Origin of the sequence: Binatus sp. (SeqCode), assembly GCF_049584895.1 — a bacterium.
Lineage (GTDB): Bacteria > Desulfobacterota > Binatia > Binatales > Binataceae > Binatus.
Map to the genome: position 1 here is coordinate 57,672 of NZ_JBAUYR010000102.1, position 81,915 is coordinate 139,586.

The window sequence follows — 81,915 nt, forward strand, 5'->3', positions numbered from 1 at the left end:
CGACCGCGGTCGCGCGGGTTGCGCGGCTTCGCGGTCTCACGGTCAAGATCGGGCTTCCGGATGAGGCCGCGATCCGGACGCCGTCCGCGGCGCGCAACCATCTGATCGCGATCAATTTCGATCTGTTGGCGCAGCTCGGTCCCGACCTGCGAGCGCGTTTGCGCGAATCCGCCGAGAGCGGGGCGACCATATACGTACGAGGAGCGCTTCAGCCGGGACGCCGATTCCCGCTGCTGCCCTTCTCGGATCAGCAGTTCGAATTTCTGAACAGGCCGGCCTACGGTTATCAATTCTCGACCCATCCGATTCTTCCCGCGGCGATCGCTGGAGAACGAATCATTACCCAGTTGAATATGCCGCTGGCGGCCGGCCTGGATGACGGCGTTCACCCAATCGTATCGAGCCTGCATCGATCGGGATCCGGGACGCCGTCGATCTTTTCGATCGAAGCTGGCGCCGGTCTCGCAATCTTCGATCTGAATCCTGACGATCAATACGATGGGCGCGAGCTGCTCTCCGAACTCGCCGCGCCGACCACAAGAGCCGCCAACATCGGCGCGCTGGCCGCGGTAGATTGGACGGCGGGACGCAACCCTGCGATTCCGGTGCCCATCAATCTTGTCATCGACGATCGCCCCATCAACTACGACTACTTCAACGCACGCTCGTTGCAGGCGTTCATGCAGCATCTCGACGATCAGTGCCCCGGCATCCACACCGATTTCGCCTGGACTCCCACTCACACTCATCCGCATCGCGAGTATCTCAACGTGCTCGCCCGGCACAACACGGGTTTCGTGTGGCACGGATTCCTGCGTCACGTTGACCATCGAACGATAGCCGATTACGAACCGCAGCTCGAGGCGGGACGCGCGCGTGTCGGCGAAATCACGCGCAAGTACGGAGTTCGATTCCAACCCGTGATGATTTTTCCTTACGAAAAAGACACACCGCGTGCCACCGAACTTCTGCGACGCGCCGGATTCGTCGCCAAGGTCGAGTCAATGGGCGGAAATCCGCCGCTGGATTACTACCGCCTGCGCGTCGTCGGTGAGGAGTCGTCCTGCGATGACGAGTTCAGTGTGATTTATCGCGACTCGATCGATTTGCTCAATCGCGATCGAATGCTGGCGCTGGCAACGCTTGGGATGCCCGTAATCGCGCTGGCGCATCCCCGCGATCTCTCTTTGCGCCGGTTTCAGCGCGGCGATCGCAGCTCGATGTCCTACTTCGATTCCGTGCTGACATTCGCCGCGGAAAAGTCGCTGCGACCGAGCTCTCTCGAGCAGATCGCGGCGGAAGTGCCGACCGCCTGACAGCCGCTATTCCCGCTACTCGTTCAGTTGTGGCGTGACGATTCGACCGCCGGATCGCGGTCCTTCCCTTGGTACCGTACCAATCGGTTGTAGAGCGTCTTCAAGCTGATCCCGAGGATTTGGGCGGCGCGAACTTTATTGCCGTTCGTGAAATCCAGGGTCTTGAAAATAAATTCGCGCTCGACTTCGTCCAGCGACTCTCCGATGCGCAATTCGAAGTGAGGGCCCTTGCGCCCGGCGCGTCTGATATCGACCGGGAGATCTCCGGCCGCCAGCAGCGGTCTGCGCGCGACCACTGTTGCCCGCTCGATCACATTTCGCAATTGCAGGACATTACCCGGCCATCGATTCAGTCGAAGTATTTCCAGGCATTCATTGTCGACGCCGGTTATCGATTTTCGATTCTTCTCCGCGGACTGGGCAATAAACGCCTCGACCAGGGCCGGAATATCTTCCAACCGATCGCGCAGCGGCGGCAACTCGATGACGAACGTGTTGAGGTGTGAGAATAAATCCTCGCGCAATCTGCCGTAGCGCATAGCCTCGGTAGGACTCTTGCTGGAAGACGCGATCAGCCGAACGTCCAACGGAATTTCATTCCCGTTGTGAGCGCCGATCCGATGCAGCTTCTTGTCCTCGATTGTCCGCAGCAACTTGGCCTGGAGCTCGGTCTTCAGATCACTTATTTCGTCGAGCAGGAGCGTGCCGCCATTCGCCATCGCCAGGAACCCTTCGCGCCGCCGATCGGCGCCCGCAAAAGCGCCGCGCTCATGGCCCCACAACTCGCTTTCCATCAGGTCGTCGGGCAATCCACTGCAGGTGACTGCGACGTAAGGACCGTTGCGGCGCGCCGACAGTTCGTGAATCGTGCGCGCCACCGTTTTCTTGCCGGTTCCGCTTTCCCCGACGATCGAAACTGGGGCGGAATTCGACGCCGCCGCTTCTTCGACCAGCCGCATGACGCGACGCATCGCGGTTGACTGCCCGACTATCGGTCCGAGTGTTCCGGCCTCGATTAATTTTCGTCGGAGCTGCTGGTTTTCTTCGCTAACCTTTAGTTGAGTCGCCAACTCGGCCAGCAAGACGCGAAGATTGTTAGGATTGATTGGCTTGGAAATGTAATCGCAGGCGCCCGGCCTAATCGTTCGTTCTATGGAACGGAGGTCCGCTTCTTCGGCCATCACTACCGTCGCGACCTCGATTCCGCGTGCTTGCAGCTCGGGCAAAAGTGACTCGCCGTCTTTCTGTTGCGCCTTTAAATCGATGAGCAGGACATGCGGCGCGAAGCTCTGAGCTTCCTCGAGCACCTGGTCCCGGGGGACAGCACGCCCATCGAAGCCCCAGGAGCTAATCAGGTCGCGCAGGGTCTCGCGTCCGGAGAGGTCATCGGAGGCGACGAGTATTCGCACATCCTGCTTAACGTCGGGAGTATTGTTTCTTACAGGCATCGTTGGCTGCTGGTTGCCGATGAAAGAACTTGCGGACGATGGAGTGGTATTCCATCGCCCGCGAGTCTTACAGGTTAGGAGATTTCATCCGCGCAACTTCCTACACGCGAGCCTCGCCGGTGGATGAGACATCTTCGGCATGCGCGCGGTCGAAAATTTCCTTCGCGATTTTGCGTTCCTTGCTTTCTTCGGTATGAACCGAAATCAGGATATTGCCGTTTTTGACCTTGCCTTCGTACTGCTTGGCTTCGTACTCCGGAATTCCCATACCAACCAGCGCTCCTGCCAGGGTTCCCACGGCTCCGCCTGCGGCCGCACCGCTCAACGCCGCCATGATCGGACCGGCCGCGATCAGCGGTCCTACGCCTGGAATTGCGATAGTGCCGATTCCGACCAGCCAGCCCAGCACTCCCGCCGTGACTCCGCCGGCTACAGCGCCGGCAGCCGCGCCTTCCGGCGCCTTGGTGTGATGTTCATGCGCGAAATCGCGCGAGCCCGCGCGGTCGGGCAACAACACCGATACGTCGTCATTGGAAAAGCCCGCTTCTTTCAAAGCATTGACTATGCGGGTTGCTTGCTCTTCGCTCTTCGCGATCCCAAAAACTGCTTTTGCTGCCATGAGTAGTACTCCTGAGTATTGACTAGCTATCGACCCGCGACTTCGAGTTCATTGTGAACATTGGAATCGCCGGCAAGTTGTGCGGCCTTCGCTGCTATGTCTGCTCTTTCCTGATCGGTTTTGACTGGACCACGCAGGGTAACAGCACCATCGATCGTGATGATCTTGATATTCTTGGCGTCGGTTGAGAGTGCGCGATCCTTGACGATGGCGCGGCGGATTTCTCGCGTCATCTTGATATCCGATGGTTTGTTCGATTGATCCATCGGTGTGAGAGTCTCGTGCCCGCTATCGCGCTGGTTGATAGCAGTATTGTCGGCGGCTCGATTCGCGTCGCTCTGCGCGAAGCTTGTACCGATAGGTAAGAGAAAAGCGCTGGCCAGCACCGACGCGGAAAAGAGCAATGTCCGGGTTCTCATTAGCTTGTGACCTCCTGATTTGATCGCAGTCATAAAGACCAAAGTTCTTTTGATTTTTTGGTGCCCTTGTATCGGCATCTAATAACTAACAGCAACGGGTGTGCCATCCATCTCGCAAAAAAAACCTGCAAGCATGCACGAAAATAAGGCGCAGTCGTCAGTTTTGTGAACGATCCATCTGCAAAAATCGCCCGGTGAGTAGGAAATACAGAATTTTCCAGGCGCGCGTTTTGCGAAGCAGGGAATTGCTTTATTTACAAGGTTTTTGAGCCTTTCCCTTGGCGGCACAGCGATTGCTCCTTTTTACAAAGTCGGGAGGATGCGCCAAGGTCCGCAAAAACTAAAACCCACCCCACTCACCCCGCGGCTCTGGCGCAAACTCCCGTCGACCTATTCGTAAGGACGAATTTATTCGTCGACCGCCAATCGGAGGATCTTATGAAAATCATTACCAATGTCGCCTTGGCTGCTTGCGTCGGCCTATCGCTGGGCTGGATGTCGAGCTGCTCAACCGAGAGAACCGTCACTGAAACAACGACTCGCGAAGTGGAAACCGCTCCCGCTCCCCTGCCTGCAGTAGTAACTGCCGCACCTGTAATAACCGAGCCTGCGGTAACGGTACCTCCGAACGCTACCACCTCTTCCACGACTACTCAGTTCAACAACGGCACGGTCGAGCAGAAGACCGTCACGAAATACAATTCCGACTATCCACCGCCGGTTGTCTATTCGGCGCCCCCTGTTGTCATTACTACTGTTCCCGAGACCACCACGCGGACCGTTACCAGTGACGACGGCGAGGTGCAGCGTCAGACCACAACCACCTATGTGGCTCCGTAGTTAGGGTAAGAACTCGACCTCCTCCTTTTTCCCCTGCTCGATCTGCTCGGCTTACAAAAAAGCAAATCCACAGAGCATCTGCCCTGTGGATTGCTGCTTCGGAGTTACGACTTAGCTGGAGTGCTCGAGCGAGGGGCTCACTCAAAGCATTGCTCGTCCGGCGACCAGTGACACCACGAACAGGACCAGGAATACAAAGAACAGAATCTTCGCAAATTCCGCGGACGTGCCCGCAATGCCGCCAAATCCTAGTGCCGCCGCAATCACAGCTATAACTAGAAAAACGAGTGCGTAATAGAGCATTACTCAGTACCTCACACGTTGGATACTTAGTGAGCAGCAACTCATGTGCCATTGCGTGCGCCCAAAAACATAGCGCCTTGACGGTGAATCAGTATCGTTAATTCGAGAGCCAGGGCTTGGAACCAACGAAGTAGGTAGTTTTTTCCGCTAAGTGTGGAGCAAGCGGGAAAGCTAGCTTGATCGCGCCACGGTAATCGATGACGCAGACGGGGCTGGAATCAACGTGCGTCTGAGTACTTCGGCGAGGACAATCGAGACCACGCCGACGAGTCCCAGCACCTGCCACCACGGCATCCAGTGGTGCAGAAAGAACACTATGCTGGCCATAAGCGCCACAACGCCGCCGGCGGCGAGCACGATCAAAATACCTGCGATGTAGACCCGGCCCACCAGCGTGTTCGCAGCATCGACGATGTTCGACTCGAGCAGGCGGGCCTCGCCCGCGACAATGCGCGCGAAGTCCGACAGGATCCGAACCGCCAACTCGGGCAGCTCTGCTTCGTGCCGCTCCCGCTCGATTGCGTTGTTAGATTCGTTCGGTTTCATCGGATTTATTCTTGTGTTCGTTCGAAAGCACAATGACGCCGCCCAAAATCACCAGTCCTATCATTGCCACCTCGGCCGAGTCCGATCCCAGCGCAAAACCTAAGGCTCCCGCAAGGCACGCGCTGGTTATAGGATGCCTGCGGATGCCGCGGTCTGGCCGAAGCTTCGCGACGCCCTCTTCAACGCGATCGTTGATCTGATGCAACGCATCGCGCAGGTCGTCGGTCGCTTCCTCTATTTCATTTTTTATTGCGGGGTCGTCTGCCATTTTCGTCTGACTTCACCAGTGCAGGTATCAGCCTGTCTCCGAGTAACCCCTGGAGGACCAATAGAATGATTTGGAACGAAGTCCTGCTGCTAAGTCCGCCGCCGATTGCGAAGCCGCTCAGGAGCGCAATTGCCAATGATCGCTGCGGATGCTCGGCGATTTTTTCCCGCAACTCCTCGGCGTAGTCGCTATGTAGTTGCGCTTCCATGGCCGGTCACCGCCGGGACAGATGACTGAGAATCCGGGCCGCGACGTAGCCGACCGCAAATGCGCTGGCGATCGCGATTAACGGTTCCTCGCGGATGAAGTCCGTCAGGAATGAGTTCGCCGTCGCGACATAGTCCATCCCTTTTTCCGACAGGTCGTTGAATCGCTCGCGGCCCTCATCGATCAGACCATCGACGTCTACTCTTGAAGTATTCATTTTTTGAAACCCTTCCGTTGCTGAAGATGACACAAGCTCGATTTCGTATTTTTAAAAGCAATTCATCTGCCAATGAATAGCGTAGTTCAGGTGGATCAAGTTGAGGTTAGCGCTTCGGATGCCGGAAAGAGTTACCGGAGAAGGCCTTTTGAGACAAAATCTATTATTTTTCGCGCTTCGGGAACGTGAAGAAATTTCTCCCACTGGATCCAAAAAAACCTTATCTGTCGCGCAATTATCGCTGGCCCTGTCCTTGCTCATTCTTAATCACAATCGCGACCTGACGGTCGTGAAAAAACACTCACTTACAAGGAGCGATCCGTTATGAATAGCGATCAGATGAAGGGAAAGTTCAAGCAGCTCTCCGGCGAAATCAAGCGCAAATGGGGCCAGGTAACCGATGACGATTTGACCCAGGCTCAGGGCAGCATGGAAAAACTCGTCGGCAAAATCCAGGAACGCTCAGGCGACCGCCGCGACGCCATCGAGAAGTGGCTCAAGTCGCAGGGAATGAGCGAGTAATCAGAGGGAATTTATGAACGCGAAATATTCTTTCAGACTGATTGTACCGGCTGTCCTGTTCGGTATGGTCCTGTCAGTTCCTGCGTTCGCTCAGGACAGTGCTCCAGCAACTACCAATCCGAACGCGCCGGCGAGTCAGCAGATGAAGGCAGCTGGTCAAGACATGGAGAATGCCGGCGCCGACACTGTGGCGGCTGGGACAGATACCTATCATGCAACCAAGCGCGCGGTGAAAGACACGACCATCACCGCCGAAGTCAAGGCAGCGCTTGAAAAAGACAAGCTCCCGGCGGCGGAGATTCATGTCCACACCAGGGCTGGCGTCGTAACCTTGAACGGCCGAGTGCCTTCGCCGGATATGGCAGCGCAGGCCGCTCAGGTCGCCCAGCAGACCAACGGCGTCAAGAGCGTGAACAACCGACTGCTGGTGGCTAACTCGACAGGGTCGGCCTATTAGTCAGTAAGCTCGTAATGGAGTCGCCGCCGACTCGCGCCCAAAAGCTCGCGAACCTCGGCGGCGTCTTTTTTTGTCGGTTGAAATCAGCGGATATCGCGAGCGTCAGCCTCGATCTCTTCCTGATGTCGCGCTTGCTCGATCAGCTCGCTCTTGAGCTTTTCTGATCGCGGAATTCGCAACACGATTTCGCGCGCATCCTCTTCCTCGGCTCGCGCGAGCGTTACGTCACGCAGCTCTAGCAATGAGAGGCCCGAGTTGATCGCTATGTCCATTGGATCGAACGCCGGCATGAAGTTCACGCTGTAGCGGCTGCCATCGGCGGAAAAAAGCTCCTCGCCATTGTGCGTCGAGACCATCTTCACGTCGGCCCCGACCTGCCATGCCGATACGAGAAACGCGTAGTACGCGTCGTAATGGAGGACGTCGCCGTACACGACCGCATCGACCCCCAGCCATTTGCCCAGCGTTTGCGCAGGGACCTGATCCAGCTTCTTCTCGGTATCGATTCCGTGCTCTTTCAGGATCTCGTCGACCTGGATGATATTCGCCTCCACGAATTCTCGCGACGCCAGGTATCCGATGACGGCGCGACGCATCCGATTCGCATCCGTCCACGCCCAATCGGCCTGCTCTCCATCGGTCCGATGCGTCAGCGGGATTTTATCGACGACGTATTGTGCGTTGCCGTGGTCGGAGAATGGCAGGACCGCGATCTTCTCGGGCGCAGCCTGATCGTAGTCGGCCGCCAGGTGCGTTTTGAGGGCGCCGGGATCGAGCTCGACCAGGTGATCGAACCAGGTCTTTCGTCCGTGGGTTTCGAGACCCTGCTCGTCGCGGAAGAACGGGCGGTCGTCGTAGTTAGTCCTGGTCGAAGCGCATCCGCTAAGCGCGACGCCACTAACCATGATTGAAGCAGCGAATACCGCTACCAAGCGCCCGGAGGAGAGTCGACGTTGCGAGGAGGAGGTGGACGAAGAGTTTATTGAGCGCATTTGCCTGACTCAAGTGTGCATGACTAATGGGATAAGCAATTTTCGATCCTCTCCACTTACGTCGCGTTATCGGCTTTTTGACAGAATCATCGGAATAAACTTCAGCACGGATTACACGGTTCTCAGTTTCTGCCGTACGGTAAGATCAAAAACCATCGTAAAATACAAGAAATTCCGATAAACGGGTCATGGCACAGAGGTTGCTCACCTCTCTGTACATCGCAGTTGCGCTTGGAGGTTGCACCATCATGGCGAATAAACCGAACCCGGATGCGCCATGTCCCTGCGGTTCCGGCAAGCTTTATCGGGACTGCTGCGGAAAGGACAACAAGTAAAGTCTCCTTCCCCCGATCCGGCAGGGTCGGTCGCCGCGACGTCCTCCCCCCGTTTGCGACGCTGGTCTTGCCGGATTTCTTTTTTCCTTCGGCCCACCAACTCACGACTTTCAGGAGAGTTTCCATGCCTCCCAAGAAATCGACTGGCCGTAAATCGACCGGCCGGAAGTATTCGAAAAAGGCCGGCAACGCAGTCAAACGAGAGATGCACAAGATGAAGCGGGGAACCTTGAAATCCGGCAGCTCCGGCAAAAAGGTCAAAAGCCGCAAGCAGGCCATCGCAATCGGCCTCTCGGAGGCTCGCCGATCCGGCGCCAAAGTTCCGAAAAAGAAATCCTAGTTCGAAGAATTTCTACCGTTCTCTTCGAACAATTTCCCGGTCGGCTTCTTCCCGATCATGATCATCAGCTGAGAGCTGGCTCGCAGCGGCCGCCGATTGTAGTCTCCAAATACATTCTCGATTTCGAAGCCGGTGTGCAGGAACAGCAGCCGCAGTTCGCGCGGGAAGTACACGTGGCTTTCGAAGTCGTCGATGTAGCACTCGACCAGACTCTTGCGATGGTACTTCTCGTAGAGAAAACGGATCTGTGCGCGTTGCTCGTCGGGTAGATAGTTGACGGTCTTCCTCCGCACCAGCCTGATCTTCCTGGGCTCGTCAGTCACATCGCGATCGATCTCTACCAGCGTCCGCGGCGGGTTCGAGAATGAGTCTGCGTAAGCCGAAAAATTCGGCATAACCGTCTCGACCACGAATCGCCCTCCTGGCGCCAGATTCTGAAAGGCTCGCCGCCACACCTCCAGTTCCTCGTCCAGGTCGAGGAAGTGAGTAATCGAGGCGCATGGCACCACTATCAGGTCGAACGGCTCGCGGCCGTGCCACTTGCGCATGTCGCCATGCACCAGCTTGAGCCGTTTGCGCGCCGCCTCCGGCATCTGCCTGGCTTTATCGCGCGCCTGCCTGAGCATATTAACTTCACTGTCCAATCCGACCACGGAAAAACCCGAACGCGCTCCCTCTTCGGCCAGGGGAACCGTTATTCTGCCGGTGCCGCACGCGAGCTCGAGGACCGACCTCGGATGCAGGCTTTTCGCGAGACCTACATAAAAGACTACGTCCTCTTCATCGCCCACATGCTCGAGATCATATTCATCGGGTCGTCGGTAGATATCGGTCATAGGCGGTGCTCCATGTCGTAGCGCAGCGTGGTTACCTGGTTCGGTTGAAGAAGATGGCTGGCGAGCGTCCGGCAAATAAAAAGACCCAATAAACTCGCGAACTCAGTAAGAAATGTCCTCCCTATAGGAAAATCTTTCCTGCGATCATTAGCGTTTTAGTGCGATTTATCTGTGCAATCTATTGGCGCGCTTCCTGCTATTTAAGCAATTGCGTCGATTGAATCGTTGATCGACAGACTGAATCAAAAGAGGAAGTAGTAAAATGCGTTATGCGATTGCATGGCTTCTAGGTGTTCCAGCTTCAATTATCGTTATCTGGTTTGTGCTGGGCCATGTGCTGTAAACCCCTAACCAGTGGTCATCTGAGCCGTAGATGATGCCGTGGTCTAATCGCGGCAAAGCCACATCAGGATAGACAGTTATGAACCTCATACTATTAGTCTTACTGGTCGTTCTCTTAATCGGCGCGTTGCCGGCTTGGCCGTACAGCGCGGGCTGGGGTTACTACCCGAGCGGAGCACTAGGAACGGTTCTGATCATAGTCCTCGTTCTGGCACTGCTCGGCCGAGTCTAAGACTCCTTTGAAAGCAACACGATGGCCGTCAGTAGGACTGCCTACTGACGGTTCATCACTACCCCCGCGCCAATAAGCAGGATGCCGAGCAGTATTGCTCCTTCACTGACAATCGGCGGAATGACATGGGGTTCTTCCGTTTTCGCTTGAACCTTCAGGTCGCCAAGTTTCACCACATCCTTTGTTTCTTCAGTATTGAAGGACGGCATCGCAAAGGCGACTAGCCCCAGGATCGCGAGCATCGCGCCAAACAGTATAACGCTCCTCATCTCATTTCTCCTTAGGTGCTGAAAAGATGCGGGCGAAAAAAACCCCGCGAGCTCGATGCCCGCGGGGTCTTAATGCCCATGTTAGCTAGTCGTTTCGTGCCGAGGCGCCCATGCCTCCAGTCGTGCTCTTGTTGTTAGCCGGATTTTCCGTGCTTGCTTCGCCGACGTGCCGCTTCAGATTCTCGGCCATCTTCAGATGCGCTTGCAGTACTGGAATAGTCTGCTCGACATAGAGGTCCATGTCGGGATCGCTCTTGAACTGCCCGCGCGCGCGCTCGAATTCGCTCAGAGCTTCCTTATGTCCCTGGACCTGATCTGCAAGATAAGCTTCGTTGAAAGCTCCACCCTTAAGGTCTCTCATAGGGCTTTTGTCGACCTTGGTGGTGTCTGTCCCTTCGAGCTTGACGCTCTTCTGACGTGATAGCGCCGCGACCGACTCTTCATTGGCCTCATGATCGCCCTTGATAGTGTCGGCATAGGTCATCAATGCCTGGTTGTCACCGGCCTTTTCATGCGCCAGCTTTGCCGTCTCTATTTCCTCGTAGTTCATCTGATTGGCCTTGTTCAGTAGCGACGCAGCGTCCTGGGCCCATGCTGAGCCGGCGAACGCGATCGCAAGCGCTCCAATCGGCAGAATTTTTTTAATCATGTCTTTTTCTCCTGATGGGAAGGGTTAGTAGTGGCTGTCTGTCCGCGAGGATAAGCAATGCGGATGCCATTGGAACCGCTTTTATGACCACACTTTACCCGCACTTCGGCCCTCACCATCAGGAACCATGTAATTGTTGCTACAGCGAGTTCATAAATTTCCGACAGGAAGCCTGCGGCGTTGCATGCGAGCGGCTCCTTGTTATTGCGCATTCGCGCTGGGCGGACTAAAAAGCTTGGTTCCGAGAGCGCTGACGCCATGCCGGCAAATCGACTAAAAAAGAGCCTCACCACCACAATCGTGGTTCCTGCCATCCTGATGGCTCTGGCGGCCCTCGTTTTGCTGTTTCAGTTGAACCGCCAGATGAACGAGACGGACTGGGTCGAGCATACGGATCTAGTAATGCTCCTGGCCGAAACCGCAAAGGCCGAGTTTCTGTCCGCAGAGACTGCGTTCAGGGGCCTCCTGCTTTCTTCAGGGCCGAACGACCGCGGTCTAATCCAGAAGCGTTGGAACAACAGCCAGGAAATCATCAAGCAACTTGGCGGGCTTGTTTCCGACAATCCAAGCCAGGAACAGCGGTTGATAGAACTCGGCGGCTTGGAGAATCAGTGGCTCGAAGCCGCCAATGGCTCGGATCAAAACTCTGCCGATGCGGAGAAACGCGAGCTTGCCGGCCGAGCAGCCTCGATTGGGACCAAAGTTATCGCGCAGTTCGATGCGATTTCTGCGGTCGAACAGGGGTTGCGGTCAGCCAGAGATGCACAGCGGGATTCTCAATATCGCCTCGCGATGTGGGGGATCCCTATTGTCGCACTGATTCTGGTCGTGGCGCTGACGTGGGTCGCCCGGCGAGAAATCCAGGGTGCCAGCGATACATTCGCAGTCGCGTTGAGAGATGCCGAGGAAGCGAATCAGGCGAAGAGCAATTTCCTCGCCGTCGTATCACATGAACTGCGCAACCCGCTCAATTCGATACTGCTCTGGTGCAATGCGCTGCTGACGACCGGGACGCTGGAAGGCAAAGTCGATCAAGGCGTCAACGCAATCTGGCGCAATGCCAAGGCGCAGGCACAGCTCATCGAGGACCTGCTGGACATCTCGAGGATCGAGAGCGGCCAGATGCGCTTCGACGTGCAACCGACCAATCCCGCAGAGGTTGTCCGCGCCGCGGTCGACAGTATGAGTCCGGCCGCCGATGCGAAATCGATCGCTATAAACGTCGTGCTCGATCCGCGTGCCGACGTCATCATAGGCGATGCACAAAGGTTGCAGCAGGCGGTGTGGAATCTCCTGTCCAACGCCATCAAGTTCACCCCAAAGGGCGGCAAGGTTCAGGTGCGGCTCGAACGAATCAATTCGCATCTGGAAATTGTCGTCGCCGACAACGGCCAGGGTATCGACCAGCCGGCACTCGAAAAAATTTTCGATCGCTTCTGGCAGGCCGGCGGTCCGAACAGTGCAGAGCGCGGGATGGGCCTGGGTCTGTCGATCGTCAAACATATCGTAAGTCTTCACGGCGGCACGGTTACCGCCCACAGCGAGGGCCTCAACCTGGGAAGCGTTTTTATAATCCGTCTTCCGCTTCCCGTTACCACCGCCGGTTTGGCGAGTCCCGCGCGCCGGCATCCGAGCGTGGCGTCCATTGCCCAGATGTCCCACATTCCCCGCCTCGAGAGCATTTCCGTGCTGGTGGTTGATGACGACGCGGAAACTCGCGACGCTTTGCGCTCGTTGCTCACCAGCGTTGGCGCAATCGTCAATACCGCCGAAAACGTCGATCGCGCGATCGCCATTCTGGCCGAGTCGTATCCCGACGTGCTGGTCTCCGACCTCGGCATGCCCGGGCGGGACGGCTACTGGCTTATCAAGGAGATTCGGTCGCGGGAAAAAGGCCAGGGACCGTCCGATCACCTGCCTGCCGTTGCGCTGACGGCGTACGGACGCGTCGAGGATCGAGTCGAGGTTTTTGCGTCAGGCTTCGACAGTCATGTCATGAAGCCGGTCGATCCCGCGGAGTTGGCCGCCATCATCAAGCGGCTGGTCGAGACTCGTCGCTCGGGCAACGACAAAGCGTCTCCCGCGCAGGATAGTTAGCTCTCACTGCGTGGGCCTCTCTCTCTGAATCAGTCCGACATGACGCGCGAGCAACTGCCAGTTTCCGCCGCGCTTCGCCCACACGTTCATATAGCTGGTGAAGAGCTTGAACATCGCAGTATCTCCAATCAGCTGGGAGACCTCGTGGCCGGTGGTGACGACCAGATCGCTGAAGACTTGGATGCGAACCGGGCGGCGCTCATAGATGCGCAGCTTGAGCCGTCCATTTTTAACCATTTCCAGCAGGAGTTGCTTCCCGGCGATAAAATTCGCGGTGCTGTTGACGACCATGTCGTCCGCCCATAGCGTTTGCAGCTTCGAGGCGTCGGAGCCGAGCATCGCCTCGGCCTCCTGCTGTTCCAGCGCTTCGATTTCTTTTTTTTCCGCGGCGTTGCGGTTCTCTGTGTCGTTCATGGCCTCGGCTCCCGCCTGCAATACTGATCTACCTTGGTGAGTAAGCGGTCCACATCCACCGGCTTAATGATGACTTCGTTGGCGTCAATGTCGGCGCGATCGCTGAGCGCAGTAACAACGATAACCGGTATGTGTGCCAGTCGTGGGTTCCTGGCTTGTTCCGCGCGGAATTGCCAGCCATCCATCACCGGCATCCATAAATCGAGAATGATCAGCTCGGGCGCTGATGCCTGATCCAGGTAGTCCAGCGCTTCCCTGCCATTGCCCGCCGGCACCGCGTGATAACCCTTCATCTGCAGAAGGGCTACCAGGGCTTCGCGAGCGTCCTCGTCATCCTCGACGACCAGGATATCAGGGCCTTCGCGCTCCGGGTCACTTTGCATCGTCATCGATTGTAGCGGACAACGTACGCCCACACATCCAGTTTTAGGAGCAAAGCAGGATGAACTTTTCAACCTGACCGAGGCCGACGGTCGGTGCTACGCTGTAACCTGTGCGTCGGCATATCCCATACTCGTCGAGCCTGCGAAAAATTGGGCGCCGCGCGTCGCACAAAAAAACCAATTCTGACGGAACGAAGCTACCCCTAGTGGTGGTCTCCTCCCAGAACCACAAGTAATGGTATGAATCCGCTTCTTCGGCTCATCTCAACTATTGAAAAATCCCGATTTCGACAGGCCATTTGGCTAAAAAAGGCGTCGCACTGAGATGAATCATCGCACACAAGTCGGCATCGTCGGCGCCGGACCCGCCGGCCTCATGCTCTCGCATCTGCTGCATCTCGCCGGCATCGAGTCGGTCGTGCTCGAGGCTCGCAGCCGCCAATATGTCGAAGAGCGGGTGCGCGCCGGCCTGCTCGAACAAGGCACCGTCAACTTGCTGATTGAAACCGGTGTCGGCGATCGGCTCAAGCGCCTCGGCCTCACTCATCATGGCATCGAGCTGCGCTTCGGCGGCCGCGGCCATCGCATCGATCTGAGCGGGCTTACGGGAGGCAGCACGGTTGCCATCTACGCTCAGCACGAAGTCGTCAAGGATCTGATCGCCGCGCGCCTGGCTGCCGGTGGTCAGATCATCTTCGAGGCCGGTGACGTCAGCATCCACGATTTCGACGGACCCACGCCGAAGATTCGCTACCGCATCGACGGCAACGTCAACCTGTTGTCGTGCGATTTCATCGCCGGATGCGACGGCTTCCACGGAGTATGCCGCCCGACTATCCCGGCCGGCGTACTAACTATGTACGATCGCATCTACCCGTTCGCATGGCTGGGCATTCTCGCCGAGGCGCGCCCGTCATCGGACGAATTGATTTATGCCTACCACGATCGCGGCTTCGCGCTGCATAGCATGCGCTCGCCGGAGATCACGCGGCTCTATCTCCAATGCGCGCCAGATGAAGATCTCGGCAAGTGGCCCGACGAACGAATCTGGGAAGAGCTACAGCTAAGACTCGCCGCCGGCAAGGACTGGAAACTGAATCGCGGCGCCGTCATCCAGAAGGGAATCACTGAGATGCGCAGCTTTGTCGTCGAGCCGATGCATTCCGGCACGCTCTTCCTCGCCGGCGACGCCGCCCATATCGTCCCGCCGACAGGAGCAAAGGGCCTAAACCTCGCAGTCGCCGACGTCCGCGTCCTGGCCCGTGCGCTAACTGACTACTATGCCAGCGGCAATCGCGACCTGCTCAGTAGCTATTCAGAGACATGCCTGCGCCGAGTGTGGAAGGTCCAAAGGTTCTCCTGGTGGATGACCTCAATGCTGCATCGATTCCCCGACGACAACCTCTTCGACCAGCGCCGTCAACTAGCCGAGCTCGACTACGTAACCACCTCGCGCGCCGCATCGCAGACGCTAGCCGAGAACTATGTAGGCCTCCCGATGGAATGACTGCAGGCGCCTCGGGTTGTGCGTAGTCCGAGCACGTCGCTTTCGAGCTTAGAATAGGAGATCTGCGAGTGTTCTATCGGGTGGTTGGCAGCGAGGTTAGGATAACTCTCATAGGTCGAAAATATGGCAACCAACTCTTTATCGACGGCAAGAGGTTTACGCTGTGAAGATCGAAAATGTTCGCGAGGTAAAAGTCAAGCTCAGCCGTCTGATCAGCGAACTCCCGAAAACAGGATCGATCGTGATTACGAAGAACGGTAAAGCTTGTGCCGCCTTGATGCCAATTACGGAAGACACCGACCTGGAGGTTCTTGCATTGTCGCAAAACAAGCGCTTTTGGCGAATGTTTGATGCGGCCTATGTACGTGCCGAAAAAGAAGGCTGGATCGAACTCGACGACCTGGATTGAGCGGCTCAATTACAGCAATTCGCCGAGACCAGGCTAAGCGACTGTCTACGGACTATACACGTCGGTACCGAACTCTCCGGGGTCCGGCTTTTCCGCGTAGCCCAAATGGCTTAGACCAAACAAGGTCTCGAGACTCCTTAGCAGGGAATAATGGTTGTAGGTCTTGGTGTTAGCTATACCTGGCTTGACGAAGGATGAAATGATCACCGCACCTATCCTCCCACCACCAGGTCCGAACATACCTGGAGCTTGTGTATTTGGTCCTACAGGCTCTGCACAACAGGCGCGCGCATCTTTATCATCGCCTTCAAGATCGGCTTCGTCGAATGTGATTATCAACATCCCATCCTGCTGGTATGCCTTCGAATTCATAATCATCGGGACTTCGCGCTGCAGAAAGGAATTGATAGCCGCTAAGCCTCCTGGTGTCTTGCCGTCCGCACATTTACCGTTCCTATGGTCATGTCCGTCGTTACAGAGGTTGGGAACAATGAAGGACAGGTTAGGCGTGCTTTCAACTGTGCCGAGATCGCTCTTGAGTTGATCGAGAGCTACATCGTTGGCCTTGCAGTCTTCATCGCTGATCGAATGAAAGTACACAAGGGGATTGTGCTTGGTTGCGTACTCACTATCGCTTCTAGCTCTTTGGTACGGATCAACTTCGTTCAACGGAGGATGCTGGCAGGCGCGCTGCATGTCTTCCATATAACCGCGCCATTTCAGATGTCGCGCTTCAAGCTGATTCGCGATCGTGCTCACGTCAGCCGGATAGACGCATCCATGTCCAATCGCCTGTCCATTCGCGTCGAGCCCGGGCTTTGTCAAAGCGAACTCATTGAATATCGAACAGTCCAACTGAGTGTCTGGATTGGGCGATTGACCGCTTATCATCGCGATGTAGTTATCGAGACTGAAGTGCCCGATAGCATAGTAGTTAGTGAGTAGTTGTCCCTTCTTAGTGAGGCACTTCGAGAGATATGGCGCCTTGGACTCCGGCCCAAAGGTCTCATCATAGCTCTCATTCTCCAGAACTATGATGAACACATGCTGCGGACGGCTACCCGCCGCATGATGAACGACCGCGGTCGGCAGCGCGTCGCAAGCTTGATCGTCGGCATGTGAAGGGCGAACGGTTATGCCAAGTGTTAGGACGCAAGACAGCAACCCCACAAGAGCCAGGACTTTCCGAGAGTCGAGGCGCATGGCTGTAGTTCTAGCGCGATCGCAGCGATGCGGCGAGCGTGAGTGTCCTGCGAGCTTGTTTCAGATGAGGCATGTCGAGCATTTTGCCGTCCAGCGCGACCGTCCCTGCGCCCGACGCGAATGCCTCGATCACTCGATTTGCGTACGCAACATCTTCAGGCGAAGGCGTGAACGCATCATTGATCACATCGACCTGATCCGGATGAATCGCAATCTTGCCGGTGAAGCCTGCGCGGCGTGCGATCTCCGACTCCTGCTTGAGCGCAGCAGCATCCTTGAAGTTTACCGACACCGTGTCGATCGGCTGGACCTCGGCCGCCACCGCCGCCAGCAGGCACAGCGATCGCGCAAGCTGATAGGTGAACTCCAGATTGCCGGATGCGTCGCGATTGGTTGTCGCACCCACTGCGGCCGCGAGATCTTCCGCGCCCCAGGTCATCCCGGACAGCCGCGGACTGCATCCGGCGAAACTCCCAAGCGCAAACATCGCGGCCGGCGTCTCTGTCGCCACTGGAATGATCGCAATCGATCCCTGCGCGACGCCCTCGCGCGCTTCCAGAGCGGACAGAAAGTGATCAAGCGTCACCACATCGTCGGCCGAGGTAACTTTCGGAAGCAAGATACCGTCTGGAGCGCCCGCTACGATTGCCGCCAGATCCAGTGTGGCCTTCGGCGTCGACAGCGGATTGATTCTGACCCACAGCTGACTGCTCGATCGATCGCGATGCGCCCGCAGGTACTCGAGCACCATCGTGCGCGCGACCTCGGTGCGATCGGCAGCGACCGCGTCCTCGAGGTCAAGCACCAGTGCGTCGGCGCGCGAGGATTCCGACTTCGCCAGCTTGCGTTCGCTGTCGCCCGGCACGAACAGGAGCGATCGGAGAATCATGACGCCGGCCTCTTGCGCATCAGCGCTGAACGTTTGCAGTATGCGACTTCCTCCGCGCGCTGGTTGAAGCATCGATGGTCGAACACGACGATCCCCGAGTCTGGCCGCGATCGGCTCTCGCGCTTCTCCGCGACCGTGGTCTCCGCGCGCAACGTATCTCCGATAAATACCGGATGCGCAAAGCGCGTATCGGCCATGCCCAGGTTTGCGATCGTGGTGCCGAGCGTAGTGTCTCCCACCGATACTCCGATCATCAACCCGAGCGTGAAGATGCTGTTGACGATGCGCTGGCCGAACTCGGTGCCCTTCGCAAATTCCGCGTCGAGATGGAGCGGCTGCGGATTGTGCGTGAGCGCGCAGAAGATAAGATTGTCGGTCTCCGTGATCGTGCGCGTGATCGCATGCTTGAATACCTGGCCGATTTCGAATTCCTCGAAGTATAATCCGGACATCTTACTCCCGCTCCTTCATCATCGTTTGCGCGACTTCGAGACTGACCAGCCGCGCGATCAGAATCGCCATATACAACTGGCCGAACACCGCCTCCATCACCGAGAGGCTGCGCGCCCCCTCCGAGATCGGCGCGATATCGCCGAAACCCGTCGTCGTCAGGCACACGAAGCTGTAGTAGATGAAGCTGTGAAGCGACGCGATCAAAGGCGCGATGTGGCCCGCGGACCTTTGAAAAAGCGCTGCGCTGAACGAACCGGGACTCCGCAGTTCGACCACTGCGAATCCGTATGCAAATGCGACCGCCATCAGCAGGTAGGCGCAAATCGCAGCGCTGATAGTATCGAGCGTAACGCTCTTCACAATGAACAGCCGCGATATCAGCGCGAACACCGTCACCGCCAGAAACAGGCACGAAGAAATCGCGCCGATCATTTCCAGAGTTGGATTTGACGTGAATCCCAGAATCAAGCGGCATCCGATCGAAGGGAACAGCAGGATCAGGGCGACAACGAAATAGAATCTGGTCGATCGAAATGCATAAAGAGCAGCCAGCAGCACGAGCGATATCGCGGCGGTTGCAATACTCTGCGCGAAAGCGTGGCCCGAGAACATCGGCTGAGAAACGAGCAACAGCAGAATCGACACGAGCAGGACAGTGAATCTGCCCGGCCAGTTGTGGCGCGACAACCCAAGCCGCCCCCATACCCCAGTAGGGCTGAGCACGCTGATTCTCTCGATCATGATTGATTCGTTTCGCGCAACACCACCGGCAGTGTCAAGGCGAGAATTCCGGCCGCGACCAGCGACGCGGCCATCATGATCATCCCGCCCGCGAAGCTGTGGGTCGCCTGCTTGACCATCCCAACTGCGTACGGACCCGCGAAGCCGCCCAGGTTTCCGATCGAGTTGATAAGCGCGATTGCGCCCGCTGCCGCCGTGCCGGTAAGAAACTCCGGCGGCATCGCCCAGAATGGGCCGAAGGTTCCCCAGATTCCCGCCGCCGCAATCGAGATCGCCCCCAGCGACAGAAGCGGCGATCGAGTCATCGACGCGAGTATCAGGCCGACCGCTCCGACCGCCGCGCAAACCGCGAGATGCCATCGGCGCTCGCCGCTCAGGTCCGACGCCCTGCCGATCAACACCATCGCGATCGCCGCGCCGAAAAACGGGACCGCCGACAGCAGCCCGATTCCGAAGTCGCTGCTATTACCCAAACTCCGGATAATCTGCGGTAGCCAGAACGTAACTCCATATAGTCCAAATACTATTGCAAAATATACAAGAGATAGTATCCAGACCGTCGAGTTGCTAATCGCTTCGCGAAAACTCCGCTGACGTTTCTGAGTACCACGTCCGCGCTCTCGCTCGAGCCGCATCGATAGTGCGGCACGCTCGCTAACCTCAAGCCAGACGGCGTTATCGGGACCATCGGGAAGATGAAACAATACCAATATACCGAGAATCACCGCCGGCAGGCCTTCCAGGATAAATAGGCATTGCCAGCCCGAGAGTCCCGCGATCCCGTGTAGCTGCAGCAACGCGCCCGAAACAGGGCCCGCAATCAAGCCTGCGAGCGCGGTCGCAGTCATGAATAGTGCGACTGCGCGCGCTTGCTCCCGCGCCGGGAACCAGAATGTGAGATAGAGAATCACGCCCGGGAAGAATCCCGCCTCGGCTAGTCCCAGGATGAACCGGATTGCAAAGAAGGACGCCGCACCGCGCACCGCGACCATCGCCATCGCGACGACGCCCCAGCTGATCATGATTCGCGCAATCCACACGCGCGCGCCGACCCGCTCGAGGATCAAATTGCTCGGCACCTCGAAAATCGAATAGCCGATGAAGAACAGTCCGGCGCCCAGCCCGAACACCGATTCGCTGAGTCCAAGCTCGCGATTCATCTGCAACGACGCGAAACCGACATTGATTCGATCGAGATACGCCACCAGGTAGAGCACGAACAGAAACGGGATCAGCCGGCGTCGCGCCTTCGACAGCGCCACATCGGCAAGGCGCGATTGCGCGGCAGTCTCGAGCGGGCGAACCTCCTCGACCCGACGATCATGTTCAGCGTGAGGCATAGGCGCTACGCCACTGCTCTACACGCCCCCGACGCGAAAAGCGATTCGTATTTCAACTGCGAGCCGAGCCTGCTCGCGCTTACATTGGTCGAGTCGAAGTGTCGGCACATGTCTCAAAAAGCGACATGGCTCAAGTACCCTACGTCATCCGATGCGCCCTGGCTGCTGACGAGCGCAAGAACAGGCTTTGCTAATCATCTCCGCGAGGCACGAACGTTGCGTATTCGCCATACGTTCGGCGACGCCAAGGTGAATGCAGTGCATCCGGCGGACCGATACGGCTCCGGCATTTTCGCGATCAAGGAGGGCTGCGTCCCTGATGGACCAGATCATTCAGAAGTCTTTGGCGGGCAGGCGCTTCGCGTTGATGGGATTCGAACCGGCCGAGCGCGATTCGATCATGGCGGCGCTGGGCACCGTCCGCGGAATCGGCCACGTGGTTGGAGCGGAGCCGAATATTCCCGGGCTCAACTCTCTCTCACCCTTCGATGCTTGCTTTATCAATGCTTCGGCCGCCGCTATCGGCGAGCAGCCCCCGCCGATCGAGATGATCGCACGCAGCCGCAAGCCGGCTGTGATCGTGGGTACCTTCGAGGAACTTGTAACCCGATTCGCGACCGTTGCCGACCTCAACCGCGACTTCATCATACGTCCATGCATGCCCGAAGAACTGTTGCTGAGGGCGTATCGCGTTCTCAGGTTCGTCGAGACCGCGGAAGTTGCGCTTCAAACCTCGACTCGTAACGGAACCCGGCGCGTATTGGTCGCGGATGACGACGCCACCACCATCGTTATGATCTCCACGATACTGAAGCACTTCAATTTCGAGTGTGACGTCGCGCGCAATGGCGAAGAGGCACTCGATATTGCCCGCAAGAAGAAACCCGACCTCGTGCTTATGGACGTGTCGATGCCACACATGGATGGCTTCAAGACGCTGACCGCGCTGCGCGGCGATGCTGCCACCAGAAACCTGCCGGTGATCATGGTCAGCGGGCATCGCGACGAAGCTGAGGTGGTCAAGGGTTTCTCCCTCGGCGCCGATGACTACGTCACCAAGCCTTTCAACTCTGGCGAACTGATGGCTCGGATCAGCCGCATCTTGCGCGAAACCGAAGATCATTGATCGGACCGGTTGTCATGTAGCGCTTGCCTGTTTTACTGTTCGAGTCGTGTTTCGGCTCGACGGAAAGAGTGCGGTTGTCACCGGCGCCGGCTCGGGGATTGGGCTGGCGATTTCATCGACGTTCGGCAGCAACGGCGCGCATGTCTTCGCGCTCGATCGCGATCTCAAGGCGGCTGGCAACGCGGTCGAGAGCATTTGCGCCGCTGGCGGCACGGCGACGGCGCTGGAATGTGACGTCGCATTCGCCGACTCGGTGGAAGCCGCCTTCGCGCGCATCGATTCCGACCGCAATGCGTCCCGCGTCGACATACTAGTGAACAACGCCGGCATCGCGCACATCGGCACAGTCGAGAACACTCCTGAAGAAGACTTCGACCGCATCTATTCTGTCAACGTAAAAGGAATCTTTCTCTGTTCGCGCGCGGCTGTCCGACGGATGCTTGCGAGCGGCGGCGGCGTGATCCTCAACCTAGGTTCGATCGCATCATTGATAGGACTCACCGATCGCTTCGCCTACTCGATGAGCAAGGGCGCGGTGCTGACGATGACTCGCTCGATCGCGGTCGATTACGTGAAGCGCGGCATCCGATGCAACTGCATCTGCCCCGCACGCGTTCACACGCCGTTCGTCGACGGATACCTGCGCACCACTTATCCCGGACGCGAGGCCGAGATGTTCAAGCAGCTCTCGGAGTATCAACCGCTCGGCAGGATGGGCACGCCCGAAGAAGTCGCCGCGCTCGCGCTTTATCTGTGCTCGGACGAAGCCTCGTTCATCACCGGACAGGCGTATCCGATCGACGGCGGCGTGCTCGCATTCTGATGAAACAGTACGGCCGCACGATCAATCTGAAAGACGATCCGCAAATCATCGAGCGCTACCTCGAGCACCATCGCGCAATCTGGCCGGAGGTCGAGCGCGGCCTCAAGTCCATCGGCATCGAGCGGATGCTCATCTTCAAGCTGGGCCGCCAGCTCTTCATGTTTATGGAGACGACCGACGCATTCGACCCCGACCGCGATTTCCCGCGCTACGAAGCGATGAATCCGCGCAACCGCGAATGGCAGGACCTGATGGCCTCGATGCAGGAGCCGGTCCCCGGCGCGCGGCCCGGCGAATGGTGGGCCGAAATGAAACTGGTCTTCACGCTCTAGCGCGTCGATCTAGTTTTTCGATTCCGAAGTCGCCGGCTTGATGAACTTGAGCGTCATCCGATCGCTCTCGCCGATCGCCAGGTACTTATCGCGATCCTTATCTCCCTGCCGCAACGTCGGCGGCAGATTCCACACTGGTTGATTGCGCGGGTCCTGGGGATTCGCATTAATCTCCGAGGCGCCATCCAGTTTGAATCCGGCATGCTCCGCAAGTTGGATCATATAGTCCTGACGCACGTATCCGTTCTTAGCTTTTGGATCTTGCGGTTGCGACGGATCGGCGCGATGGTCGGTAATTCCCAGGACTCCGCCCGGTTTCAGCGCGCGGTAAAAAGCCTTGAAGTAGTCGTCCGTGGTGCCTCGCGGAAGCCAGTCGTGCACGTTGCGAAACGTTAGAACCATGTCAGCGCTGCCCGCGGGCGCAATCTCGGTTTCAGCTGGAGGCTGTAGCGTCGTGACGATGACCTGACTATAGACTGCGGGATCGGCCTTGAGCTTTTCCTCGAAGGTCTTGGCCCCCGCTCCTCCTCCGACCGCTTCGTAAAGCTTGCCGTGGTCCTTGAGAAACGGCGCAAGGATCTCTGTGTACCAGCCGGTCCCCGGCGAGACCTCGACCACGGTCATGTCGGGCTTAATCCCGAAGAAGGTGAGCGTCTCCAGCGGATGGCGATATTTGTCGCGAGCCTTGTTTGCGTCGGAACGCTGCGGCCCCGCGATCGCCGCTTTGAGTGCATCAGTAGTGCTGGCGTCATCCTGTGCAGCCCACAGCGCCGGTGAGATCGCGGCGATCGCCAGAGCAAGCACAACGAACAACGATGATTTGATTCGCTGATTCATTTCTTTTTCTATTCCGCGCCTCGGGAAATTCAAAAGCCGCGAGCGACGGAGAAAGAGCATCTCGATGCTGAAGCCGCTCGCAAAGACTTGGTCTATGCAATCTTGAATGCGAGTGTTTCGTCTATGAGCCGTTTCAGCCACTCCATGTAGGGAGTGCCTCCGGTTCCGCGGGGATCGTCGGTCCGTCGGTTGATGTATTCCTGGGCCCATCCGTAGTGCACTGATCGGAACTCCGCCATCGCATCGAGCACCGCGTTGTAGTTCTGTTTGCTCGCCATCGAGCGGATGCTTGGCATCGCCTCCACCGCCGCGATCAGGGCGCGATGCTCCGCCGGCATATAGTTGCGCATGTCAATCAGGTGACTGGTGAGCATCGATCGGCGATGCGGAATTTTCATGAATGCCACCATCAGCGGCATGATGCTGCTTTGGGCCCCAGTCTCGCCGCGAAAGTTTATGCGCAGTCGCGCGGCCGAGCCGGCTGCAACGTGCCCTCCGGGCACCTCGGCTTCATACTCAACGTCTTCAAAAAAACGGATGTATGGCCGGAAGGTCTTGTAATAGAGTGCCGGGTCCATCTTTTCCGGAATTCGCCGCAGCACCCTAACCTGTTCGTTGACCGCACCGGCTATGTCGCGAACTGCATCATCGATGGGGCCGGGCTCGTTCGCATCGAGCGCTGCCTGAACTGTGGCAATCGCGTCCAGGATGCGCGCGGCTATTGCCTCGATCTCGACATGCACCAGGATGAACCAGTGCTCGTCGTAGAGGTGCACGAAATTCTGAACGGTGTCGATGTTTCCCAGCGCGATCGGCCCGTGCTTGTTAAATCGTTTCCAGTTGTACAGCGCGTAACCGTCGTAGCTCAGAATCGGCGGACGGTTCATCAGCTTGCAGGCGCGGCATAGCGGCAGCGCGAGATTAGCCGGCAACACTCTGCTCGGTTCCTGGCCCACCTGGTTGATGTAGGCGGAGGCGAGAAAACCCACGCGCACGTAATACAATCTGAGTTGTGGAACGTCGTCTGCCGCCACCCGATCTTCGGGCCAAAGCGGAATATCCAACGAGCGCGCGTAAGTGCGAAAGCCCGGGTCTTGCAGCAGGCTTGGGAGATTGCGCCCAATTTCGTCCAACCCGGCAAATTCGGAGTTGGAGGGGAAGCCGATTAACGGATCATGCGCGGGGAGAAATCCACGCGAGCGGAGCGCGGTGCTAATGAATTGTCCGCGAGCAGGATTTGCATCTTCCGCCGCTTCTGGATCGCTTCCGACGTGGGGCATGCCAGTCAAACTCCGAAACCGCGCAGCTCAGATCCAATCATACGCGCCTTAATCGGATCGCTACTAACTCCCTTTTAGCGGTTCATTTGTGCGTCCATTCTGAACCGCCGGGGAATTCGAACGCATCGAGTGAAGCGGGGAGCATCTCGATACTGAAGCCCGGCGCGGTCGGCGGCATGTAGCGGTCGCGGCGCATGACGACTGGATCCTTGAAATGCTCGTGCAGATGATCGGCGAATTCGATCATCCGATTGTCGAGAGAGCCACTGACGCAGATGTAATCGATCAGCGAAACGTGCTGGCCGTATTCGCAAAGCCCGATTCCGCCCGCGTGCGGGCATACCGGCACCCCGAATTTCGCCGCGAGCAGCAGGACGGCGAGCGCCTCGCTGAGTCCGCCAAGACGGCAATTGTCGAACTGGCAGAAGTCGATCGCGCCCGCCTGCATGAGTTGCTTGAACATCACACGATTCGCCGCATGCTCTCCGGTCGCAACTCCTATCGGCTTGATCGCGCGACGAATCGCGGCGTGGCCGAGCACGTCGTCGGGGCTGGTGGGCTCTTCGATCCACAATGGATTGAAGCGCGCGAGTGGGCGCATCAACTCAACCGCCTCGCCGACGTCCCACGCCTGGTTCGCGTCCATCATCATAGTGGCGCGCGGTCCGATTTCTTCGCGCACGATCGCGGCACGATGGATGTTGGCGTCCGAGTCGCGCCCGACTTTTATTTTGAACCGGGTCCATCCCGCGGCAAGCGCCTCGCGGCACAGGCGGCGAACTTTGTCGTCGGAATAGCCCATCCATCCGGCGGACGTGATGTAGGCCGGGTAGCCCTCTTTGCGCATCTGCGCTTCGCGCTCGCCGCGTGTCGCGAATTTCGCGTGCAGTATTGCGATCGCGTCGTCGCGAGTAAGTGCGTCGGTGAGGTAGCGGAAGTCGATGCACGAGACGAACTGCTCGGGAGTCATATCCACGACCAGCTTCCACACCGGCTTGCGCTCGACCTTGGCGTAAAGATCCCAGACCGCGTTTACGATAGCGGCAGTCGCGAGATGGATTGCGCCCTTCTCCGGACCGATCCACCTGATCTGGCTCTCGAACGTCAGCCGCTCCCAGAAGCCGCCGAGGTTCGCGACGATGTCGTCGTATTTCGAGCCTACTATCAGATGTTGCAAGGCGCGCACGGCCGCTACCACAATTTCGTTGCCGCGACCGAGCGTGAAGGTCATGCCGTGACCTTCGAGGCCATCACGCGCGTCGGTCGTGAGAACTACATACGTTGCGGAATAGTCGGGGTCGGTATGCACGGCGTCGGAGCCGTCGAGCGTTCTGGAAGTTGGAGTTCGGATATCGCGGACAGTGAGCCCGGTGATGGTGCGCGCCATGATCGCTTCCTCTGCGCGGCATGGTAGCATCGCGCGACCGGCGATGACGACTCAATTGCCAGCCTCGATTCGCGACCTGCGCCAGTCCTGGCCGCGTCCATCGGCGCCGAAGCCGATCGTCGTGATGGGCGCAGGCAGTATCGTTCGCGACGCGCATCTTCCCGTGTACCAACGGCTCGGCTTTCCGGTCGCCGGGATTTTCGACGTGAACCCGAAGGCAAGTGCGGAGCGCGCGGCGGCATTTGCGATTCCGCGCGTATTCGAGTCGCTCGAAGAAGCCGCGTCGATGCGCGACGTGATCTTCGACGTCGCGATCCCACCAGAAAATATCGCCGATGTGCTGCAACGGCTGCCGTCCGGCGCCGCCGTGTTGATCCAGAAGCCGCTCGGCCGCGACCTGGCCGATGCACGCCGGATCGTCGCGATTTGTCGCGAGCGAAAGCTGCGTGCCGCGGTAAATTTTCAACTCCGCTTCGCGCCCAACATGCTGGCGGTGAAGGACGCGCTCGAGCGCGGCGTTTTTGGCGACCTGCTCGACGTCGAGGTGCGCATCAATCTTCACACGCCGTGGAACTACTGGGCGTTTCTCAAGGGCGTGCCGCGCCTCGAAGTGCTGATGCATTCGATTCACTACCTCGATCTGATTCGATCGCTGATCGGCGAGCCGCGCGGCGTCTATTGCAAAGGCGTTCGGCATCCCGGCATGCCCGACTATTCCGACACGCGCACCAGTATTGTCATCGACTACGGCGACACGATTCGATGCAGCCTGACGATGAATCACGCGCATACGTTTGGCGAACGCTACGGTATGTCGCAACTGAAAATCGAGGGCGCGCGCGGCGCCGCGATCGCAAAGATGGGCGTGAATCTCAACTATCCAGCTGGCGAGCCCGACACCCTTGAGCTTGCGACGGAAGATTCAAACGGCTGGAGCCCGATTGCTCTGCGCGGTTCGTGGTTCCTCGAGGCGTTCGAGGGTCCGATGTCGAACCTGCAGCGCTTCGTCACCGGCGAAGACTCAACACTGGTTTCAAGCGTCGAGGACGCGCTTCGCACGATGGCCGTGGTCGAGGCCTGCTACCAATCAAGCGCGCACGGCGCCACCCCGATTCCCTCAGTGCGTTAGAATCGCAATCATTGTCGTCGGAGGTCCTTCACAGCGATGGCCAAAGAACACGTTGTTTTTTTGTTTGACGTCGACAACACGCTGATCGACAACGACCACATCGTTGCCGACATGAAGAGCAATCTCGAGCGCGACATCGGCAACGATCAGCAGCAGCGCTACTGGGATTATTTCGAGGAGCTGCGCACCGAACTCGGCTATGCGGACTACCTCGGCGCGCTGCAACGGTATCGCGTCAATCATCCGCGCGATTTCGGAATCATCGCGGTGTCGTATTTCCTGATGAACTACCATTTCGCCAACCGGCTGTTCCCCTGCGCGCTCGACGTGCTCGAGCAGTACCAGCAATACGGCGAGACCGCGATCCTGTCCGACGGCGACATGATTTTTCAGCCGCTCAAGGTCGAGCGCTCAGGACTGCGCGAAGCGGTCGACGGCAAAGTTATGATTTACATCCACAAGGAACAGGAACTCGACGACGTGAAGGCGCGCTATCCCGCGGACCATTACGTGCTGATCGACGACAAGGTGCGGATTTTGGACGCGGTGAAAAAAACGTGGGGCGCGAAGGTGACGACAGTGTTCCCGCGCCAGGGTCATTATGCCGCCGACGCGAAGGAGGTCGCCAAATATATGACACCCGACGTCACGGTGGACCGGATCGATCAGCTACGCGATTACGATCTGGCGCGGTTGCGCGCGGCGACGAAGGGGTAACAACGCCTTCAAGCGAGATCGAAGAACAGGACTTCGGCAGGTGCGCTCGCGGCAATCGTCACTTTTTCTTCGTTGCTGATTGCGGCTCCGTCGCCTTCCGCGAGCGCGGTGCCATTCACGGTCACCGCGCCTCGTGCGACCTGCACCCATCCGTGGCGGCCCGGCTTGAGATTGGTCGCGACGGTCTGTCCGCGCTCGAGCTTTGCGACTGACAGCGCGGCGTCCTGATGAATCTTCACTGACTGGCCGCCGCCTTCCGGCATACCGACCGGCGCGAAGCCGCCGTGCGCCTTGGCGTCATCGATTGTCTTCTGCTCGTAGCCTGGAGCAATTCCGGCTGAGGCAGGCATGATCCAAATTTGCAGAAAGTGGACCGGCTCGGTCTTCGAATGATTGAATTCGCTATGCGTGATTCCGCTGCCCGCGCTCATCCGCTGCGCTTCGCCGGGTCGAATGATCGATCCGGTGCCGAGGCTGTCCTTGTGCTCGAGCGCGCCCTCGAGAATGTAGGTGATGATCTCCATGTCGCGATGCCCATGCGTCGGAAACCCGGCACCAGGGCGAACGCGGTCCTCGTTGATGACGCGCAACGTGCGAAATCCCATCTGCCGGGGATCGTGGTAGTCGCCGAACGAGAACGTGTGGCGGCTGTCGAGCCAATCGATCTTCGTGCGTCCGCGGTCAGCCGACTTGCGCGGAATAATCATTGTAGCTACCTCGTCAGGCCGCTTTGGCGGCGGGCTTCATCTTGAGGCGAATCGGCATGTGCTTGATGCCGCCGACGAAGCTCGAACGCAGCCGCTCGACCGTACCTGCGGGTTCGACGTAATCAAGTCGCTTCGCCAGTTCTCTGAAAATAATTTTCAGCTCGAGCCGCGCCAGGTTCGCGCCGAGACAGAAATGCTCGCCGATACCGAAAGCGATGTGCGGATTCGGATTGCGGCTGATGTCGAACTTGAAAGGATCGTTGAAAACTTCTTCGTCGCGATTCGCCGACGGATAGAACAGGCACACCGATTCGCCGGCTTTGATCTTCTGGCCGCGAATCACCGTATCTTCTGTCGCGGTGCGCGCGAACTGGATGACCGGCGTCGTCCATCGCACGATCTCCTCGACCGCCGAATCGATCAGCTCGGGATTGCGCTTGAGCTTTTGCCATTCCCCGGGATTATCGATGAAGGCTTGCAGTCCGCCGGTCGTCGCGTTGCGCGTGGTCTCGTTGCCCGCAACCACCAGCAAAAAGTAGTACGACAGCATCTCGAACTGCGGGATCGGCTCGCCGTTCACCTTGCCATTGGCAACGATGCTGGTGATGTCGTTGGTCGGATGCTTCATCCGCTCGGCGACCATCTCGCTGAAATACTGGAACAGGCCGAGCCGCGATCGATCCATCGTCTCCTGCGCGGTGGTGCCCGCCTGGAACTCAGGGTCGCCGCCGCCAATCGTTTCATTGGTCCATCGGAACAGCTGTTCCCAGTCCTTGTGCGGGACGCCGAGCAGTTCCGCGATGACAGCGAGCGGAATTTTCGACGACACGTCCGTCACGAAATCGCACACGTCGCGCCCGGTCACGTCGTCGAGCACCTCGCGCGTGATGTTCTCGATCTCCGGCCCCAGCGGACTCACCCCGCGCGGCGTGAAGTGCCGGCTGACGACGGCGCGATACTCGCCGTGATCGGGAGGGTCCATATCGAGCAGATGACGGAAGGGCGGCGTCGGACTCTCCTCGAAGCCTTCCTCCTGGACGAATATCAGCAGGCGCGGGCCGTTGAGGAACAGGCGCGGCTGTTTGGAAATCTGGATGATATCGGCGTGCTTGGTGATCGCCCAAAACGGGTCGGTCTTCGGATGCTCGCACCAGAAAACCGGCTTGTGCTTGCGCAGGTAGGTCCACTCGCGATGCGGGTAGCCATTTCTCATGTAATGGTCGGGGCCGATGATGTTCAACGAGTCGAGTGAGAGTGCCTGTTCAGTTTCCATTAAAAGGGTCTCCGCGATTCCGCGAGTTCTGTCTCTGCATTCTGACCTGTCGCGAGGATTGAGTCATCTTAGTCGTCGCCGACCGTAATGGCCTGCCGGGGGCACAACCGCGCCGCAAGCTTGAGCTTATCGCGCATGCGCTCCGGCGGATTCTCGATCAACAGATGGCTCTTGTCGTCGTCGCGCACCTCGAACACTTCCGGCGCCGCCTCCTGGCATTTCATATTTCCCTCGCACAGTTTCAGATCGACAACCACCTTCATCTGACTAATCTCCTTCGCGAACAATTCGCCGGCGCCCCGATCATATAAGAGGATCGTTATTGCGACTAGGTTCGAGGATCGACTGTGGAGGACAATCGGCAAAGGCGTTCCATCCAGCCCCGACTATTTGTTTGCTCGATATGACTATTAGATAGCAGAACTCCAGATTACTGCCCTCATTGTGCTTCAGAGAACGCACGCCTTGATCGCAATCCTTGCGCCCCGACAGTCTTTCCTGCGATACCGAAAGCTAAGGCGTTTTGTCTCGAATCGCATCCCGGAGGATGTGGAAATGGCTTACGATCTCGTCATCAAAAACGGAACGGTTATCGACGGCACCGGCGCCTTTCGCCGGCGCTCCGACATCGCAGTCAAGGACGGCAAGGTCGCGGAGATAGGCAAGGTCACCGACGGCGCCACCGAAACAATCGATGCGTCCGACCTTATCGTGTCGCCCGGCTTCGTCGATCCGCATACTCACTACGATGCGCAGATCTGCTGGGATCCACTAGTCAGTTGCACTTCATGGCACGGCGTCACCACCGTCGTGATGGGAAATTGCGGAGTAGGTATTGCGCCCTGCAAGCCCGCGGCGCGCGAAGTGGCGGCGTGGGACCTGGTCAACGTCGAGGCGATTCCGTTCGAGGCGCTGTCGAAGGGGATCACGTGGGAATGGGAAACCTTCCCGGAGTTCATCGCGGCGGCCGAGCGCCGCGGCGCGGGAATCAATCTCGCGTTCCTGGCGCCTCTGACCCCATTTCGGCACTACGTGATGGGCGAAGAATCGATGGAGCGCGAGGCCACCATCGACGAGACGGCGCGCATCGCAGAGTTGCTGCGCGAGGCCGTCGAGGCCGGTGCGTTCGGATTTTCCACGACGACTCTGCCGCAGCATATCGGCTACCAGGGGCGTCCGCTCGCATGCCGGCTGGCGTCGACCGATGAGCTCAAGGCCTACGCCAACGTGCTGCGCGATGCGGGTCGCGGCGCAATCGAAATAGCGCTCACCCGCCGCTCGGGACGCATGTCGGAGGACGAAGAGGGTCTGCTGGAATTTCTGCTCGACGAGAGCGCGCGGCCCGTCACGTGGCTCGCGATGGCGAGTCGTCCCGACAAGCCCGAGGCCAGCGCCGACACGCTCCGACGCCTCGAGCCGTTGATCAAGCGCGGCGGTGTGCCGCAGGTGCTGTGCAAGCCGTTCGTCGTGCAGATGGACTTGCGCAATCCGTTCTCGTTCGCCGACATGGAGTTGTGGGGGCCGGTGTTCAATCAGCCGCTCGAGAAGCAGAAGGCTTTCTACAGTGACCCGGCTTTTCGCGGCGCCTTTCGCGAGGAGCTCAAACGGCCGCATCTGTTCCAGGGCAAATGGAATCGGGTCGAGGTGCTGGAGGTCGCAAATCCCGCGCTGAAACAATATGAGCGCAAGTCCGTCGGCGAGATCGCCGATCAGCGGCACGAGGATCCGCTCGATACTTTCTTTAACCTCGCGCTCCAGGACGATCTGAATATCCAGTACACGATGCAGCAGTATCACGAGGAAGGAATTCAACGGCTGATCGCGGACCCGCGCACGATGATCGGGCTGTCGGACGGCGGCGCGCACGTGAACATGCTGTGCGACGCCGGCTATTGCACCTACCTGCTCGGCACCTGGGTGCGCGAGCGGCAGGCGTTGACGCTGGAAAATGCAATCAAGCGAATCACGTCAGAGCCGGCGGACTTTTTCGGAATCAAGGACCGCGGCCGTCTCAAAGTCGGCCTCCCCGCCGACGTCGCAATCTTCGACGAGCGCAAAGTCGGCTCCGCCAAGCGCGCCCGCATGCAAAACGATCTTCCGGGCGGCGGCCGCAGACTAGTGATGCCTGCGGAAGGCGTCGAATACACAATCGTAAACGGCGACATCCTCTACGACCACGGCCACCATTCAGGCTACCTCCCTGGCCAAGTCCTAAAGTCCGGCGCGTAGTAGACCGTCTGCGAGAGGGTCCGTTCTGATTCCCTCGCCCTACAAGGGGCGAGGGAATCAAACGCGAAGCTCCGCGTCGTAGGCGCATCGCCGACGAACTAGCATCGCCGCAACCGGCGCAGACACTTCGCCTATCGATTGTGCTATGAAAAAATCTACGGTGCGCTGACAAATTGCTGTTGGCGCCCACTTAAACCCGGAGGAATCGCCATGGCCGAATTCGGAATCTCGATGTTCCCGACGGACTACGCAATCCAGCCGATCGAACTTGCGCTCGCCGCCGAGCAGCGCGGCTTCGAATCGATGTTCTTCCCCGAGCACACGCACATCCCCGCATCGCGCAAAACTCCGTGGCCCGGCGGCGCCGAACTGCCCAAAGAGTACTGGCACACGCACGATCCTTTCGTCGCGCTCGGCGCAGCCGCTGCGGTAACAAAAAAACTCAAACTCGGTACGGGCGTATGCCTGGTGATCGAGCGCGATCCGATCGTGCTCGCCAAGGAAGTCGCGTCGCTCGACATGATTTCCGGCGGCCGCGTGATTTTCGGCATCGGCGCGGGATGGAACGTCGAGGAGATGGCGAATCACGGCGTCGATTTCAAGCGGCGCTGGAAGATCGTCAAGGAAAAAATTCTCGCGATGCGCCAAATCTGGACCAAAGAGGCTGCCGAGTTTCACGGCGAGTTCGTGAACTTCGATCCGATCTGGTCCTTTCCCAAGCCGGTGCAGCCGGGAGGCCCGCCGATTCTGCTCGGCTCGCAATCGCCCAAAACCTTCGATCGCGTCGCCGAGTATTGCGACGGATGGATGCCGATAAATTTTCCGCGCTACGATCTCTCCGCCGGCCTGAAGGCGCTCGCCGAAGCGGGCAGGAAAGCCGGCCGCAGCAAGCTTCCGGTCTCGATGTTCGGCGTCGGTCCGAACGAGGATCAGGTCAAAAAGTTCCTCGACCTCGGCCTCGACCGGTTGATCTTCGCGCTGCCGCCCGCGACGCGCGACACCGTGCTGCCATTGCTCGACAAGTACGCGGAGATAAAAGCCAAGGCGCGCTGAATCGAGGCTGACCCTACTCGCCGCGATCCTTGAACGCGATCTCGATATTCTCCGCCAGCTTGAAATCCTTGTCGGTCACCCCGCCGGCATCGTGCGTCGAGCACGAGAACGTCACGCGCGTGTAGTTGATCGTAATGTCGGGATGATGGTCGGCGCCCTCGGCGATTTCGGCGACCTTCTGTACGAACTCGATCCCGTGCAGGAATTCCTTGAACTTGAACGTCTTGCTGATGGCGTTGTTCTTGTACTCCCATCCGGGCAGCGCCTTCAGCTTCTCTCTGATCTGATTCTCGCTGAGTTTCGCCATATCGAGATCCTCCTCATGCCGACCGTTGTGCGTGTCGCTACTTCTGATCTTAGTCCCGCGCATCTCGATCGCAAAATGACGCGGCGTTATACCCATCGCGAGCGCCTGTGGTAAAAAAGTCTCAAGCGGACCGAAACGTAAACAGGGGACACTGAAAAAGATGGCGAACAAATACGTTACCGACGAAGCTCGCAAGCAAATCGGCAAAACCTCCGAACCGCGCACCTACGAAGTCGAGCGTGGCGCGATCCGCCGCTTCGCAGAGGCAATCGAGGATCGCAATCCGCTCTTCAACAGCGAGCGTGACGCGCGCCAGACCCGCTTCGGCAGCATGATCGCGCCGCCCACCTTCTGCCGCTCGATGGGCTCGCCGATTCCCGACATCAAGCTCGACATGACTACCTTCCGCGGCCTCGACGGCGGCTCGGAATGGGAGTACTTCGCGCCGATTCGCCCCGGTGACCACATCACCGTGCAGTCCAAGCTCGTCGACTTGCGCGAGTCCGAGGGCCGACTCGGACCGATGGTCTTTACGACCGTCGAAACCACTTACACCAACCAGTTCGGCGAAGTCTGCGTCGTACAACGCTCGACTGGAATCCGCTACTAGCGTTTCGCGAGAGGAAGCTAAGATGGCGAAGCAAATTTATTTCGAAGATGTCGAAGTCGGCACCGAGATCGGGCCGCTCGAAAAAAATCCAACCACGCAGCAGCTCGTCCGCTATGCCGGCGCATCGGGCGACTTCTATCAGATCCACTACGACAAGGATTTCGCGATGGGCAACAATCTACCCGGCGTAATCCTGCACGGCGCGTTGAAGAACGCGTTCCTCGGCCATCTGATGACCGACTTCGCCGGCGAGCTCGGATGGCTGCGCAAACTCGGCGTCCAGTACCGCGGGATGGATCAGCCTGGGACCAAGGTCGTCGCGCGCGGCAAGGTCTCCAAAAAATGCACCGACGGCGGCTACAACCTGGTCGATTGCGAAATCTGGCTCGAGAACGCAAAAGGCGAGAAGACTACGCCCGGTTCCGCCACCGTCATCCTGCCCTCGCGCGCCGCGAGTAAGTGAGGTAGCCCGCGATGCCGATCCGGCGCGAGTTCCCGCCGCGATCGCTGAACGCCGAGGCGCTCAACGAGGGCCGCGTCGATCCGCAATACACCAGGGTGCTGATCCGTCTGCTCGCCGCGCATGCGATGGCGGAGAAGCTGACTGCGCTCGGCTATCAGCGCGCGCTCGGGACGCTGGACAATCCCGACCTGCGTCCAATCGTCGAGAAAAATTTCGCCGAAGAAAAAAAACACGCACGACTCATCTATCACGCGCTCGAGGAACTCGGCGTCAGCCAGCAGGCGGCCGATCGCTCGATGATCATCGTGCTCAAAGCGCCCTCCTTCGACGCGCCCAGTTACTTCGCCTCGAAAGCTGAAGGCGAGCTCGACCTCCTGATGGCGTCGCTCAGCCTCGACACCACCGGCCTCATCATGATCGGCGAAAACTACAAGGATTCCAGCTACGCACCGCACGCGCGCGCCGCCGAAATAATTCTCGACGAGGAAGCCGACCACGAAATTTTTGCGTCGCGCCAACTCGGCGACGCCGTCGACCGTTTCGGCGCCAAGTCGGTCAACACCGCGCTCCGCCGATGGCTTCCGCGCGCGGTAAATTTCTTCGGCCCGCCCGGCACCGGCTTCACCTACGATTGCATCCGCTTCGGGCTGAAAACCCGCGACAACCAGGAACTAGCCGATCTCTACCTCACGATGCTCTCCCGCCGCTGTGACCAACTAGGCCTCGAAATGCCACCGCTGACTGCAACCTACCCCCACTCCCTCGCGGTCTGACTTTTCTCCAACGCGATTATTCCCCTTCCCTCGAGGGAAGGGGTTAGGTGTTAGGTTCCTCGCCCAGATCACCGCACGCCTCTGCCCTCGCCCCACTCGATTCGCGTCTGCACCTCAAACGGCGATGACGGGAATTTTGAATCCCGATGCGCGCGATGGGATGCATTCATTGGCCGATCATTCTCGTGAGGCGAGTGCAATCTCAGCTTAACTCGCCAGATGCACCGACTTCGCCTTGCTCATCGGGATCCATCCCTCGGCCGCGGCGTACTGCGAGAGATACTTCGCGACCTCGTTGCCCGTTTCGCCAGCCAGGTAGTCGATTTGGGAAACGTAGATCTTCTGGCCGCTCGACAGCGCGTCTTCCACGCCCGTAAGCAAAGTGATCGGGCCAACAAACATTTCTCCAACGCCTAGCGACGCTGCGACACCCGGCATCTTTCCGCTGTTGGCGCGGGTCCTAAACTCCAGCACCTCGGCTCTTTCGCCGTTAGTCACGCGATACACGTGAACTTCGGTTGCGAGTCTCGATTCACCAGCGCCGAGACCGACCGCGATCCGCGTGAAACGATTCCCTTCGTCAACCTCGACCAGTCGCCCCGTGACAAGAAGAAAGTTGCCCTGGAAAGAAATATCGCTGTCCCTGGGGACGCGCACAGCATTAAGGCCGGCTCGGTCCAGTTTTTTGACGATCTCTTTCGAAAGCGCCGCACCTACATCGCGCCCGATCGCGTCCTGGCGCTGGTCCTCCGAACTTCGCTTGAACAGATCGATCCCACGATTCAGCGGACTCCTGTTCTCGGTCACATCATTTACCACGAAATCAAAGTCGCGAACTTCGATCCGTGCCGGATAGGTCGGCTCCGCCTCGATAGCGTTCATCGCAGCCGCAGCTTCGGGCGGCCGTATCGGCTGCGGTGTGACAGAAACCGTGGCGCACCCTGAAAGCACCGTCGCCAGCATGACGAGCACCGTGAAACTGGCGCCAGACCTGGTTGAAATTAACCTTGAAGAATAGGAGTTCATCGCTTGCCCTCCTGCTATGACGATTCCGCGCGACGATTATTCGCGGAAAAGTTGCGTACAAAAAAACCGCGCCGCTGATTTCTCAACGGCGCGGCTTCACGCTTCAAACTCTAGTCGTTGTCGTCATCGTGATGATGGCGGGCGTAGTCGTTGCCATTCATATCGTTGTTGAGATCTTCCTTGGTCGCGTTCTCGCGCGCGCGGTCACGCTCGATATCCGCCTGCTCGCCCGCCGCCGCGCCAAGATTCCCATGTTCCAGGTCTTCGCGCTCTTCGCGCTTGTCCTGATGGATGTCGCGCTGGTCATGACGGATCGCGTTCGCGTCCTGGCTCATGTCCTGATAGTCCTGCGCGTGCGCGATCGGGAGCACCAACAGCGATCCGAATGCGCCCGCCACCAATGTGAGTACTAATCGCTTCATTAAATTCACCTCCTGAATTGGCAATTTTTACACGGGCACACTCGCGCTCGCTGATTGCCTTTCGGAAGTAGGATGCAGACCCCATGCCACGAAATATTCGTGCGCCAACGGTGGAAAGTTGTCAGGCGCACTGTGCTTGTTGGGTAAATGTTTCTACAAACGAACTCACTGATTCAGAAAATCAGTGAAATCTAGCCGGTGGTATCTAGCGCGCGCAGCGCGAGGCCGCGCGCAACTGATGTGAACTCGTCGCCCATCCGGATGCGATCGGCGCCGAAGCGGTCCGTGAAAATGCGCCGTACCGCAGGCACGAACGATGACCCCCCGGTCAGAAATACGCTGTCGATCGCGTCCGGCTTAAGCGCGACGGTCTTCATCAGCCGATCGACGCATCCAGCGATCTGTTCGAGATAACGCTCGATCCAATTTTCGAAATCCGGCCGCGCCACTATCTTGTCGATCAACACCGGCGGATCGGAAAACATGAAATCCGCCGCTTCCAGCGCCGACAACTCGAGCTTGGTCTTCTCGACCGCTCGAAACAGGAAATAGCCCAGATCGTTTTCCACGATATGAATCAGTGCTGCGACTTTTTCGGGCTCGAACGATTCACGCATCAGTTCTTCGAATCGCAGCATCGTCGCACGCGCCTTCAGGAACGACAGATGATGCCATCGCTCCAGCTTCGTGTACGGCCAGGTTGGCGCCGGCAGCACCATCCCGTACGGCGATCGGTATTTCGTCCCGCGCCCGAGCGCAGGCGCGACCAGGTGGCGCATCACGCGCCCGTCGAATGCATCCCCCGCGATGCCGACGCCGTCGTTGCCGAGAATCTCGTAGCGCGCCGCGCCATGCTTCGCAGCCGCTCGCGGCTTCAGACGCAGCACCGAGAAATCGCTGGTGCCACCGCCGAAGTCCGCGATCAACACCGTTTCGTCGCGCGTGATTCGAAGCGCATAGTCATACGCCGCCGCAACCGGCTCGTACTCGAACACCACGTCGGTCCATCCCGCGCGCCGGATCGCGATATCCAGCCGGCTGCGCGCAAGCGCTTCGTCTGGATTGCCAGCGGCCGCGAAATGAACCGGGCGGCCGACTACGATTCGCGGCGGCAACTCGCCGAACTGCGCAATCGCGGCATCGCGCAGCGCGGTGATGATCGGCGCAATCAAATCGCCGAGCGTGTACGTCTCACCCATGATGTCGGTCGATTCGAAAGTCTTGTCCGCCAGGAACGACTTGAGCGATTGCACCAGCCGCCCGTTGCCCGCGGCCGCGAGATAGCGCCGAATCGCGTCGTTGCCGACCGAGACCGCCGAATCAGTCCCGCCGGTTTCCTCAGGCGCCTCGAAAAATAAAATCGATCGGAACGTCTCGGTCGGATCTCCACCTTCAGCGGCGGAAAACCGCGCCAGGCGTGGTGCTCCGTCGGCGCCAACGATCGCAATCGCGCTGTTGGTGGTTCCGAAATCGAGACCGACCGCCTCAACTTTGCCCGCGGTGCGAACGCTGGAAGCTTCCTGCATCATGGGTCTCACGATCGGGTCGCGCCGGAGTCTTGTCAACGTTGAGCATCGCGCATATACTCACCAAACCCTCAGGATGACGATCGCGATTGCGAGTGCTCATCCGCCACAGCACGGTTTCTTAGCGGACGAGATTTTCCTCGTCCGTTTTTTTTCACGCGCGATTGCGCGGGAGGGTGAAAAAGAAATGCCGCCGCAAATTCGTGAGTCTGAAGTTGCCGAGCAATGGGATCGAAATGCCGACGTGTGGACTGACCAGGTTCGTAACCACTGGGACATCTTTCGCGAGCATTGGAACAATCCCGCCTTCCTCGAGTTCGCTGGCGACCTGCGCGACAAGACCGTGCTCGACGCGGGATGCGGCGAGGGTCACAACACGCGGATGTTCGCGCGCTGCGGCGCCCGCATGACCGGCGTCGATCTGTCGCCGAAGATGATCGAGTTCGCGCGCGCCGAGGAACTCCGCGAACCGTTGGAAATTCACTACGAGCGTGCTTCATTTACCGACATGGCGAACTTCGGCGAAGATTCATTCGATGCGGTCATCTCGACGATGGCGTTGATGGACGGTCCTGATTTTCCGGGCGCGATCCGCGAATTCGCACGCGTGCTGCGCCCCGGCGGCACGCTCGCATACAGCATCCTGCATCCATGCTTCTCGACCAAAGGTTTCGGCTGGATTAGAGACGACTCTGGGCGCGCCATCAAATTCACTGTCGCGGACTATTTTAACGACGAAGTCTGGATCGATCGTTGGAAGTTCGGTCATGCGCCCAATGCCGTGCAGGTCGAGGAGTTCGCCATTCCGCGTTTTGATCGCAAACTGTCCGACTACATCAACCCTGTGACCGCGGCTGGTCTGCGGCTCGAGGAGATTCGCGAGCCGCGCGCGCCCGAGTCCGCGTGCGAATTGTATCCCGAGGCGTTCAGAAAATTTCGCGATCACATCGCGCTGTTCCTTTACGTTCGCGCCTCGAAGTCATGAAACAAAAAATGATTCGCGCTCTGATCGCAACTCTCGCTTGCATCACGCTCGCCGGATGCGGCGCGCAGGGCGAAGCGTATCAGCCACGGGCGACTCCCGCGTCGGAGGCCCTCATCTACGTCTACCGGCCTTACGGCCTTCTCAGTTCGCAGTCGAATCCGATGATCACCTGCGGCCACGAGAGCATTGAATTGGAGACCTCCGGCTTTTACGAATTCCTCGCCGACAGCGGGCCGGTCACCTGCGCGGCCGCCAGCGACAGTGCGGCGCAGTTAAAGTTTGACGCGCACGCCGGCGAGCAATACTTCATCAAGGAGGACGTCGCCTCCACCGGCCATGTACAATTCAAATTGATGGACGCCGACGTGGGTCGCGATCAAATCAAGGAATGCAGCCGTCAGGGAATCAAGCAGTGACTAAATCTCAGCGAATCGTGACCCTGCTACCGAGCGCGACTGAAATAGTTTGCGCGCTCGGCTTCGAAGATCAACTTGTCGGCCGTTCACACGAATGCGACTTCCCCCGCTCTGTCCTGCGCCTCCCAGCGTTGACGGAACCGAAATTCAACCCCGAAGGCACCAGCGCCGAGATCGATCAGCGAGTGAAAAAGATTGTGGGCGACGCGCTCTCAGTTTATCGCGTCGATGCGGTCAGGCTGCGCAAACTTCGCCCCGACGTGATCGTCACGCAATCGCAGTGCGAAGTATGCGCGGTCAGCGAGCGCGACGTGGAAGCCGCAGTGGCCGAATGGCTGGGCGCGCGGCCGAAGATCGTTTCGCTCGCGCCGTACAGCCTCGACGACATCTTTACCGACATGCAGCGCGTGGTGGATGCGCTCGACGCGCATTCGCGAGGGACCGAACTCGTCGAGCAGCTTCGCACGCGCCTCAAGAAGATTGCGGACAAGGCTCGTGATGCATCGGCTCGGCCCAGTGTCGCGACGATCGAATGGATCGATCCAATGATGGCAGCGGGAAACTGGATGCCGACGCTGGTTGAGATGGCGGGCGCGGTAAATCTTTTCGGTAAAGCCGGTGAGCATTCGCCGTGGATGAAATTTGAAGAGCTGGCCTCTAAAAATCCGGACGTGATTTTGATTTCGCCGTGCGGCTTCAACATGGATCGCGCCGCGCAAGACCTGCCCGCGTTGACCAATCATGCCGAGTGGAACGGGCTGAAGGCGGTGCGCGCGCATCGAGTCTTCATGGCCGACGGCAACCAGTACTTCAACCGTCCCGGCCCTCGAATCGCCGAGTCGCTCGAAATCCTAGCCGAAATAACGCATCCCGAACTTTTCCACTTCGGCCACGAAGGCCGGGGCTGGCGCCGACTGTAACCGCGGCTTTTTTTCGAGATCCGCTATTGGCTTCGCCAGCCGGGGGAGAACCGCTCGCGCGCTACGAACTCGCCGCGTCCGGCGGGCGCATCGACTTTGCGATCGGTTACGATTGGCACGCCGCGCGAGATTGTCATCTTCGGCCAGCCGGTAACTTCGAATCCTTCGAACGGGTCGTAGTCGGCGCGCGAATGCATCTCGCATGCTTTCACGATGACCTTGCGGTTCGGTTCGAAGATCACGAGGTCGGCGTCGGCGCCTTCGACGATAGCGCCCTTGCGCGGATACATTCCGAAAATTTTCGCGGGGTTGGTCGCCGTCAGATCGACCCATCGCGAAATCGAGAGACGGCCCTTCGCGACGCCTTCCGAATAGAGCATCGGCACCAGAGTCTCGAGATTGGACATCCCGGGCGGCATCCGCGTGAAGCGATCGGCGGAAATTTTGCGCTCGAGCGTCCAACTGCAGTGGTCGGTCGCGACGACATCAACGGTGCCGTCCGCGAGCGCTGCCCAAAGCGCATCGCGATGTTCGGCGCTGCGCAGCGGAGGATATCCGACATACTTCGCGCCGTTCGGCTCGAGAAAGCGCTCTTCCGTCAGGTAGAGATAGATCGGCCGCGTCTCGGCCAGAACCGTGCGGCCGGATACGCGCGCTCGACGCACTTCGTCGATAGCTTCGCGGCTCGAGAGATGTACGAAGTAAGCGGGAGCGCCTGACAGCTCGGTCATCGCGAGCGCGCGTCTCACCGCCGCGGCTTCGGACAGCGGGGGACGGCTCGCGGCGAAATGCGTCACGTCATGCTTGCCGGCGGCGAGCAGGCGCTCGGTGCAAAATCCGATCAGGTGCTCGTCCTCGGCGTGAATCGCGAGCAGTGCGCCGCAGTCTCCTGCCACCTTGAACGCACGCAGGTAGTCGCGCGCGCGAGCCTCGAAACCCAGCATCATGAAAATCTTGATGCTGGTGACGCCGCGATCGACGGCGCGCGGAATCTCGGCGATCGCCTCCGGCGACGGATCGAGCAGCGCAACATGAAAGCTGTAGTCGATGATCGAGCGATCTCGCGCTTTCGAGTGCCATTTTTCGATCGCGTTGACGAGCGAGCCGCCATTCGCCTGGAAGGCGTAGTCGACGATAGTCGTCACTCCGCCAGCCGCGGCGGCAGCAGTGCCCGATTCGAAGTCGTCGATGGTGTGCATCGAGAACATCTCGGCGTCGAGATGAGTATGCGGATCGACAGCGCCCGGAATGAGAAGCATCCCAAGCGCGTCGATCGTGCGTTGCGCGGTTTCGAGCGCGCCGGGTGACGCGATGCTCGCGATTTTACCCGCGACGACGCCAACGTCGGCAAGAGCGACGCGCGATGGAGTTACCACGGTTGCGCCGACGATCGCGAGATCGAGCATCGCGGCGACTCTTGGCTAGACGTGCTTTCGACGCGAGCGACGAGTGACGGGACGCAGGCTCCGACGGCGGCGAACGCGCTTCAGCGGATGCAGTTTCGCGGTCGGCTTTTCGGCAAGGGTTGCTTCCACCAGAGGGGTCAGCGAGAAGCGCGATACCTCAGGCGGGCAGTTGATGCGGATTCTCAACCAAAACGTGCCCAAGCCGCGATTGGTATAAATGTAGAAATCTTCGTAGCGGTTCAGACCCGAGTAGAATTCCTTGCCGATGCGCAAAATCGACTTGAGTGGGGATCCATAAAACGGAATTCGGACGACTCCCCCATGCGTGTGGCCGGAGAGCATCACGCCCGGCCTCAGGTGCCGCGTGTAGAGAGCGGTGTCCGGATTGTGCGCGAGGACTATCGTGCAGTCATCGCTGTTGACATCGCCAAACGCACGCGCAGGCTCGGCGCGGCGCGACCAAAGATCGTCGATGCCGACGACCATGAATTTCTCGTTGCGCAGGAAGAGTCGGCGGCTGTCGTTGGCCAGCACATCGGCGCCAGCGCGTTTGAGCGCGTCGGTGATCCGCTCGGCCGATGACCAATGATCGTGATTACCGAGAATCGCGAACAGGCCGGACTTCGGGCGCAGATTTTTGAGAGCATCGCGAAACGCACCGAGATAGCGATGCATCGTGTCAGGCCCGGAAAAATAATCACCGGTAAGAAAGATTAGGTCGGGCTGTTGCTGGTTGATCGCTTCGACCGCTGAAGTCAAACGCGCGAGATCTTCGTCGCGATCGACGTGAAAATCGCTTATCTGACACGCGACTAGCCCGCGCAGAGCCTCGGGCAATCCGCGCACCGGCAAGTCCAGCGCCGACACCTGAATTTCATCGATCGTCTTGCGCCACATGCGGTGCAGCGGGCGCAACGCCAGCGGTGGCTTACCCTTCGCCCGGCCAGAATTGGCAGCAACCGGCTGGTGCACAGGCAAGTCGTCGATTAGTTCGGCGGTAGACATCGGAATATCGATACTAGAATACTTCGACCAGGCGGCGAAAGGAGGTAAGTTCTATAATCCTGTCGCCGGCGTCATTGATTTCTTCGTGCTCGAGCTCCCACGTATGCGGATGCGGAATGAAAACGGCGCGCAGACCCGCGGCGACCGCGGGGTTGATGTCGGAGCGCGGACTGTTACCGATCATATACGTCAGCGACGGATCGAGGTCGGCGTCGCGCACCAGGCGGCGATAAGCGTCGACGTCCTTCTCGCGCGGCGTCTCGACGCGATCGAACAATGGGGCGAGACCGGAGCGCGCGAGCTTTTGCAATTGTTCGTCGCGCTGGCCCTTCGTGAACATGAGAAGGCGGTGCCGCTGCGACAGTTGCTGCAGCGTGGGCTCGACGTCGGGCAGCAACGCGCAGTCGCGTTCGAGCAGATGCGCGCCGATTCGCTCGATCTCGTCGCGCAAGCCGTCGTGACCCGCGGGCGCGAGCTCAGCAGCCGCCTGATGCAGCGCCATCAGGTACGGGCGGCGCCCGTAGCCGTGCGTTTTGATCAGCCGGATTTCGGCGCGTCGCACCGCGGCGTGAATCTCGACGCGCGACAGGCCAAGGCCCGCATCGCTCACAGCCGCAGCGAAGTTATCGAACGCCTCGAGAAAATGAATATTCGAATCCCAGAGCGTATCGTCGGCGTCGAAGATGAGATTCAGAGGCTCAGTCGCAGAAGAAGGCATCTATATAGAGAGTACCGGCGCGCGCTCGAGCGGGCAATTGCGCGCGAGGCTACGCGCGAGAATTAGGAAGTGCGGCTGGCAGTACAATGAGCGCGCCGGTCGACGGATTGCGGCCAACGTACACGTCGGTCTCGTAGACGCGGCGCAGGTTCTCCGCAGTCAGAACTTCGGCGGGAGTTCCGTAGGCGACCGCAGCGCCATCGGCCAGAAGCAGCACGCGATCCGCATAGAGCGCGGCGGCGTTGAGATCGTGGAGCGTCGCGACAACCGCCATGCCTCGCTCGGCGCACAGCTCGCGAAATCGCGCGAAGATTTCAGCGACGTGCTTGAGGTCGAGGAACGCGGTCGGCTCGTCAAGCAGCGCGATCTTCGGTTCCTGCGCGAGCGCGCGAGCGAGGAACGCTCGCTTGCGCTCGCCGCCAGACAGTTCCTGGATGTGACGGGCGGCGAGATGCCGCAGGTCGAAGCGCTCCAGCGCGGCTGATGCGATCTCCAAATCGTGCGGACTCTCGAAGCGGAATGCCCCGAGATGCGGCGCGCGTCCCATCAGCACGATCTCGAGCACGGTGAAGCGAAACGCTACCGCGTTTTCCTGGCCGACCGACGCGACCGTGCGCGCGAATTCGCGGCGCTCGATCGAATCGAGCGGGCGGCCGAATAGCTCGACGCTTCCCGCTGCCGGCGTAATAGATCCGCCGAGGACCTTCAGCAACGTGGACTTGCCGGCGCCATTCGGACCCACGATCGCGAGCATCTCGCCGGCCGCCACTTCGATCGAAACGCCGTGCAACACAGGCACTCCCGGGTATCCCGCGTGAATTGCGCTCGCACGCATCGCGAGGGTGTCGCGCGACGTCGTCGTCATAGCGAGAACGGTCTCCGCCCTTCGCGGCGCAGCATATAGATGAAGAAGGGGCCGCCGCAGAGCGCGGTGATTGCACCGACGGGAATTTCGGACGGCGCGATTGCGACGCGAGCGATCAAATCGGCAGCAACCATGAATGCGGCACCGCCGATCAGCGACGCGGGCAGCAGGAGCCGATGATCGGCGCCGAACATCAATCGCAGAGTATGCGGCACGATCAGCCCGACGAACGAAATAATTCCACTGACAGAAACTGCGGCGCCGATCATGACCGAGGTCGCGACAAAGATGGTGCGCCGAAGACGGTCCACGTCGACGCCGAGTTCGGCCGCCGATTCGTCGCCGAGACTGAGCAAGTTGAGATCGCGCGCGCGATACATCAGGACCCCGAAGCCCGCGAGTCCCAGACCCGCGACCATCGCAGCCTCGCCATAGGTCGGCGCCTCGAGGCTGCCCATCAGCCAGAAGAGGATGCTGTGCGCGTAGTAGAAGTTGACGACGCTGTTCACGAGCATGATCGCCGCGCCCCAGAACGCATTGAAGATGACGCCGACCAGCAGCAGCGTGAACGGCTCGAGCTGGCCGTCAACCATCGCGAGCCGATAAACGGCAACTGTCGACAGGAGAGCCGCGCCGAATGCGCACAGCGGGACGGTCGCTTCGCCGCCGCCGATTTTCGCCGACAGCACGAGCGCGAGAATCGCGCCGAGCGCGCCCCCGCCTGAGATTCCGAGGATGCCGCCCTCGGCGAGCGGATTCCTCACGAGGGCTTGCAGAGCCGTTCCCACCGCGGCCAGCATCGCGCCAACGATCACACCCATCAGCACGCGCGGCAATCGGGCCGCGAAAAAGATCGCGTGATCGGGGCTGTCGGGATCGGAAAGCGCGCGCGCGAGGCTGATATGCGCGGTGCCAAACAACAAGCCCGCAATCGCGCAAACGACGAGCAGAATTATGAGCGCGCCGAGGACCGAGAGCAGCCGCGCGCGCGTCAGATGCGCGGCGGGAGCAGGGTTGCTCGCGGGCGCGTTCACTTGTCGGCACCGACTGTCTCGCGATCCCAGGCCTCCGGATGAATTTTGCGCGCGATTATCTCCAACGACTGCCCCACGCGCGGGCCTGCGTGCAGCATCGGATCTTCCGCGTAGCCGTAGACGCGATGATCGCGCACCGCGGGAATGGTCGGATATTTTTCCCAGAAGCTGCTCGACGACGACTGATCCGTGCCCATCGCGCCGTCGAGGACAACTTCGGGACGCATCGCGATCACGAACTCCATGCTGAGATGCGGCCACTGCTGGCCTACGGCATCGGCGATGTTCTCGGCGCGCGCGATGCGCATGAGCTCGTCGAGGTAAGTGCCCGGGCCAACAGCGACGACCGGCTGATGACCGACGAGCATCAACGCGCGCAGCGGCTTTGCGTTCGCGAGACGTTCCTGGATCGCGGCGATTTGCGACTGAATCTGTGCGACGAGCCGATGAGCGTCGTCCTGGCGGTCGATCCGCGCACCCACTTTTTCGATACTGGTTTCGATTTGTTGCACCGAGTCGTCGCTGACGAGCAGCACCGGATAGCCCATCGAATTCAACGCGCGAATCTCGCGCACGTCCGAGGACAGTTCAAGCCCGACGACCAGCGTGGGGCGCAACGCAATGATCGCCTCGAGATTCGGCGTCAGAAAAGAACCGACGCGCGGCAAATCGCGCACCTGCGGCGGGTAGTCGCAATACTGCGAGACACCGACGACCTCGGGCCCCGCACCGAGCGCAAACAGAGTCTCAGTCACACTCGGCGCCAGCGACACGATTCGCATTTGCGCGGCCGCGTTCGCCGGCGAGGCCAGCGCGATTGCATACACGCAGAGCGCGGCGATGGCCGCAAGACGATACAAACCCACCTCGCGAAATTACCTGATCGTAGCAGCATGGGTAAGCCATGCTTTGTTGCATCCTCGCGGCGGCCTCAACTAGCCTCGTCGGGACAAGGAGTATCGCTGTGCTGAAGATTGCCGTTTGCATCAAGCAGATCCCGCTGATCGAGGAAGCCAACTTCGACGCTACCACCAAGACCATTAAACGCGACGGGCCCAACGTGATCAGTGCGTTCGACCTGCGCGCTATCTCGCTCGCCGTCGCGCTGAAAAACATTCACGGCGCGGAGACTACTGCCGTCACGATGGGACCGCCGCAGGCGCGCGGTGCACTGGTCGACGCGCTCGCGATGGGCATGGACCACGCGGTGCACCTGGAAGATCGCGCGTTCGCCGGTGCGGACACGCTCGCGACCGCGCGTGCGCTTGCGCTTTGGCTGAGGCGCGGAAACTTCGATCTCATCATGCTCGGCAAGTACTCGCTCGATGCGGAGACGGGGCAGGTCGGTCCCGAGATCGCGGAACTGATCGGCGCGGCCCAGATAACCGGCGCGCGAAAGTTGGAGATCGAAGGCCGCACGATCCGCGCCGAGCGCGAGAGCGACGAGGGTTTCGACGAGGTCGAGGCCGAGATGCCCGCGGTCATCACCTGCGCCGAGCGCGTCGCGCAGCCGGTCAAGGTCAAGCCGGGTGCTTCCGACGAGGCGGAGACCAAGCCAATCCAGATAGTGCGCGCGGCCGAGCTCAGCGGCGACGCGAAGGAATTCGGGCTCGCGGGTTCGCCGACCTGGGTGCAGGAAGTCCGCGTCGTCACGACGCCGAAGACTGAATGTAGATTGATCGACGCGCAGGATCCGGAACGCGCTGCGACCGAAGTCATGTCGGCGCTCGAAGGACTCGGCGCGCTCAAACCTCGCATGCACACTCGGCGTCAGATCGCGGCGGCGCGGCGCGCGAGCAAGCGCGATCGCGATGTGTGGATTATCTGCGAGACCGACCTCGAGGGGCGCATCACGCGCGGCACGCTCGAGCTGCTTTCACGCGGCGACGAACTCGCATCGAGGCTTGGCGGTGCCCTCGTCGCGGTGGGTTTCGACGCTGGCATCACGCGTCACGCGGGACTGCTTGCGAGTTTCGGCGCTGACCAGGTAATCGCGATCGATCATCCTGTGCTGAGTTCATACACGCCTGAGGCGGCAGCGGAAGCGGTTGCAAAGATCGTTTCGATGCACGCGCCGTGGGGGATTTTGATCGGCGCGACCGAGCGCGGGCGCGACTGGGGACCGCGGCTGGCTGCGCGGTTGCGACTAGGACTCACTGGCGACGCGATCGACATTGAGCTCGACGCTGAGAATCGGATGGTCGCGCTCAAGCCGGCGTTCGGTGGCAACATCGTCGCGCCGATTTACTCGAAAACGTTCCCGCAGATGGCGACGGTGCGGCCGGGCGTGCTCGAGCTCGCCGCGCCATCGGAGGCCAAGCAAGCCGAGGTTCAAACTGTGCGCGTCCAAGTGAGCCCGCCGAAGAGCCGTCTTATCAAGGCGCACTCGACGCTCGATCCCACGATTGTGCCGCTCGAAGGCGCTGAAGTTGTTGTCGGCATCGGCACCGGAGTCGGCGGACCGGAAGGCGTCGCGAAAGTCGCCGCGTTCGCTCGAGTGCTTGGCGCCGCGATGTGCGCGACGCGTCGCGTCACTGATCAGGGATGGGTGCCGCGGCAGTTGCAGGTCGGGCTGACCGGCAAATCCATCGATCCGCGATTGTATATTGCGGTTGGCGTGCGCGGCGCCCCCAATCACACCTGCGGTCTCAAGCGTGCGCAGACGGTAGTCGCTATCAACAACGACGCGGACGCGCTGATTTTCGAGCGCGCCAACATCGGACTCGTCGCCGATTGGCAAACTATGCTGCCGGCACTGCAGGACGCCTTTCAGCGACGCCTTCAGTGATCGGCTAAATCTAAGCGCGGATTTCGTAGAGCGCCGAAAACAAATCGTCGATCGGCAGCCGGCGAAAGTGCTTGAAACCCGCCGCCGCGACCAGCTCGCGCGCCTTCGCCTCGCCCATGCACGCGCCGATTCCCGCGCCGCCGTGCGCGAGCGACACCGTCATGCAGTACAGCGTGCTCATCGAGTACATCATGCGGCCCATCGGATTGATGTTGTCTTCGAGATTCGACGAGACGTTCACTTCGACCATCAGGTAAGTGCCGTCGGGCTTGAGCGCCGCGTGAATCGATTTCAGCAGCGCGTCCGGATCGACGGAATCGTGCACGACGTCGAAGGTCGAGATGAAATCGAACTGCGTTGCCGGTAGTTTCGTGCAATCGACCACCTCAAATTTGATTCGATCGCCGAGACCCGCAGCCTTGGCGTTTGCGCGTGCGCGCTCGAGCGAGCCGGAATGCGCGTCGAAGCCGAAGACTTTCGCCTTGGGAAATGCGGACGCGATCGCAATCGCCGCACGTCCGCTCCCACAGCCAACGTCCAACGACGAACCGCCTTCAGTAAGCTTCGCGACCACCTGTGGCATCGCGGGCAGCCATTTGCGAATCAACGAATGCCGGTACATCGAGGCTGACGAACGCTCCATCGCCTCCCACGTCTCCGGCGGATACTCGCTCTGCGAAACGCCGCGACCGTCCTTGAACGAGGCCATCACCTTCGGCGCGATCGACATTTGCGGAACGATCATTTCGATAAAGCCGCCGGCGAAGAATGGAGAGTCGTCGCGCGCCAGCACCATCGCATGCTCCGCCGGCATCGCGTAGGTCTTCGCGACGACGTCGTAATTCACGTATCCGGCAGCAGTCATCGCGCTCAGCCACTCACGCAGATACCGCTCGCTGAGTCCCGTCTTCTCCGCGAGCTGCGCGCTCGTGACGGCGCCCGCTGCGGCCAGCGCGCTGAAAATTCCGAGCCGGTCGCCGATATAGCTCAGCGCACCGAGCATCGCAGCGCCGATGTCGTTGGAAACCTGCTTCGAAAATTTCTTGATCTTGTCCCAATCGAGTTGCTGCTTTTCGTCGCCCATCGTTTTTCCTCCGGCGACTGAAGTATCGATCAACTCAGGCGTCCGCGCCTAGTGCTCAGACTTCGGGTTCTGCGATTGGTTCTTCGGGTTTGGCGGGCGGATTACCGAACAGCGAGAGTTGCGCGGGATTTTCGTCGGTCTCGACAACTGGCACGAACAGGCCGGAACGCTCGACGAAAATTCGAAACTTTTCGTACAGGTCGGCGAGCTTGAACTGGTAGTAGTCGACGTTTTCATCGGGATTTTGCGGATCGTACTCCGCCGCCATTTTCGCGAATGCGTTCACGCTGGCGGTCGCGCGGCGGCCGGTCACGTAGTACGAAATCTGATCGCCGGGAAGATATGGGCGCTCGGCTTTGAGCGCGAGTTCGTATGCGGCCGCGAGGTTGCGGCTGTTGTCGCCGATTTTGCTTCGATACGTATCAAGCGAATCCTGTAGCGTCTCGGTCTTCATCAGGTCGGCGATTCCGATTTCATGGCGAGCGAGCCGTCCGCGATATTCGTCGTGGAGTTTCGGAATTTCATCGCGCCGATCCTCGAGCAACAGGCGAAACATCTGCTCCATGAAGCGGCGCTGGAAGCGTTCGAGTCCCCGCGATCGAAGCCCTGAGCCGCGAATCGTCATCTTTCCCGCGTCATCCTGCAGCACGTAATTTTTCATCTTGTAGGAGAACATGGCGGCGTATTTGCCGTCGATCTCAAGCCGGATGCCTTCGGGCATGATCGATCCGACCTGCTCCAGGAGCCGCTCTGCGGCCTTCTCATCCGACGCATCCGAAGGCGGCACGAAATAGATGCCGTCAGTATCGACCTCGATAACCTGTGCGCCGCGTTGTTCGAGTTCGGCGACGGCGCGCTGAATCAGATCGCGACCGCGTTTCGTCAACGCATTCGCCTCGCCGAAGTCGTTGAAGTGCCCGAGCGAAAATCCGAGATAGCCGTAAAATGAATTGATGAGAATTTTGAACGTGAGTTGTAGCGCGTCGGCGTTGCGGCGCTCGGTGCCCGTGAGCTCACGCGCGAGCGCTTTGGCCTGCACGCGGAAGCTGCGCAGATCGCCGAGTAGCTTGAGGAACACGCCGAGACGATCCGCGGCTGGCGCATGCCGATATTGCAGCATCAACGACGGATACAGCGACGTGACGTCGCAATGCAGGACGCCGTGCGCGACGCCGCTTCGTCGCATCTCGGTGTAGCCGCCTGCGACAGGCGCGGGCTCCGACGGCTGCGGGATCGAATGCCCCGCGGCGAGATACGCGCGCATCATGAGCGCGTCGATCTTGGTCGCGTTCCCGCGCAGCACCGCGCTCTGATACGAGTACGGGAATATCTGCGCCTGCACGAAGTAGCTGGGGGAGAGCGTCTCCGCGAGTGCGCGCGTCTCACGAGCATCGTCGAGCGCGTACTCGTAAAGCTTCTCGGGCTCGTGCTCGAAGTAGTAACTGATCTTCGACGCGTCGATATAAACGCGATCTTTGCGCGCCAGTCCGAAGTGTTGCGCGAGCTGCTTCAGTCCCAGGCTCTCGAGCTCGCGACTCGAAATGTCGTAGTGCTGCGCAAGAATCCACGTATCGATGATGTTGCGGCCGGGGATGTCGTAGCGGCGGTAAGCGATCGAGCGTTCGGCGATTTGCATGCGCGACGGACGCGCACGAAGTTCGCCCCCATCACGTCCCAGCTTGAGCGCCACCCGATGCCGCCGCGCGCGGGCCTCGAGATACTCGAGATCGAAGCGAAACAGGTTGTGGCCTTCGACGACGTCGGGATCGCGCTCCTGGATAATGCGCACCATCTCCTCGAGCATCGCGCGCTCGTCCATCTCGGTGCCCTTGAGCAGCAGCTCGAAACCGGTCGAGTCGGTCAGCGAGATCGCGATAACGCGGTCGCCCTCGCGCGCCGCCGACGGAAACTCAAAGCCCGGAGATATGTAGGTCTCGATATCAAGCTGGAGACGGCGCAGCTCAGCAAAATCCATCCCGATGAAAAATGTGGTCCCGGTCAGCATCAGATGCTGATCAACCGGATCGGCGAGCACGAGATACGGCGCGTCGGGCGCATTGGGCGCCTGCCCGGTGAGGTTCCTAAGATGGCGCCGAGCGGCTTCCAGAGCGTCCAGCGAGTTGAAGGTGACAAGAATCTTGTACCGGAAATCGCCGTCGAGTACGCGCGTTTCATGCAGCGCCTTGAAGCCTTCGAGCATCGACAGATTCTCGACCAGTGCGAAGAGCCGAATCGGACGGCGCTCGCGCGTGAGCTTGCCCGAGCGACGCTGGTACACGTCGAGCTCGGTTTTCGACGCTACCTCGACTGCGACGACGCCCGGGTCGGCCGGATCGCCGAACAGCAATCGGTTACTGTAAAACTGCGCCGAAATTTCCTGGTAGGTTGTCATCTACGATCCGCGTCTTTCGATTGTGCACCCGCGCGGTCGGGTCGGACAACGCGTATTCGCAAATAGATTCAGAGCGCGCCGAGGTATCCGAGGCCGATTAGAAAGATCGCGTACGCCGCGCCGCCGATCATCAGTGTCGGCGTGCCGAGTTCCGAGTCGCGCAAATTGATGAACAGAATCACGACAGACGCGAGCGCGACCGATCCCGCGAGCAGTTCGGGACTCGTCAGATGCCACGGTGAATACGCGAGCCCCAACGCGACCGGGATGCACGACTGGAAAACCATCGCGCCGGTGATGTTGGCGAGCGCAAGGTGATCCTTGCCCTGACGAATCCAGACGACGGAGTTGTACTTCTCCGGCAGTTCGGTCGCGAGCGGGCTCAAAATGAGCGAGAGCACGCCGGGGTTAAGATGCGCGTGCGCTGAGAACACGATTATCTGATCGACGAACTCGATTGCGCCGAGCAGTATCGCGAGCACGCCGACGATTACCTGCGCCGCTATCGCCCATCCGCGAGGCTCGAGCGAATTTCCGCCGAAGATCGATTCGAAATAGAGTCCGTGATCGACCTCGGCGCCGGCCGCACGCTTGAGGCGTAGCATCACGACCGAGTAGCTTGCGTACACAATCAACAGTGCGATCGCGAGCACGTGGCGAACCACCGGACCCAGGTTGATAGTGCCGGCGATTATCAGGCACAAAAAAACCGGGAAGAAGAATGCGAGGTCCCGACGCGCGTCCTCGCGCACCACTCTCAGCGCGATACGTCCGCGACGTTTGCGAAACACGAGCGCCGCGCTGCCCATCACGAACAGCGCGACGGTTGACAGCATCAGGGGTGCCCCGACAATCGCGCCGAGTCCGACCGCGGTGTGCGCGGCGGCGGTATCGCGCCCGGTCAGCAGCGCGACGGCCGGGATGAACGTCTCTGGCAGCGCCGTTCCGACTGCGGCGAACAGGCTGCCGACCGCGGCCTCAGCGACGTGCAATCGATGCCCGGCCCATTCGACGCCATTGGTAAAAAGTTCCGATCCTACGAGGATTATCGCGAAGCTGAATGCCAGGATTATCGCGTGGATTGCCAAGATTCAGCTCGAGGGAGAGGAGCAGCGTTCGAGAATAGAGAGGCCGGTTCGCGATTTCCAGTGAAAAACCGAAAAAGTGGAAAAGATCTTTGCGATACAGCCAAACCTTCAAACGATGCGTATAATATCTATAGCGGTGACCGACGAGAATGCGATTTCGCGGCAAGACCGCAGGCAGAACGCGACAGAGCTTCAATGTCAGCATGGGGGAGGGCGATTGTTTGGTTGACTCCGCCGCCGGCGATCTTTAAATTTGATCTTTGGTGTCGCTTGGCTTGCCTTTGTATTCTCGTCTGTATAAATGAGGCTACCTGATTCCGGGCTCGCGGTCGCAACGACGGCCGCATTGCGCTCGCATTTTTTAAGATCGCGCTATCGGCCAACGCCCGCGCACAACGGATGCAAAACGAATGAAGCAGAAGTACGAAGGTAAAGACCTGCAAGGTCTGGTCGATCTCGGGCGCGAGCAAGGCTACCTGACTTTCGAGCAGGTGAACGACTATCTGCCGCAGGATGTCGCTTCGCCGACCGACCTGCGCGCGGCGCTCGACAGCTTCGAGGACCTCGATATCAAGGTGCTCGAGGAAGTTCCGAGCGAGAGCGCCGACGAGGTCGAGGTCGAAACCAAGGAAGAGGCCGAAGAGGCGCCCGAAGCTCCGGCGCCCGCCGCCGATTCGCTTGGCGAGTCGTCGGACCCGGTTCGTCTGTATCTGAAGGAGATGGGCAACTTCCAGCTCCTGTCGCGGGAGCAGGAAGTCGAAATCGCCAAGCGCATCGAGGCCGGCGAGAACGAAGTCGAAGAGGAAGTGCTGGGCTCGCCGATCATGCTCGATTTCGTGATTCGCGTGGGCGAGCGGGTCGAGGCGGGCGAGGCTGACCTGCGCGACGTGTTCGAGGACGCGGCAGAAACTCCAGACGATCCTGACGAAGAGCGAGGTCCTGAAGCCGACGAACGCCAGCTCAAGAAACTCAGCCTTGCCACCAAAAAGCTGACCGACCTGCGCACCAAGATCGAAGCGATCGAGGCAGAGCTCCACAACAAGCCCGGTCCGCGCGTCAAACCCAAACTCGACAAGGACCTCTCGCGCTACTACGAGCGCGTGAAAAAAGAATTACGCGGAATGGGATTGTCGCGCCGCCTGATGGAAGCGGTGATAGCCGAGATGCGCGACTTCCTGCAGCAGTACCGAATCGCGCAGCACACCATCGCGAAATATGAAGAGGCTACAGGGCGCTCGCGCACTAACTTGCTCAAGGAAGCGGCTGAGGCCGAAGATCGTCGGCACGTGCTCAAGATTAATGACGTGCGGGAGAACCTGCTCGATATCGCAGCGCGGATTCGTTTGGCGCAGAAGACGATTCGCGAAGTCGAAAAGAAAGCGAAGGACGACGGCGAGGAATACGCGCGCAAGCTCGAGACTATCGCCGCCGGACAGGACAAGAGCCGCCGCGCAAAGAAGGAACTGACCGAGGCCAACCTGCGCCTCGTCGTCAGCCTCGCCAAGCGCTACACCAATCGCGGTCTCGGCTTTCTCGACCTGATTCAGGAAGGCAACATCGGCCTGATGCGCGCGGTCGACAAGTTCGAATATCAGCGCGGCTACAAGTTTTCGACCTACGCGACGTGGTGGATTCGCCAATCGATGTCGCGTGCGATTGCCGACCAGGGCCGCACCATCCGCATCCCGGTGCACATGGTCGAGACGATCAACAAGCTGCTGCGCGTGACGCGCCTCCTGGTGCAACGGCTCGGTCGCGAACCGGGACCTGAAGAAATCGCGGAGCAGATGGAGATGCCGCTGGACAAGGTCCAGAAGGTGCTCAAGATCGTCAAAGAACCTATCTCGCTCGAAACTCCTATCGGCGACGAAGAAGAAAGTTCGCTCGGAGATTTCGTCGAGGACGAGCTCGCGCCTTCGCCGGTCGAAGCTGCAATCCAGGGCAATCTCGGCGAGCAGACCCGCAAGGTGCTCGCGACGCTTACGCCGCGCGAGGAGCAAATCCTGCGCATGCGTTTCGGCATCGGGCAGAAGACCGACTACACTCTCGAGGAAGTCGGCAAGCAGTTCGCCGTCACCCGCGAGCGTATCCGCCAGATCGAGGCCAAGGCGCTCCGCAAGCTGCGCCAAACCGGCAGATCCCGCAGCCTCGAAGGCTTCCAGGAACGCGAGTAGCGCCCTCCAGCAGCGCAAGCCGCGCCTACGTCGGCCCTATGGTGATAGGGACAACCTCGATCTGGCATGGCACGTCATTTTTATCCAAAAAGCTGTTTGATTCGATAGCGGCCTGACTTGCAACACCCTTCACAACGTCCTCGATAACCCGCGACCTCGGACCATCTCTGAGACAATCCGACCTTGAAAACCGGGTGGTGGTTTGCGGCAACCGCCAAGGCCGGAGTGATCCGTCTTTTTTCGGGGAGGAGTCCGACAATGAAACGGAAATTATCCGCGGCAGTATTTTTAGCCGCCGTGACGGTGATCGGGCTCGCCGCATCGGCAGGCGCGGTGGACGGCACTATCGAGATCAATCAGGTGAAAGCACTCGTGGCGGGCTTTCCGTACGTCATAAGCGCGAGCGGCAGTTATCGCCTGACCGGCAATCTCACAGTTTCGAGCACCGGCGCCGACGCGATCGACGTCAATGCGATCCACGTGACCATCGACCTGAACGGGTTCTCGATTAATGGGCCGGGCGCTTCGAGCTCCGGGTCAGGAATCTCCGGATCCCCCGCGAACGATCTTACGGTGGAAAACGGGGCGATCACCGGATTCCAAAATGGCCTGTCGATCGGCACCAACAGCATCGTCAAATCGATCCACGTCGATGGAAACACTAACGGCATCGTAGCGGGCTCTGACGCAGTGATCGAAGGCAATACCGTGGTCGCGAACGGCACCGGCATCAACTGCGGCGGGTCCGGATGCCTGGTCTCCGGCAATACAATTGCCAACAACACCGGCGCGCCAATGTCCTTCAACAATGCGACCAGTGGCTACGAAACGAACGTCCTGAACGGCAACGGCGCTGGCATCAGCGGCGGCGCCTCGATGGGAGCGAAGAACACCAATCTCTGCAATGGGACCGCCTGCTGAGGACGCGGCAGGCGATGGACTCTGAGGATCAAGCTTCACGGCCGAGGAGTCGCAGGGTCGCGAGTGTCCTCGCGATACTGGCGGCGGCGATCGCGATAGGCGTCGCACCGGCCGCGGCTCAGACCGCCCTCAGCGGACTGCACATCTCGCCCGATATAACAGTTGGGTTGACCAGCGGAATCGTAACGCCCCAACAAGCGCAGTGTTACTCCTTTCCTTCGGGCACGGCCCTGACCAGCTTTCTCGGAATGCCTGCGAGCGCGAGACTGGCCGCTTATTTCTCGCTTAATCCGATGCAGAACCTGCTCGCGATCGACACCACCGCCGCATTACCGACCAACGCGACCGGTGGGACAGTCACCGTAACTCCGCGCGACGTCGCGTCATACAACCCCTACACGAACTTTTTCTTACCCGCGCTCTACTTCCAGGGATCGAGCAACGGAATTCCCGACGGGACGCGAATCGACGCGCTCGGCGTGGACGGCTCGGGAGATCTCTTGCTCTCCTTCGATGTGACCGTAAACCTCGCGAAGTCCGGAGGTGGGACCCTAACCGTCAAGCCGGCGGATTTGGTCGCGTTCAATAGCGGCGCTTATGCTCTCGTTTTCAACAGCGCGATGGCCGGCATTCCCGATGGGATGAACCTCGACGGCGCTACGATGCTGCCCAATGCGCATCTGCTCATGGTGTTCGACCATTTCGGATCGATCGGTGGGACTGATTTCACGCCGACGGACGTTCTGGAGTTCAATTCCGGCGCCAACAGTTGGGTGGTGTCATTCAACGGCGCTACCCGGGATGATTGGCCGGACGGCAGCTTGTTCCAGGGCGTGACCGCAGAGGCGGCCGTGCTCCCAACTCCAACCGCCACTGCAACAGGAGCGACTTCGACCCCGACGAAGACTGCGACGGCGACCGCGACCTCGACCCGAGGGACGCCGACCAGGACTGCAACCCCTACTGCCACTGCGACATCAACCGGCGGGACGCCGACTGCCACACCCACGCCGGTGGCGGTGACGCTCAAGATCAAGCCGAAGGAGTTGAAGTTCCCGGACACCGCGGTCGGAACGACGAGCAAGCCGAAGATGGTGAAGGTGTCTAATCCGACGGGCAAGAAGAAGCATCCGGGGCTGCCGGTCGTGATCGAGATGATCTCCGACAGTCCGGGAGTCTTCATGCAGACCAACGATTGCGCGGCAAATCTGTCGCCCGGCGGGTCGTGTACAATCTCGGTAACGTTCACTCCGAGCGCCGCGATGAAGCAGAAGGGAACCCTGACGATCACCGACAACGCGAACGGCGGCAGGCAGAGCGTGCCACTGTCGGGAACCGGAAAGTAATCGCCTACGCGGCGGGCGGCAGGGGTGACCCCTGCACCCAGTGTGAAGAGCAAAGTTGCGCGTGCCGCGCGACCCCGCGTTAAGGCTTCAATAGCACCTTCATTGCGTTGTCTTTTCTTCCGTTGAAGATTTCGTAGCCTTTGGCCGCGTCGTCCAGCGACATCACGTGACTGATTAGAGGGCGCGGATCCAGCGTGCCCTTCTCTATGAGGCGGGCCAGTTGCGGGATGTGAGCGTTGATGTTGGCGAGGCCGATGCTGAACTTCAGGTCGCGGGCGAAGGCGTAACCGATTGGGAAATTGAATGACTGGCCGGCGAAGACTCCTATTACGGAGACTGTGCCGCCGCCGCGGGCGGCCATTATTGCGGAGGTCAGGGCCGACTCGTTGCCCACCGCCTCGATAGTGACGTCGGCGCCGCGGCCTTCGGTGCGATCGAGGATCGTCTGTTGCGCTTTTTCAGTATCTACACCAAAAGCACCTAGCTTGCGCGCGAGCTCCAGGCGATAGGGGATGCTGTCGACGGCGATCACTTCGGCGGGGCCGAACAGTTTTGCGCTCATCACGGCGCATAGTCCTACCGGGCCGCATCCGAAGATCGCGACCGTGTCGCCGGGGCGGATGTTGCCGTTGATCGCACCGAAGTAGGACGTCGGCAGGATGTCGGCGAGGAAGACGGCGGCGTCATCGTCGATCGCGTCGCAGAGCGGGTAGCAGGTGTAGTCCGCCATCGGGACCCGCACTGCTTCGGATTGTTCGCCGCCTAGCCATCCGAGCTTGCCGGCGGAGGTCGAGCCGTAGCCGAAAACCGCGGAGCCGCTCTCGGCGCATTGCGAGGGTTGTCCGCGGCGGCAGAAGAAGCATCGGCCACATGCGACCAGGCCGGACACGACGACGCGCTGGCCTTTCTTCAGACGATCGACGCCGGCGCCGACTTCCTCGATCACGCCGACGCCTTCATGCCCGAGCACGAAGCCGGGCTCGATGGGCAAAGCGCCGTGATAGAAATGCAGGTCGGAGCCGCAAATGCCCGCGCGAGTGATTCGCACCAGCGCGTCGGTGGGAGTTTTGAGCGTGGGGTCATCGACGCGCTCGACGCGCACGTCATGGGGTCCGTGGAAGACTGTTCCTTTCATTTGTTTCACCGTCCATACCGCCTACTTCAGCGAGAAGAAAGCGGTTCGATGCGTGCGACCTAACTCCTGGCCCCTCTTTTCGGGCCCGCGGCCGGGAAGGGGAACCGGATTGGGGGAGCCGCCGGTGTCGACAGGTCCACCGATGTGGCGGGATAATGACATAGACGGGGGCGGGTTTGCAGAGGCGGCGAAGGGCGTGGTAATCCAGAATTCCTGATCCGGAGGTTCCTATGATTCAGAACGTGAAGAAGATTCTTGCGCCGATCGACTTTTCACCGCACTCGATGGAAGCGATGCGGGCCGCGATGGAAATGGCGAAGGACGTCGGCGCGGAAGTCCACCTGGTGCATATAGTCGCGCCTCATCACACTTTCATACCGCTGCCGTTGGCGACCAGCGGCGAACAGAGCCGCGAGCTTGCGCGCGAAGCCGCGATGCTTGAGCAGGCGGAAGAGGAGCTCGCGCGCCTCAAGAAGGATGAGTTCGGCGATTCGAAAAAAGTCTTCACCCTCGCCGTCGTCGGTCATCCGGTTCAGAAACTGATTGATTATGCCAAAGAGCAAGCCATCGATTTGATCGTGATGGCGACGCACGGACGCAGCGGCGCCGAGCATATGCTGCTCGGTGGGACGACCGAGAAGATTGTGCGCGGCGCGCCGTGCTCGGTCCTCGTGATCCGTCAGCGCAAGCAGTAGCCAAAGTTTCGCATCAATCCCGACGGTGCGTGCGTCAACGGCGCGCGGCCGCGGGCTCGTTATTGGAGATCGACATGAACCTCGAACAGCAGAAAGAACGCGCGCTAACCTTTCTCAAGAACCTCGAAAAGCCAGATCCGAAAGCCTTCGAAGATTTGATTACTGACGATTTCGAATTCGAGATGATGGGGCGCCTGCCCGGCATCCAGCCGATGCGCGGCAAAGATGCGTTCCTGAAGGCGATGCCCGCGAGGCTGAAGGCGATGTTCCCGAACGGCTTGAACATGAAGTTTCATTCGACGATCGCCGAAGGGCCGCACGTCGCGATCCAGGCCGAATCGGATACGACCGCGGGCAACGGAAAGAAATACGCCAACCGCTATCATTTCTACTTCCTGTTCAAGGGCGACAAGATAGCTCTGGTCCGCGAATACAACGACGTGAATCACGTGCGCGAAGTCTTCATGAGCTAGTCGGCGCGGCCGGCGTTCAAGCTCGGCCGGAAGACGGTTTCTGCGCGATGTATTAGTGCTGCTGATAGCACTACTCGCGGATGTTTTATCCGCCTGGTTTGATCAAATGATCGAACTAGCCACTGGAGCCGCGTGACGCATCAAACACGGAATCGCGCGGAAAACTGTATACACACGAATAATAAGGGCCAGGCAGATTGCTCTACCCGGCCCGTAGCCAACCGGGAAAAGGGGGGCAAACCCCGGCCAGCACCCGTATTGTACTTAAGTGCCGGTGAGTTGCAAGATCGATCTGGGCGGAAACTATTTGTCACTTACGGCACAAAATTTCTGATTTTTGAGCTTGGTCTTTGTGAGCAGTTAGCCCCAGCCACCGCCCAGCGCCGGGATGAAATGTACCTCGCTATTTTCGTTCACGGCGTCGAGTACGCCGCCGGTGGCGATTTCGCCGTCGATGGAAACTGCGATCGACGGGCGGATGTCGCCGTCCTGGAGTAACTGCTGGTCAATTCCTGGAAACTGCTCGCCAAGATTCCGAACCAGCTCGCGAATCGATTTTCCGGGGACGTCAACGCGCTCGATACCGCCAGTGAACTTGCGTAGCAGTGCGGGAATGACAACGGTCGGCATTGCAAAAACAAAAGGAGGCGAGCATTAGCCCGCCCCCATTCAGTCAATCCTGATCAATCCGCCGCTGCGGAATGTTTTGTCGAATCGCGATGCTTAAGCATCGCCTTCAGCAGCTTCGGCGGCGACATCGGCGTCTCCGTCATCCTGACGCCCACTGCACGATATATCGCGTTGGCGATCGCTGCCGGCGGCGGCACGATCGACACTTCGCCGACGCCGCGCACGCCCAGCGGATGACCGGGGTTTGCTTCCTCGACCACGACCGTTTCGATCATCGGCAAGTCGAGGCATGTAGGCATGCGGTAGTCGAGGAATCCGGAGTTACGCAGCGTACCCTTGTCGTCGTAAAAATATTCTTCGTTGAGCGCCCATCCGAGACCCTGCGCGGTGCCGCCCTGCATCTGACCTTCGACGTAGCTCGGATGAATCGCCTTGCCGGCATCCTGCGCCACAGTGCATCGCAGGATTTGCACTTTGCCGGTATCGGGATCGACTTCGACATCAACCAGCGTCGTCGCGAACCCAGGTCCTACGCCGCGCGCGTTCACGCTCGCGCGACCGGTGATCGGACCGCCGGTGCGCGCAAAGCGGGGCGCGAGCTGCTTGAGCGACATAGGTGGCACGCCGTTGCCTTTCGCGTGGAGTTTGCCGTCGCGGAATTCCACCTCGTCGGGCTTCTTCTCCCAGACCTTCGCGGCGCGCTCGATTAACTGGCGCTCGGCATCCTTCGCGGCTTCGTACACCGCCATCCCGGTTGCGAAGGTGACGCGGCTGCCGCCGGTGACGTCGGTATGGCCGATCGAGTCGGTGTCGGCGGTGATTGGGCGCACGTCGGTCACGGGGAGTCCGAGAACTTCGGCGGTGATCATCGCCATCGAGGCGCGCGAGCCGCCGATATCGGGCGAGCCGGTCACGACGCTGGCGGTTCCGTCGGCGTGGATATTCACAGTCGCCGAGGACTGCATCCCGGCGTTGAACCAGAAGCCCGAGGCGACACCGCGTCCGCGGAACTTGCCGGTCAGCTTCGATTTGTTGTGCGGGCTGTTCTTGATCCCTTCGAGCGTCTGGATCAATCCGATGCGCTTGAATGGAGGGCCGACGACCTGAGCGTCGCCTTCCTTGACCGCGTTCTTGAGCCGGAAATCGATCGGATCGATTCCGCATTTTTCGGCGAGCTCGTCGATGATGGTCTCGGAGGCGAAGGCGGCGTTGGTTGCGCCCGGCGCGCGATAGGCCGCAGTCTTCGGGCGATTCACCACCACGTCATAGGCGTCGATCACGAAATTCTCGACGGTGTAGGGAGCGATGATGCACATCGCGCCTGCGCCGACCGGTGAGCCGGGGAACGCGCCTGCCTCGTATGCCATCCAGATTTCGGCGGCGACTAGTTTGCCGTCCTTGGTCGCGCCCATCTTCACTTTGATCTTCGAGCCTGAGGTCGGGCCACTCGCGCGAAGCACTTCCGATCGCGACATGACCAGCTTGACGGGAGCCCCGGTCTTCTTCGACAGCAGGACTGAGAGCGGCTCGAGGTAGATGGTGGTTTTACCGCCGAAGCCGCCGCCAATTTCAGCGGGGACGACCTTGATATGGCCGACCGGCATCCCGAGCACCTGCGCGCTGAGCGATCGCACATCGAAGGCGCCCTGGGTCGAGCAGTAGATCGTCGCCTGTCCGTCGGAGTTGTAGATGCCGACGGCGTTGTGCGGCTCGATGTATCCCTGGTGGACCATCGCGGTGTTGAACTCGCGCTCGATCACGTAGTCTGCCGCCTTGAATCCTGCCTCGACGTCGCCGCGCTTGAACTGATAGTGCTGCGCGACATTGGTCTGCTTGTCGCCCTCTTCCTTGTTGCGCAGGTCCTTCAGCAGAATCTGCGCGCCCGGCTTGGTCGCGACGTCGACAGTCATCACCGGCGGCAGCACTTCGTATTCGACTTCGATGAGGCGCAGCGCTTCCTCGGCGATATGCGGGCTGGTCGCGGCGACGGCGGCGATCGCATGGCCGTCGTAGAGGACCTTGTCGTGCGCGAGGATGTTCATCGAGAGGTACATCGGGTTGATGACCATCTCGCCGGACTGCTCGAGCTTGTTCTCGGCCTTCGGGAGATCTTTCCCGGTGACGATAGCCTTGACGCCGGGGAGCTTGAGCGCCTTGTCGATATTGATCGATTTGATATTCGCGTGAGCGTGCGGGCTGCGCAGCACCTTGCCGTGCAGCATCCCGGGGAACGCATAGTCGGCGCCGTACTTGGCGCGGCCAGTGACCTTGTCAACGCCGTCGTGCCGAATCGGACGCGTGCCGATAACTTTAAAATTGCTAGTCGTAGTTGATTCCGCCATGGCCTTCTTTTTTAACCTCTCGAATCCAACGTCGTTGCTATGCCCCTAACGCGCGGCCGCTTTGCCTTCGCCTTGCGAGCGGATATCCGCGGCGGCGTCGAGAACAGCTTTCACAATTTTGTCGTAACCGGTGCATCGGCAAAGATTGCCGGCCAGCGCGTAGCGAACTTCGGGCTCGGTCGGTTTCGGATTGCGATCGAGCAGCGACTTGGCCGAAATCAGAAATCCCGGGGTGCAGATGCCGCATTGCAAGCTCGCGTGCTCGAGAAACTTGTTCTGCAAGACGCTGAGCACGCCCTGCGTGGCGAGTCCCTCGACGGTTGAAATCGTTTTGCCTTGCGCCTCGACACCGAGCATCAAGCACGAGTCCACTGCGCGGCCGTCGACCATCACGGTGCACGCGCCGCAGTCGCCGGTCAGGCATCCTTCTTTAGAGCCGGTGAGTTCGAGGACGTCGCGCAGAGTTTCGAGCAGGCTTTGACGCGGCTCGCACAGGAACTCGACCGTTTCGCCGTTGATCGTCGCTTCTACCAGGGTTTTTTTCATAACTCTATGCCGTAGGTTTGATTCAGATTTTTTTCGCGCGTTCGGCGGCGATCGTCAATGCGCGGCGCGTGAGGACACCGGCAACATGAAGACGAAATTCGATCGTACCGCGCATATCGTCGATAGGCTTGCACGCCTCGCTCACCAGGCGTCCCGCGGCCTCGAGGCTCGCGTCATCCAGTTTCTTGCCGATGAGCCCGTCGGCGGCCTTGGTCTCGAGCAGCGGAGTCGCCGCGACCGCGCCAAGACCGATACGCGCGGCCTTCACCTTGTCACCGTCGAGCGTGACCGACGCGCCGACGCCAACGACTGCGATATCCATCTCGTTGCGCGGGATGAATCGCAGGTACGCGTCGCTTGAATGCGGCGCCGGCGCGGGAATCAGCAATTCGACCAGCAACTCGCCGGGCTTCAGCACGGTGCGTCCGGGCGAAACAACGAAATCCTCGACCGGCACCTCGCGCTCGCCGCTCGGGCCAACGACTCGGGCGCGCGCGCCGAGCGCAATCAACGCAGGCGTCGTGTCCGCGGCGGGCGATCCATTGCAAAGATTGCCGCCGACCGACGCGCGATTCTGAATCTGCAGCGAGCCGATCAGATGAGCCGCCTCGGTCAGGCCGGGGTAATGCTGGCGCATCACGTCGCTCTCACTGATATCGATGCAGGGGACAGCGGCGCCGAGGCGCAAGCCTTTTTTCGCATCGAAGGAGAGCGTCTGCAGCTCCTTGATTTTCTTGATATCGACCAGATGCGAGGTGCGGCGAACTCCGGCGCGCAACTGGATGAGAAGATCGGTGCCACCGCAGAACGGGCGGGCGTTTTCGCCGTGGGTTTTGAGGATGCTGACTGCCTGATCGAGCGTACTTGGGGCTTCGTAATTTATCGCGTGCAATGGAAACCTCCGGTCGGGTCAAGATTATACCCGCCTTTCTAACTTGGATAGCTTACTTGCCGCCCGCTGAAAAGAGCCGGATGATTGGGTCAAACCAATCAGATGCAAAGAGAGATGGAGAAGCTCAAAAAACAGCGACTGGAACGCGCAGGATGGACGGCCGGAAGCGCCAGGGATTTTCTCGAACTGAGCGACGAAGAAACCGCGCGGGTTGAGGTTGAGCTCGAGCTCGTCGATGTTGCCGGCCGGCGCGCTGCCGCGCGAGATCCTTCGCTGCGCTCAGGATGACGGAAAAAGCGTTGTGTCATTCTGAGCCGCTGCGGCGAAGAATCTCGGCCGGACGCTCTTGCGTCCGGCGACGCTGCATGAAGACCTCTAAATACATTGAATTTTCGAGTTGAACGCGAGCCGCGTCATGCTGCGCGCTTGCGTGGACGAACCTCGCGCTCGATTAGCTCGTCCTTGGCTTTTTCGAGTTCGGGGCGATGCTAATCAGCATCGCCCCTCGCTTGCCGGTCAGTGGCCGAGCTGGACCATCTTCTGCGGAGTGTAGAAGGTGCGGTCGACGGCGCCCATGTTGATGAACATGCTGTCGTCGTGACCTGAGTATCCCGGTGAATAGACCACGGTTGAGAAGCCGCTGGTTATATCTTCGTCAACCAGCGCGGTCTGGAAGATTCGTTTGAAAGGATAGATAGCGACTCGTGCGTTGGGCTCGGCCCGGTCGCGATAGGCGTGGAAAGTCGCGATGGTCTTCCAGAGCTGACCTTGCGGATTGTACTGATCGGACGCGGTGATGAACCATCCTTCCGAGTCGATGTAGAAAATGCGCTTCGGAATGATCACGTTGCTGCCGAGCAGCGCGCGAGGCTTCGCGGTCGCCTCGATAACGTAGAGATTGCGCATTTCCCAATTTTCCGGGCAGACCGTGCTGCCATTGTCTGCCGCGCATGTCTGGGCGGGAGAATTCTCAGCCTCGACCGACGCGAGCATCGGTCGCTCACCCAACAGACGATAGGTGTAGTCCTGGATTCTTGCTGAAAAACCAAACGCGGAATCGGGATCCCAAGTAGAAGCGTAGCTCGTCGCGCCCGGGGCACCACTGTAATTCGGGCCTACTCCGTCGCGGCTGGCCACTCCGAACGCATCCGAGAGTTCGCTTATCGGCAGACGTCTCAGGCGCCGGGTTTCCGCACTATATTCCCAAACCGCGTCCTCGAACCCCGGAATAGCGTAGCGCTCTCTGACGATACCCGCGCCGCGCATCTCGGCAGGCTCGAGGATCGGAAAAGCTCCGGAGCGAGATGCGATGCCGGTCTTCAGAAGATCCGGGTCCATCGGCATGGGAGCGACCTCAGTCCGTCCGACAGAGTTGTAAAAGCCGAGGTGACCGAACGTGAAATGCTCGATCTCATTTGGCGAGCCTGCACGATGGCTCACAGCTTCGACCCCACGCTGATCGAGGTCGTCGGTGTAGAGCGGCCGGAACTGGAAATTCCACATGATTTTGGTGGCCGCATCCGGATCGGTGGCATCGACCAGCGGAAACGGAAGGCCGGCGACATAACCCTTGAGGTCGCCGTCAGCCGTGAGGGAAACCTGCGGCGAGTATTGTTCGGTGGCGGCTTTGTACGGCGGCGGCCAGTCGAGATGGCCGGTCGGAACTATCTTCATCGTCATGCCTTGCCTGACGAGGGTGAAGTTCCCCGGACTGACGAGGCCCGCGACCTTTGACGCATTATCCGGAGTGATCACATCTCCGGGTTTAACCTGAGCGCTCGCAGGCAGTGCGGTGGAAACCAGCGCAATCGTCAACGCGAGCGCGGCAACTGTTAGCGGTCGACTATTTGTCATATGCGATGTCCTCATTAGATTCCGAAGTTGTGGCAATCCGACACACTGGGCGTTGCTTCGGCCCCGACCTTTGGTGTTCTTCTCTCGTTTGAGGCGTGAGAAAGGAACGCACAAGATGCGACCTTGATGGCGTCGCAGATGGTGTCGAATCATCACCTTGGTAGTGAGCAATAGGGAGGCCACTATTAAGTCTCCGAAGGTTTAGCTCAAACGAAATCGCGATCCGCGCAATCCGCTCGCGAGATCTCTTAGATTCCCGAGGTAAGACTAAATTTCGTGCACCTTCGCGAGCGCGCTCGCTTCAGACGAAGCGCGCTGCCTTTGGGAGGGTAAAGCAGAACTCGGCGTAGCCTGAAACCAAGATTTGCGACTGACTATTGGACCGGCTTATCAGCTCGGGTACGGCGGACCGTTCGCGAGTACCTTATCGAGTGACTTGTCGTAGCCATAGATGTCGTCGAAGAACCTTACTTCGCCTCCCGGATCGACTACTGCGGTACTATATAGAATTAGTACTGGAATAGGCTTTTTGAGGTTCACCTGGACGTTGTCGGGGCCGGTTTTCATTGCCGCCTGAATTTTGTCCATCGTCCATTCGGGCCTGTCGCGCAACACCCAGGCAGCCAGATCCGCAGGTTTCTCAACCCGGATACATCCGTGACTGAAGTCGCGGCGCGACCGCGAGAACAGTTCCTGTTCCGGCGTGCTGTGCAGATAGACGTTGTATTGATTGGGGAAGATGAACTTCACCAGCCCGAGCGCATTCTTGGGCCCGGGCTTCTGCCGTACGCTAAACGAGCCTGATCGAAGTCCGTCTATCACCTCGTCAGACGCTGGCGACGAAGGGACAATGTTGCCACTTCTGTCCACCACTTCAAATCCCTTATCTGCCAGATAATTCGGATCCCGGCGCGCCTTAGGGATCAGCTCGTTGCGCAGAATCGACGTCGGAACCAGCCAGTACGGACGAAAGATCAGATACTTCATTTGATTCGCGAACACCGGCGTCTGTGTACGCATCGCCTTGCCCACGACCACTCTCATCGTCAGGTAGCTGGCCGGCTGGCGACGCAATGTACGCAACTGGAATTCCGGAATGTTCACAACAATTGGCGGCTCGGGGAAGTCCGGTGGTATCCAGCGATATCGCTCCAGCGTCAGCTGAAGCTGTTGCACCCGGGTTTTGAGCGGCGTGTTCAGTGCCGTCACGGTGCCCTTCCCCAATACGCCGTCAGTGTCGAGGCCGTGGCGATGCTGGAAGTGTTTCACCGCGTCGACAACCGCACCTCTATAGAGCATCGAGTCTGCCCGCACGTCGGCGCTCGATGGAAGGTCGCCTAGCTGATGCAGTCGCGCGACTAGCTGAGGCATTGCGGCAAAGCTACTTCCGGGACGCACACCCTTTTGCGGCACAGGTATGAGCGGAGTGTCACCCGTTGTCGTCATCTTCGTGTAAGTGATGAGCGCGTCTTCGGCGCGTCGATAGCCATCATACTGCGGTTCGACCTTCGCCATGAGTGCCGGAATATCTGATGAGACGAGAACTTGCGTCCTTAGCTCTTCGGCCAGGTCATATTTTGTCGGTCCTACAGTCAGGCCGAACTTGAAGTGCTGGGGGTTCACCCTTCCGATATGCAAATCGGAAATGTAGCGCATCGCGCAGACCGTCAGCGCCAAATCGATACGCGCAAGGTCGCTGTCGGACGGCTTCGGCGCAGTAGGTTGTAGCTTGGCCAGTCGCGCGTCCCATCGCGAGGCGTCGTAGTCCTCGGGGTTGAGACCCTTCGACGCGGCCTGCTGAAAAAGCAAAATCATCGAGACGGCCTGAGGGCTGGCCTTGCCATTCTGGATCCACGCCAGGGAGTAGCCGCCCGTGGCGTAGAATTTTTTCACACTGTCGCGATAGTCGGTAAAATTGGGCCATCGCAAATCGGGCAGCGTGCCTGCCGCCACCAGAGCGCCCAGGTCGCCGGGTCCTTGAGCCGCGCCGCTCGCAGGCGTTGCAGTGTTGGCGGTCGAACTCGCTGCGGGAGAGTCGGCGGCGAAAGAGTGGCCGCCCGCGGCGCAGCAGTATACCGTTACGATCAATGCCGCCAGAGCGGATTTATGAATCTTCATTCTCAAATGTTCCCTCGCGAACAGACAGTACATAGGTGGCTCATCGATTCGTCGCAAGAGCGGAGCGCCCGCGAATTTGCGACAATCACGATGCATCCGTAGTCTAAGAAGGGAGACTCGCCGCCGAGTTTTTTTCGGGAAGGATTGGAAATGCCGAGTATCGCCACCTGGATTCGCCAATGCGACGAACATTGGTTCACCGTTATATTCAGCCGCTATCCGCATTTGAAGGTACACAATGCCCGGTTGCGCGCGGTCGATCTGTGCCAGATGGACGCGCTGATGCTGACCGGCGGCGGCGACATCTCGATAGGTTTTCTGCGCCAGCAGGTCGCGGACCCGTCGTTGATTGTCGATACCGATTGCGCGCGCGACGCGTGGGAGTTCACCGCTGCTCGCGAGCTGCTCTCTTCAGGAAAGCCTATCCTGGCCATCTGTCGGGGCTTGCAGGTATTGAATGTCGCGATGGGTGGGAGCTTGCATATCGATATTCCCGGTCACGAAAATTTTGAAAGGGAAAACGTCCAGCCCCTCCGGCACAGCTCGAAGGCGATACATCGATTCGCTGCCGTGAACAGCTCGCATCACCAGGCGCTCGAAAGGTTGGCCGACGGAATGGAAGTCGAAGCCTGGTCGGCCGGTGACGGAATAGTCGAGCAGGCCCGACTGCAGTCGCATCCTTACGCACTCGGGGTGCAGTATCATCCCGAACGAGATCCGCTCTATCTTCCGTTGTTCTCCGAATTCTTCGATCAGATCCGCGACGGCGGATAACTATCTACTAGTGTCATAAAGGTGCTCGATGCTTACGGTTCGTGTTGGTTGTAACATTCACTTCGAATGCGAATCGTCCGCAACCGCCATATTGCTCGTAAATCCGCGAACAGATCCCGATCGACCTATAAAGCAGGAGATTCTGGATTTCGGCCGCGCTACGAAATTCGAATCCTTTGTCGATACTGACGATAACACTTCTTATAGGATAATCCTGGGGCAAGGACTTAATGAGATTCGGCACGACGCGATGGTAGAAGTGTCGACCGCATTCGATAAGTCTGAGCAATTCGGAAATGCCCCATCGATTGCCACCATTGAACCGTCACTCTTGCGTTACCTTCTGCCCAGCCGGTACTGCGATTCGGACAAGCTGTTCGCTTTCGCCGGAGAAAAGTTCGGACACATCTACGACGCGGGCGAGCGCGTGCAGGCTATCTCCGACTGGGTTCACAACAACATCGAGTATCGCTTCGCTTCGGGAAGGCCGGACATTTCAGCCGCGCAGATCATCGAACGCGGCTATGGTGTCTGCCGCGATTTCGCTCATTGTACGATAGCCCTATGCCGAGCGATTAACATACCCGCCCGTTACGTTACCGGTCATCTGCCCGACATAGGACACGTGGACCCCGGTTCGCCGATGGACTTTCACGCCTACAGCGAAGTGTATCTGGGCGGCAAATGGCACGTCTTCGATGCCCGCTACAACGAACCCAGGATTGGCCGCATTAAGATCGCGCAAGGTCTCGACGCTGTCGAATGCGCCTTTGCTACTGTGTATGGACCCGCGCAGATGACGAAGTTCGAAGTATGGGCCTACCAGGTAGATCCCTTGGAAGTCTCGTTAGGCGATCCTATCGACCTATCTAAGCGACTCGACGGTACTGAAGAAATCAAATCCTAGCTGGACTTAGCCGACTAGCTTGTCCGAACTATCCTGACTGGCGAGACTTACTTCCAACTCGTAGGCCATATGTCTGCCGCCGCCCCCACTGTTATAGACGCCCGACACTGGCGGCAGGTCGTTGTAGTCTCTACCTACCGCAATCCGTATATGACGGATCATGGTGCGAGTCCTATGAGTCGGATCGAATCCCGTCCATCCTACGCCCGGCAAGAGCGCTTCTATCCAGGCATGGCTGGCCAACTCAGGAGGCGGAGAGTTCGGACTCCTCCGCGGATCAGGGGCGAGATAGCCGGACACATAGCGGGCGGGAATCCCCGCCAGACGGAGCAGACCTATGCTTAGGTGCGCGAAATCCTGGCATACTCCGCCGCCCGTCGTGAGTATGTCGTCGACGGTGGAATGTACATGAGTAGTGCCGCCGTCGTAGCCGAATTGATTACGCACATAAAGGACCATGCGCTCGGTGTAAGCGGTGACGTCTTCGGAAAGCTGCGGCCGCACGGACCAGAAAAACCTTCGCAACCGATCGCTGAATGGCACATAGCGGCTCGGATTCAGAAATTCCAAGTGTTCCTTCATCCTCTCCGCATCGTCCGCCAGGTAATCATAAAATGTGATTCGCTCCGACTGTTGAGCCGGAATCGGGAATCGATCCACAACCGAGCACGAACTGATTACGAGCTCATTGTGAGGCGGCTGGATATCGATCGAATGCGTGAGGTTGCCGAACGCGTCACGATACTCGGAAATCTCCGCCGCCGGGGTGACGTCGAGCCTGAATGCGACCCGCTTCTGATCCGGCGCGTCGATCGGAGTGAGCCGCACGTCGTTGTGCGAATGCGAGGCCGGCTGTTCGTAAACGTATCGAGTGGTGTGTTTGATGCGGAATCGCATGCGCTGGGCTTCGTGAAACTATAGCTGTGCATCGGCACCCGCTCAACGACATTACTACACAGGCGCACGAAGAGCTTTCACGCGGCGGGCTCATCATGCTTTAGATACAGTTCAGGCGCAGAATTCAGCGCGCTGAAGAAGAGACGAGAGAAATATGACTCCGAACAGTCTTCTGATCGCCAACCGCGGTGAGATCGCGATTCGAATAATCCGCGCGGCCGCCGAGATGGGCATCCGCACAGTGGCCGTTTTCCCGGATGACGATTCCAGTTCTCTGCATACGCGAAAGGCCGATGAAGCGCGGCGTCTGAACGGCGCAGGCGCAGCCGCGTACCTCGATGGCGAACAGATCGTTGCGCTCGCCAAAGAGGCTGGTTGCGATGCGATTCATCCCGGCTACGGCTTTCTCAGCGAGAACGCCAATTTCGCGCGTCGATGCGCCGCCGAAGGAATCACGTTCGTAGGACCGCGCGCCGAGATCCTCGAGCTCTTCGGCGACAAGGTGCAGGCGCGAGCGCTGGCAGATCGGTGCGGCGTGCCGATTCTGCACGGCACCTCGGGCGCGACCAGCCTCGAGCAGGCGCGCGACTTCTTTGCATCACTAGGTGAGGGCGCCTCGATGATGATCAAAGCGGTCGCCGGCGGCGGTGGCCGCGGGATGCGCGCAGTCTCACGCGCCGACGAGATCGACGAGGCATACAAGCGCTGCCAATCGGAGGCGCGCGCGTCGTTCGGCATCGGCGACGTGTACGTCGAGCAGTTGATGCCGCGTGCGCGCCACATCGAAGTGCAGATCATCGGCGACGGCTCCGGCAACGTCAGCCACCTCTGGGAGCGCGAATGCAGCATCCAGCGCCGCAATCAGAAGATCGTCGAGATCGCGCCGAGCCCAGGACTCGAGCCCGCAATTCGCGACCGGCTGACGGCGGCCGCGGTGCGGATGGCGAAAGAGGTGCGCTACGACAACCTCGGCACCTTCGAGTTTCTTGTCAATGCGCAAGCGTCCGCGAGCGACGAGGCGCGCTTCGCGTTCATCGAGGCCAACCCGCGCCTCCAGGTCGAGCACACCGTCACCGAAGAAGTGACGGGCATCGATCTCGTCAAGCTGCAGATTCAACTTGCGTCGGGCCGCACGCTCGCAGAACTCGGGATGCAGCAGGCCGACATCCCCAAACCCCGCGGGTTCGCGATGCAGGTGCGAATCAATATGGAATCGATGCGCGCCGACGGCAGCGCGAAGCCGGCCGGGGGGACCATCACCGCGTTCGAGGCACCGTCGGGCCCGCGCGTGCGAACCGATTCGTTCGCCTACGCCGGTTACACGACCAGTCCGAATTTCGATTCTCTCCTCGCCAAGCTCATCACGCATTCGCACTCGGCGGACTTCGCCGACGTGGTGACCAAGACCTATCGCGCGCTGTGCGAATTCAGAATCGAGGGCGTACCGACTAACATCGGATTTCTGCAAAGCCTGCTGCAGCACCCCGAATTCATCGCGAATCGCGTCTACACCCGCTTCGTCGAGGACAACATCGCGGCGCTGGTTGGCGGTGGGGAATCCGGGCACCGGCGATTGTTCTTCGATCAGACGTCATCCGCTCCCAGAGCTGTCGCCGAGCAGGCGGGAGGGCGTCGCGCCGGTGCAAAGATCGACGCGAGCGATCCGCTGGCTGTTCTCCATCACGGCAAATCCGGAAGTGCCGCATCGTCCCCAATTGCCGCGACCACTACCATCGTGACGCCACAAGTCCACGACATCACGGCGCCCGAGAACACGGTCGCGATTGAAGCTCCGATGCAGGGCACGATCGTGTCCGTCGATGTTAGCGAAGGCGACCGGGTGCATCGCGGCCAGCAACTGTTCGTCATGGAAGCGATGAAGATGGAGCACGTCATCGCGGCCGACAAGAGTGGAATCGTCCGACGCATCACGGTTGCCAAAGGCGACGCAATCTTCGAAGGCCATCCGCTTGCGTTCATCGAAGAGGCGGATGTCGAGACCTCGCATACGGCCGAGTCTGCGGACGTTGATCTGGATCGCGTACGTCCCGATCTTGCGGAAGTCGTCGAGCGCCACGCGCTCGGCCTTGACCCTTCACGGCCCGACGCAGTCGCGCGCCGCCGCAAGACCGGACAGCGTACCACTCGCGAAAATATCGATGACCTCTGCGATCCCGGCACCTTCGTCGAATACGGGCCGCTGGTTATCGCGGCGCAACGGCGTCGGCGCACGATCGAAGACCTCGTGAAGAACACCCCCGCTGACGGGATGGTCGCGGGGATCGGACGCGTCAACGGCGAGCTGTTCGAGGAATCCAAAGCTCAGTGCATTCTCATGTCGTACGACTACACCGTGCTCGCCGGCACCCAGGGCCAGCAGAACCATCGCAAGAAAGACCGGATGTTCGAAATCGCGCAGAAGTCGCGCCTGCCGGTGGTCTTCTTCACCGAAGGCGGTGGCGGACGCCCCGGCGACACCGACGGACTTGGCGTCGCCGGACTCGATTGCATGGCATTCAACTACTGGGGCAAATTGAGCGGTCTTGTTCCTCTAGTAGGTATCAACTCGGGTAGATGTTTCGCCGGCAATGCAGCACTGCTGGGATGCTGCGATGTAGTAATCGCGACCAAGGGCTCGAACATCGGAATGGGTGGTCCTGCGATGATCGAAGGCGGCGGACTGGGTATATTCCGCCCCGAAGAAGTAGGTCCGATGGACGTGCAAGTAGCTAATGGCGTAGTAGACATTCCGGTCGACGACGAAGCCGAAGCAGTACAAGTAGCCAAGAAGTACCTATCGTACTTTCAGGGAGAAGTTCGCGACTGGCTATGTGCCGATCAGCGTTTGCTGCGCACAAGCATTCCCGAAAATAGACTTCGCATCTACGACGTCCGCGCCGTCATCGAGACCCTCGCCGATACCGGATCGGTACTCGAAGTGCGCCGGCATTTCGGTCCGGGAATGGTGACGTCACTGATCAGGATCGAAGGCCGCCCCGTCGGTTTGATCGCCAACAACCCCGTCCATCTGGCGGGCGCGATCGACAGCAACGGCGCCGACAAGGCCGCACGCTTCATGCAGCTGTGCGACGCGTTCGACATCCCGCTCCTCTTCCTGTGCGACACTCCCGGCATAATGGTTGGCCCCGAGGTTGAGAAGACCGCGCTGGTGCGGCACGCGTCGCGGATGTTCGTGACGGGCGCAAACGTCACCGTGCCTGTCTTTACGATCATACTGCGCAAAGGCTACGGATTGGGCGCGCAGGCGATGGCCGGCGGCAGTTTCAAGGCGCCGATTTTTACCGTCGCATGGCCGACCGGCGAGTTCGGCGGCATGGGACTCGAAGGTGCCGTGAAGCTCGGCTATCGCAACGAGCTCGCCGCCGTCGAGGATCCCCAGAAGCGCAAGGAGCTCTTCGACGAGATGGTTGATCGCATGTATCGCCACGGCAAGGCGGTGAACACCGCGTCGCACTTCGAAATTGACGACGTCATCGACCCGCTCGACTCGCGCAAATGGATCGTCGCGGGTTTGCGCTCAACCCCGGCGAAACCGCCGCGCACCAGCAAGAAGCGTCCCAACATCGATACCTGGTGACCCGAGGTCGTCGCATACCGCCGCGCTGCTTGCGCGAACTTGATCGATACTAAATCATCGAGACATGAGCGCTACCGAAACGGAACCGCAGACTGGTGCGCCAGCTGCCCCTGCGACGACCACCATCGCGCCCGCGTCATGGACCAGCAGGATCGAAGCAGGCCTGCTGCGACGTTTGCTGATCGTCGGGGTTCTCTCCGTGCTCGTGATGATCGGCCTGTTCCTCACCAACGTCAGCCATCTACACGCGCGCTATTACTGGAGCGCGATGTTTCCTGTTTTCGGCATCGTAAGTCTGTGGCACGAACTGGCCGGCCCGAGTAGCAACGCCGGACCGATGTGGCGGCGCATCCTGCGGCAGGTGCTGCATTGGCTAGGACCGATCGTCGCGGTGCAGATAATTTTTCTGCAACTCGCGCGCGGCCAAATGGACGCCGACTCGGTTGCCCTCGTCACACTGGTGATTCTCGCCGTCACCTGCTTCATGGCCGGCGTGCACATGGACCGCAGCTTCTACTGGGTAAGCGCTGCGCTCGCGTTAGCGGCAGTGATCGGAACCGAGGTCGAAGCCTACCTCTGGATGCTCGCGGCGATCGCAATCGTCGCCATCGCGATAACCGTGTTCGCTGCAACTGCGCTGCGCCGTCGCCCGACCGAGCCCGCGCGCGCAGGAGGATAAGGCTCGCTCGATGCTCGCAAAGATCCGTCGCAATCTCGTGGCGGGAATTCTGACCGCCATTCCCATCCTCGTTACCGTGTGGGTCATCAGTTTCCTGGTCGGCCTGCTGGTTGCGCTCGGCAGTCCGTTCGTCAGGGCATACGTATCCTGGCTGAGGATTCATTTTCCGACGCTCGCCGAGGGATTTTCTGCGCAGTGGTTTCAAGGAACGATCTCGGTCGCGATCGTCCTCGCCGCTCTGTATGTCCTTGGCGAGATCGCGACCGCCGTCGCAGGCCGGCGCTTGCTCGCCGCCTTCGATTACCTGATGGCGCGAATTCCGGTCGTGCAATCGATTTACGGCGCCGCGCGCCAACTCGTCACCAGCTTTCAGACCAAGCCCGGCAGTTCCCAGCGCGTCGTTTTGATCGAGTTCCCATCGCCCGAAATGAAAACCGTCGGTCTCGTCACCAGGATTTTCAACGACGCCGATACCGGCGAGGAGATCGCCGCCGTCTACGTCCCCACCACGCCCAATCCCACTTCCGGCTACATGGAATTGGTCCCGACCAGTCGCCTCATCATGCTCGATTGGACCATCAACGAAGCGATGACCTTCATCATGTCGGGTGGCGCTGCCGCCCCACCGAAACTGAACTACTCGAAGAGCGCTCGGGCGTCAGTGAGCGAAGACCGGGCGAAACCAGATACTGCGAAACCGGGTAGTTTGTAACTAATACATTCTCACTTCGAAATGACGTCCATGTATCGGCAAAGGAAGTGAGAAATATATTCCGGTATGAGAGTTGCTCCACCCTGACGGTGTGTAGGGTTTGCCAATAATCCCGTCCCCTGAAGAGGTGAAGTATCATGAAACGACTATCGACTCTCTTGATCGCAGCCGTGGTCCCCATTGCTTTCGCGGCTCCTTCGCTGGCACAGGAAGGGCAAGATGGAAAGGTGCTTGGAGTTGTCGACACCGGAAACAAGCAGATCGTCTTTAAGATCGACAACAGCGACATTCCCATGGACAAGCTCCATACCTGGAGCGAGTTCGCGAGTCAGCATCCGGACATCGCCCGCACACTCGGATACCATCCTTCGCTGATCAAAAGCGACGGTTGGGTGAAGAAGCATCCGGAACTGTCCGAATTTTTCGCGCAGCATCCGGATATTCGCGATGATATGGAGCAGAATCCCGGTAATTACGTAGCGCCTCCTGTGAACGGCTAGGGGAATAGCTCCGGCTACTCTTACCACTTCTGACCTCACAAGCCTGAGGCCTTTGGGCCTCAGGCTGAAATTTGGAATTATGCGTTCCGGATAAGATATACTATGCTTGAACGATGAACCGCGTACCTACTTTGTTGATCGCAGTCGCGCTTCCCATCGCTTTCGCCGCTCCATTGATCGCGCAAGAAGGAAATACCCTGGGCACCGTCGTGAACGGAAATACCACGACCGTGTTCAAGTCGGCCGATGGCCGCGATATCGACACGCACAAGCTCAAGACCTGGAACGACTTCGCCAGCCAGCATCCTAAAGTCGCGAGCGAGCTTGCTCACAATCCCGCGCTGATCAATGACGACGCCTACGCGAAAAAGCATCCGCAACTCGGTGCATTCTTTTCCGCGCACCCCGAGATTCGCCAGGCGATGGCCGCGAATCCCGGTAACTACGTCGCGATTCCCCCGCGCCCCGGCGAATAGCCGCACCGTTCGAAAGTCTGATTGGATCGATGCGAGCCTGAGACTTGCGTCTCAGCCTCGTGTCAGGCGACAGCGAAAATTCCAGTCACTCGTCGCTTCTCTCTCTTATGGCGCGGCGCGCGAAGCCTTTGGATCGCCGCCGCTTGACCTTGGTCGCTTCGGTCTGCCGCGTCTCGGCGAAATCGATCATCGCCTGCTGGCAGGCCGGCGCGGCGTCCGCGGCCGTCGTCCTGACGTAAGTGCCATCTGACTGCATCTCCCATTGGCATCGATTCGGCCGCAACTGGATATCGAGCACGACGCGCAACTCCTTGCGCAGTTGCGGATCCTCGACCGGCGCGACGACTTCGACCCGGCTCTCGAGATTGCGCTTCATGCAATCGGCGGATCCGATGAAATACTCCTCCGCGCCGCCATTGCGGAAATAGTAGACGCGCCCGTGCTCGAGGAATCTGCCGACGATACTCACCACGCGCACGTTCTCCGACAGCCCCGGGATTCCCGGACGCAGCCTGCACGTGTCGCGCACGATCAGGTCGACCTTCACCCCCGCTTGCGACGCGCGATATAGAGCCCGCGTGACGTCCACGTCCTCGAGCGCGTTCATCTTGAACTGAATCAGCCCCGGCGACGCGGCCGAGTGCACTTTGATTTCGCGCTCGATTCGCGACAGCAGCGCGCGCTTCAGCACGGTCGGCGCGGGCAGGATCTTGCGATACGGACGATTTGGCATGTAGCCGGTCGTCAGGTAGTTGAACAGCTCGGTCAGGTCTTCGCCGATCGTGCCGTCGCAAGTCAACAGCCCGTAGTCGGCATAAAATCTCGCCGTCACCGGATGATAGTTGCCGGTTCCGATGTGCGCGTAGCGCCGCAGCCCGTTGTAGTCCTGCCGAATCACCAGGATTACCTTGCTGTGCGTCTTCAAGCCGACCACGCCATAGGTCACGTGAATCCCGAATTCCTCGAGCTTGGTCGCGAACTGGATATTCGCAGCTTCGTCGAAGCGCGCTTTCAGCTCGACCACCACCGCAACCTGCTTCCCGTTGCGCGCGGCGTCGCACAGGTACCCGATGATCTTCGAGTCCGGCGAGGTCCGATACAGCGTCATCTTGATTGCGCGGACCTTCGGGTCCTCTGCAGCCTCGCGCAAAAACCGCTCGACCGAAGTCGAGAATGACTCATACGGATGCAGCAGCAGAAACGAACCCGCATCGCGAATGACGTGGAAGATGCTTCGGCCGACGGTCAGCCGGGGATGGTCCACCGGGTGATGCGGCGGATCGTGTAGCGCGGGCTCATCGATCGCAGCCAGCTCGCCCAGATCGCGCATCGATAGCATGCCGTCGACTTCGAACACGTCGGATCGTTCGTCCAGCCCGAGTTCCGCCGCCAGCATCCCGCGATGCACCGGGTTCATCCCGGTCAGCACTTCCAGCCGCACGATTGGCGCGAAACGGCGGTCGCGCAGCTCGGACTCGATCAGCGCCAGCAAATCGTCGGCCTCGTCCTCGTCGCGCTCGGTGTTGGCATTGCGCGTGACGCGGAAAAGTTCGTACGAGTCGATCAGCATCGAGGGAAACAGCAAATCGAGATTGTTCGAGATGACGTCCTCGAGCCGCACAAAATCATTTTTGTTGCCGACCCGCAGGAAGCGCGGGATTCCGAAGCCGACCGGCACTTTGACCCGCGCCATCAGCGGGTCCGAGTCGTTCTGGTAGCGCGCCGTGACCAGCAAATTGAGCGACAGGTTCGACACGAACGGAAACGGATGGGCAGGGTCCATCGCCTGCGGCGTCACTAGCGGAAAAATATTCTTGTAGTAGTAGTCGCGAACCGACTTGCACTCTTCGTCCGAGAGGCTGGCGTAGAGCCGCACCCGAATGCCGTGGTTCTCGAGCTCGCGCAGAATATGCGGCCCAATCTCGCGCTGCCGCTGCTCGATCTCGCGCACCACCAGGTAGCACTCGTTGATTTGCTGCTGCGGCGTGCGGCCGTCGACCGTCAGCTCATGCATCCCGGCGACCACCTGCTGCTTCAGGCCGCCGATTCGCTTCATGAAAAACTCGTCGAGATTCGACGCCGTGATCGCGAGGAACTTGAGCCGCTCGAGCAGCGGATTTCGCTCATCTTCCGCCTCATGCAGAACGCGTCGATTGAAGGCGAGCCACGTCAGCTCGCGATTCAGGAACAGGTCGGGCGACGTGAGGTCCTTGTCGATATGCGGCGGCGGCGCTTTCTCGACCTCCGTCACCGATCCATCAGCGACCACCGGCATCGCTATCGAATCGGCCGCCGCTCCATTTTGAGGCGCAGGCGCATCGGCGACCGTCGTCGCCGCAGTTACTCCATGACTATCCGCTTGATTGGCCATCTGCTCATCCAACTCCATGCAGCCCCTCCTCCCGACTCCAGCATTCTAGCCGCCCGCGCGGTCCATTGCCTATCCCGGTCTCGCGTCGGGCAATACGTGAGTATTTCCGCTATGTTATAAGACTTCGATTTGTTATTGAGCCGTCGATTGTGCGATTCTCGTGGCCGGATTCAAGGTCCAGGTGCACCATGAACGAGTACTTGTATGAAGTCGCGAAGCGGCTCGTCGCGTTCGACACCGTCAGCGCAAAAAGCGATCGCAACGCAATGGAATACATCGCGGCCGAGCTCGCGCCGCGAGGATTCAAAACCGCAATTCAACCGATCGAACTGTTCGGAGTCTCGCAGGCCAACCTGGTCGCATGGATCGGTCCGCCGCGCACCGACGGCCTGATAATTTCGGGACACATCGATGTCGTCCCTTTCGACGGACAGCCCGGATGGGAGCGCGAGCCGCTGAAGCTCGAACCCGCGGGCGACAAAATCTACGGCCGCGGCACCACCGACATGAAAGGCTTCATAGCGCAATGCATCGACGCGTCGCGCACGCTCGATCCGTCGCGGCTCAAGCGCCCGCTGGTGTTCGTCTTCACCGCCAGCGAGGAAGTCGGATGCCTCGGCGCCAAAAGCGTCGCGCCCGCGCTCAAACAAATCCTGGGCGAAACGCCAGTCCCGCGTCTGGCGTGGATCGGCGAGCCGACTTCGTGGCAAGTATCTCTCGCGCACAAGAGCATCGTCTCGTTCGGCATCACCGTCCGCGGCATCGGCGGCCACAGCGGCGCACCGGGCCGCGGCGTCAACGCAATCGCCGTGATGGCCCGCGTCATCGAGACCATCGGCCGCTATCAGCAGGAGCTGGCGGCGCGCAGGCCAGCCGAATACGCGAAGATTTTTCCCGACGCACCGCACGACGTACTGAATCTCGGAACGGTGCACGGCGGCATCGCGCTCAACATGATCGCCGAGGAATGCACCCTGCGCGTGAGCTATCGCTCCCTGCCCAACGCCGACCCGCTCGACGTTTACAACGAGATCCAACGCCGCCTTCTGGCGCTCGATGGTCACGACTACGCCGGCCGCGAGCATCGCGCGAAAATTGAACTCGCGGTCCTGAATGTCGTGCCTCCGCTCGATTCGCCGCACGGAACGGCTCTGGAAGCCACTCTGTTCGATGTGACCGGCGCGAAGAGCGCCGGCGGCGTGCTCTATGCCACCGACGGCGGATGGTTCACCGGCTCGGGCATCACGTCCCTCATCTGCGGCCCGGGAGACCTCGAGCAAGCGCATCAGCCCAACGAGCACATCCGCCGCGACGCCTTCGAACGCGGCCCCGCGATGATTCACAAGGTGGTCGACCGTCTGTGCGCTTCGTCATCCTGACCGAAGAGCGCAAAGCGAAATAGTTTGTCATCCTGACGACGCGAGCAACGCGAGCCGAGGAACGGACCTCGGACAGCTTCGCGCACGCGAAGCCGGTACCGGTTCTGAAATCGCGAAGCGCTCCCTACTGAACTGAAATCGGGATTCGGACTTCGAACGACGACGGGATCGCGATGCCGTTTTTTACCGCCGGGAAAAACTTCCACTGCTTGAGCGTGTCGAGCAGCACCTGGTTGAGACGCGGGCTCGAGGTTGGCTTTTCCAGCGTCACCTCGCTCACTCCGTCGAACGATATATTAAAACGCGCGACTGCCTCGGTCTGGATCGCCTCCTCGCGCAGGTCGTCGGGAATCACCGGGGTCGGTGCGTAAATCGCGTGCGCACCAACGGTGTCGGTACCGATTCCGCCGCCGCCTCCCGATCCTTCGCCCGTTCCTGAGCCGCCGCTCGCACCGCCGTCCGTCGCGGTGCCCGTGCTTGCGCCGGGAGCTTCATCGACACTCGGGGCCTCGGTGGTTTTCTCGGTGCCGTAGGGAGAGCGAATCACCGGCGGCAACGGCGCGACCTTCTTCGCGTGAACAACAGGATGCGGCTTGACGACCGGCGCAGCCTTCGGATGAGGAATCGCGGGCGCCGCCGGATGAATCGCGCCGCCGTTACCCTGCAGCCCGGCTGCTACCTTCGGTATATCGATCAGCTGCGCCTCGATCGGCTGCAACTCTGCGGGCGGCGCCTTCGTGCGCATCAGGATTAGCGAAAATACGCTCAACAGGATCGCCCAAATCGCGATCGCCAGCGGAATGACCCACAACAGGCGCCGCGCCGGGTCATCCAACTCCGGCGGTCGTATCGCGATTTGAGCTGCACCTGCCATTTCAATGCTTCACGGCAATCAGAAATTTCTCGACGCCCGCGCGCCGTGCCTCGATCATCGCCTCCACCACCGTCCCCTCGGGCGCGTCCGTGTCTGCGTTCACTACCACGCCCAGGTCGTTGGTCTTGAGCATTGGCTTGAGCACGAACGCCAGTTGCTCGAGCGTGGTCGGCGTCTTGTCGATGAAAATTTTGCTATCGTGCGTAACCGTCAGCGTGATCGGCTCCTGATGCTCCATCGATTCGGCGTTGCCCTTGGGCAGGTTGACCGCGATCGAGTTGAGACTCTGCATCGACAGCGACGCGAGC

General features: G+C 59.7%; 86 protein-coding genes (1 of these 86 cut by a window edge). 38 read left to right on the top strand and 48 right to left on the bottom strand.

Annotated features, from left to right (window positions below; translation table 11 throughout):
• On the top strand, positions 1 to 1,316 hold the 3' portion of the coding sequence (locus WB650_RS18005; protein ID WP_422307692.1) for a hypothetical protein. 4 nt of this gene lie to the left of the window's left edge; 1,316 of the gene's 1,320 nt are visible here — the last part of the coding sequence; its start codon lies off the left edge, out of view; it ends in the stop codon at positions 1,314 to 1,316.
• Between the two features lie 23 nt (positions 1,317 to 1,339).
• Here the strand turns inward: WB650_RS18005 and WB650_RS18010 are convergent, their stop codons facing one another.
• The 3 genes from WB650_RS18010 to WB650_RS18020 all read right to left on the bottom strand — a co-directional run bounded on the left by WB650_RS18010 (position 1,340) and on the right by WB650_RS18020 (position 3,802).
• On the bottom strand, positions 1,340 to 2,764 hold the full coding sequence (locus WB650_RS18010; protein ID WP_422307694.1) for a sigma-54-dependent transcriptional regulator: 1,425 nt from the start codon (positions 2,762 to 2,764) through the stop codon (positions 1,340 to 1,342).
• Positions 2,765 to 2,864: 100 nt separating this feature from the next.
• Positions 2,865 to 3,383: a hypothetical protein gene (locus WB650_RS18015; protein WP_422307696.1), complete on the bottom strand. Its 519-nt coding sequence runs from the start codon at positions 3,381 to 3,383 to the stop codon at positions 2,865 to 2,867.
• Positions 3,384 to 3,409: 26 nt separating this feature from the next.
• Positions 3,410 to 3,802, bottom strand: a complete 393-nt coding sequence (locus WB650_RS18020) for a BON domain-containing protein (protein ID WP_422307698.1) — start codon at positions 3,800 to 3,802, stop codon at positions 3,410 to 3,412.
• A gap of 438 nt (positions 3,803 to 4,240) precedes the next feature.
• Between WB650_RS18020 and WB650_RS18025 the strand changes: the two genes are divergently transcribed.
• Positions 4,241 to 4,642: a hypothetical protein gene (locus tag WB650_RS18025; RefSeq protein WP_423961447.1), complete on the top strand. Its 402-nt coding sequence runs from the start codon at positions 4,241 to 4,243 to the stop codon at positions 4,640 to 4,642.
• A gap of 141 nt (positions 4,643 to 4,783) precedes the next feature.
• Here the strand turns inward: WB650_RS18025 and WB650_RS18030 are convergent, their stop codons facing one another.
• The 4 genes from WB650_RS18030 to WB650_RS18045 all read right to left on the bottom strand — a co-directional run bounded on the left by WB650_RS18030 (position 4,784) and on the right by WB650_RS18045 (position 6,183).
• A complete protein-coding gene (locus tag WB650_RS18030; RefSeq protein WP_422307702.1) occupies positions 4,784 to 4,945 on the bottom strand; it encodes a DUF1328 domain-containing protein in 162 nt (53 codons plus the stop codon).
• A 171-nt stretch (positions 4,946 to 5,116) separates the two neighbouring features.
• Complete coding sequence (locus tag WB650_RS18035; RefSeq protein ID WP_422307704.1) at positions 5,117 to 5,491, bottom strand: phage holin family protein; 375 nt, start codon at positions 5,489 to 5,491, stop codon at positions 5,117 to 5,119.
• Positions 5,472 to 5,759, bottom strand: coding sequence for a hypothetical protein (locus WB650_RS18040; protein WP_422307706.1), 288 nt, complete (start codon positions 5,757 to 5,759; stop codon positions 5,472 to 5,474). Before WB650_RS18040 ends, WB650_RS18035 begins: the two co-directional genes overlap by 20 nt.
• 214 nt (positions 5,760 to 5,973) lie before the next feature.
• Positions 5,974 to 6,183 (bottom strand): hypothetical protein, encoded by a 210-nt coding sequence (locus WB650_RS18045; RefSeq protein ID WP_422298333.1) that lies wholly within the window; start codon positions 6,181 to 6,183, stop codon positions 5,974 to 5,976.
• A gap of 324 nt (positions 6,184 to 6,507) precedes the next feature.
• Here WB650_RS18045 and WB650_RS18050 point away from each other — a divergent pair, with 324 nt between their 5' ends.
• Both WB650_RS18050 and WB650_RS18055 read left to right on the top strand, forming a co-directional pair.
• A complete protein-coding gene (locus WB650_RS18050) occupies positions 6,508 to 6,705 on the top strand; it encodes a CsbD family protein (RefSeq protein ID WP_422307708.1) in 198 nt (65 codons plus the stop codon).
• 13 nt (positions 6,706 to 6,718) lie between these two features.
• Complete coding sequence (locus WB650_RS18055) at positions 6,719 to 7,162, top strand: BON domain-containing protein (protein ID WP_423961451.1); 444 nt, start codon at positions 6,719 to 6,721, stop codon at positions 7,160 to 7,162.
• An 83-nt stretch (positions 7,163 to 7,245) separates the two neighbouring features.
• On the opposite strand, the gene WB650_RS18060 is transcribed toward WB650_RS18055, so the two are convergent.
• On the bottom strand, positions 7,246 to 8,067 hold the full coding sequence (locus WB650_RS18060; protein WP_423961453.1) for a GNA1162 family protein: 822 nt from the start codon (positions 8,065 to 8,067) through the stop codon (positions 7,246 to 7,248).
• 335 nt (positions 8,068 to 8,402) lie between these two features.
• Here WB650_RS18060 and WB650_RS18065 point away from each other — a divergent pair, with 335 nt between their 5' ends.
• Positions 8,403 to 8,489 carry an SEC-C metal-binding domain-containing protein gene (locus WB650_RS18065; RefSeq protein WP_423961515.1) on the top strand — a complete coding sequence of 29 codons (87 nt, stop codon included), beginning with the start codon at positions 8,403 to 8,405 and terminating at the stop codon, positions 8,487 to 8,489.
• Between the two features lie 124 nt (positions 8,490 to 8,613).
• The gene (locus tag WB650_RS18070; RefSeq protein ID WP_423961454.1) at positions 8,614 to 8,829 is read left to right on the top strand and encodes a DUF6496 domain-containing protein; all 216 of its coding nucleotides are present in this window, start codon (positions 8,614 to 8,616) and stop codon (positions 8,827 to 8,829) included.
• On the opposite strand, the gene WB650_RS18075 is transcribed toward WB650_RS18070, so the two are convergent.
• Positions 8,826 to 9,665 carry a class I SAM-dependent methyltransferase gene (locus tag WB650_RS18075; RefSeq protein WP_423961456.1) on the bottom strand — a complete coding sequence of 280 codons (840 nt, stop codon included), beginning with the start codon at positions 9,663 to 9,665 and terminating at the stop codon, positions 8,826 to 8,828. The two genes, WB650_RS18070 and WB650_RS18075, sit on opposite strands and share 4 nt — an antisense overlap.
• Before the next feature lie 421 nt (positions 9,666 to 10,086).
• Here WB650_RS18075 and WB650_RS18080 point away from each other — a divergent pair, with 421 nt between their 5' ends.
• Positions 10,087 to 10,239, top strand: coding sequence for a DUF3309 family protein (locus WB650_RS18080; RefSeq protein WP_422301522.1), 153 nt, complete (start codon positions 10,087 to 10,089; stop codon positions 10,237 to 10,239).
• Between the two features lie 41 nt (positions 10,240 to 10,280).
• Here WB650_RS18080 and WB650_RS18085 read toward each other — a convergent pair whose 3' ends face one another.
• Positions 10,281 to 10,481: a hypothetical protein gene (locus WB650_RS18085; RefSeq protein WP_423961457.1), complete on the bottom strand. Its 201-nt coding sequence runs from the start codon at positions 10,479 to 10,481 to the stop codon at positions 10,281 to 10,283.
• A gap of 112 nt (positions 10,482 to 10,593) precedes the next feature.
• Positions 10,594 to 11,157 (bottom strand): DUF4142 domain-containing protein, encoded by a 564-nt coding sequence (locus WB650_RS18090; protein WP_422300957.1) that lies wholly within the window; start codon positions 11,155 to 11,157, stop codon positions 10,594 to 10,596.
• Positions 11,158 to 11,415: 258 nt separating this feature from the next.
• Between WB650_RS18090 and WB650_RS18095 the strand changes: the two genes are divergently transcribed.
• Entirely contained in the window at positions 11,416 to 13,254 is a 1,839-nt protein-coding gene (locus WB650_RS18095) for an ATP-binding protein (RefSeq protein WP_422300956.1), read from the top strand.
• Between the two features lie 3 nt (positions 13,255 to 13,257).
• Here the strand turns inward: WB650_RS18095 and WB650_RS18100 are convergent, their stop codons facing one another.
• Positions 13,258 to 13,668 (bottom strand): nuclear transport factor 2 family protein, encoded by a 411-nt coding sequence (locus WB650_RS18100; RefSeq protein ID WP_422300955.1) that lies wholly within the window; start codon positions 13,666 to 13,668, stop codon positions 13,258 to 13,260.
• Positions 13,665 to 14,057 (bottom strand): response regulator, encoded by a 393-nt coding sequence (locus tag WB650_RS18105; RefSeq protein ID WP_423961460.1) that lies wholly within the window; start codon positions 14,055 to 14,057, stop codon positions 13,665 to 13,667. Before WB650_RS18105 ends, WB650_RS18100 begins: the two co-directional genes overlap by 4 nt.
• Before the next feature lie 319 nt (positions 14,058 to 14,376).
• On the opposite strand from WB650_RS18105, the gene pobA reads away from it, so the two are divergent.
• Together pobA and WB650_RS18115 are read left to right on the top strand one after the other, a co-directional pair.
• Positions 14,377 to 15,558 carry a 4-hydroxybenzoate 3-monooxygenase gene (pobA, locus tag WB650_RS18110; RefSeq protein WP_423961462.1) on the top strand — a complete coding sequence of 394 codons (1,182 nt, stop codon included), beginning with the start codon at positions 14,377 to 14,379 and terminating at the stop codon, positions 15,556 to 15,558.
• Between the two features lie 163 nt (positions 15,559 to 15,721).
• Positions 15,722 to 15,967 carry a type II toxin-antitoxin system Phd/YefM family antitoxin gene (locus WB650_RS18115; RefSeq protein ID WP_423961464.1) on the top strand — a complete coding sequence of 82 codons (246 nt, stop codon included), beginning with the start codon at positions 15,722 to 15,724 and terminating at the stop codon, positions 15,965 to 15,967.
• 45 nt (positions 15,968 to 16,012) lie between these two features.
• On the opposite strand, the gene WB650_RS18120 is transcribed toward WB650_RS18115, so the two are convergent.
• The 5 genes from WB650_RS18120 to WB650_RS18140 are packed head-to-tail and all read right to left on the bottom strand — an operon-like array spanning position 16,013 to position 20,593.
• Positions 16,013 to 17,170 carry an alkaline phosphatase family protein gene (locus WB650_RS18120; protein WP_423961466.1) on the bottom strand — a complete coding sequence of 386 codons (1,158 nt, stop codon included), beginning with the start codon at positions 17,168 to 17,170 and terminating at the stop codon, positions 16,013 to 16,015.
• Between the two features lie 10 nt (positions 17,171 to 17,180).
• The gene (locus tag WB650_RS18125) at positions 17,181 to 18,059 is read right to left on the bottom strand and encodes an HpcH/HpaI aldolase/citrate lyase family protein (protein WP_423961467.1); all 879 of its coding nucleotides are present in this window, start codon (positions 18,057 to 18,059) and stop codon (positions 17,181 to 17,183) included.
• Positions 18,056 to 18,511, bottom strand: coding sequence for a MaoC family dehydratase (locus WB650_RS18130; protein WP_422303075.1), 456 nt, complete (start codon positions 18,509 to 18,511; stop codon positions 18,056 to 18,058). Before WB650_RS18130 ends, WB650_RS18125 begins: the two co-directional genes overlap by 4 nt.
• A gap of 1 nt (position 18,512) precedes the next feature.
• Positions 18,513 to 19,253, bottom strand: a complete 741-nt coding sequence (locus WB650_RS18135; RefSeq protein WP_422303074.1) for a potassium channel family protein — start codon at positions 19,251 to 19,253, stop codon at positions 18,513 to 18,515.
• Positions 19,250 to 20,593 carry an MFS transporter gene (locus WB650_RS18140; protein WP_422303073.1) on the bottom strand — a complete coding sequence of 448 codons (1,344 nt, stop codon included), beginning with the start codon at positions 20,591 to 20,593 and terminating at the stop codon, positions 19,250 to 19,252. The genes WB650_RS18135 and WB650_RS18140 overlap by 4 nt, the downstream gene beginning before the upstream one ends.
• Before the next feature lie 319 nt (positions 20,594 to 20,912).
• Between WB650_RS18140 and WB650_RS18145 the strand changes: the two genes are divergently transcribed.
• The 3 genes from WB650_RS18145 to WB650_RS18155 are packed head-to-tail and all read left to right on the top strand — an operon-like array spanning position 20,913 to position 22,874.
• The gene (locus WB650_RS18145; RefSeq protein WP_422303072.1) at positions 20,913 to 21,719 is read left to right on the top strand and encodes a response regulator; all 807 of its coding nucleotides are present in this window, start codon (positions 20,913 to 20,915) and stop codon (positions 21,717 to 21,719) included.
• 46 nt (positions 21,720 to 21,765) lie between these two features.
• Positions 21,766 to 22,542, top strand: a complete 777-nt coding sequence (locus WB650_RS18150; protein ID WP_422303071.1) for an SDR family NAD(P)-dependent oxidoreductase — start codon at positions 21,766 to 21,768, stop codon at positions 22,540 to 22,542.
• The gene (locus WB650_RS18155; protein WP_422303070.1) at positions 22,542 to 22,874 is read left to right on the top strand and encodes an L-rhamnose mutarotase; all 333 of its coding nucleotides are present in this window, start codon (positions 22,542 to 22,544) and stop codon (positions 22,872 to 22,874) included. Before WB650_RS18150 ends, WB650_RS18155 begins: the two co-directional genes overlap by 1 nt.
• 9 nt (positions 22,875 to 22,883) lie before the next feature.
• Here WB650_RS18155 and WB650_RS18160 read toward each other — a convergent pair whose 3' ends face one another.
• The 3 genes from WB650_RS18160 to WB650_RS18170 form a co-directional block, all read right to left on the bottom strand.
• The gene (locus WB650_RS18160) at positions 22,884 to 23,711 is read right to left on the bottom strand and encodes a class I SAM-dependent methyltransferase (RefSeq protein ID WP_422303069.1); all 828 of its coding nucleotides are present in this window, start codon (positions 23,709 to 23,711) and stop codon (positions 22,884 to 22,886) included.
• A 92-nt stretch (positions 23,712 to 23,803) separates the two neighbouring features.
• A complete protein-coding gene (locus WB650_RS18165; RefSeq protein WP_423961470.1) occupies positions 23,804 to 24,991 on the bottom strand; it encodes a hypothetical protein in 1,188 nt (395 codons plus the stop codon).
• A gap of 82 nt (positions 24,992 to 25,073) precedes the next feature.
• Positions 25,074 to 26,378 carry an enolase C-terminal domain-like protein gene (locus WB650_RS18170; protein ID WP_422303639.1) on the bottom strand — a complete coding sequence of 435 codons (1,305 nt, stop codon included), beginning with the start codon at positions 26,376 to 26,378 and terminating at the stop codon, positions 25,074 to 25,076.
• A gap of 43 nt (positions 26,379 to 26,421) precedes the next feature.
• Between WB650_RS18170 and WB650_RS18175 the strand changes: the two genes are divergently transcribed.
• Complete coding sequence (locus WB650_RS18175) at positions 26,422 to 27,507, top strand: Gfo/Idh/MocA family protein (RefSeq protein ID WP_422303638.1); 1,086 nt, start codon at positions 26,422 to 26,424, stop codon at positions 27,505 to 27,507.
• A gap of 36 nt (positions 27,508 to 27,543) precedes the next feature.
• Positions 27,544 to 28,224: an HAD family hydrolase gene (locus tag WB650_RS18180; protein WP_423961473.1), complete on the top strand. Its 681-nt coding sequence runs from the start codon at positions 27,544 to 27,546 to the stop codon at positions 28,222 to 28,224.
• 8 nt (positions 28,225 to 28,232) lie between these two features.
• Here the strand turns inward: WB650_RS18180 and WB650_RS18185 are convergent, their stop codons facing one another.
• The 3 genes from WB650_RS18185 to WB650_RS18195 all read right to left on the bottom strand — a co-directional run bounded on the left by WB650_RS18185 (position 28,233) and on the right by WB650_RS18195 (position 30,467).
• Positions 28,233 to 28,931 (bottom strand): pirin family protein, encoded by a 699-nt coding sequence (locus WB650_RS18185; protein ID WP_422305348.1) that lies wholly within the window; start codon positions 28,929 to 28,931, stop codon positions 28,233 to 28,235.
• A gap of 13 nt (positions 28,932 to 28,944) precedes the next feature.
• Positions 28,945 to 30,204 (bottom strand): cytochrome P450, encoded by a 1,260-nt coding sequence (locus WB650_RS18190; protein WP_422305350.1) that lies wholly within the window; start codon positions 30,202 to 30,204, stop codon positions 28,945 to 28,947.
• A gap of 68 nt (positions 30,205 to 30,272) precedes the next feature.
• Positions 30,273 to 30,467, bottom strand: coding sequence for a ferredoxin (locus tag WB650_RS18195; RefSeq protein WP_422298891.1), 195 nt, complete (start codon positions 30,465 to 30,467; stop codon positions 30,273 to 30,275).
• Positions 30,468 to 30,759: 292 nt separating this feature from the next.
• On the opposite strand from WB650_RS18195, the gene WB650_RS18200 reads away from it, so the two are divergent.
• Positions 30,760 to 32,433, top strand: a complete 1,674-nt coding sequence (locus WB650_RS18200) for an N-acyl-D-amino-acid deacylase family protein (protein ID WP_423961475.1) — start codon at positions 30,760 to 30,762, stop codon at positions 32,431 to 32,433.
• Between the two features lie 210 nt (positions 32,434 to 32,643).
• Complete coding sequence (locus WB650_RS18205; RefSeq protein ID WP_423961477.1) at positions 32,644 to 33,486, top strand: LLM class F420-dependent oxidoreductase; 843 nt, start codon at positions 32,644 to 32,646, stop codon at positions 33,484 to 33,486.
• Positions 33,487 to 33,499: 13 nt separating this feature from the next.
• On the opposite strand, the gene WB650_RS18210 is transcribed toward WB650_RS18205, so the two are convergent.
• Positions 33,500 to 33,793: a 4a-hydroxytetrahydrobiopterin dehydratase gene (locus WB650_RS18210; protein WP_422305039.1), complete on the bottom strand. Its 294-nt coding sequence runs from the start codon at positions 33,791 to 33,793 to the stop codon at positions 33,500 to 33,502.
• 160 nt (positions 33,794 to 33,953) lie between these two features.
• On the opposite strand from WB650_RS18210, the gene WB650_RS18215 reads away from it, so the two are divergent.
• From WB650_RS18215 to WB650_RS18225, 3 genes are read left to right on the top strand one after another with little or no spacing between them, the layout of a single operon-like run.
• Positions 33,954 to 34,403: a MaoC family dehydratase N-terminal domain-containing protein gene (locus WB650_RS18215; RefSeq protein ID WP_422298883.1), complete on the top strand. Its 450-nt coding sequence runs from the start codon at positions 33,954 to 33,956 to the stop codon at positions 34,401 to 34,403.
• A 22-nt stretch (positions 34,404 to 34,425) separates the two neighbouring features.
• The gene (locus WB650_RS18220) at positions 34,426 to 34,866 is read left to right on the top strand and encodes a MaoC/PaaZ C-terminal domain-containing protein (RefSeq protein WP_422305041.1); all 441 of its coding nucleotides are present in this window, start codon (positions 34,426 to 34,428) and stop codon (positions 34,864 to 34,866) included.
• A gap of 11 nt (positions 34,867 to 34,877) precedes the next feature.
• Positions 34,878 to 35,639: a Phenylacetic acid catabolic protein gene (locus WB650_RS18225; RefSeq protein ID WP_422305043.1), complete on the top strand. Its 762-nt coding sequence runs from the start codon at positions 34,878 to 34,880 to the stop codon at positions 35,637 to 35,639.
• A gap of 207 nt (positions 35,640 to 35,846) precedes the next feature.
• On the opposite strand, the gene WB650_RS18230 is transcribed toward WB650_RS18225, so the two are convergent.
• The 3 genes from WB650_RS18230 to WB650_RS18240 all read right to left on the bottom strand — a co-directional run bounded on the left by WB650_RS18230 (position 35,847) and on the right by WB650_RS18240 (position 38,652).
• The gene (locus tag WB650_RS18230) at positions 35,847 to 36,665 is read right to left on the bottom strand and encodes a DUF4410 domain-containing protein (RefSeq protein ID WP_422305045.1); all 819 of its coding nucleotides are present in this window, start codon (positions 36,663 to 36,665) and stop codon (positions 35,847 to 35,849) included.
• Between the two features lie 110 nt (positions 36,666 to 36,775).
• Positions 36,776 to 37,087 (bottom strand): hypothetical protein, encoded by a 312-nt coding sequence (locus WB650_RS18235; RefSeq protein ID WP_422305047.1) that lies wholly within the window; start codon positions 37,085 to 37,087, stop codon positions 36,776 to 36,778.
• Between the two features lie 191 nt (positions 37,088 to 37,278).
• The gene (locus WB650_RS18240) at positions 37,279 to 38,652 is read right to left on the bottom strand and encodes an Hsp70 family protein (RefSeq protein WP_423961479.1); all 1,374 of its coding nucleotides are present in this window, start codon (positions 38,650 to 38,652) and stop codon (positions 37,279 to 37,281) included.
• Positions 38,653 to 38,800: 148 nt separating this feature from the next.
• Here WB650_RS18240 and WB650_RS18245 point away from each other — a divergent pair, with 148 nt between their 5' ends.
• The 3 genes from WB650_RS18245 to WB650_RS18255 are packed head-to-tail and all read left to right on the top strand — an operon-like array spanning position 38,801 to position 40,934.
• Complete coding sequence (locus WB650_RS18245; RefSeq protein ID WP_422305051.1) at positions 38,801 to 39,598, top strand: class I SAM-dependent methyltransferase; 798 nt, start codon at positions 38,801 to 38,803, stop codon at positions 39,596 to 39,598.
• Between the two features lie 8 nt (positions 39,599 to 39,606).
• Positions 39,607 to 40,014, top strand: a complete 408-nt coding sequence (locus tag WB650_RS18250) for a hypothetical protein (protein ID WP_423961481.1) — start codon at positions 39,607 to 39,609, stop codon at positions 40,012 to 40,014.
• Complete coding sequence (locus WB650_RS18255) at positions 40,011 to 40,934, top strand: cobalamin-binding protein (protein ID WP_423961483.1); 924 nt, start codon at positions 40,011 to 40,013, stop codon at positions 40,932 to 40,934. Before WB650_RS18250 ends, WB650_RS18255 begins: the two co-directional genes overlap by 4 nt.
• A gap of 23 nt (positions 40,935 to 40,957) precedes the next feature.
• Here the strand turns inward: WB650_RS18255 and hydA are convergent, their stop codons facing one another.
• From hydA to WB650_RS18285, 6 genes are read right to left on the bottom strand one after another with little or no spacing between them, the layout of a single operon-like run.
• A complete protein-coding gene (gene hydA / locus WB650_RS18260) occupies positions 40,958 to 42,340 on the bottom strand; it encodes a dihydropyrimidinase (protein ID WP_423961485.1) in 1,383 nt (460 codons plus the stop codon).
• Positions 42,341 to 42,355: 15 nt separating this feature from the next.
• On the bottom strand, positions 42,356 to 43,345 hold the full coding sequence (locus tag WB650_RS18265) for a metallophosphoesterase (RefSeq protein ID WP_423961487.1): 990 nt from the start codon (positions 43,343 to 43,345) through the stop codon (positions 42,356 to 42,358).
• 13 nt (positions 43,346 to 43,358) lie between these two features.
• On the bottom strand, positions 43,359 to 44,063 hold the full coding sequence (locus tag WB650_RS18270; RefSeq protein WP_423961488.1) for an HAD family hydrolase: 705 nt from the start codon (positions 44,061 to 44,063) through the stop codon (positions 43,359 to 43,361).
• A 49-nt stretch (positions 44,064 to 44,112) separates the two neighbouring features.
• The gene (locus WB650_RS18275; RefSeq protein ID WP_422301020.1) at positions 44,113 to 44,928 is read right to left on the bottom strand and encodes a heme ABC transporter ATP-binding protein; all 816 of its coding nucleotides are present in this window, start codon (positions 44,926 to 44,928) and stop codon (positions 44,113 to 44,115) included.
• A complete protein-coding gene (locus WB650_RS18280; RefSeq protein WP_422301019.1) occupies positions 44,925 to 45,962 on the bottom strand; it encodes a FecCD family ABC transporter permease in 1,038 nt (345 codons plus the stop codon). The genes WB650_RS18275 and WB650_RS18280 overlap by 4 nt, the downstream gene beginning before the upstream one ends.
• A complete protein-coding gene (locus WB650_RS18285) occupies positions 45,959 to 46,822 on the bottom strand; it encodes an ABC transporter substrate-binding protein (RefSeq protein ID WP_423961490.1) in 864 nt (287 codons plus the stop codon). The genes WB650_RS18280 and WB650_RS18285 overlap by 4 nt, the downstream gene beginning before the upstream one ends.
• Before the next feature lie 104 nt (positions 46,823 to 46,926).
• Between WB650_RS18285 and WB650_RS18290 the strand changes: the two genes are divergently transcribed.
• Complete coding sequence (locus tag WB650_RS18290) at positions 46,927 to 48,750, top strand: FAD-binding protein (protein WP_422301017.1); 1,824 nt, start codon at positions 46,927 to 46,929, stop codon at positions 48,748 to 48,750.
• A 10-nt stretch (positions 48,751 to 48,760) separates the two neighbouring features.
• Here the strand turns inward: WB650_RS18290 and WB650_RS18295 are convergent, their stop codons facing one another.
• From WB650_RS18295 to WB650_RS18305, 3 genes are all read right to left on the bottom strand, one after another.
• Positions 48,761 to 49,834, bottom strand: coding sequence for a class I SAM-dependent methyltransferase (locus tag WB650_RS18295; RefSeq protein ID WP_422301016.1), 1,074 nt, complete (start codon positions 49,832 to 49,834; stop codon positions 48,761 to 48,763).
• Positions 49,835 to 49,889: 55 nt separating this feature from the next.
• Complete coding sequence (locus WB650_RS18300) at positions 49,890 to 52,226, bottom strand: DNA polymerase domain-containing protein (protein WP_423961492.1); 2,337 nt, start codon at positions 52,224 to 52,226, stop codon at positions 49,890 to 49,892.
• Positions 52,227 to 52,294: 68 nt separating this feature from the next.
• Positions 52,295 to 53,314, bottom strand: coding sequence for a sodium:calcium antiporter (locus WB650_RS18305; protein WP_422303093.1), 1,020 nt, complete (start codon positions 53,312 to 53,314; stop codon positions 52,295 to 52,297).
• Positions 53,315 to 53,688: 374 nt separating this feature from the next.
• On the opposite strand from WB650_RS18305, the gene rpoD reads away from it, so the two are divergent.
• From rpoD to WB650_RS18320, 3 genes are all read left to right on the top strand, one after another.
• On the top strand, positions 53,689 to 55,488 hold the full coding sequence (gene rpoD / locus WB650_RS18310; RefSeq protein ID WP_422303096.1) for an RNA polymerase sigma factor RpoD: 1,800 nt from the start codon (positions 53,689 to 53,691) through the stop codon (positions 55,486 to 55,488).
• Positions 55,489 to 55,746: 258 nt separating this feature from the next.
• A complete protein-coding gene (locus WB650_RS18315) occupies positions 55,747 to 56,409 on the top strand; it encodes a hypothetical protein (RefSeq protein WP_422303092.1) in 663 nt (220 codons plus the stop codon).
• A 14-nt stretch (positions 56,410 to 56,423) separates the two neighbouring features.
• On the top strand, positions 56,424 to 57,755 hold the full coding sequence (locus tag WB650_RS18320; RefSeq protein ID WP_422303091.1) for a choice-of-anchor D domain-containing protein: 1,332 nt from the start codon (positions 56,424 to 56,426) through the stop codon (positions 57,753 to 57,755).
• 79 nt (positions 57,756 to 57,834) lie between these two features.
• Here the strand turns inward: WB650_RS18320 and WB650_RS18325 are convergent, their stop codons facing one another.
• On the bottom strand, positions 57,835 to 58,890 hold the full coding sequence (locus WB650_RS18325) for an alcohol dehydrogenase catalytic domain-containing protein (RefSeq protein WP_422303095.1): 1,056 nt from the start codon (positions 58,888 to 58,890) through the stop codon (positions 57,835 to 57,837).
• Positions 58,891 to 59,120: 230 nt separating this feature from the next.
• Here WB650_RS18325 and WB650_RS18330 point away from each other — a divergent pair, with 230 nt between their 5' ends.
• Both WB650_RS18330 and WB650_RS18335 read left to right on the top strand, forming a co-directional pair.
• Entirely contained in the window at positions 59,121 to 59,585 is a 465-nt protein-coding gene (locus tag WB650_RS18330; protein ID WP_422303090.1) for a universal stress protein, read from the top strand.
• A 74-nt stretch (positions 59,586 to 59,659) separates the two neighbouring features.
• Positions 59,660 to 60,058 carry a nuclear transport factor 2 family protein gene (locus WB650_RS18335; protein ID WP_422303089.1) on the top strand — a complete coding sequence of 133 codons (399 nt, stop codon included), beginning with the start codon at positions 59,660 to 59,662 and terminating at the stop codon, positions 60,056 to 60,058.
• 360 nt (positions 60,059 to 60,418) lie between these two features.
• Here WB650_RS18335 and WB650_RS18340 read toward each other — a convergent pair whose 3' ends face one another.
• The 4 genes from WB650_RS18340 to WB650_RS18355 are packed head-to-tail and all read right to left on the bottom strand — an operon-like array spanning position 60,419 to position 64,468.
• Positions 60,419 to 60,688 (bottom strand): MoaD/ThiS family protein, encoded by a 270-nt coding sequence (locus WB650_RS18340; RefSeq protein WP_422303088.1) that lies wholly within the window; start codon positions 60,686 to 60,688, stop codon positions 60,419 to 60,421.
• 53 nt (positions 60,689 to 60,741) lie between these two features.
• Positions 60,742 to 63,030, bottom strand: a complete 2,289-nt coding sequence (locus WB650_RS18345; protein ID WP_422303087.1) for a xanthine dehydrogenase family protein molybdopterin-binding subunit — start codon at positions 63,028 to 63,030, stop codon at positions 60,742 to 60,744.
• 45 nt (positions 63,031 to 63,075) lie between these two features.
• Positions 63,076 to 63,576, bottom strand: a complete 501-nt coding sequence (locus WB650_RS18350; RefSeq protein ID WP_422303086.1) for a (2Fe-2S)-binding protein — start codon at positions 63,574 to 63,576, stop codon at positions 63,076 to 63,078.
• A 22-nt stretch (positions 63,577 to 63,598) separates the two neighbouring features.
• The gene (locus WB650_RS18355; protein ID WP_422303085.1) at positions 63,599 to 64,468 is read right to left on the bottom strand and encodes an FAD binding domain-containing protein; all 870 of its coding nucleotides are present in this window, start codon (positions 64,466 to 64,468) and stop codon (positions 63,599 to 63,601) included.
• A 114-nt stretch (positions 64,469 to 64,582) separates the two neighbouring features.
• On the opposite strand from WB650_RS18355, the gene WB650_RS18360 reads away from it, so the two are divergent.
• The gene (locus tag WB650_RS18360; RefSeq protein WP_422303084.1) at positions 64,583 to 64,756 is read left to right on the top strand and encodes a hypothetical protein; all 174 of its coding nucleotides are present in this window, start codon (positions 64,583 to 64,585) and stop codon (positions 64,754 to 64,756) included.
• Between the two features lie 228 nt (positions 64,757 to 64,984).
• Here WB650_RS18360 and WB650_RS18365 read toward each other — a convergent pair whose 3' ends face one another.
• Complete coding sequence (locus WB650_RS18365) at positions 64,985 to 66,322, bottom strand: DUF1329 domain-containing protein (RefSeq protein ID WP_423961497.1); 1,338 nt, start codon at positions 66,320 to 66,322, stop codon at positions 64,985 to 64,987.
• A gap of 390 nt (positions 66,323 to 66,712) precedes the next feature.
• Positions 66,713 to 68,440 carry a L,D-transpeptidase family protein gene (locus WB650_RS18370; protein WP_422303470.1) on the bottom strand — a complete coding sequence of 576 codons (1,728 nt, stop codon included), beginning with the start codon at positions 68,438 to 68,440 and terminating at the stop codon, positions 66,713 to 66,715.
• Between the two features lie 150 nt (positions 68,441 to 68,590).
• Here WB650_RS18370 and WB650_RS18375 point away from each other — a divergent pair, with 150 nt between their 5' ends.
• Both WB650_RS18375 and WB650_RS18380 read left to right on the top strand, forming a co-directional pair.
• Complete coding sequence (locus WB650_RS18375) at positions 68,591 to 69,214, top strand: gamma-glutamyl-gamma-aminobutyrate hydrolase family protein (RefSeq protein WP_422303471.1); 624 nt, start codon at positions 68,591 to 68,593, stop codon at positions 69,212 to 69,214.
• A 91-nt stretch (positions 69,215 to 69,305) separates the two neighbouring features.
• Positions 69,306 to 70,121 (top strand): transglutaminase-like domain-containing protein, encoded by an 816-nt coding sequence (locus WB650_RS18380; protein WP_423961499.1) that lies wholly within the window; start codon positions 69,306 to 69,308, stop codon positions 70,119 to 70,121.
• A 6-nt stretch (positions 70,122 to 70,127) separates the two neighbouring features.
• Here WB650_RS18380 and WB650_RS18385 read toward each other — a convergent pair whose 3' ends face one another.
• Complete coding sequence (locus WB650_RS18385; RefSeq protein WP_422303473.1) at positions 70,128 to 71,018, bottom strand: transglutaminase family protein; 891 nt, start codon at positions 71,016 to 71,018, stop codon at positions 70,128 to 70,130.
• A 154-nt stretch (positions 71,019 to 71,172) separates the two neighbouring features.
• Here WB650_RS18385 and WB650_RS18390 point away from each other — a divergent pair, with 154 nt between their 5' ends.
• The 5 genes from WB650_RS18390 to WB650_RS18410 all read left to right on the top strand — a co-directional run bounded on the left by WB650_RS18390 (position 71,173) and on the right by WB650_RS18410 (position 76,983).
• Positions 71,173 to 74,616: a carboxyl transferase domain-containing protein gene (locus tag WB650_RS18390; RefSeq protein WP_423961500.1), complete on the top strand. Its 3,444-nt coding sequence runs from the start codon at positions 71,173 to 71,175 to the stop codon at positions 74,614 to 74,616.
• Between the two features lie 64 nt (positions 74,617 to 74,680).
• Entirely contained in the window at positions 74,681 to 75,295 is a 615-nt protein-coding gene (locus WB650_RS18395; protein ID WP_422304391.1) for a hypothetical protein, read from the top strand.
• 10 nt (positions 75,296 to 75,305) lie between these two features.
• Complete coding sequence (locus tag WB650_RS18400; RefSeq protein ID WP_423961502.1) at positions 75,306 to 76,007, top strand: DUF502 domain-containing protein; 702 nt, start codon at positions 75,306 to 75,308, stop codon at positions 76,005 to 76,007.
• A gap of 137 nt (positions 76,008 to 76,144) precedes the next feature.
• Positions 76,145 to 76,507 (top strand): hypothetical protein, encoded by a 363-nt coding sequence (locus WB650_RS18405; protein ID WP_423961504.1) that lies wholly within the window; start codon positions 76,145 to 76,147, stop codon positions 76,505 to 76,507.
• A gap of 113 nt (positions 76,508 to 76,620) precedes the next feature.
• Positions 76,621 to 76,983 (top strand): hypothetical protein, encoded by a 363-nt coding sequence (locus WB650_RS18410; RefSeq protein ID WP_423961506.1) that lies wholly within the window; start codon positions 76,621 to 76,623, stop codon positions 76,981 to 76,983.
• Between the two features lie 85 nt (positions 76,984 to 77,068).
• On the opposite strand, the gene ppk1 is transcribed toward WB650_RS18410, so the two are convergent.
• Positions 77,069 to 79,354, bottom strand: a complete 2,286-nt coding sequence (ppk1, locus tag WB650_RS18415; protein WP_423961508.1) for a polyphosphate kinase 1 — start codon at positions 79,352 to 79,354, stop codon at positions 77,069 to 77,071.
• A gap of 188 nt (positions 79,355 to 79,542) precedes the next feature.
• Here ppk1 and WB650_RS18420 point away from each other — a divergent pair, with 188 nt between their 5' ends.
• On the top strand, positions 79,543 to 80,733 hold the full coding sequence (locus tag WB650_RS18420) for a M20 family metallopeptidase (protein WP_422303934.1): 1,191 nt from the start codon (positions 79,543 to 79,545) through the stop codon (positions 80,731 to 80,733).
• 124 nt (positions 80,734 to 80,857) lie between these two features.
• Here WB650_RS18420 and WB650_RS18425 read toward each other — a convergent pair whose 3' ends face one another.
• Together WB650_RS18425 and WB650_RS18430 are read right to left on the bottom strand one after the other, a co-directional pair.
• Entirely contained in the window at positions 80,858 to 81,607 is a 750-nt protein-coding gene (locus WB650_RS18425; RefSeq protein ID WP_422303933.1) for an energy transducer TonB, read from the bottom strand.
• A gap of 1 nt (position 81,608) precedes the next feature.
• On the bottom strand, positions 81,609 to 81,915 hold a 307-nt coding region (locus WB650_RS18430), incomplete at its 5' end, for an ExbD/TolR family protein (protein ID WP_423961510.1).

Excerpts from the sequence above, each read along its gene's own strand:
- WB650_RS18010 (WP_422307694.1), bottom strand. The coding sequence starts at position 2,764 with ATGCCTGTAAGAAACAATACTCCCGACGTTAAGCAGGATGTGCGAATA.
- WB650_RS18015 (WP_422307696.1), bottom strand. The coding sequence starts at position 3,383 with ATGGCAGCAAAAGCAGTTTTTGGGATCGCGAAGAGCGAAGAGCAAGCA.
- WB650_RS18020 (WP_422307698.1), bottom strand. The coding sequence starts at position 3,802 with ATGAGAACCCGGACATTGCTCTTTTCCGCGTCGGTGCTGGCCAGCGCT.
- WB650_RS18025 (WP_423961447.1), top strand. The coding sequence starts at position 4,241 with ATGAAAATCATTACCAATGTCGCCTTGGCTGCTTGCGTCGGCCTATCG.
- WB650_RS18030 (WP_422307702.1), bottom strand. The coding sequence starts at position 4,945 with ATGCTCTATTACGCACTCGTTTTTCTAGTTATAGCTGTGATTGCGGCG.
- WB650_RS18035 (WP_422307704.1), bottom strand. The coding sequence starts at position 5,491 with ATGAAACCGAACGAATCTAACAACGCAATCGAGCGGGAGCGGCACGAA.
- WB650_RS18040 (WP_422307706.1), bottom strand. The coding sequence starts at position 5,759 with ATGGCAGACGACCCCGCAATAAAAAATGAAATAGAGGAAGCGACCGAC.
- WB650_RS18045 (WP_422298333.1), bottom strand. The coding sequence starts at position 6,183 with ATGAATACTTCAAGAGTAGACGTCGATGGTCTGATCGATGAGGGCCGC.
- WB650_RS18050 (WP_422307708.1), top strand. The coding sequence starts at position 6,508 with ATGAATAGCGATCAGATGAAGGGAAAGTTCAAGCAGCTCTCCGGCGAA.
- WB650_RS18055 (WP_423961451.1), top strand. The coding sequence starts at position 6,719 with ATGAACGCGAAATATTCTTTCAGACTGATTGTACCGGCTGTCCTGTTC.
- WB650_RS18060 (WP_423961453.1), bottom strand. The coding sequence starts at position 8,067 with ATGGTTAGTGGCGTCGCGCTTAGCGGATGCGCTTCGACCAGGACTAAC.
- WB650_RS18065 (WP_423961515.1), top strand. The coding sequence starts at position 8,403 with ATGGCGAATAAACCGAACCCGGATGCGCCATGTCCCTGCGGTTCCGGC.
- WB650_RS18070 (WP_423961454.1), top strand. The coding sequence starts at position 8,614 with ATGCCTCCCAAGAAATCGACTGGCCGTAAATCGACCGGCCGGAAGTAT.
- WB650_RS18075 (WP_423961456.1), bottom strand. The coding sequence starts at position 9,665 with ATGACCGATATCTACCGACGACCCGATGAATATGATCTCGAGCATGTG.
- WB650_RS18080 (WP_422301522.1), top strand. The coding sequence starts at position 10,087 with ATGAACCTCATACTATTAGTCTTACTGGTCGTTCTCTTAATCGGCGCG.
- WB650_RS18085 (WP_423961457.1), bottom strand. The coding sequence starts at position 10,481 with ATGCTCGCGATCCTGGGGCTAGTCGCCTTTGCGATGCCGTCCTTCAAT.
- WB650_RS18090 (WP_422300957.1), bottom strand. The coding sequence starts at position 11,157 with ATGATTAAAAAAATTCTGCCGATTGGAGCGCTTGCGATCGCGTTCGCC.
- WB650_RS18095 (WP_422300956.1), top strand. The coding sequence starts at position 11,416 with ATGCCGGCAAATCGACTAAAAAAGAGCCTCACCACCACAATCGTGGTT.
- WB650_RS18100 (WP_422300955.1), bottom strand. The coding sequence starts at position 13,668 with ATGAACGACACAGAGAACCGCAACGCCGCGGAAAAAAAAGAAATCGAA.
- WB650_RS18105 (WP_423961460.1), bottom strand. The coding sequence starts at position 14,057 with ATGACGATGCAAAGTGACCCGGAGCGCGAAGGCCCTGATATCCTGGTC.
- pobA (WP_423961462.1), top strand. The coding sequence starts at position 14,377 with ATGAATCATCGCACACAAGTCGGCATCGTCGGCGCCGGACCCGCCGGC.
- WB650_RS18120 (WP_423961466.1), bottom strand. The coding sequence starts at position 17,170 with ATGCGCCTCGACTCTCGGAAAGTCCTGGCTCTTGTGGGGTTGCTGTCT.
- WB650_RS18125 (WP_423961467.1), bottom strand. The coding sequence starts at position 18,059 with ATGATTCTCCGATCGCTCCTGTTCGTGCCGGGCGACAGCGAACGCAAG.
- WB650_RS18130 (WP_422303075.1), bottom strand. The coding sequence starts at position 18,511 with ATGTCCGGATTATACTTCGAGGAATTCGAAATCGGCCAGGTATTCAAG.
- WB650_RS18135 (WP_422303074.1), bottom strand. The coding sequence starts at position 19,253 with ATGATCGAGAGAATCAGCGTGCTCAGCCCTACTGGGGTATGGGGGCGG.
- WB650_RS18140 (WP_422303073.1), bottom strand. The coding sequence starts at position 20,593 with ATGCCTCACGCTGAACATGATCGTCGGGTCGAGGAGGTTCGCCCGCTC.
- WB650_RS18145 (WP_422303072.1), top strand. The coding sequence starts at position 20,913 with ATGGACCAGATCATTCAGAAGTCTTTGGCGGGCAGGCGCTTCGCGTTG.
- WB650_RS18155 (WP_422303070.1), top strand. The coding sequence starts at position 22,542 with ATGAAACAGTACGGCCGCACGATCAATCTGAAAGACGATCCGCAAATC.
- WB650_RS18160 (WP_422303069.1), bottom strand. The coding sequence starts at position 23,711 with ATGAATCAGCGAATCAAATCATCGTTGTTCGTTGTGCTTGCTCTGGCG.
- WB650_RS18165 (WP_423961470.1), bottom strand. The coding sequence starts at position 24,991 with ATGCCCCACGTCGGAAGCGATCCAGAAGCGGCGGAAGATGCAAATCCT.
- WB650_RS18170 (WP_422303639.1), bottom strand. The coding sequence starts at position 26,378 with ATGGCGCGCACCATCACCGGGCTCACTGTCCGCGATATCCGAACTCCA.
- WB650_RS18175 (WP_422303638.1), top strand. The coding sequence starts at position 26,422 with ATGACGACTCAATTGCCAGCCTCGATTCGCGACCTGCGCCAGTCCTGG.
- WB650_RS18180 (WP_423961473.1), top strand. The coding sequence starts at position 27,544 with ATGGCCAAAGAACACGTTGTTTTTTTGTTTGACGTCGACAACACGCTG.
- WB650_RS18185 (WP_422305348.1), bottom strand. The coding sequence starts at position 28,931 with ATGATTATTCCGCGCAAGTCGGCTGACCGCGGACGCACGAAGATCGAT.
- WB650_RS18190 (WP_422305350.1), bottom strand. The coding sequence starts at position 30,204 with ATGGAAACTGAACAGGCACTCTCACTCGACTCGTTGAACATCATCGGC.
- WB650_RS18195 (WP_422298891.1), bottom strand. The coding sequence starts at position 30,467 with ATGAAGGTGGTTGTCGATCTGAAACTGTGCGAGGGAAATATGAAATGC.
- WB650_RS18200 (WP_423961475.1), top strand. The coding sequence starts at position 30,760 with ATGGCTTACGATCTCGTCATCAAAAACGGAACGGTTATCGACGGCACC.
- WB650_RS18205 (WP_423961477.1), top strand. The coding sequence starts at position 32,644 with ATGGCCGAATTCGGAATCTCGATGTTCCCGACGGACTACGCAATCCAG.
- WB650_RS18210 (WP_422305039.1), bottom strand. The coding sequence starts at position 33,793 with ATGGCGAAACTCAGCGAGAATCAGATCAGAGAGAAGCTGAAGGCGCTG.
- WB650_RS18215 (WP_422298883.1), top strand. The coding sequence starts at position 33,954 with ATGGCGAACAAATACGTTACCGACGAAGCTCGCAAGCAAATCGGCAAA.
- WB650_RS18220 (WP_422305041.1), top strand. The coding sequence starts at position 34,426 with ATGGCGAAGCAAATTTATTTCGAAGATGTCGAAGTCGGCACCGAGATC.
- WB650_RS18225 (WP_422305043.1), top strand. The coding sequence starts at position 34,878 with ATGCCGATCCGGCGCGAGTTCCCGCCGCGATCGCTGAACGCCGAGGCG.
- WB650_RS18230 (WP_422305045.1), bottom strand. The coding sequence starts at position 36,665 with ATGAACTCCTATTCTTCAAGGTTAATTTCAACCAGGTCTGGCGCCAGT.
- WB650_RS18235 (WP_422305047.1), bottom strand. The coding sequence starts at position 37,087 with ATGAAGCGATTAGTACTCACATTGGTGGCGGGCGCATTCGGATCGCTG.
- WB650_RS18245 (WP_422305051.1), top strand. The coding sequence starts at position 38,801 with ATGCCGCCGCAAATTCGTGAGTCTGAAGTTGCCGAGCAATGGGATCGA.
- WB650_RS18250 (WP_423961481.1), top strand. The coding sequence starts at position 39,607 with ATGATTCGCGCTCTGATCGCAACTCTCGCTTGCATCACGCTCGCCGGA.
- hydA (WP_423961485.1), bottom strand. The coding sequence starts at position 42,340 with ATGCTCGATCTCGCGATCGTCGGCGCAACCGTGGTAACTCCATCGCGC.
- WB650_RS18265 (WP_423961487.1), bottom strand. The coding sequence starts at position 43,345 with ATGTCTACCGCCGAACTAATCGACGACTTGCCTGTGCACCAGCCGGTT.
- WB650_RS18270 (WP_423961488.1), bottom strand. The coding sequence starts at position 44,063 with ATGCCTTCTTCTGCGACTGAGCCTCTGAATCTCATCTTCGACGCCGAC.
- WB650_RS18275 (WP_422301020.1), bottom strand. The coding sequence starts at position 44,928 with ATGACGACGACGTCGCGCGACACCCTCGCGATGCGTGCGAGCGCAATT.
- WB650_RS18295 (WP_422301016.1), bottom strand. The coding sequence starts at position 49,834 with ATGGGCGACGAAAAGCAGCAACTCGATTGGGACAAGATCAAGAAATTT.
- WB650_RS18300 (WP_423961492.1), bottom strand. The coding sequence starts at position 52,226 with ATGACAACCTACCAGGAAATTTCGGCGCAGTTTTACAGTAACCGATTG.
- WB650_RS18315 (WP_422303092.1), top strand. The coding sequence starts at position 55,747 with ATGAAACGGAAATTATCCGCGGCAGTATTTTTAGCCGCCGTGACGGTG.
- WB650_RS18320 (WP_422303091.1), top strand. The coding sequence starts at position 56,424 with ATGGACTCTGAGGATCAAGCTTCACGGCCGAGGAGTCGCAGGGTCGCG.
- WB650_RS18325 (WP_422303095.1), bottom strand. The coding sequence starts at position 58,890 with ATGAAAGGAACAGTCTTCCACGGACCCCATGACGTGCGCGTCGAGCGC.
- WB650_RS18330 (WP_422303090.1), top strand. The coding sequence starts at position 59,121 with ATGATTCAGAACGTGAAGAAGATTCTTGCGCCGATCGACTTTTCACCG.
- WB650_RS18335 (WP_422303089.1), top strand. The coding sequence starts at position 59,660 with ATGAACCTCGAACAGCAGAAAGAACGCGCGCTAACCTTTCTCAAGAAC.
- WB650_RS18340 (WP_422303088.1), bottom strand. The coding sequence starts at position 60,688 with ATGCCGACCGTTGTCATTCCCGCACTGCTACGCAAGTTCACTGGCGGT.
- WB650_RS18345 (WP_422303087.1), bottom strand. The coding sequence starts at position 63,030 with ATGGCGGAATCAACTACGACTAGCAATTTTAAAGTTATCGGCACGCGT.
- WB650_RS18350 (WP_422303086.1), bottom strand. The coding sequence starts at position 63,576 with ATGAAAAAAACCCTGGTAGAAGCGACGATCAACGGCGAAACGGTCGAG.
- WB650_RS18360 (WP_422303084.1), top strand. The coding sequence starts at position 64,583 with ATGGAGAAGCTCAAAAAACAGCGACTGGAACGCGCAGGATGGACGGCC.
- WB650_RS18365 (WP_423961497.1), bottom strand. The coding sequence starts at position 66,322 with ATGACAAATAGTCGACCGCTAACAGTTGCCGCGCTCGCGTTGACGATT.
- WB650_RS18370 (WP_422303470.1), bottom strand. The coding sequence starts at position 68,440 with ATGAAGATTCATAAATCCGCTCTGGCGGCATTGATCGTAACGGTATAC.
- WB650_RS18375 (WP_422303471.1), top strand. The coding sequence starts at position 68,591 with ATGCCGAGTATCGCCACCTGGATTCGCCAATGCGACGAACATTGGTTC.
- WB650_RS18385 (WP_422303473.1), bottom strand. The coding sequence starts at position 71,018 with ATGCGATTCCGCATCAAACACACCACTCGATACGTTTACGAACAGCCG.
- WB650_RS18390 (WP_423961500.1), top strand. The coding sequence starts at position 71,173 with ATGACTCCGAACAGTCTTCTGATCGCCAACCGCGGTGAGATCGCGATT.
- WB650_RS18395 (WP_422304391.1), top strand. The coding sequence starts at position 74,681 with ATGAGCGCTACCGAAACGGAACCGCAGACTGGTGCGCCAGCTGCCCCT.
- WB650_RS18400 (WP_423961502.1), top strand. The coding sequence starts at position 75,306 with ATGCTCGCAAAGATCCGTCGCAATCTCGTGGCGGGAATTCTGACCGCC.
- WB650_RS18405 (WP_423961504.1), top strand. The coding sequence starts at position 76,145 with ATGAAACGACTATCGACTCTCTTGATCGCAGCCGTGGTCCCCATTGCT.
- WB650_RS18410 (WP_423961506.1), top strand. The coding sequence starts at position 76,621 with ATGAACCGCGTACCTACTTTGTTGATCGCAGTCGCGCTTCCCATCGCT.
- ppk1 (WP_423961508.1), bottom strand. The coding sequence starts at position 79,354 with ATGGCCAATCAAGCGGATAGTCATGGAGTAACTGCGGCGACGACGGTC.
- WB650_RS18420 (WP_422303934.1), top strand. The coding sequence starts at position 79,543 with ATGAACGAGTACTTGTATGAAGTCGCGAAGCGGCTCGTCGCGTTCGAC.
- WB650_RS18425 (WP_422303933.1), bottom strand. The coding sequence starts at position 81,607 with ATGGCAGGTGCAGCTCAAATCGCGATACGACCGCCGGAGTTGGATGAC.